This window comes from Microbulbifer flavimaris, assembly GCF_001641755.2.
Lineage (GTDB): Bacteria > Pseudomonadota > Gammaproteobacteria > Pseudomonadales > Cellvibrionaceae > Microbulbifer > Microbulbifer flavimaris.
Genome location: NZ_LRFG02000001.1, coordinates 922744 through 1038086 on the forward strand (window position 1 = coordinate 922744; position 115343 = coordinate 1038086).

Consider the following 115343-nt stretch of genomic DNA (forward strand, 5'->3'; position numbering starts at 1 on the left):
TCCGGATCCAGCAGGTGGTATTTTACCGCCAGCAGCGTCAATTCGACATCACTGTGAATCCCCAGCTTGTCAAAAATGCGGTAGCGATAGCTGTTTACTGTCTTGGGACTGACGGCCAGGGTATCGGCGATTTCCGCCACCTTGCTGCCGTTGACGATCAGCACAGCCGTCTGCAATTCTCGCTCGGAGAGATCATCAAAGGGGGAGGCATTTTCGGGTTTGCCCGAGACGTTGCGCATGGCCATCTTGGTGGCCATGGAACTGCTGATAAAGACTTCGCCACTCTGCACTGCGCGAATCGCCCGCACCATCTCCTCGAGATCCGCGCCCTTGGTGACATAACCGCGGGCCCCGGCCTGCAACAGTCGCCCGGGGAAAATATCGTCATCGAGCGCGCTGACAGCGATCACCTTGATCCCGGGCAAGCGGGCAAGGAGCTTTCTGGTCGCCTCCAGACCGCCCATGCCGGGCATCTTGACGTCCATCAGAATGACGTCGACTTCTTCCTGCCTGGCAAACGCGAGAGCCTCTTCACCGGATTTCGCCTCGCCCACAACATGGATATCGGTGACATCACCAAGCATGCGCGTGATTCCCATGCGCACCAAGTCGTGATCATCAACCACTAAGACTCTAATCAAAATAGCCCCAACTGCGGATCTTTATGCGACCGCGACGCGAGTCTCCCGGACCTCGTCGTCTTCTGAACTTCGCTGTTTTTGTTATTGCTCTGCGCCGGTCATGCCGCGCAAAGTTCCTTTTACAGAGCCCTTATGCAACATACCAGACAAAGCATTGAGCGCAAAGTGTGACGGCAGTCTAAAAAACAAACGCTCTTACCCAATTGAATGGATATAACGGAATGTAAGGCTAATTCGCGGATCGAGTAACCGGCGACTCTTGGCCACCTGGTGCTGCCAGTGATGCTGCACGGCGCCGGAGGTCAGCAGCAGTGAACCGCTGGGAAGGTCCAGTGCCTGGCGCCCTGCGCCGTGCCGCTCGCGGAAAGAGAGCCGGCGCGGCTGGCCCAGGCTGATGGTCGCGACCACCGGTGATGCCCCCAGCTCCCGCTCGTTATCCGCATGCCACCCCATACCATCAGCACCATTGCGATAGTGATTGGCGAGCAGCGAGTTAAAAGTGAAACCGGACTCTGCCAGCCGGTCACGGACCTCTGCCAGCTCCGGGGTCCACACCTGCGGGTGCTGCTCCAGGCCAGACCAGCGGTAGGTCACATCGGGGTCGCCGACAAAAGCGTGTCGACGGGGGATCGGGTACTCCCGGCCAAACAGTCTTACCTGCGGCTGATCCCAGTGCAGCGCGGCGAGGCAGTGGGCCATCAGCGCTTCGGCCTCTGTATCGGACAGCCAGTCGGTCACCAGTAACCCGCAACCCGGGGTCAGGGGCACCTGGACACTGCGGGGAAACCGTCGGGTCAACTGGCGGCTCAGGTCCAGAAAACGGCGCTCGTCCAATCTCTCCTCACTTGCCCCATGGTCTGGCTCCACACAATGGCGCTGGTGCCCTGCCGGGACCATCAGGCATTCAGGGGTAGTAGCGGGGCTCAGGCTCCAGCTGCACCCCAAACTTCGCGCGAATGTCATCGGCAATCTCGGTGGCCAGATGAGTGACCTCCGCACCCGTGCCCCGCCCCGGGTTCACCAGAACCAGTGCCTGCCGGTCGTGCACCCCGACATTGTCGATGCGGTGACCGCGCCACCCGGCCTGATCAATCAACCAGCCCGCAGCCAGCTTCCAGCGCTCGCCTGCCGGGTAGGCTACCAGCTCCGGATAGGACTGCTTGAGCGTCTGGTAGACACTCTCATCCACCAGCGGGTTCTTGAAAAAGCTCCCGGCATTGGGGATATCCTCCGGCGCCGGCAACTTGGAACGACGCACCGCGATGACCGCCTCGGCCACCCTGGCGGGCGTCAAGGCGCCAACGTCAATCTGGTGCTCCTGCAGATACTGCTGTAACGCCGGATAATCTGCGCGGGGCTGCCAGCTGGCCGGTAGCCGCATACGCACCCGGGTGATGATGTATTGATCACGGGCATCGCCCTTGAAGACGCTGTCCCGGTAGGCAAAGTGGCAATCCGCCTTGCTGAAATCGTGCAGCTCACCGGAGGCAATGTGAACCGCCGTGAGATCCTCAAACGTATCCCGCAGTTCCACTCCGTAGGCACCGATATTCTGGATTGGCGCGGCGCCGACGCGGCCCGGTATCAGGGCAAGATTCTCCAGCCCACCCAGTTTGCGCTCGACAGTGTGCATCACCAGTTGATGCCAGTTCTCGCCGGCCGCAGCACTGACCAGCGCCCCGCGGACCCCCTCCTCTACCGTGAGACCGCGGAGATCAATATGCAGCACCAGGCCCGGGTAGTCCCCGGTGAGTACAATGTTACTGCCTCCGCCTAACGGCAAAATCGGCAACCGCTGGCGGCGGGCAAATGCCAGTGCCTCCTGCAGTTCATCGATATTGCCAACCCGCGCATAATGCGCCGCGCGGGCACGAATGGCCATCGTATTGAATGGTTGCAGATCCACATTGCGCTGGATCATCAGGCCAGGAGCTCCCGCATACGCTCGAGATCGGCCTCTGTGTCCACGCCACCCGGAACTTCTTCAGCGGCATCAGACACGTGAATCTGCTCGTCGTGGTAGAGGAACCGCAGCTGTTCCAGCGATTCGAATCGTTCCAGCGGGGCCATTGGCCAGCCGACGAAGCGATTCAGCAAGGCAACGCGATAGGCGTAGATACCGATGTGCCGGCGGGCGCTGAGCCCTTCGGGTAATTCCCGCCGCTCGATGGCAAACGCATCGCGGGGCCAGGGAATGGGCGCGCGGGAAAAGTAGCGGGCAAGCCCACTCTCGGAGGCCACCACCTTGACGATATTGGGGTTGCGGAAATCCTCCAGGGATTCGATCGGCTCCGCCAGCGTCGCCACGCCCGCGACAGTATTGCGGGCAAGGTTACCGGCCACCTGGTCAATCACCGCAGCGGGGATCAACGGCTCATCGCCCTGCACATTGACGATGATGCGATCCTCGGGCAACCCGAGGTTGGCCGCAACCTCCTGCAACCGGTCGGTGCCGGAAGCGTGATCCGGTGAGGTCATGCAGACCTCACCACCAAAGGCCCGTACCGCTTCCGCTACCCGCATATCGTCGGTCGCCACCACCACGCGCTCCGCGCTGCTCTCGCCGGCCCGCTCGTACACATGCTGGATCATCGGCTTGCCGGCAATATCAGCCAGGGGCTTGCCCGGAAGACGGCTGGAGCCGAAACGGGCCGGAATTACGACATCAAAAGAAACGGTATCAGTCATGCTGGGAAAAATTCTGAATGTGCTGGTGAATCTTCTGGTAGAACAAGTCCGGCAGTCGCGCGCGCACTTCCAGCGCCCACCAATGGGTCTGCCAGAAGTCGCGGCATTTGACCGCGTCTTTCATGGTCATCATCACTGGTGTCACACCGTCGAACTGCAGCTCCTGCGCGGAGAACTCGTGGTGATCGCCAAAGGCCTGCTCCATGACCTCGTAACCCAGCTGCCGCAGCGTCTGAAAAAATCGCTGGGGGTTGCCGATCGCGGCAACGCCGTGGGCCGGTCCCGGCTCGGGACCGGATTCCAACTTCAGGGTGGAAGTCTGGTCGAGGTTGAACTGATGCCAACTGAACGGCTCGAGTTTCATGGTGAAATCCAGCCGCTCACCGCACTGCTGGCGCACGCGGGGAGCCGGCTCACCGTTACTGATGACGACATCGACATGGTCAAGGCGCGAAAGCGGCTCGCGCAGTGGGCCGCGGGGCAGTAATCGTCCGTTGCCAAAACCGCGCTGGCCGTCCACAACGCAGATTTCCATGCTGCGCCACAGGCCATAGTGTTGCAGGCCATCATCGGAGAGGATGACATCGCACTGGTGGTAATCGATCAGGGCCTGGGCCGCCTCGGCGCGGTTGGGCGCCACCATCACCGGCAACCCGGTTACCAGGCGCAGCATCAGCGGCTCGTCGCCTGACTCCAGGGGGTGAGATTGTTCGGTAACTTGGTAGGGGTAACTCTTTGCCCGGCCACCGTAACCCCGACTGACAATTCCCGGGTTCATGCCGCGCTCATGCAGCCAGCGGGCAAGCTCGGCAACCAGCGGCGTTTTACCGGCGCCGCCAGCGGTGATATTTCCCACCACAATGACCGGCACCGACAGCGGATCGGGTTCGTGTGACCTGGCCCAGCTCTTGCGGCCCTTGAGCGCCAGCCGGTAGAGCCCCTCCACGGGCGCCAGCAGCGGCAGACCGCTGGCTCCACGCCCCTCGGAGGGATACCAGCGCTTGTTGAACCATTCTTCCAGTGACATCCCTACCCCGCCGTCTGCTGCTGCAGCAATGTCGCGTAGCGACCGCCACTAGCCAGTAATGTTTGGTGGTTACCGCTCTCGATAATGCGGCCCTGCTCCATGACCAGGATGCGGTCCGCGCTCTCAATGGTACTGAGCCGGTGGGCGATCACAAAAGTGGTTCTGTTTTTCATCACCTCGGCGAGCGCCGCCTGGATATGCCGCTCGGACTCGTTATCCAGCGCGGATGTGGCCTCATCGAGGATCAGGATAGGGGCATCTTTCAGCAGCGCCCTGGCGATTGCAAGACGCTGGCGCTGACCGCCGGAAAGCATCTGCGCATTATCGCCGAGTACAGTATCCAGCCCGTTCGGCAATTCATCGACAAACTCAGCCGCATGTGCCAGCTCGACCGCCCGCTTGACCGCCTCGGGGCTCGCATCAGCCAGCTCGCCATAAGCGATGTTGCGGTAAACCGTATCGTTGAACAGCACAATACTCTGGGAAACCATGCTGATCTGCCGACGCACATCGGCCAGCGGCACCTCGGTAATATCCACGCCATCAATCAGTATTCGCCCCTGGGTCGGATCGTAAAAGCGCGCCAGCAAGCTGACCAGGGTGCTCTTCCCGGATCCGGAGGCACCTACAAGTGCCACCGTCTGTCCCGCTTCGACAGAAAAGTCGATATCACTCAACACTGGCGGCGAGGCGGGATCGTAGGTAAAACCCAGGTGCTCGAAGGTAACGGCACCGCGCACCGGCTCCGGCAGCGCGGCAGTGCCACCTGCCGGCTCCTTGGGCGCATCAAAGACCTCGAAAATACTTTCTGCAGCGGCGATGCCCCGCTGGATATCGGCGAAGACCTCGGAGAGACTGCGGACCGGCTTTGCCAGCGAGGCGGCGGCGCCAATATAGGCGGCGAAGACACCGGCGGTCATGGATTCGACCATGCCCGGCGCCAGGGCCAGCCAGACGATGGTTGCCGTGGACAGGCCCACGAGAATCTGGATCACCGAGACGCTGGTATTGTCCGCCACCACCAGCTTCATAAATTGCTGGCGGTTGTTGTCACTGGCTTCCGCGAAGCGCTTGTTCTCGTATTTCTGGCCACCGTACATGCGCACGACGTGGTAGCCATTGATCGCCTCCTGGGTCACATGGGTTACATCCCCCATGGTGTTCTGGATACGATGGCTGAGCTTGCGAAAGCGCTTGCCCACAGTGCGCACAATCAGCGCAATGATCGGCGCGAACAGGAAAAAGGTCAGCGTGAGCTTCCAGTTGACCAGCAGCAGGTAGGTGAGCAGCCCAAGGGTCGTAAACGACTCCCTGATCATGACTTTCACTGCCTTGGTGATGGAGTTGGTGACCTGCTCGACGTTGTAGGAGACCTTCGAGATCAGGTAGGCGCCGGTATAGCAATCGAAATAGGCGCTGGGAAGCTCACCGATCTTGATGAACAGCTGGGTGCGCAACTGGTGGATCACCGCGCGTGCCACATAGGCCAGGCCATAACTGCCAATAAAGTTGCCGCAGGCACGCAGAATAATGATGATCAGCATGGCCAGGGGAATCAGCCAGCGCGCCGTTTCCTGCGGCATGACACCGCCGGGGAAATACCCGGCGACGATCTTGGCCAGAAAGCCCCTGCTCTCCTGAATACCCGCTCCCACCGCATCGAGTAACAGCTCGGTAACCGCGATAAGGCTGACGCCCATGACAGAGAACAGCAGGAAGCCGAACACCGCCAGGGCAAAAATCGGCCAGTGCGGCAAGGCGTAGGAAAGCAGGCGGCGGTAGGTTTCCGCGCCGCGCTGGGGCTTGCGCGGCGGCGTTTTAACTCTGTCCATACAAACTCTTGGCCGGGCTCCCTGCGAACGACGTGCACTTACAGTGTAAGTGGCCGTGTCGCTCGACCGGGCCTACCGCGCAAATGCTACCGTCAAAGCGGTCACTGGCTACGCTACAGGCCCTCTCGCGAGGCGTTAGTTTTCTTCAGGCTGCCGCGTGGTGATACTGAGGTGGACAAACCCCAACTGGCCGGCGGCATCCATGGCGCGAACCACCGCCTGATGCTCTGCGGTGGCGTCAGCGGTAATAACAAGCGGGCGATTGTACTCGCCCGCGGAAACTTCTGACAGCGCCGATTTCAGGGTAGCCAGTTTTTTGTTGATCAGCGCGCGACCATCCACCGCGTAGGAGCCATCCGCGTTGATAAGCACCTCGACAGTGCGGGGCTGGGCCTCAGCCTGTGGACCCGACGCCTCCGGCAGATTGAGCTTCAGGTGACTTTCCTTGGTGAAAGTCGTAGAGACCATAAAAAAGATCAGCAGCAGGAACACCACATCGATCAGTGGCGTGAGATTAACCCCATCCTGCTCGCGCTTCTGGCGGCGAAACTGCATTGAATTTACCCCACTCAGGCCGCTTCGATGCGGCGGTCACTGTGCAGGGCATCCACCAGCTTCACCGCTTCCTGCTCCATGGTCACGACGATGTCGTCTACCTTGCGCTGGAAGTAGCGGTGCGCCATCAGCGCAGGAATAGCCACCGTCAGGCCGGCCGCGGTGGTGATCAGGGCCTGGCTGATGCCGCCGGCCAGTACACCCGCGTTACCGGTGCCTTGCAGCATGATGGCGGTAAATACCTGGATCATGCCGAGCACCGTGCCCAGCAGGCCAATCAGGGGAGCAACCGCAGCGATGGTGCCCAGGGCACCGAGGAAGCGCTCCAGCTCGTGGACGACCTGGCTGGCGGCCTCTTCGATGCTGTCCTTCATCACATCGCGGCCATGCCTGGAGTTGGACAGCCCCGCGGCAAAAATGCGGCCCAGGTGACTGGAATCGCGCAGGGACTTGAGTTTCTCGCCATTCATCTGGTTGTTTTTCAACCAACCCCAGACCTCGCCCAGCAGAGTCCGCGGAGCGATGCGACGGGAATTGAGTGTCCACAGACGCTCAATACAGATAGCGATAACCGCAACAGAACAGAGGAGAATGGGCAGCATCAGCCAGCCGCCGGATTTTATTATTTCGAGCACTTTATCAGACCCCAAAACTGCGAAAGGGAATAGCGGTCCAAGACTCTACCACAGGTGGTGCCGGCGGCTAAGTCCTTGTTTGGCCCACTCTTCTTCAGTGTGAAGCAGGCGACAAACTGAGACACAGAGAATTAGCCGCCTGCAGCCAAGACCTCGCAGAAGCACACATAAAAAAACCGCCGCCCGGTTTGGGCGGCGGTTTCATCTGCCGGGAACTGGCGGGACAAGCCCGACCAGCCAACTCCTTAGCGTCCGGGACGTTCCGGGCGCTCGGGCTTCTCGGGACGCTCAGGCTTTTCCGGGCGCTCGGGCTTGACCGGGCGCTCAGGACGATCCGGGCGATCCATCTTGGCGACACGATCCATTTTCTGCGCTTTTTCCGGGCGCTCACCCTTGGCCATTTTCTCAGCCTTGTCCGGGCGACCACCTTTGCCCATTTGCTCCGATTTATCCGGACGACCACCTTGGCTCATGCTATCGGTCTCAGTCGCCATCTCAGGGCGATTGGAGCGAATGCCGCTGATGACCTGACCCAGGTTGACACCCAGCTCCTGGGCAATCTGGCCCCAGCCCATGCCTTCCACCTGGCGCAGGTAGAGCACCTCGTTGACAGACTCTTCAGGAGTAATGCCGGTCTCATCCTCAAGGGCCTCAGCCGTGGAGGCCGCGGCCAGCTGCTCGGCGAGTGCCAGGGTAATGAACACGTTACCGTAGCCCATACCAGTGGACATTTCTTCGCCCTCGGCACCATCGGTCTCGGGGGCTTCGGTGTCCTGCGTGCCGCCATCTGCAACTGTGTCGCCATCGTCGGTGGAGGTTGCGCCGGTCTCAGTTTCATCAACCGGCTCAACATAGCTGATGCTACCGTCCCGCAGTCCCTCTACGGTCGACTCGGCATCCTCTCCCAGAAAATCTGCAAAGAAACCAGAGATCTTGCTTGAAGGCACATCGGAAACCGACTCTACCACTTCGGTATCTGTGTCTGTGTCGGTTTCAGTCTGTGCCCAGGCATTAATGCCACCGGCCAGCAGGCCAGCCATCACGGCAGACAGGACACGCGCTTTAAAGGGAATTCTCATCACGATTCTCCTGATTGTTTATTTATCAATTTCCTGGACGATAGCTGAGCTGGAAGCCGAAGCCCTGATCTGGGCTGCCATCTGCTAGCCCCATATAGGCGTAGGCCATCGCGCTCCACTGATTGTTGAGCTTATGGTTGAAATAACCGAACAGTTCGGTAGAAGGATCACTGGTATCGGTGGTTGCCTGCTGATAATCGAGAGACAGGCCAACGCTGTTGTTCTCAGTCAGGGTGTAGCCACTGCCAACTGAGGTGTACCAGACGTCCTTGATTTCGCTTTCCGGCAAATCACCCTTGAATTTCCGCGCGACGGTGGCAAAGGGTGTGAAGTTGCCTGCAACGGTGAAGACTTCAGCCTGCAGCGTGTAGTCCGCCTCACCAGTGCCCAGCCCCTTCTCTTCATCTGCGGTGGGGACCTTGTATTTTGCCGACAGGTCAAAGAACCAGCGCTCCGCCACCGGCTCCAGGCTATAAGTGCCGGTCAGCCAGAAATCGCCCAATCCAGATTCTGAGTAGATCTCGGTCTCTTCAGGCTGCGTCTGGCCGCCACCGGGACCAAACGGCCCTCCGCCGCCATTGCCTCGGCCAACCACGACGCCACCGTCACCACCGGGCACTACGCCACCGGGGCCCTCGATCTGGACGAACGGCATGGATGCCTTGAAAGTCCACTTGTCGGAGGGCGAATAACTGGCGGTAAACGGGGTGCTGACAATCTCGGTCTCATCGCTGTCACCGTAATCACCACTGCTGATATCGGTGCCCAGTGTGTACTTCCACTCGGATGCGAGCGCACCGGAGCTGGCGCAGAGTCCGGCCGCCACGATCGCGCTATAGAGTGCAGTTTTTCTCATATTTAGATATCCGGTACTTCTTATCTCATCGGGATTGCAGGGAACTTAGCACAGCGCCTGCAGGACGATGGGACACACATCGCATCTCCGAGTTCCGGCGACGTACCAATTCGCACATATTTTGACCGACCTCACAAAAGTACAGTGACTTCATGGCAAAGCCACGGGAGGCATCAAGAGGGCTAGTGCCGCACCCAGAAGGGCCCCTGCTCCCGGGCGGTCTGCACAACCGGTGTTGGCGAGGCGGATTGCCACAGGAAAGAGACCGCACCGCTCTCGGCAGTGGAGAAAATGCGTGTGCCGTGCCGTTGATAACGGGCGACGACTTCCGGATGAGGGTGACCGAAATGGTGACGGTAGCCGGCACTGAACACCACCGTCCCGGGCCGGCTCCAGCGCAGAAGCGCCTCAGAGGAGGAGCTGCGGGAACCGTGGTGCGGTGCCACCAGCAAGTCCACCGGTGCAAACTCTGGATAACGGCGGGCGAGCTGTCGCTCCACGGCGCTGGAGATATCCCCGACCAGCAGGATCCTGCGCTCACCCCATTCGATCAGGGCAACACAGCTGTGGTCATTCTCCTCTCCACTGAGATCCAAGCGGACGGGCCACAAGCCGCTGACATGCATGGCATCCAGGCGGTACGTCTGGCCCGCGACACAGCGCGATGAAGATGTCTCTGGAAATTGTTCGATCGCCCTCCGGACAAGCTGACCCGGCGCCACCAGTTTGCGCGCCGGCAGCAACTCCGCCAGACCTGCAAAGCCCCCGGCATGATCGCTGTCACCGTGGCTCAGCACCAGCAGGTCCACCACCCGCTCGCCCTCGCCCAGCAGGAATGGCGCTACTATCTGGCCTCCGGCACTCCACCCTCCGTCACGACCTGGGCCCGCGTCATAAACCAGGGTGCTGCCATTCGCCCGCAAAACCACGGCAAGCCCCTGCCCCACGTCGAGGACCGTAGCCTGCAAACCCTGATCCTTGGGTACTGTTGGCGCCCAGGACGGGAGCAGGCCGGCACCGATGACCGCCGGGACCACCCACCCGAGCGCCCTGCCGGGAGTCCCCGCCGGCAGCATCAACCACAGAATGCCGAGGCCAAACAGGGCCAGCAGCCAGCCGGTAGCCGGCAAGCCGGCATTGAGCCACGCAGCAGTGGCATCGACGGATCCCGTCAGTATCTCCATCAGCGCCCCCAACTGGGCATCGGCCAAGCCGAGCAGCCACTGCGCAGGCGCTGTGCCGACAAACAGGGTGCCGACCAGCAGCAACGGCATGATGGCGGCCGCCATCCAGGGGATCGCCAGCAGATTAAAGATGAATCCACCGACGCTGAATCCATGGAAAAAAGCAACCGACGGCAGCAACAGCACGAGTCCAATCAGCCACTGGCTGCGGACCAGATCGCGAACACGCTGCAGCCCGGCGGAAACGAGTCCCGGCAAGCGGACACCTGTAGTCTCAGCCCGCAGGCGATGGCGTCCGCGAAAGCCGACCAGCAGTGCAGCCACTGCGAGAAACGAGAGCCAGAAGCCGGGGCCATGGAATGCGAGAGGTTGCAGGGTGAGAACGATCGCCAGTGCCAGCCCCAACGCGAAGGCACTGTGGAACCTGCGGCGCCAGTACCAGGCCAGAAAGAACACCGACAGCATCACCAGCGCCCGCTGGGCCGAAAGCGGCGCACCCGCCAACAGCACATAGAGGCCCGCCGCCATTAGTGACAGTCCCGGCACCAGGCCGCGCGGGCTGCGACCACAACAGAGGCCAGCCAGGCGTGCCAACAGGGCGGCCAGCAAGGCCACACCCCCCGCTACCATCCCCACATGCAGGCCGGAAATGGCGATCAGATGGGCGGTGCCCGAGTCCCGCAGGCCCCGGCGATCATCGCGGGAGAGCGCGCTCCGGTCCCCCAGCACCAGGGCCAGAATGAGGTCGGTTCGCGGCAGCCCGGACGCCAGTATCCGGTTGCGAAACCATTGCCGGGCGGTAATCACGCCCGCACTGTGCCCGAGGATCCGCGGCTCAGCATCCCGGGGGCGGACATAACCGGTGGCGTAGACACCGCGCCGCAGCAACCAGCCCTCGTAGTCGAACCCGTGGGGGTTCACGCTGCCGCGGGGGCGCTTCAGGCGCACCGGCATTGACCAGAGCGTGCCGCCCTGAAGTTGATCGACGATCTCCGCGCCCGCTCGATACCAGGTGAGGTCGAGCCGCTTGCCGCGCAAATTCACTTGCGGTGCCGTCTCCAGCACCTCTGCACTGAAGCGGATGTCCTTCCCGGCAGCCTCTCCAAAGCGACTCTGCGACGGCCGCATCGTGGGTAGAGAGACCACTCTGAGCGGCAACACCATATCCGCACCGTGGGCTTCCTCCGGCAACCGGTTTTCCAGGGCCAGCGTGTTCTGCCAACTCGCCCAGCTCCCGCCGATAACACCCGCCAGGACCACTGGCAATGCCAATCTGCGCCAGGGTGAAACGGCTGTGAACAGCAGTGCAATCAGCCCCGCTGCGGCAACCACCCAGGGATGGGGAACTGCTGGCAGGCTGCCACAAACCAGGATGCCGGCGACATAAGCGGCAAGAGCGCCCAATCCAGGTCGGTAGCCCGCGACTATGCACCGCAGCCTTGCTGCTACTCGCCTCTCCCCCGCCTCTCTCATTGCTGCCATTGCTGCTTCCATGCGCAATCTCTCGTGGCTCGTCGCCTGTCCCCTTCAGGCAGATGCCGGTTGCCTCGCTCCCCGACTGCACCCGGCTGTTCGATGTCTTTTTGCCAGATTCGGTTTAAGGACGCAAAACAGTACCGATGTGCAGCTGCCAGGCACCAGACAGCGTGGAATCGCTCGGCATGTTCATTTTTTGCACTGGCGGGTCACAAAAACTTAAAAAAAATGTCTTCTTTAACCTTTTTGTCACATTCGATGCGCAGAATCCGCACCAACTCGAGGGATGGCAGACATTCGGACAACAAGCCGGCCCTCAACCACAACCATAAACTGTGCGAGACGACCATGAAAAAGACTGCTATTTCCCTGGCGATTGCCGCCGTGGTTCCGGCCCTGGCAACTGCGCAAGACGAATCCAAAGCCATGGAGCTCTACGGCAAGGCCAACGTGGCTTTCCAGTCCGCTGACGAAGGCGAAGGCGACATCACCGATATCAAGAGCAATGCTTCCCGCCTCGGCGTCAAGGGCGAGCTGCCGCTGGACAGCGGCATCAAGGCCATCTACAAGATGGAATACCAGGTAGATGTGGACGGTGACGCAGAAGAGACCTTCTCCCAGCGCAATATCTACGCTGGTCTGGAAGGCGGCTTCGGCCAGGTAATCGGTGGTAAGTTCGACACCCCGCTGAAGGTCGCCCAGAAGAAAGTTGACCTGTTCAACGACCTGGAAGGCGATATCAAGAGCCTGATCACCAAGAGTGATAACCGCGAATCCAACAACCTGCAATACACCACACCGTCCTTCGGCGGTTTCAAGGTATCCACTGCCTACATCAGCAACCGTGATGAAGTGATTGGCGTTGACGAGTTCGAGAACGAGATCACCCGTGACAACGGCACCTCCGTCTCCTTCGCCTACGACAACAACGGTGTTTACGTTGCCTACGCCTACGACATGGATGTAGAAGCCAACGGTTGGGACACTTCCCGCTTTGTAACCCAGTACAACATCGGCCCGGTTCAGGTCGGCGCCCTGTACGAAGAGCAGGAAAAAGAAGACGGCAGCACCCAGGACGGCTGGATGACTTCTGCGGCGTACAAGATCAACGCCTGGACCATGAAGGCCCAGTACGGCCAGTCCGACATCGTGCAGGAAGATGGCGAAACCTACAGCCTGGGCCTGGATTACAAACTGTCCAGCGCAGCCAAGGTCTTCGGTTTCTTCACCGACGAGACTGCCGCTGACGATTACGATCGCAGCTACTTCGGTATCGGTACCGAGCTGAAGTTCTGATACCAATCAGACTGACAGATCGACCTCTCAGAACCCCGGCCACAGTGCCGGGGTTGTTTATTTAAGCTCGAGCACACAATCCGCGACTCTTCGCGACGATCCCCTCCTGAAATTACCTGTCCCTCCTCCCCCTGCGGCCACTCATACAGCAACGTAATGGTCTGTAATCGAATAGCCGAATATTTTCTGACAAGATGAGCGGGCAGTAGGAAATGCAATCAAAGAATCAGGGAGATTCTCTATGCGAATCGCACTCGGACTGTTCGCAGTACTCTTCAGCGGCATCGCCACAGCCGCTCCTACCAGCCTCGTTAACGCCACGGTATATGACGGCACCGGTCAGTCCGTCATCAAGAACGGCGTGATCACTGTGGATCAAGGCAAAATCCGCTGTATTGGGCCTGACTGCAAGATCCCAGAAGATGCAGAAGTGATCGATATCGAGGGCAAGTACATCACCCCGGGCCTGGTCGATGCCCACGTGCACTATGCGGCGACCGGCTCTTTCAATACCCGCAGTCAGGATTCAGAACGGTACGACCTGGAACAGATACAGCGCGACCTGAAAGAAAATCACTGGCGCTGGGACCGGGCCTACCTGTGCTCGGGGGTGACCGCTGTGTTGGACCCCGGTAGCTTCTCATGGACACTGGACCTGCAGCAGCCGTCGGAAACCAGCACCGATCGGCCGCATTTTGTCGGTGCTGGCCCCCTGATTACCCATACCCGCTCAGAGGCCTCACGATTTGTACTGGAGCACCAGAAGGCGCTCGGCACGAGCGAGTTCCTGCCGATGGACTCAGACAAGGCCGCCCTGGCTGCGGTAGACAAGCTCGCAGCCATGGGAGCCAGGGCCGTAAAGATCTGGTTTATCAAGCCCGAGCCGGGCTATGTAGATACGCTTTACCAGCGTATGCAGCTGGTGGGCAAGCGCGTGGCTGAACATAACCTGCCCTTGCTGGTCCATGCGCAGTATCTCGAGGGCGCCAAGGCCGCTATCCGCGCCGGAGCCTCTGTGCTGGTCCACAGCGTCGGTCATGCCGACGTTGATGAGGAATTCCTGCAACTGGCCAGGGACAACGACGTGATTTACCAACCCACCATGGGGTGGGCCAGAGGTGGTGCCGCTGAGGGCCAGGCCCGGCTCTTTTTCGGCGAGCCGCCGGTATTCGACGATCCCAACAACTGCATTGACGATACTACCCGGCAACTGGTGCGGCAGGAGTTCGAGCAACTGCATCCCCTGGAAAAAGAAAAACATTCATTCAAGGACACCATCGGCTGGCTTATCCACATTGGGGAAGACCTGGAAGTACATGCTGACAACCTGAAAAAAGTGCATGAGTACGGAATCAAGGTAGCGACAGCAACCGACGCCGGTAACCCGCTGGTATTCCACGGCCCGTCAATCTATGCAGAGATGGAATCCATGGAAGCCGCCGGCATCCCGCCGGAAGATGTCATCGTCATGTCGACCCGCAACGGGGCCATCGCCATGGGTGAACTCGACCGGTTTGGCACCCTTGAGGCTGGCAAAAATGCAGACCTGGTCATTTTGAACGAGGATCCGGGTGAATCCACCAAAGCGTTCCGCAGCATTACCCATGTAATGCGTCTCGGCAAGCTGCACAATGTGTCAGAGCTGGCAGGTGCCAAAGAAGCCCCTGACGCGTGAGCGTGAATTCCTGATACTCAAATGACAAACCGGTCCATGAATTCATGGACCGGTGATTCCACCAAAAGCCTGGGGTCAGCAAACAGTGCATGAATCTCCTCGCACCGCTGGTGTGAGAAGCGCGAGGCCAGGCTTTTCCGGAATTTTTCCTCCAGCATTGGAATGCCCTCCTTTCTGCGACGGCAGTGCCCCACCGGGTATTCCACCGCTACCTGATCAGTAGCACTGCCATCCCGAAAGAATATCTGCACGGCGTTGGCAATCGAGCGTTTTTCCGGATCCAGATAATCAGCCGAATATTGGCGATCTTCGACGACCTCCATCCTCTCGCGCAACTGATCGATCTCGGGGTGCGCCGCGTGAAAGTTGTCCTCGTAGTGCTCAGCACGCAGGCTGCCAAAAATCAGCGGCACAGCAATCATATATTGCAGGCAATGGTCGCGGTCAGCCGGGTTCGCCAGCGGCCCCTCTTTGGAAATGATGCGGATGGCGGATTCATGCGTGGCAATCACGATCCGATCAATTTCCTCGAGACGGTCCCTGACCATTGGGTGCAGGATCACGGCCGCCTCGCAGGCGGTCTGGGCATGGAACTCTGCCGGGTAGGAGATTTTGAACAGGATATTTTCCATCACGTAGCTGCCATAAGGCTGGGGGAAGCTGAAGCTGCGTTCAGAGGCAGGTTTGATTCGCTGATCGCGATTCGTCTTGCTGAATGACACATCGTAGAAGCCCCACTCTTTCGCCGTCAGCACGCCCGGAATCCCCATCTCCCCTCGCATGGCGATATCAGCCAGCTGCACGCCTCTCGCAGACGCATCACCCGCGGCCCACGACTTGCGTGAGCCCGTGTTAGGGGCGTGACGATAGGTACGCAGAGGCTGCCCGTCGACCCAGGCATGTGACAGCGCGGAGAGCAGCTGCTCGCGGTTGGCGCCCAGCAACATCGCCGCCACGGCGGTGGATGCCACCTTCACCAGCACCACATGATCAAGCCCCACCCGGTTGAAGCTGTTTTCCAGCGCCAGTACGCCCTGGATTTCGTGCGCCTTGATCATGGCCTCCAGCACGACCCGCATGGGTAACCCGGCCTGCCCCCTGGCCAGGCGCCGCTGGGACAGATAATCGCTGACCGACAGAATCGCGCCCAGGTTGTCGGATGGGTGCCCCCACTCCGCTGCGAGCCAGGTATCGTTGTAGTCCAGCCAGCGCACCAGGCAGCCGATATCCCACGCCGCCTTGATCGGTTCCAGCCGCAAAGAAGTGCCCGGAATCCGGACACCGCAGGGCACGATCATGTCAGGTACCATCGGGGCCAGATGCTTGGTGCACTCGGGGAAACCCAGCGCCAGCATGGCGCAGCCGAGCGAGTCCATCAGGCAATAGCGGGCGGTGTCCCAGGCCTCCTCGGAATCGATCTGGTAATTGAGGGTGTAGTCGGCGATGTCCTGAATGACCTGGTCATAGTCTGGGCGGATATTGCCGTCGACCTCGCTGCTCATAGCTATCCCTGCCTGTCGCTTGAATAGGCGTCATTTCATTAAGGAGCGGAATGACGCGCTGGAATGAAGTGAGGATAGATAAAAAGGAAGCCGCAAGAGGGCACTGTCTGGGATTACCGCGTCTCGACTAACAGCTAATTGTAAGCGGCCGCACAGATGCTTCTGGCCACACTGTCCTCAAACCGACCAGAGACAAAGGCATTTCCATTTGGATGCTCTGGCAGCCCTGGCAGTAACTCAGACGCCCACGATACGGGCGCGGAATTTGCGGCCTTTCAGCTTACCGCTGGCGAGCTTATTCAGGGCCTTTTTGGCGACCACGCGCTCTACCGCCACGAAGGTGGAGAAGTCGAACACCTGAATCTTGCCGATCTGGGCGCCATCGATACCGCCCTCACCGGTCAGGGCGCCCACCACATCACCGGCGCGCACTTTCTGTTTCTTGCCACCGTCGATCTGCAGGGTCGACATCACCGGTCGGGAGGGCGCGAACCCCCTGGGCAGCTCCGGCACTTCCTGCAGGCTGATCTTCTGCTGCATCAGCTCTTCCAGCCGCTCCAGCTTGTAGATCTCTTTCTTGCTCACCAGTGACAGGGCCACGCCCTTCTGCCCTGCCCGACCGGTGCGGCCAACCCGGTGCACGTGGACCTCGGGATCGCGGGCGAGGTGGTAGTTCACCACCACCGGCAGCTCTTCAATATCCAGACCGCGCGCGGCAACATCGGTGGCAACCAGGATGGAGGCACTGCCATTGGCAAACAGCGCCAGGGTCCGGTCGCGATCTTTCTGTTCCATATCGCCATGGAGGGCGAGCGCGGCAAAGCCGGCGCGCTTCAGCGTTTGCGCCGCTTCGTCGGTTTCCCTCTTGGTGTTGCAGAACACCAGTGCAGAGGAAACATCGTAATTGGCCAGCAACTGGTACAGCGCTGCCGGGCGCGCCTCGTTGTTCTCCACCCGGTAGTAATTCTGCTCAATGGTGCTCTGGGTGTGCCCCGCAGCCACCTCCACCTTCACCGGATTGCGCAGCACCCGGTTTGCCAGCGCATCGATGGTGTTGGGGTAAGTGGCTGAAAAGAGCAGGGTCTGCCGTTGTTTTGGCAGCTCCGACAGAATCTGGTCCAGCACCGCCTGGAAGCCCATATCGAGCATGCGGTCTGCTTCGTCCAGCACCAGCGTTTCCACATTGCTGAGGTCGAGATTGCCCTTGCGCAGGTGGTCTTCAATACGGCCGGGCGTGCCCACCACGATATGAGCCCCGTGCTTGAGCGAGCCGATTTGCGGCCCGAACGGCATACCACCACACAGGGTAAGGATCTTGATATTGTGAATGGCCCGCGCCAGCTTGCGCAGCTCCCGCGCAACCTGATCCGCCAGCTCCCTTGTGGGGCACAGCACCAGTGCCTGCACCCGGAACTGCTCGACGCGCAGCTTGTGCAGCAGGCCGAGACCAAACGCCACGGTCTTGCCGGATCCGGTCTTGGCCTGGCCGATCACATCCCTGCCCTCCACTATCGCCGGCAGCGCAGCGGCCTGGATCTCCGTCAGGCGCTCATAGCCAAGGTCCTCCAGGTTCTTGAGGAGAGCCTGCTGCAGCGGCAGGGACTGGAAATCGCGGGGGTGGTCGGTATCAGGGGTCGTCAAAACAATGACTCGCGTGGGGAAATGGCCGCGTATTGTAGGTAAGCAGCGACCAATTTCCTATTGGAAACGCCTCGAAGCAAATCAGCGTGAAGGCAGGACGGCCGCCCGGGATGAGCCTTGAGTTCGACCGGCGGTCCAGACGACCGCTAAAGCTTTACCTCGATATCGGCAATCACCGCATTGGCGGTGTTACGTGCTGTCTCGATATCGTCGGCCCGCGCCAGGGCCACCCCTAACCGGCGCTTGCCGGCCACTTCCGGTTTGCCGAACAGGCGCAGCTGGGTATCGGGCCGGGAGAGTGCGGCAGCGAGGTTGCCGAACTGCATCTCCGTGGAATTGCCCTCCACCAGCAGCACCGACGAGGCCGAGGCGCGGTGGAGCTGGATATTGGGAATGGGCAAGCCGAGAATCGCGCGGGCGTGCAACGCAAACTCGGACAGGTCCTGCGAGATCAGGGTCACCAGACCGGTGTCGTGTGGCCGCGGTGAGACTTCACTGAAAATCACCTCATCACCTTTGACAAACAGCTCCACGCCAAACAGGCCGCGACCGCCGAGATTGTCGGTTACCGCTTTGGCAACCTCCTGCGCACGATTCAGCGCCGCTGCCGACATGGCCTGCGGCTGCCACGACTCCTGATAATCTCCATCCGCCTGGCGGTGACCAATGGGCGCACAGAAACTGGTGACAATATTGCCGCTGTCGTCATTGTGGCGGATGGTCAGTAGCGTGATCTCGTAATCGAAGTCGACAAAACCCTCGACGATCACCTTGCCTTTACCGGCACGACCGCCCTCCTGAGCATAGGCCCAGGCTTGCTCGACCTGTGAGGCATCGCGAACCAGACTCTGGCCCTTGCCCGACGAGCTCATGATCGGTTTGACCAGGCAGGGAATGCCGATCTCATCGATCGCGGCTTTGAATTCAGCCTCGCTGGCGGCAAAACGGTAGCTGGAGGTGGGCAACCCCAGGGTTTCCGCGGCAAGGCGACGGATGCCCTCCCGGTTCATGGTCAACTGGGTCGCCCTCGCGGTGGGGACTATGTTTACCCCCTCCTGTTCCAGCTCGGCCAGGGTATCGGTGGCGATGGCTTCGATTTCCGGCACCACCAGGTGGGGCTTTTCCTGTTCTATCACCCCGCGCAGGGCATCGCCATCGAGCATATTGATCACGTGGCTACGATCTGCCACCTGCATTGCCGGAGCGTTGGCATAGCGGTCTACCGCAATGACTTCACAGCCGAGACGCTGAAGCTCGATCACAACTTCCTTGCCCAACTCACCGGCACCACAGAGCAGCACGCGGGTGGCGGTAGAAGAAAACGGAGTGCCCTGGGTAGCCATAGAATTCCTGCCTTATTGTGAAAGTTGCGCGGGGTAGATGATCAACGGCCTATGATTCTTCCCAGGCCGGTGCCAGGCGCTCTGCCTGCTCTTCAAGTACGTCATCGATGACGTCCATCAGATCCCCGACGTCGACGCTGGTCGTGTCATGCTCGAAACGTCCGGTCAGGCGGCTGTCCGGTTGCAGGTCACCCGCTTCATAAAGCGCCCAGATTTCCTTGCCATAATCGGTGCTCAATAGTTCCGGGGCAAAGCGGCCGAAATAGGCGCGCATATTGTTGACATCGCGCTCCAGCATCATAGCGGCATTGTTGTTGCCGGCGGCATCCACCGCCTGGGGCAAATCGATGATGACCGGGCCGTCGGGGTCCAGCAGCACGTTGAACTCGGAAAGGTCGCCATGGACCAGTCCAGCACACAGCATCCGCACAACGTCGGCAATCACCTGGCCGTGGTAATCGCGGGCCTGCTCCGCGGTAAGCGTGACGTCATCCAGCCGCGGCGCGGCATAGCCCTCTTCGTTGGATACCAGTTCCATCAATAGCACCCCGTCGACGAAACCGAATGGCTGGGGGACGCGCACTCCGGCCGACGCCAGCCGATACAGGGCATCAACCTCGGCACTCAGCCAGGCCTGCTCCTGCTCTTTCTGGCCATAGCGGGTCTTCTTCAACATCGCCCGGGCGCGGCGGCTGTTGCGCATCTTGCGGCCTTCCTGGTACTGCACCGCCTGCTTGAAGCTGCGCTGACGGGCCTCCTTGAAGACCTTGGCGCAACGCAGCTCGTCGCCACAGCGCACCACATACACCTGTGCTTCCTTGCCACTCATCAACTGGACGATGACCTCGTCGATCATGCCGTCATCGACCAGCGGTTGTAATCTCTTGGGTACTTTCATGGTTCTGTTCTGATCTTGGCGGAGGCGGTCCGCCGGCCGGGCCGTGCTAATCCCTGACACCGCAACTGTCAGCCATGTTACTGGTGGGCCAGCGCATAGTCGATTGCCGCGCACACCGCAACTGCCTGAGCGGTATTGCATTGCTCCGGCGTCGCGCGGGGGCTGTCGGGGTAGACCTCGGTGGTGGTCTTGTATGGCGCATCGGTGACGCTGGCGCACAGGCCCAGCTGCTTGAGCGGGTACTGGATAACGCCACGTGCGACGGCCGGTGAGCCAATAAGATTGCCGTCGGCATCCGCCGGCGCGATATGGGTGACCTTCTCTACCGCCGCGATCACCGCCTGCTGAAATTCCGGTTGCGGGTTCTCGCTGTCGTCGACCAGATAGAAGCCATCGGGAATGCCGCCGGGCGTGAACGGTTTGCCGTCGCGGGCGGCCAGTGCGGGACGGAACTCGGTTTCGTCGGTATCGGTGGTTTCGTGCAGGTCAATATGCATCAGCGCGCGATCGCGGATCGGCGCCACCAGGCGCATCAGCGCGGCCGACTCCTGGGCGGGGCTGTTTTCATAGAACGAGCGGTTGGGGTCGATGGCGTTCGGGTTCCAGCGGTGGATACGCTCGTAGCCCCAGGGGCTGATGCAGGGCGCGACCAGGAGATTAACGCGGCCGGCGTACTCGGCGGCATGTTGATCGACGAATTTCAGCGCACCGTGTACGCCGCTGGTTTCATAGCCGTGGACCCCTCCTGTCACCAGCACCACCGGCAGATCGTCATTCCAGTCGCGGCTGCGGATCGCCAGCAGCGGAAAACTCTGGTCGCCGTATTCCAGGCGACCATACTCTTCCACGTCGAAGCGCGAGCGCAAATGCTCGATCTTGCTCACCACCTCAGATTCGTAGCTGCGCTGCCGGGTCTGTTGCGACAACCATTCGGCGCGTTCCGCGTCGCCCCAGGGCGTGCCGGGGGTACCGATTGGATAGAATGGATTGACCGAGCTCATATCGCGTGTTCTCCGGTGATGAACGAGAGGGGTATAGCGAGGTATTCTACACGCCGAACAGGCCCAGCTGGCCATCCACCAGGCTGTCAAAATCCAGGTCTATGAAGGGCAATATGGCATCGGCCACAGGCTTGAGCTGCTTGTCGATATAGTGCTGATAATCCATCGGTGACTGGCGGTAATCCACCGGCTCCGGGCCATTGAGGGTGATCACGTAACGGATCCAGCCCTTGTTCTGGTAGCGCGGTGGCAGCCCCTGCTGGCGGCGGTGTTCATCGGCCAGTCGCGCGGCGCGCACCTGGGGCGGGACGTTTTTGACGTATTGATCCAGCTTGCGCCTGAGCCGCTTGCGATACACCAGCTGCTCGTCCATCTCCCCTGCCCGGGTTTTGTCCACCGTCTCGCGGATATAGTCGGACGGATCTTCACCGTGAAACACCATGGCGTAGAGCTGGGTCTGGAACTGCTTGGCCAGGGCGGTCCAGTCGCTGCGCACCGTTTCCAGGCCCTTGAATACCAGCTTCTCCTCATCCCCGTTCACTACCAGGCCCGCATAGCGTTTCTTGGAGCCGGCCTCCGAGCCGCGAATGGTGGGCATCAAAAAGCGCTGGTAGTGGGTTTCGAATTCCAGCTCCAGTTCGCACTCCAACGCCAGCTCGTCTTTGAGCTTGTTCTGCCAGCGCGTGTTGATTTCGCTGGCCAGACTCTTGCCGATCGCGTCGGCCTCCTCCGGGCTGGGTTGGCCGCTCAGCCAGACAAAGGTGGAATCGGTATCGCCGTAGATGACCTGGTGACCAAGTTCCTCAATCCAGCTGGCGGTCTGCTGCATGATCTCGTGACCGCGCAGGGTGATGGAGCTGGCGAGGCGCGTGTCGTAAAAACGGCAGCCCCCACTTCCCAGTACCCCGTAGAAGGAATTCATGATGATCTTGATGGCCTGGGAGCGGGCGGCATCCCGCTCCTGCTTGGCGATGTCGCGCTGGGCCCAGAGATTGGTAATGATGTCCGGCAGGAAATGCTTGTCACGGGAAAAGCGCGCACCGCGAAAACCGGGGATGCTGTTGTCATCCGCCCGGCCGTCTTCCGATCCCTTTACCTCCTCTTCAGCCTTACCCTCGCCCGACTCCTCACTCGCTTCCTTACTTGCTCCTTCCGCCAACCCTTCAACCAACCCCATAGGATCGATCTTGAAGGTTCGGATAATGCTGGGATACAGGCTCTTGAAATCCAGCACCAGCACGTTGTCGTACAGGCCCGGCCGCGAGTCCATCACATAGCCGCCCGGGCTGGCCAGGCCGCCGTCGGCCGGCAGGTTGGGCGCCACATAGCGGCTGCGGTGTAGTCTGGGCAGGTAGAGGTTGGTAAAGGCCGCCACCGAGCCACCGCTGCGGTCCAGCTCCAGGCCCGTGAGCTGGGCCCGCAGGCGCAGGTAATCCAGCAGGCGGGTGTGCTGGAATATATCCCAGACCAGGCGGCAGTCTTCCAGGTTGTAGGCGGCCAGCTTGGGTTTGTTATGGCGAAAGTCGTGTTCAATCGCCGCCAGGCGGTTGTCGACGTCTTCGGTGTCCTTGCCCCTGCCCAGCAGGGTCCGGGACACAAACTCCAGACTGAAACTTTCGAAGTTGTAGGTGGCGCTCTTCAGCCCGTCGATGCCGTCCAGCACCACCCTGCCCGGCAACGTTACAAAGCCCTGGTTGCCTTCCCGACCATCCCGCCAGCGCGCCTCTGTACCACCGCGCCCCAGTTTCAGGCGCAGGCCATGGCGGCCGGCCCTTTTCAGCAGCAGCCGAAAATCAAAGTCCACCACCGTCCAGCCGATAATGATGTCCGGGTCCAGGGATTGGATCCTGGCCTCCAGGGCCTTGAGCAGCGCCCGCTCGTCATCCAACCACTGGATGGTGGTGTCAGCACTTTCAGGCTGGCCCACCATCAGCACCTCTTCCACGCCATGCCCGTAGAGACCGACGGAATACAGCTCACCCTGGCCGGAGCACTCCACGTCCAGGGAAACCACCTTGAAATCCGGCTGCACCTCGGCGCCCTTGAGGCGCACCTGCCGATATTCCGTATAGCCGTCTCTGGCCCGGGCCACGCCTTCAAAGTAGAGGCCACCCCGGGCAAAGCGCTCCATCAGGTAACGGTCGTGAAGACGGAAATCCGCTTCAAACACCTCGAGGCCACGAGTTTGCAACAGGGCCTGGGCCCGGCGGTGGGCGTCGATGGTGGGAAAATACAGCATGGCCGCTTCCTCGCGGCCAAAGGTATGAAAGCCCAGCTGCTGCCAATCGTGGGGCACGCCAGCCAGCGCCTCGGCCACCTGGGGGCGATCCGCCACCTTGACCATAAAAACCGGGCGCTCGCCTTCAATGACCAGCTTGACCGGGCCCTCGGGCGTGGCCAGCCAGTAGTGGATGCAGGTGCTGCCGCGCTGGTCAAAGCTGTGGCGGGTGAGGAGGAATCCTTGGGGCAAGAGACTGTTCTTGGTTGAGGCTTGGGTTGGAGATGAGCACCATTCTACTGGATAGATACACAGGCGTCAGCAATCACCAGAACTGGATGAGCAGGGTCTGGAAGACCACCCAAGAAAGGAGGTAGAGGGAAAAGCGCCCCACTCCAATCAACGCTATAACGTTGATCTACCCCCATTTTTAGACAGGCTCAATCGATCTTACGGCGTGCTTCATTGGACCGGCGGTTAAGCGGCTCACGCACCCGGCGTACCTGATCACGCTTATCCTTTTTCTTTTTGGACTTCTTTTCCTTTTTCTTTGGCTGCCTGTTCTTTAGCTGCTCGCGCTCTTGGCGCGGAGCCGGCTTCGCGGCGGTATTGCGCCGATCATTTGGCGCTTTACGCTGGCGCTGGGGCTGGCCTCGCTGGGTTTGTGGCTTGGGCCTGTCGCGTACCGTGCGGCGATCGTGCGCCGGACGCTCTGATACAGGAATAACTCGTGGGCCGCGACTGCCGGTGGGCGTGTCGGCGAGTTTAACTGTGCGCTCGTCCCGACGAGGGTTCCGGTGGTCATTACGGCGCTCATTGCGGCCATCCCCGCCCCGGTTATCCATCTGAGGCGCCCGCCGCTTTTGCTCGGCTATGCCCGCAAACCCATGATTACCGCCTAGGCCACGATCTTGGTCCTTGTCACGACGATCCCGAACCTTCTCACGACGATCCTGAATTATCTCGCGACGATCCCGGGCCTTCTCACGACGGTCCAGAACCATCTCGCGACGATCTCGGACCTTCTCACGTTGATCCTGGCCCCTCTCACGACGTTCCCAGCCCTTCTCGCGATGTTCCCGGCCCTTCCCACGACGATCATCTCGATGCGCGTTACCGTCATGCCAGTCCCGCCGGTTGTAACCGTCGTTATGTCCGTGCCGGCGCGGCGGTCTGTAGTCGTGTCCTCCGGCATAGCGATGGCCGTGACGGCGCAAGCGCGTATGCCAGCGATCATTGAAGTTTGCCGAGATATAGAAATTGGGGGCCGGATACCAACGACCACCCCAGTGACTGGCACTGATCCAGTGGTCCTGATACCAACGATAGTAACGCCCCTGTCGATAGAAAACGTCGCTGCGGTCGTAGAATACGTAAACGCCGAGCATATCGTCGTAGTAGCGATAGCCGGGATCGGTGATCACTGAATAGGAGTAAACCGGAGGAGCCTTCCGGACATAAGTGCTCCCGCCGACCACCGACGGGGCTGATGGATACGTGACGCAGCCACCGAGCGTCAATGTGATGGTGAGAACGGCGAGTAATCGGTATGGGACCTGGCGCATGGTGCGTTTTCCTTGGATTCACACCTGCTTTTTAACCCGGCGCAACTGAATCGACCCTGAATCTACTCGCAAAAGAACAGAAAACAACCAATAGCGAGAACTTAACTACTACAGCTAATGGGTGCCATGACGTTGATCTGACGCCATTTATTTGACCCCATTTATGTTGATTGGAGGGCGGGCACGATTACAGCTAACAGTCCATCGTAAGGACTGCGCTGCAATATGGCTTATCAAAAAACACATATGGAAAAATCCTTGGCCCCAGAATACAAAGGACGATGTCTATACTCGAGTCACAATTAAGCCCCCAACGTACCGCAAGCTACCGGAAGAGCCGCTCATGCCCATTTCACGCAATGTCCGATGCCCGCTTCTCATCCTGTGCTTTGTTTCCGGCCTCTTAGCGAATTCTCAGCTATACGCCGCAGATGACAACCCCAAACACTTCGACCCACTGGGCAAGCCGCCGTCAAAACACACCCTGAAGGTCATTGCCGAAGACAGCGCCAACCTGCCTTTCGACGACAAGCGCGACTTTGACGAAGCCAATAAAGGGTTTATCGCCAAGCCGGACACCTGGAAGGTAACTGGCGCGGAAGGCAACGTCGTATGGGATCTAGACCGTTACGACTTCTTACGCGGTGACAAGGATTTCCCGAGCATCCATCCATCACTGCAGCGGGTGTCCCGATTGAATATGAAGGTGGGTCTGTTCGAGGTCATTCCCGGTTTCTATCAGGTGCGCGGTTTTGACCTGGCCAATATTACCTTTGTGCGCGGCAAAACTGGCTGGATAGTATTGGACCCGTTAACGGCACCGGAGGTGGCGGCGGCCGCAAAGGCACTGGTGGATGCGGAGCTTGGGGAGCGTCCAATTGTGGCGGTGGTGTATTCCCACTCCCACGTTGACCACTGGGGCGGTGTGCGCGGTATCGTCGATGAGAAGGACGTGGAAGCGGGCAAGGTCAAGATCATTGCTCCACGTGACTTTATGGAACACGCGGTGTCAGAAAATGTATTCGCCGGCAACGCCATGAACCGCCGCGTACAGTACCAGTACGGCACCCAACTACCCGCCAGCCCCTATGGCCATGCGGGCCAGGGCTTGAATATGAACGTCGCCAATGGCGCGACCGGCCTGATCCAACCTACCACGATCATCGAAGACGACTTTGAAACGTTGACAGTGGACGGGGTGGAAATGGAGTTCATGAACACGCCGGGCGGCGAAGCGCCCTCACAGGCGCATATCTGGTTCCCCAAGGACAAAGTCTACTGGACCGGCGAAGACGTCACCGGTGTTTTCCACAATGTGTACACCCTGCGCGGCGCACTGGTGCGCGACCCGCATGTGTGGTCGCAGCATATCAACCGCGCACTCTATCGATACGGGCGCAATGCCGATGTGATGATCGCCTCTCACCACTGGCCACGCTGGGGCAATGAGCGCGTACAGGAAGTGCTGCGCGGCCAGCGCGACCTCTACGCCAACATGAACAACTACTCGCTGTTCCACGCCAACCAGGGCGTTACCATCAACCAGATTCACAATGTGTTCGAAACCCCCGAGGGTATTGCCAAGCAGTGGTACAACCGCGGCTATCACGGTTCACCGGAGCACAACAGTCGTGCAGTGATTAATCGCTACTTGGGTTACTGGGATGGTAACCCCGCCACATTGATTCCACTGTCGCCCGCAGACTCCGCTCCACTCTATGTGAAGATGATGGGCGGCTCCGACAAAATTCTGCGCGAGGGGCAAAAGCTGCACGATGCGGGCGACTACTTCCTTGCACAGGAAATTCTCGACAAACTGGTACAGGCAGAACCCGACAATCGCGATGCGCGACTGCTACTGGCCGATGTGTGGGAGCAGATTGGTTACCAGCAGGAAAACCCAGGCCTGCGCAACAGTTTTCTGCAAGGTGCTTATGAACTGCGTAACGGTTTACCCAAGAGTGCTCCCCCCAACACCAGCAGCCCAGACGTTATTCGCGCGATGACCACTGGGCAGTTCCTGGACTTTCTCGGCGTGCGTCTTGACCCCGGCAAGGTAGAAGATCTCGGCTTCCGCATGACCCTCATAACACCGGACAACGATGAAAAGTATGCGATTGAGTTATCCGACGGCACGCTAACCAATATCGAAGGTTTCGAAGTTGATGACCCAGACCTGACCTTGCGCATCAATCGCTCCGACCTCGAGCAAGTCATGATGGGCAAGAAGACGCTGAAAGCGGCAATTGAAGATGGCACAGCCAAGGCAGATGGCAATGTGCAAGTGCTGTATCAGCTCGGCCAGGCACTGGTCACATTCACCCCGAACTTCCCCATGATTCCCAGTGCGGAAAGCGTACCGAGCAGTGAGCAAAATCCCTACGAGGCAGTGATCGAATTACCACCGGAGTAGCTTTTGTACACTCAGCCAGATACGGCCACACCCAAATAGCGATGCGCTAACACCTAAAGTGGCTGTAGCAAATACTGAAATGCTCAGAGCTCGATGGTCAAAGAGAGTTGACCACAACAAGCGCCTCTGTAAATTAAATCGTCTGCAATGTCTTATAGGCACAAAAAAGCGAGCCTCAATTGAGGCTCGCTTTTTCGGTTCCCGAAGTCGGCTTAGACAGCTCTCACCGCTATTCGCGGCTATTACTGCCAAGAAGACTAAAAGGAATCACCAGGCACCCGTACCCATCCCTCCATCAGAACCCGCGCACTGCGGCTCATGATGGCCTTGGTAGCAGTCCACTGCCCGTTGGCAACTTCCGCTTCCGCACCAACCCGCAAGGTGCCGGACGGATGGCCGAAGGTAACAGCATTGCGCTCCCCTCCCCCGGCAGCCAGATTGACCAAGGTGCCGGGTATGGCAGCGGCAGTGCCGATCGCTACAGCGGCGGTGCCCATCATGGCGTGGTGCAGCTTGCCCATGGACAGGGCGCGCACCAGCAGATCGATATCGCCCGCTGCGACCTTCTTGCCACTGGAGGCCGCATAGCCCTTGGGTGCCGCGACGAACGCGACCTTGGGAGTATGCTGGCGGCTGGCCGCCTCTTCTACCTTTTCGATCAGCCCCATGGCCTTCGCTCCATATGCACGAATGGTCTCGAACATGGCCAGCGCCTTGTCGTCACCGTTGATGGCTTCCTGCAACTCGGTACCGGCGTAACCGATATCCGCCGCATTGACGAAAATGGTCGGAATGCCGGCGTTGATCATGGTGGCTTTCAGGGTGCCCCCCTCTACAACATCAGCGGGCACTTCCAGGTCGTCCACCAGGTTGCCGGTGGGGAACATGGCTCCTTCACCGTCCGCCGGGTCCATGAACTCGATCTGTACTTCGGCCGCCGGGAAGGTGACGCCGTCCAATTCAAAATCACCGGTCTCCTGCACTTCCCCATTGGTAATTGGCACGTGGGCGATGATGGTCTTCTTGATATTGGCCTGCCAGATACGCACGGTGCAGGTGCCGTTGTCCGGGATGCGGTCTGGATCGACAAAGCCACTGTTGATGGCGAAGGCACCCACGGCGGCGGTGAGGTTGCCGCAGTTGCCGGACCAGTCCACGAACGGCTTGTCGATGGAGACCTGGCCGAACAGGTAATCCACGTCGTGCTCCGGCTGCTCGCTCTTCGACAGGATGACGGTTTTGCTGGTGCTGGAGGTGGCTCCACCCATGCCGTCGGTCTGCTTGCCGTAGGGATCGGGGCTGCCGATGACGCGTAGCAGGAGGTTGTCGCGGGCTTCGCCGGGGACCTGGGCGGATTCCGGAAGGTCCTGCAGGCGGAAGAAGACGCCCTTGCTGGTGCCGCCGCGCATGTAGGTGGCGGGGATTTTGATTTGGGGGGCATGAGTCATGGGTTTTCTCACACTGTCGTCATCCCGGCGCAGGCCGGGATCCAGTGCCTCCTGGATGCCGGATCAAGTCAGGCATGACGAGGATTTGGCAGGATCCCGGACCTGGTCCGGGATGACGGGGTTTTCTGGATACCGGCCTGCGCCGGTATGACGAGTCTCTTATTTAGACCGCGCCCTCGGCTTCCAGGAAGTCGTTGGCGAAACGCTGCAGTACACCGCCGGCGCTGTAGATGGAGACTTCTTCCTGGGTATCCAGGCGGCATTTCACCGGGACTTCTACTGTTTCACCGTCTTTACGGTGGATCAGCAGGGTCAGGGTTGTGCCCGGGTTGTGCTCGCCGAGTACGTCGAAGGTCTCGGTACCGTCGATGCCCAGGGTCTCGCGGGTGGTGCCGGGCTGGAATTCCAGCGGCAGTACGCCCATGCCGATCAGGTTGGTGCGGTGAATGCGCTCGAAGCCTTCGGCCACAATCGCTTCCACACCGGCCAGGCGCACGCCTTTGGCGGCCCAGTCGCGGGAGGAGCCCTGGCCGTAGTCGGCGCCGGCGATAATGATCAGCGGCTGCTTGCGGTCCATGTAGGTTTCAATGGCTTCCCACATGCGGGTGACCTTGCCTTCCGGCTCGATACGCGCGAGAGAGCCCTGCTTCACTGCACCGTTTTCGTCGCGCACCATTTCGTTCAACAGTTTCGGATTGGCGAATGTGGCGCGCTGGGCGGTGAGGTGATCGCCGCGGTGGGTGGCGTAAGAGTTGAAGTCCTCTTCCGGCAGGCCCATTTTCGCCAGGTATTCACCAGCGGCACTGCTGGCCAGAATCGCGTTGGACGGCGACAGGTGGTCGGTGGTGATGTTGTCACCCAGCACCGCCAGCGGGCGCATGCCTTTGAGGCTGCGCTCGCCTGCGAGTGCGCCTTCCCAGTATGGCGGGCGGCGGATGTAGGTGCTCTGCGGGCGCCAGTGGTACAGCGGCTCGCCCTTCTCTTGTTCCGCCTTGCTCAGGTCAAACATCGGGATGTAGACCTCGCGGAACTGCTCGGGCTTGACGCTCTGCTTGACGATCGCGTCGATCTCTTCGTCGCTCGGCCAGATATCTTTCAGGGTCACCGGGTTGCCGTCCTTGTCGTGGCCCAGTACATCTTTTTCGATATCGAAGCGGATGGTACCGGCGATGGCGTAGGCGACGACCAAGGGCGGCGATGCCAGGAAGGCCTGCTTGGCGTACGGGTGGATGCGGCCGTCGAAGTTGCGGTTACCGGACAGCACGGCGGTGGCGTACAGGTCGCGGTCGATGACTTCTTTCTGGATTTTCGGGTCCAGCGCGCCGCTCATGCCGTTACAGGTGGTGCAGGCAAAGGCGACCACGTCGAAGCCCTGCTGCTGCAGTTCCGGCAACAGGTTGGCTTCTTCCAGGTACATTTTTACGGTTTTGGAGCCCGGTGCCAGGGAGGATTTCACCCAGGGCTTGCGGGTCAGGCCGAGCTTGTTGGCATTGCGCGCGATCAGGCCCGCGGCAATCATGTTGCGCGGGTTGCTGGTGTTGGTACAGCTGGTGATCGCGGCGATGATTACCGCACCATCCGGCATCTCCCCTTCTTTTTCTTCCCAAGCCTTCGCGATTCCTCGAGAGCCCAGTTCGGATACCGGCAGCAGTGCATGCGGGTTGGACGGACCGGCGAGGTTGCGGCCTACGGAGGAGAGGTCGAACTTGAGTACACGCTCGTACTCAGCGTCTTTCAAAGAATCAGCCCACAGGCCGGTTTCTTTCGCGAACTTCTCAACTAAAGCTACCTGCTCGTCGTCGCGGCCGGTGAGCCTCAGGTAGTCGATGGTCTGCTCGTCGATGGCGAACATGCCGGCGGTGGCGCCGTATTCCGGCGTCATGTTGGCGATAGTTGCGCGGTCGCCCAGGCTCAGGCTGGAGGCGCCCTCGCCGAAGAATTCCAGGTAGGCACCAACAACGCGCTCGCGGCGCAGGAATTCGGTCAGGGCCAGTACCATGTCGGTACCGGTGATGCCGGGCTGCAGTTTTCCGGTCAGCTCGACGCCGACGATGTCGGGCAGGCGCATGTAGGAGGCGCGGCCGAGCATGACGCTCTCGGCTTCCAGGCCGCCCACGCCTACGGAAATAACGCCGAGCGCATCCACCATCGGGGTGTGGCTGTCAGTACCCACACAGGTATCCGGGAAGGCGACACCGTCTTTCTTCTGCACTACCGGAGACATTTTCTCCAGGTTGATCTGGTGCATGATGCCGTTGCCCGGCGGGATGACGTCCACGTTTTCGAACGCGGTCTTGGTCCAGTTGATGAAGTGGAAGCGGTCTTCGTTGCGGCGCTCTTCCACTGCGCGGTTCTTTTCGAACGCGTCTTTTTCAAAACCGGGGTGTTCAACGGCCAGGGAGTGGTCGACGATCAGCTGGGTCGGTACTACCGGGTTTACTTTGGCGGGGTCACCGCCCTTTTCAGCGATAGCATCGCGCAGGCCGGCGAGATCCACCAGTGCGGTCTGGCCGAGAATATCGTGGCAGACAACGCGCGCGGGGAACCAGGGGAAGTCGAGGTCGCGCTTGCGACCGATGATCTGCTTCAGGGCATCGGTGAGCTGCTCGGGTTCGCAGCGGCGCACGAGATTTTCCGCCAGGATACGCGAGGTATACGGCAGTTTTTCATAAGCACCCGGCTTGATCTTTTCGACCGCCTCACGGGTGTCGAAAAAGTCGAGGTCTGTGCCGGGAAGTTTTTTGCGGTATTCGGTATTCATAACAATTAACGCGTTCAGCGACTTTCACAGCCGAAAAGAAAAATGAAGGAGGATGCCGAGCCCCCGATACGGATGGTCCTTTGTGGGACCTTCCACGGCCAGGGATGGCCGTGGAGAGCTTACAGGGACGTATCCACAGCGTGTCTCACAAAGGACCATCCGTATCGGGGGCGCCCAGAACCAGCTAAGCCGATGGAGCTTGGGGCGGGCCTGCTACCGGCGGCGGTTTACCAGACACGCCTTAAATACATCCTTGTAAGCTCTACGCGGCCATCCATGGCCGCGTAAGGTCTGGGAAACCGCCACCGGTACCAGACCCTTGGCATAACGCTCCGGGGGCCTTGCCAAAAGTTTGAAAGGCTCTATTAGCCTCGCTCGGCAATCGGCACAACCTTGCGCAGCTCCGGACCGACATACTCGGCGCTCGGGCGGATGATGCGGTTGTCGGCGCGCTGCTCAAATACGTGGGCGGCCCAGCCGGTCAGGCGGGACATGACGAAGATCGGCGTAAACAGCTTGGTGGGGATGCCCATGAAGTGGTACGCGGAAGCGTGGAAGAAGTCGGCGTTACAGAACAGCTTCTTCTCTCTCCACATGACCTCTTCGCAGCGCACGGAAACCGGGTACAGCACCTCGTCACCGACGTCTGCAGCCAGCTTCTCGGACCACTGCTTGATGATGGCGTTGCGCGGGTCGGACTCGGTGTAGACCGCGTGGCCGAAGCCCATGATCTTTTCCTTGCGCTCCAGCATACCCAGCAGCTCTTTTTCCGCTTCGTCAGCGGAAGAGAAACGCTCGATCAGCTCCATGGCTGCCTCGTTGGCGCCGCCGTGCAGAGGGCCGCGCAGGGAGCCAATGGCACCGGTGATGCAGCTGAACAGGTCAGACAGGGTGGAGGCACAAACACGGGCGGTGAAGGTAGAGGCGTTGAACTCGTGCTCGGCGTACAGGATCAGGGACACGTTCATGACCTGCTCGTGCAGGGCGTTCGGCTTCTCGCCGCGCAGCATGTGCAGGAAGTGCCCGCCGATGGAGTCGTCCTCGGTTTCGGTTTCGATGCGCACACCATCGTGGCTGAAGCGGTACCAGTAGCAGATGATGGACGGGAACGCGGCCAGCAGGCGATTGGCACGGTCCTGTTGCTGCTCGAAAGACTCCTCACCTTCCAGGTTGCCCAGCATGGAGCAGCCGGTGCGCATTACGTCCATCGGGTGGGCATCGGCAGGAATGCGCTCCAGCACTTCCTTCAGCGCCTTCGGCAGACCGCGCATGCCCTTCAGGACGCCCTTGTAGTCCGCCAGCTGGGCTTTGGTGGGCAGCTCGCCGTAAAAGATCAGGTAGGCCACTTCCTCAAACTCGCAGTGTTCTGCCAGATCTTTAACGTCGTAACCGCGGTAGGTCAGACCGGAGCCGGATTTACCTACGGTGGAAAGTGCGGTTTTACCGGCTACCTGGCCACGCAGGCCTGCTCCGCCAACTTTTTTCTCTGCCATCGTTCATTCCCCTATCAATGTGAGTTTTTTACTGCGTCATGCCGCCCTATGCCGGCATCCAGCTCAGCGTCTTTCGACAGCCTCGGACTGGATCCCGGCCTACGCCGGGATGACGGTGAGTACACATACCTTTTCACTTCGTCATGCCGGACTTGATCCGGCATCCAGTACTGAGTTTTTGATCACCTCTGTTCTGGATACCGGCCTGCGCCGGGATGACGGTGGATACCAATACGTTTTCACTTCGTCATGCCGGACTTGATCCGGTATCCAGTACTGAGGTTTTGGTTACCTCCGCTCTGGATCCCGGCCTACGCCGGGATGACGGTGAGTACAAATGCGTTTTCACTTCGTCATGCCGGACTTGATCCGGTATCCATTACTGAGGTTTTGGTTACCTCCGCTCTGGATCCCGGCCTACGCCGGGATGACGGTGAGTACACATACCTTTTCACTTCGTCATGCCGGACTTGATCCGGTATCCAGTACTGAGGTTTTGGTTACCTCCGCTCTGGATCCCGGCCTGCGCCGGGATGACGGTGGGTACAAATGCGTTTTCACTTCGTCATGCCGGACTTGATCCGGTATCCAGTACTGATTTTTGGTTACCTCCGCTCTGGATCCCGGCCTGCGCCGGGATGACGGTGGACTTTACAAATTACTTTTTAAACAGGGAGTCCAGCTTGTCTTCGAACTCGTGGTAGTTCAGGTAATCGTACAGTTCCGCTCGGGTCTGCATGGTGTCGACAACCGCCTGCTGGTCACCGTTTTCCAGGATGCTGGAGTACACATTCTCAGCGGCTTTGTTCATGGCGCGGAAGGCGGACAACGGGTACAGGACCATATCGGCACCGGACTCCGCCAGTTCGGCCTTGTTGTACAGCTTGGTTTTGCCGAACTCGGTGATGTTGGCCAGGATCGGCACGTTTAGCGCGTCCTTGAAGGCGCGGTAGTGTTCGAGCTCGGTCACTGCCTCGGCAAAGATGCCGTCGGCGCCCGCTTCGATACAGGCCTGTGCGCGCTCGATGGCGGCGTCCAGACCTTCCTGCGCGAAGGCGTCGGTACGGGCCATGATAAAGAAGTCGTCATCGGTGCGCGCATCCACGGCCGCCTTGATGCGGTCAACCATCTCCTCTTTGGAGACAATTTCCTTGTTCGGGCGGTGTCCGCAACGCTTCTGGGCAACCTGGTCCTCGATGTGTACCGCTGCCGCTCCGGCGCGGATCATCTCTTTGATGGTGCGGGCGATATTGAAGGCCCCGCCCCAGCCGGTGTCGATGTCCACAAGCAGCGGCAGCTCGCTGGCCGCAGTGATGCGACGCACGTCCTCAAGCACGTTGTCGAGGCTGGTCATGCCCAGATCCGGCAGGCCATAGGAGGCATTGGCAACGCCGCCGCCAGACAGGTAGATCGCCTTGTGACCAATCCGCTCTGCCATGATGGCGGTGTAGGCATTGATGGTGCCGACCACCTGCAGTGGCTGGTTTTCGGCTAGCGCCCGGCGGAAACGTGCGCCGGCGGAGAGTTTCTGACTCATGGTCTACCTCAGCTTTTTTTCAATGTTCTGACGCGAGGCGCGAATGTGCCTGCGCATGAGGATTTCAGCCAGCTCGCCGTCTCCGGCTTCGATGGCCTCAATGATGTGACTGTGTTCGTGAAAGGCCCGCTTGGCCCGTGGGCTGGCCATACCCAGCTGGTAGCGGTACATGCGCACCCGGTAATAGAGCCGGTTGCAGAGTGTATCGATCAGCAGGTCGTTACCGGACGCCTGCACGATGCGGAAGTGGAAGTCGAAATCCCCTTCCGGCTGAAAGTAGGCCCGCCCTGCCTGCAGTTCTTCCTGCTGTTCATGCCGGGCTAGCATCTGCCGCAGGGCAGCCAGATCCTCTTCGGTTCGCTCCAAGGCCGCCAGCCGGCAGGCCATGCCTTCCAGCGCCTCGCGGACATCATAGAGCTCCAGCAGGCCCCGCTCGGTGAGATCGACGACACGCGCCCCCACATTGACCCGCCGCTCCAGCAGACCGAGGGACTCCAGCCGCATCAGTGCTTCGCGCAGGCTGCCGCGGCTGGCATTGAAACGTCGTGCCAGCTCCGGCTCACTGATCTTGCTGCCAGCGGGAATTTGCCCTTCGACAATTTCACCCCGCAGGGTCAAAAACAGGCGCTCGGCCAGGCTCAGGCTGGCTTCGGCGATCTCGCTCTGTCCTTCCCTCAGGTCCATAGGGTGCTCTCTACATCAGGATTGTCGACAATCTACTGATGAAGAAGGGGTAATGCAAGGGCAGGCACCGGATTTACCCTCATACTTTAGCAGCATTGTTGACACATGAAGGCAAAACTCGACTTAACAAGGCACGGTAGTCTTAAAACGACGTAGCAGGCATAATAGCGCCCGCACGGGCGTCAGCCGTGCCCACCTGCTTTGAACACTCTATGCTTTTGATGGGTGACAGACCCGCACCGCGGCGCGGAAAAAGTCCCGCCCCGAGGCGGTTTCCAAAGTTTATGGCTGCCGGTATCCGGACTAATTGAGTTATGCCGAAGAGTATTATCAGGCGCTGGCTGCCAACTCCCGATCAGGTTCGCGCCAACAAGGGCCTGAGACTTTTCGGTAGCCTGCTCCACGATCCCAACCTCTTCCACCTAAACAGGCACTCTGTGTCTGCCGCTGTCGCCGTGGGTGTCTTTACCAGCTTCCTGCCCCTGCCGGGCCAGATGGTGATCGCGGCATTGCTGGCACTGTGGTTCCGCTGCAATCTGCCGCTGTCCATGATCCTGGTGTGGATCAGCAACCCGGTAACCATGCCGGCGATCTTTTATTCCACCTATAAGCTGGGCGCCTGGATACTCGGCACACCACCGCTGGACTTCAAGCTGGAGCTGTCGTGGGAGTGGCTGACCGGTGAGGTGGGGAAAATCTGGCTGCCGTTGTTCTTCGGCTCACTGCTGGCGGGGATCTTCTTTGCGGCGGCATCCTATTTCGCCATGCAGGGGCTCTGGCGCTGGCATGTGGTGAAGCGCTGGAAGATGCGAATCGCGCAGCGTCGCTCCGCGATCAGCTGACCTCACTAGTTACAGCGAGGCCACCAGCCGCACCTCGCGCCCGGGCGCGGCGTACTCGTGGTACCAGTCATCGAGAAATCTCTGGAGCTCTTCCGCACGCAGATCTGCGGGAAGCTTGAGGCCCAGTTCGGGGCGCGACCGCCCTTCCCCCTTGCGCAATGCCCGCCAGCCACTGGCCTCCCTGACCAGCAGCAGGGTAAAGCGCCCGTAGATATCAAACTCGAAACGCTCACCCATGCCCTGGCCTACTGCTCGTTGCGCAGCGCCGCTGCCGGCTGCACGCGGCTGGCCTGCAGGGCCGGATAGAGGGTGGCGACCAGGCTGAGCAGGAAACCGGCACCGACCACCAGCGCTACATCGCCCCACTGAAGCTGGGACGGCAGGTAATCGACCGGGTAAACGTCGGACTTCAGAAACTGGATGCCGAACAGGGACTCGAGTCCCGCCACCAGATCGGTAACGGTCAGCGCCCCCAGGACTCCCAGGATTCCGCCCACCACGGCGCCGACAAGCCCCACAAGGGCCCCCTGGCTGACAAACGTCAGCAGGATTTCCCGGGTGCTGGCGCCCATGGTGCGGAGAATGGCGATATCGCTGTGCTTGTCGATCACCACCATCACCAGGGTGGAGACCACGTTGAACGCGGCAATGGCGATAATCAACAGCACCAGTAGGCCGACCAGGTTCCGTGACATCTGAATGGCCTGGTACAGGTTGCCGTGGGTGCTGCTCCAGTCGTTGCCAAAGAAATTCTGCGCCGGCAATTCATTCACCAGATCCCGCAGCACAAAGTAGGATCCGAGCATATCGTGCAGCCGCAACTGCACACCGGCACCTGAGCCCCCGCCCGCCAGATACTGCGCCCGGGACCAGTCCACCAGTGCCAGGGAGTGATCCAGCGCAGTGCCGGAATGGAAAATGTCCACCACGCGAAAACCGGAGATTCGTGCCGCCCGGCGCGCGCCGTCTCCGCCATCACTGCTGGGCACAATCAGCGAGACGTATTCACCCGCGGTGACCTTCAGTTTTTCCGCGATGCCGCGCCCCAGAATGACCGTGGCCTCATCGGAAGATTGCAGCGCGGCGAGGCTCTCCGGTTCAAGGAAGCGGCCGATATTGGAGACATCGACAATGGTTTCCGGATTGATGCCCTGCACCAGCAGCGGCGTCACCTCGCGCCCCTTGCGGGCCAGGGCATTTACCTGCCAGACCTCTGCTGCGGCAACGACCTCGGGATGAGCGGTCAGCTGGTCCCGCAGGCCGGGCCAGTCGATATCGGCACTGGCGTTGTAGATGGTGGCGTGGGGCATGATGCCGAGAATGCGATCGCGCAGCTCCCGGTCGAAGCCATTCATGACCGACATCACCACGATCATGAGCGCCACACCCAGGATCAAACCCACCATGGAAAGGCCGGAAATAAAGGAGACGAGGCCGGCAGAGTCTTCACCTCGCCGCTGGGCACCGGCGTAGCGCAGGCCGATAAAGGCTGGTAGCGGCTTAAACATGGTTACCCTGATGCCAGTCGCTCTCCAGCCTGCCATCCACCAGGTGGAGACAACGGTCTAGTGAGGCCGCAAGGTCCGGGTCGTGGGTAACGATGACGAAGCTGATACCCAGCTCACGGTTCAGTTTGTCCATCAGCCTGTGGATCTCCCCGGCGGTGGCGCGATCGAGGTTACCGGTGGGTTCATCCATCAGCACACACTCGGGACGGGTGACCAGTGCTCGGGCAATGGCGACCCGCTGACGCTCACCACCGGAGAGCTGGGCCGGTTTGTGGGTAAGGCGCTCACCGAGGCCGACTGCGCGCAGCATTTCGGCGGCCTCCTCCCTGGCCTCGCGCACCGAATGCTTGCCAATCAATAACGGCATGGCGACATTTTCCAGTGCGGAAAACTCACCGAGCAGGTGGTGAAACTGGTAAACAAAACCGAGGCTCCGGTTGCGCAGCCAGCCCCGTTCATTGGCATTGAGGCTGGCGAGGTTCTTGCCGGATACCCAGACCTCACCAGATGATGGTGTATCCAATCCGCCGAGCAGGTTGAGGAGTGTCGACTTGCCGGAACCGGAGGCGCCGACAATGGCCAGTCGCTCCCCTTTTGCCACCTCCAGCTCGACCCCCCGCAATACGTGCAGGTCCTTGCCACCCTGTCGGTAGTCTTTTCGCAGCGCGCGACAGGCCAGCACGACTTCGCGCCGGGTCTTCTCCTGGCCCGCGGCTTCGGCGGTTTGCAATTCCACTTGGCTGTTCATCTATTGTTTGACTTCCGGGCTATTCGTTGCATTTTCGCGCGACTTATTCGTAGCGCAGTGCTTCGGCGGGCTGGATTTGTGACGCTCTCCACGCCGGGAAAAGTGTCGCCAGCAGGCTCATCAGAATGGCCGCCGTCAGAACCGTCACAGCATCTGCCGTGCGAAATTCCGACGGTAGGAAACTGACGAAGAAAACCCGCGGATCGAAAATTTTCGCCCCCAGCAGGTTTTCCACCCAGGTGACCATGTCCGTCAGATTGAACGCGATCAGTGTGCCCAGCACTGCGCCGGCAACGGCGCCGATAATGCCGATGGCACTGCCCTGGACCACAAAAACCGACATGATCTGTCGGGAGGTCAGGCCCAAGGTGCGGAGCACCGCGATATCCGAACGCTTGTCTGCCACCATGAGCACCAGCGCGGAAACAATATTGAAAGCAGCCACGGCGACGATAATCATCAGCATCAAGGTGACAACGGTCTTCTCCATTTTAACCGCCTGGAACAGGCTGCCTTGGGACTGACTCCAGTCCTCGCCGGAAAATTCTTCTCCCAGATCTGCGGCATAAGCCGGCACCCGGCCCAGCGCATTGTTCATGTCATCAAACCGCAGCTGCAAGCCCTGCACCTTTCCGGGCATGCGCAGCAGGCGCGCTGCATCTTCAATATTGACGAGCGCGACTCCCTGATCCACCTGGGCGCCGACGGAAAAGATACCGGCTACGGTAAAGCGTTTGGTTCGGGGGAAGATGCCCGCCGGGGTCACAACCACTTCGGGCAGGGTCAGGACAACACTGTCACCGACGATGGCGTTGAGTTGCCGGGCGAGGATCCGGCCGAGGACGATGTTGTAGCTGCGCGGCTGCAGGTTGTCGAGAGAACCGCTGACCATATGCTCACCGACGGTGGACACGTCACGAAGAGCCGATGGATCCACCCCCTGGAATTCCACCCCGTGACTGGTGCCACCCGCGCCCAGCAGCGCAAACCCGTTTACGAATGGGCTCGCTGCTTCAACGTGGGGCTTCTGTTGCAGGGACTCGGCAATTCCCTGCCAATCTTCCAGCCCCCCCTGCCGCTCAACAAAGCCGTGAGGCACCACACTGAGAATTCGGGTTTTCAGCTCGCGATCGAATCCGTTCATCACTGAGGTGACCACGATCAGCGCCATCACACCCAGGGCCATTCCCAGCAAGGAGAAGCCGTTGATAAAGGAAATGAACTGCTGGCGACGGCGTGCCGCCACATACCGCAGCCCAATATAGAGGGGGACAGGTTTTAACATAGAGGCGATTTAAGCGGAAAAACGCCAATAAATCCAAGCATTTGGGCACATTCCTGTGGGGCGACAGAGATTGGGCCGCAAAACTCAGCGGGGGTTCCGTTCAAGGAGTTTCTGCCGTACCCGCTCCAGTGCTGCCTCGTTCCAACCCTGCGGCTCTGTCAGCGCCAGCCAGGCATCGAGGTAATCCGCCGGTGCGTAGCTGTGGCCAAAGCCGTCCGGTGCAATACCCGCATGCATATCCGCTGCGAGCTGCAGCATGGTGACAACCGGGTACCACTGCAGATCCGGGGAGACATCGGGGCCGCGGGGCTTTTCCATCCACGCGGGCGCGCGGAGCGCAGCCTCCGGTTCAAAAAAGACAATAGGGTCACTGGCGTGCTGGAGATAGGCGATACGGAAGTTGCCCCATGGCACCCTGCCCTCCTCATAACCCCCATCCTGGTTGCCGAAGCGAATCACGGCGCCACCGCGAAACTCCGGCAACCAGGCCGGTGAACCCGGATCCCGGTCCTTTGTGACTGCCCGCCAGGTGTCGCTGCGAAATGGCGGGCCGGTCCACAGCGCGCCATGAAAAGGATCATCGATGATGTCGTAGAGGTCGAAGGAGCGATCCGAGTTGAGGGCGCCGAGGCTCAAGCCAAACAGGTAAAGCCGGGGACGGGAATCCGCCGGCAGCTGGCGCCAGTAACCGTAAATCTCCTGGAAGAGCGCCTTTGCCGTCTCCACGCCGTACGCTCCCTCGGTCATCAGCGCGATGGGGCTGGGCAGGTAAGAATACTGGGCCGCCACACTGGCAATATCGCCGCGGTGCAGGAATTCCACCGAGTTGATGCCGCCCGGGTCTACCCAGCCGGTCCCCGTCGGCGTAATCAATATCAGCACCGAGCGCTCGAAGCCGCCGACTCTTTTCAGCTCCTCGAGGGCCAGCCTGGCGCGCTCTTCCGGAGTTTCAGCGGCATTGAGACCCACATAGACACGAATTGGCTCCTGCGCCTCCCCCGCGACCTCACCAATATCAGCCGCGGTGGGGCCGAGCGCCAGGTAGCGCCGCCCCTGGTGCCCCATATCCTGCCACCGCACCAGCGATCCGGGACCGCCGGCCTTGTCGGGCTCTTTGGGCGCGGGCAGGTCTGGCTCGAGCCGGGCATCCAGCTTCTTGTAGACACTATCCGTCGCGTGCAGCCCAGAGGAAAGCAGCACATCATCAGTGACGGCCCAGAACAGGACAACCGCCGCCAGCAGCCCGAGGAAGATGGAGATGCGCTGGGGGACTCGCCCTGCAAGCTTGCGGGAAAACAAACGGAAAGTACGCAGGAACAGCCGGGAGAGCCCGAGCACCACCAGAAAGACCAGGGCACCGAGGAATGTGATGGTCAGTGGCCGCACCCCGCTGACCGGCTCCATTCCCATCAGGGCCCGAACAGAGTTCTGCCAGCCTGTGGCCTGCCAGAGAAAGCCCAGCACCAGTAGCGCACAGAAGGCTACCGCCAGCCAGTGCAGCAACCGGCGAGTCCTGCCTGCGGGGCTGGGTAACTCAAGGGCACTCCAGAACCAGGAAAAGAAAACACCGACGCCATAGCCCGCAGCGAAGGAAAACCCTGAAATGGCCCCCTGGACCATATCGGTGCGGGGAATCAGCGATGGGGTCAGGGAAAACGCAAAAAAACTCGCCCCGAAGAGCAAGCCCAGTGTGGATAGAGAGAGTCCGCTTCGCATCCCTGCCGCCCTGGTCCGTATTCACCTGCCTTGAGTATAGAGACCCTCGGCTACAAGCCCGCCCGCAGCCGTTACGCTCTTCAGGAAAAACGTGATACATTCCAGACCTTCAGGCGCCACATCTGCTTTAATGGCGGCCGCTTTGAGAAAAAAGAAATCCCGGAGAGGAACCCATGCTGAAGTCCACCTTTCATCTGCTGGCCCCCGCTGCCCTCGCCGCCCTGCTGGCCGGCGCCAGTGCCGTTTCCGCAGAGGAAGTTGAAATCCCCGTGGGCGCCCAGGGCAAAGAAACGTATGTCGAGGATATGCGCGGTCTCAAAAAAGATGAGGTAAACGCCCGCCTGGGAGAACCGCTCGGCATCCAGGGCCCGGTGGGAGACCCGGCCATTACCCGCTGGGAATACCAGGACTTTTACGTGTATTTCGAGTGGGACACGGTGCTTCACACCGTTCGCAAGCCCCAGGGCTGATCGTCGCAAAGACTCAGCCCGATCCGCACCGCCTGCCCTCAGGCGGTGCAAAGGCAGCCGAAACTGGTTAACAACGTTGCTCGAACTCGTCTCAGTGCCCTGCTGACCCTGCCAGCAACCGTGGGCCCTCCCGTCAGTGCCCGCCGCAGATCTCACGAAAACCCGCCGCCATAAACGGAATCATCCGGTCGTAAGCGGATTTGAAATCGTGTGACTGGCAGGCGTTCTCGGACAGGATGTCGATGCGACCGGTATCGGCGAAGGTCAGGGAGAGCGCACCGGAGAGGTTGTGGTAGCACCAGAAGATATCCCTCGCCGGCGCCTCGGGGAAACAGCGCTGCATGGCAGCGGTAAATTCCCGCACCAGCTTGTCGAAGTGCTTGCCGATCATTTTCTTGCCCCAGACCGGGGAATTATTCACGTAGGCAATCAGTGCGCAGTAGTTGCGCCAGCCTCGATCCTCACTCTCCTGCGCAATCTCCAGTGGCCTCAGGAATGCCTCGATCACTCTCTCGATCGACGGGGGATTCGGAGCCGATTCAGCCTCCGCGCTGCGCAATGCATCCAGGCGTGCACGGTTGAGGATCTCGCCGCGCCTTTTCAGTACCGCGTCGAAGAGCTGCAACTTGGGGCCGAAGTAATAACTGGTGAGTGCCACGTCGACGCCCGCCAGCTTGGCGATTTGCCGCAGTGTGACACCGTCAAAGCCGGATGTGGCGAACAGCTCTTCGGCCGCATCGAGAATCCTCTCGCGCCGCTCCTGGCTTTTCGGTGAAGCCTCCCCGGCTTTCCCTTGTGTGGTTTCAGCGTCTTTGCGCGAACTGAAATCCTCTGCGACTTCCGCCATCGATATGCCCACTGATAAAACAGTCCCCAAGAATACTTCAGCCCTTGACACTTCAACAAGCGTTGAATCTAATCATCGGAACGCCCCCGCAATAGCGGACTAGCAATCAACCATAACGATAAATGGGGTGTGCGATGAGTGCCGAGATTTTCAAGTATCTGTGTCTTGCCGGCTACGGTCTGGCGACACTGTGGCTGTCCTGGATCGGAATGCGCAAAACCCGGAACATCCGCGGCTTCGCCATCGGTAACCGGGATATGAACCCCTACCTGATCGGTATCACCACGGCGGCATCGGTGGCCTCGACAGCCACTTTCGTAATCAATCCTGGTTTTGTGTACGTGCACGGGCTGTCCGCCTTTATCCATTACGCGGTGGCCGGTGGCGGGGGCATCATTACCGCCCTGCTGGTATTGACCCGGCGCTTCCGCGCCCTGGGCGAAGAAGGCGGGGCCATCACCGTACCGGACTGGATCTACCGCCGCTATCAAAGCCGACCGCTCGCCCTCTTCTTCGCGCTGATCAACCTGATGTCACTGGCATTTGTGGTCCTGATCCTGGTTGGCTGTAGCCTGCTGCTGGCACAGCTGTTCCCCATTGACCAGCAAACAGCACTGGTACTGATCGCCGTCTTTGTCTTCAGCTACGTACTGATGGGGGGAACCTACGCCCACGCCTACACCAACACGCTGCAGGGCATGATGATGCTGGGCATTTCCCTGCTTATCTTCATCAGTGGCTGGCATTATTTTGATGGGGCACCTCTCCAGGCGCTCAACGCTGTGGACCAGAATTTCGCCGCCTGGGCCAACCCGGACAGCGACCTCTACTTCAGTTTCTTCTCGGTGTTCGCCAGCGGCTTCATCATCACCTTTGCCCTGATGCTGCAGCCACATATCCTCACCAAGATGCTGTACCTGAAGGGCGATGGCGATGTGGGCCGGTTCGTCGGTACCACGGCGGTGGCCATCGTCTGCTTCATGCTGATGCTGTTTGTGGGCTTTTACGCGCGCCTGAGCGGCCTCGAAGTGCCACAACAGGACGCCGTGGTGGCGAACTACATTGCGGCCGAGTTCGGCTCCAGTGAAGCCGGTCGCTACCTGCTGGCGTTTATCGGTATCACCCTGCTTGCGGCGGGCATGTCGACCCTCGACGGTATCCTTGTTGCCCTGTCCGCCATGGTGGTGCGGGATATCTACCAGCCGCTGTCCGGCGATCGCCCATTTCAGGAGGGACGCGGGCTGCTATTGTCCCGCATTGTACTGGTGGTTATTGGGGTCGTTGCTGTGTGGATGGCATACGACCCGCCGCCCCTGGTAGGCCTCTTCGCCCAGAAAGGCGTCTACGGTCTGGGGGCAGCCTCGCTGGTGCCGGTGCTGTTCGGCATTTTGTGGAAAGATGCCGCGCCGGCCTGGCAAGTGGGCAGTGCCGCGATCATCGCGCTGGCCGCCCATCTCCTGTTCACCTTCGCCGCGGGGGTCTCGAACCCCTCCATTTCCGCCGCTTACGGCATTCTCATTTCAGTGGGCTACTTCCTGGCCATCCAGCTCTGGCGACGTCTGGCGCGGGGTTCCAGACCTGAGCCGCTCGGAAATGGCGGGCAAACAAACACAAATTTCAACACCTGATGAAATAATACCTTGACAATTCAACAGTTGATGAGTTTTCCTTGATGTGGATTCAACAACTGTTGAGTTTCAGCGGCGGCAAGCCGTACTCACCGCCCTGATCGATAACGATAAAAATGCGATGAATGAGGGATCACCCGTGAGCCAAAAAAAATATCATTTACTACAACCCCTGGCTGCCGCAGTGGGCATCAGCTTCACCCTTGGTGCTATCGCCCAGGAGTCTGAGAATACCGGCGCCCTGGAAGAGGTGGTTGTTACCGCACGCAAACAGGCAGAAAACCTGCAGAAAGTGCCGGTAGCGGTCACCGCGCTGAGCGAGTCACAAATGCAGGAGCTGGGCATTACCCGCCTGGATCAGGTGGCGAAGCAGACTCCGAACGTCACGCTGGAAGCCAGCCGTGCAACAAACTCAACCCTCACCGCTTACATACGTGGTGTTGGCCAGCAGGACCCGCTGTGGGGCTTCGAGCCGGGCGTTGGTGTCTATATCGACGATATCTACTTCGCGCGCCCGCAAGCCGCACTGCTGGATGTTTACGACGTTGCTCGTATCGAGGTGCTGCGCGGTCCCCAGGGCACCCTGTACGGCAAAAACACCATTGGCGGTGCCATCAAGTACGTCACCAAGAGCGTTCGTGACAGCTCCCCGCTCTCGGTGAAAGCAACCGTCGGTAGCTACAACCAACGCGACCTCAAAGTATCGTCCTCTGCAGAAGTCGTTGAGGACAGGCTCTGGATCGGCGGTGCCGTTGCCAGCCTGAATCGTGATGGCTTCGGCGAGTACGTTGGCCCGATCAATGAAGGCGAGGAAAACTACAACAAGGATTCCCTCGCCTATCGCCTGTCCGCCGAGGCACAGCTGAGCGACAATTTCAGTGCACGTCTCGACCTCGACAAGACCAATGACGACTCCAACAACCGCGGTGGCCATCGCCTGACCGATGAATTCGTGACCGGTGCCGCCCCCCTGGATAATGTGTTCGATACCCGTTCCGCAATCGACCCGACCCAGGAAGTGGTGAACGAGGGTGCGTCACTGACCATGAGCTGGGACCTGTCCGACTCAATGGTGCTGAAGTCGATTACCGCCCAGCGTGAGGGCAGCACATTTACCAGCATTGATTTCGACAACCAGCAGCTGGGTCTCGTCGAAGCGCCGGCAACTCGCTATACCGACGAGCAGTTCAGCCAGGAGCTGCAGCTGACCTACAGCGGCGATCGTTTCAATGGTGTAGCCGGTATTTACTACTTCGACGGTGATGCCACCGGGGCGTTTGATCTCGAGGTCTTCAAGGGTCTCTTTGCCGACGCGGCGGGTAACCCGCTGATTGGCACCCGTACTATCGGTGCTGTTAACACCAAGAGCACCGCCCTGTATGCCCAGGGCACCTACGCCATCAACGATGACTGGTCCGCGACTGTTGGCGGTCGTTACACAAAGGATGAGAAGTCTACCGAGTCTTTCTTCTCGTCCTACAACGCGACAGCAGGAATTGGTGACTTCAACAACCAGATTGTCGCCTCCGACTTTACCCGCAGCCCGGAGTGGAGTGAGTTCTCCCCGCGCGTCGGCCTCGAGTACGATGTGAATGAAGACGTGATGGTCTTCGCCTCTTTTGCCGAGGGTTTCAAGAGCGGTGGGGTTGACCCACGGGCGAACCTGCTGGGTAACCCGAACTCCGGCGATCCCTTCGATCCGGAAACCGTGGGCACCATGGAGCTCGGCATGAAAAGCCAGCTGCTGGATGGACGTATGCGCCTGAACGTGACCCTGTTTAACAACGATTACGATGATCAGCAGGTCACCACCAGCATCCTGATCGATAGCGACGGGGACGGTAATGCCGAGAGCTTTGCGGGACAGGTGGTCAATGCCGGTAAGGCCAGTGCTCGGGGTCTCGAAATCGAGTCCATCGCGGCGCTGACTGACAACCTGCGCGTGAATTTCACCTACGGGTACATCGATGCCGAGATCGAGGAATTCATTACCGTGGATCCTGGCACTCTGCAGCCGGTTAATATCGCCGACCAGCGTGTGGTGTCCAACACCCCGGAGAACACCGTCAACCTGGGTATTTCCTACGATATGGAAATGTTTGGTGGCCAACTGATGTTGAACAGCAACGCCTCCTATCGCAGCGAGATCTTCCTGTTCGAGACAGAATCCCCAATTGACCAGGAAGGCTATACCGTGGTCGATGCCAACGCCGTCTGGCTCAGTCCCAGCGAACAGTGGACCTTTGGCCTGCATGGCAAAAACCTGGCTGACGAGGAATACCGGGTTGCCGGCTATAACTTCCCAACCCTCGCCAACAGTGTGATCGGCTACTACGGCGATCCCAGAATGATCATGGCATCTCTCTCCTACCAGTTCTGATCATTCACCCGCTTGCGCGGGGGTAAAACCCCGCGCGTTTTTCGAGGTATCCGTTACGTGAATAACTATCGCGACATTCGTTTTTCGAGTGAGGATGGGCTGACCCTCTACGCCCGTGATTATGTCCGCCCGGCCACCGAGAAGGCCCCCGTGATCCTTTGCCTGCACGGTCTCACGCGCAACTCGGCCGACTTTGAGCACCTCGCCCTTCGCCTGGCTGAACAGTACCGCGTGGTAGTACCTGACCAGCGCGGGCGCGGCCTGTCTGACTGGGACAAGAACGCCGATCACTACCAGCTGCCGAGTTACGTTGCAGACACCTTCGCCCTACTGGCGCATCTGGCTATAAAAGAAGTTTCCATTGTCGGCACCTCCATGGGAGGGCTGATGGCACTGCTGATGAACAGCAGCAAGCCGGAGGTCATCACTGCGGTGGTGCTGAACGATGTCGGCCCTGAAATTGATCCCGCCGGTCTGGCACGGATCCGTGGCTATGTGGGCAAGACGAAACCTGTCGAGACCTGGAGCGACGCCCGTGCGACAGTAGAAGTCCTGAACCGTATTGCCTTCCCGAACTATACCGATAAGGACTGGATGGACATGGCGCACCGCCTCTACCGGGAGGACGCAAGTGGCAAGCCTGTCCTGGCCTACGACCCTGCCCTCGCCGCCCCCGTGGAATCTGACGTCAGCGCTGCCGTGCCGCCGGACCTGTGGCCGCTGTTTGAAGGTCTTGCCGGCACACCGGTGCTGGCCCTGCGCGGGGCGAGCTCGGATATCCTATCCGCCGATTGCTTTGCCGCCATGCAAGAGAGACTGCCGGGCCTGCAGGCAGTGACGATTCCCGGTCGCGGCCATGCGCCCGACTTGAGCGAACCGGAAGCCGTACAGGCCATCGAGCAATTCCTGGATGCCTACGCGGGGAAAGACTGATGCAGCCTGATACCGTACTCATTTCCGGCGGTGGCCACACCCGCTTCGGCAACCACAGCCGGAGAGACAAGCAGACCGGTGAGCGGAAAGACACTTACCCAGTAGAGCAAATGCTCGGGGACGTGATTGGTGAGGCACTGACAGAGGCTGCTGTCGAAGCCGATGCAATCGATGCTGTCTATGTGGGCAGCTGCTCGCCCGGTGCGTTTACCAATCAGGAGCTGCTGGGGCCCCTCGCCCTGCAGCGATATCCGGCGCTGCGCTTCAAGCCCGTGCACCAATCCACCGCTGCCTGTGCCTCCTCGTCCATGGCCCTGCATGCCGCCGCCGATGCGCTCCAGTCCGGACGCATCAACGCTGCCCTGGTAGTGGGAATCGAAAAGATGACCCTGCGCAACACGCCACAGGTCACTGAAATTCTGGGGCGTTGCTCCTACTGGCCGGAGGAGTCCGCCAGTGGAGTGACCTTTCCCGGACTCTTCGCCCGTATCGGCGAGGCTTATCGACAACATCACGGTATCGGGCCGGACCGTTACCGGGAGATGCTCGCCACCGTGGCCGCCAGTAATTATTCCCGCGGCATCCACAACCCCCTGGCCCAGTTCGGGCCCGGCAGCCTGCCCGAATCTGCGGGGCTGACTTCTGCACAGTCGATCCTCGACCTGCCCGAGGAGAAAAACCCTGTGATTGCCGCACCCCTGCACTTACACGACTGCTCCCCGATCAGCGATGGCGCGGTGGCCCTGGTACTGGTGCGTGCCGACAGTGGACTGAAACACGACAGAGCCGCAGCGATTGCCGGGCGGGCAGTTTCAACCGACTACCTTCCTCTCTCCAGCCGCCCTGCCCTGTACAAGCTGGAAGGTGCCCGCGATGCGGCCACCAGGGCTTATCGGGAGGCGGGTATCTCTGTGAGCGAACTGGATCTGGTAGAAGTCCACGATTGCTTTACCAGCAACCAACTGCTCTGCCTCGAGGCCCTGGGCCTCAGTGACGAGGGCTGTGCAGGCGAGGACTACCTCTCTGGGCTGTACGGTGACGATGCACGCTGCCGGGTCAACCTATCCGGCGGACTCAAATCCAAGGGACACCCGGTGGGAGCTACCGGTGCCTCCATGCATTACTTTGCCTATCGCCAACTGACAGGAAAGGCCGTGGGTATGGCCCACGCTGACGAACCGGAATTTGCCGCGGTGCTGAATATCGGCGGAAGCGGTGTCGTCAACTGCACCACCATTCTTCAGGCTGTGTGAATAAAAAGTAGGTATAAAAATGACGGTCGACTTATCGAAAGAAATCCAGCACTGGACCACTCCGCAAGTACTGGCTCACTGGGCCGCGACAACCCCGGACAAGACCGCAGTTCAGTTTATTGATGGCCCTGGCTTTACCTACCGCGATATTCACCAGTGCTCGCGGCAGGTCGCCGCCGGGCTCCGTGCCGCTGGCATCGGGGCCGGCGCCAGGATCGCCACCCTGCTGCCCAATGCAGCGGAGTTCTGTGAGCTCTGGTGGGGCTGCCATCAGGCCGATGCGGTACTGGTTGGCCTGAACACCGAGCTGCTCGGCAGCTTTCTCAGCCACGCGCTGAACCTCAGTGAAAGCAGCGTGCTGGTATGCAGCCCCGACCAGGTATCCAAACTGTCATCGATCATCGGTGATCTGCAGTCATTGACTCGGGTTTTCGTCACCGGGGATTACCCTGAGGAACTGGAGAGCACCCTGGGTATTCCGGTCGCGAGCTTTGACACCCTGCGCGGGGACGCCGCACAGGCACCCGATTCGGCAAGCAGCTTTCAGGACCTGGCCTGCCTGATGTTCACCTCGGGCACCACCGGCCCCTCCAAGGCGGTGATGATGCCCCACGCACACTGCTACCTGTACGGCCAGGGAACCATCGACAACCTGGATTTCCACCAAGACGACACCTACTACGTCAATATGCCGCTGTTTCACTGCAACGGCCTGTTTATGCAGCTATACGCCTGCCTGATAAACGGTGCGACCGCGGTAATTCGCTCCCGCTTCAGTGCGTCACGCTGGCTGGAGGATATCCGCACATACAGTATCACCCATACCAACCTGCTGGGTGTCATGACCGAGTTCGTGGACCAGCAGCCGGTGTCCGGTGATGAGAGGGATCATTGCCTGAGAGTCATCGCCGCCGCTCCCGCCGCGCCGACATTCATCGAACGCTTTGAACGTCGCTTCGGTATCCGGATGGTAGAGATTTACGGCATGTCCGAGGTCAATATTCCCCTCTTTACTCCACTGGATGCACCCCGTCCCGGCAGCTGCGGCAAGCCCTATGGCAAATATTTTGAAGTGCGTATCGCCGATGCAGCCACTGACCTGGCCGTGCCGCATGGCGAAGTTGGAGAAATTCAGGTACGCCCCAGAATCTCAGCGGGCTTTATGAGCGGTTATTACCGGATGCCGGAGAAAACCATAGAGGCGTGGAAAAACCTCTGGTTCCATACCGGTGATGCAGGGCGAATGGATGCCGATGGTTACTTTTACTTTGTAGACCGTCTGAAAGATTGTATCCGTCGCCGCGGCGAGAACATTTCCTCTTTCGAGGTGGAGACCGCGCTACTGGATTACCCGGGAATTCGCGAATGTGCGGTGATTGCCGTCCCGGCAGATGTTGAGGGTGGCGAGGATGAAGTCATGGCTATCATCGTCTCCGATCAAGATCCGGATCCCTCAGCGATCATTGAGCACTGCCGCAAGAGCATCCCCCGGTACGCGATCCCCCGTTACCTGCGCTTCGCCAACGCTGACGAGATACCGCGCACCTCAACCAACAAGATTCGCAAAGTAGAGCTGCGCAAACAGGGAGTTACCGAAACTACCTGGGATAGCGAAAATCAACACAAACACCAGAAACTATCACCCGCATAGCGTGCAATGCCGACGATATGGCAGTTGTGGTTTTAATCGGAGGGCTGTAGTAGCGCGCCTGTGCAGTGTGTAGGCAGGCGTTATGTAAGAAGTTCAAAGTTGTATACATAACAATAATCACCCCTCAGAGGGAGAACAAGCGATGAACTTGAAACAATGGCTCGTGGCGACGCTCAGCGCGTCCGCCCTGTTTATTCTCAGCGTGCAGGCTTCTGCCGGCTCCTGGTCCACTGAACAGGTTGTCGGTGGCAAGTTACGGACCTTCGTATACACACCCACCACCGACCCGGCCCTGAACGGGAAACGCGCCCTGATGGTCAGCCTGCACGGTTGCGTGCAGAAAAATGATGACATCAAGAATGATGGCAACTGGGAGGCGGCTGCCGACCAGTACGGCATGGTGGTCGCCGTACCGCAGGCTTCCGGTGAAGGCACTTATGGCTATTCCGGATGCTGGAATTTCCATACAGGCAACAACGCCAATCGCAACTCCAGTGATCAGAAGTACCTGATCGACCTGGTGAATGCGTTGATTGCGGATAGCAGCCTGAATATCGATCCAGCCCAGGTGTACCTGACAGGCCTCTCCTCCGGAGCCGGAATCACCAACCAGATGTGGTGCCTCGCCTCGGATGTCTTTGCCGGAGTCGGAGTCAACGCAGGCCCCGCACCTGGCTCCAACGGCAATAGTCTAGATCTCAACAACCCGTCCATTTCCGTCAGCCAGGGCGAAAACAATTGTGAGAATTACGCCACCCAGGTGCCAGATGGACTGGGCACCGACTATCTGAAAACCCAGCTCTGGAATACTGTCCACGGCACCACCGACGGCTCGGTAGCACCGGCGCATGCGCACCGCAATGCGGATATTGCCGTAGCGGTTTACGATGACTACGACACCATCAGCCAGTGTGATTCCGGTGTTATTCCCGGCGCTGCCGGCGATTCAGACCTGACTGTCTGGTGTGACAGCACTGGCCCCCGAGTGTCCAAGATTATGGTCAACGGTATGGGCCACGCCTGGCCGTCCGGAGGGAATGACGGTTACTACATCGATGGCGATTACATCGACTATCCGGCATGGATCACGCAATGGTTCTTCGCCAACAATCGCCGGGTTGGTGGAGGTAACCCACCGCCACCTCCTGCCGGAGAAAACAGCCTGGTACTGGAGCTGCCGACTGAGATCACGCTTTACGAGTGCGATCCCTACGTGGAACCGGGATATACCGCCACCGATGCCGTTAACGGCGATATCACCGACCAGGTGATTGTCAGCGGTGCCGATTTCGATAGCTGCGTCGCGGGCAACTACAGTATCGACTACTCGGTAACCTTCTCCGACGCGACCACTGACTCGAAGACGCGCACCGTCACCGTCGAGGCGGCGCCGCCCGCCGGTAGTTGCACCGAGTATTACGATGACAACTACAGCCACTCCGTCAAGGGTCGAGCTTACGTGCTCTTCGGGATAACCTATGCCAAAGGCTCCGGCGATTATCTGGGTCTGTGGAACATTTATACCTATAACACCCTGGCAGAAACGTCCCCGGGATACTTTGAAAAGGGCAGCTGCCCATAAGTTCTAGATCGGTTCAGGCACCCGGTGGCCAAGGGACCGCTGCGTGCCTGAATACCGACGACGGTCAGACCAAGGGTGGAGTGCCACAGGGGCGCCGCCTCTGGTAGATTTACCCCAACCTTGTCATCTCCTCCGGTCAATCTGCCGTCAAGAGTAAAAATAATGACCAAGTTCTATACAAAAGTTATTACCCCACTCATCGCCTTGTTCGCCCTGGCATCGTCCGACGCCCTTGCCGGCTCATGGACTGAGGAGCGCGAGTATGCGGGGGAACTCGATACTTTTCTCTATGTCCCCACCACCGCCCCGCGCATCGGATCTGGCAGGGCGCTGATGATCAGCCTGCACGGCTGCGTGCAGCGCAATGACACCATTCGCGAATCCGGCAATTGGGAAGCCGTGGCTGATGAATACGGCATGGTGGTAGCGGCACCACAGGCCTCCGGCGAGGGCTCCTTCGGTTTTCTCGGCTGCTGGAACTTCCATGATGGTCCCCGGGCCACCCGTGCGGAGAGCGACCAGGCGTACCTGATCGCCCTGGTGGAAGAGCTTCTCGCTGACGAATCCCTGAATATCGACCCGGCGCAGGTTTACCTTACCGGTCTCTCCTCCGGGGGCGGCATTGCCAATCAGCTGTGGTGCATGGCTCCAGAAATCTTTGCCGGCGTGGGCGTGAGCGCTGCTCCCACACCGGGATCTAAGGGCGACAAAGCAGACCTGGGCTCCCCCTCTGTCACTGTCGAGCAGGGCAAACAGCACTGCCTGAACTATGCAGGCCAGCTTGAAGGGGAGGCGTTGTCAGGGCTACTCAGCACACAGCTGTGGAACGCGGTACATGGCTCGGAAGATGGTATCGTCGTTCCCGCCCACACCGAGCGCAGCGCCAAGATCGCACGCGCCGTTTACGGGGACTTTGCCGAGATTGATGAGTGCAACGGCCGGCCTCCGGCAAACCCCGAAAAAGCGAAAGTGGCGCAATGGTGTGACGCCAAGGGCCCGCGCATTTCAACCATGCAGGTGCAGGGCATGGGGCATGCCTGGCCGGCGGGTGACGGAGTCGAGGGTTTCTTCGTAGATGGGGAGCACGTGAACTACCCGGCGTGGATCACCGAGTGGTTTTTCGCCAACAACCGCCGCGTCCAGCGGGAAAGCGCCACTTCAACTCAGTAGAGGTAAGTGGCGGTTCCTGTCGCGATCATTTCATCGGAATCGTTGACCAGCTCCATCCTCGCCACCACCAGCTTGTTGCCGGTGCGCAGGATGGAGCCATGGCACAGGAAGTGCTCCCCCCTGCCCGGCTTCAGATAGTCCACCCGCATATCCACCGTGCCGAGCTTTGACAGCCGATCGGCTTTTTCCCTCCAGTGGATGTCACCAAGGCGTTGGTAGGCGGCAACCATCGCGGTCAGCCCACCGACGGTATCCAGCGCGGTAGCGATGACTCCGCCGTGGAGGATGTTCTTCCAGATGTTGCCAATCAACTCCGGGCGCAGCTCGAAGGAAGCCGAAATCTTGAGCTGCTCAAGATCCAGCTCCCGCATCTCGAGGCCGATCTGGCGGTTGAACGGGATCTGTTCAAAGAACCCCCGCACCAGCTCGCGAAACTCTGACGGCGAAGGTTCCGTCACAGGCGCATTACCCGGTTGAGTCCATCCAGCGCTGCGCTGCGATAGGCCTCGGCCATGGTCGGATAGTTGAAAGTGGTGTTGACGAAAAAGTCGATCACATTATTGGGTGCCGGCTGCTTCATGATCGCCTGGCCAATGTGCACGATCTCCGCCGCCTCGGCGCCGAAACAGTGGATACCCAGGATCTCGTGGGTCTCGATATGGAACAGGATCTTCAGCATTCCCACCCGTTCACCGGAAATCTGCGCACGTGCGGTGTGCTTGAACAGGGCGCGCCCCACTTCATAAGGCACTTTGGCCGCCGTCAGCTCGGACTCGGTCTGGCCCACTGACGAGATTTCCGGCAGGGTGTAAATCCCGGTCGGTGCATCCTCAATCACCCTGTGGCCGCGACCGGCGATGGCGGCGGCTACCGCCCTGCCCTGGTCATAGGAGGCACTGGCCAGACTCGGCCAGCCGATCACATCCCCCACCGCATAGATGCTGTCCACCCCGGTGCAATAGTGCTCGTCGACGGTCAGCTGGCCGCGATGGTTGGCTTCCAGGCCTACATTGTCCAGGCCCAGGGAGCCCGTATTACCGGAGCGGCCGTTACACCACAGCAGTGAATCCGCGTGGATACGCTTTCCGGACTGCATCTCCATGATTACGCCATTTTCCGTGGGCACCACTTTGGCGTATTCCTCCTGGTGGCGGACAGTCACGCCCATATCACGCAGGTGGTAAGAGAGCGCGTCGGAGATCTCATCGTCGAGGAACTCCAGCAGGCTGCCACGGGTATTGATCAGGTCGACCTTGATACCCAGTGCGGCAAACATGGAGGCGTATTCGCAACCGATCACACCGGCGCCGTAGATCATCATGGAGTGCGGGGTGTGCTGCATTTCCAGGATGGTGTCGCTGTCGTAGACCCGGGGATGATCAAAGTCGACATCACCGGGGCGGTAGGGCCGGGAACCGGTGGCCACGACAAACTTCTCCGCCGTGATCACTTCCACCGCGCCGTCCTGAAGCTGCACTTCTACGGTATTGGCATCGCGGAAACGGGCTTCGCCGATAATCAGCTCGACACGATTGCGCGCGTAGAAACTGGTATGCATCTCCACCTGGTAATTGATGACCTTATGCACCGACTTCATTACCTGCGGGAAGGACAACCGGCACGGCTCACCCAGGGCCCGGAATACCGGCTGGGTGTTATAGCGCATCAGCTGCTTGACCGAGTGACGCAGGGCCTTGGACGGGATGGTGCCCTTGTGGGTGCAGTTACCACCCACCGCCGGACGCTTCTCGATCACCGCCGCACGCATGCCCTTCTTGGCGGCGCTCATGGCCGCCGCTTCGCCGGCGGGGCCGGATCCGATCACTACGAGGTCAAATTTCTGTTCTGCCATCTACCAGCTCTGATAATTCTCAATTTTTGTCGTTAGGTCACTTACTGACGCTTGGTAGCGTCGTAGGCGAGATCGGGAGCCTCGGCGAGGCGCTCCTGGCGTTCCTGCTCCTTGCGGCACTCATCATCGTCACCACCACAGATTTCACAGTTTTCCTTCAGCCCGAGGGTATTGAGGCCACCACAGGAACCCTTGAGGGGCTTGTTCTGAAAGATGGCTCCAACTGCCATACCGGCGATGACCAGCGCTACGGCAACAAATGCAAAGATATAAACTGTCACTTTTCTGACCTCTCAAGATACGGTTGGAAGGCACTGCTGGCCAACGGCTCAAAGCCCTTGTCCGATTTAACCAGCATATAAACAGCGAGCCCCTCCCGCTCCGCCAATTGTAACCCGGCCTCGGCGCCCATCACATTGATGGCCGTGGCAAGCCCGTCCGCTTCCGCACAGCTGTCGGCAATGACGGTCACCGATGCCAGACGATGCTGCAGTGGGCGTCCATCACGCGGGTCTATGCTGTGGGCGTAGCGAACACCGTCGCGCTCGTAGTAATTGCGATAGTCACCACTGGTGGCCATGGCGCGACCACTGATTTCAACCGGTACCTGAACCACACTTCCCGCTAACACCGGCTTTTCAATGCCGATGCGCCAGTTGTGGCCCTTGGGGTTGCGGCCGAGTGTCCGCAGCTCACCACCGATTTCAACCAGATAATTTTCCACTCCCCGGCGTTCCAATACCTCGGCAACGCGGTCTACACCGTGCCCCTTGGCAATTGCGGAGAGGTCCAGCTCGACTGCCCGTTTGCGTGTCAGTCGGTCCGGGTTGCGCTCGAGGTGCAATGCATCCGAGCCCAGCAGTGCCAGCAACGCCGCAATCTCTTCATCGCTGGGGGCAGTCTCCGGCTCGGGCTGCGGCCCAAACCCCCACAGGTTAACCAGTGGGCCCACGGTGATATCAAAGGCCCCGGCACTGCGCTGGTTGATATCCAGGGACAACGCCACGATATCCGCGAGATGGCGGCTGATCGCCACCCCCTCACCCACGGGACCGCGGTTGAAGCGCATCAGCTCGGAGTTGGGGATGTACGTGGACATCTCGTTGTTCACGGCAACGAGCTCCCCGTCGATCACTTGCTGGAGCTCTTCTCTGTCAATCGAAGCGGGCGGATTGACTACGGTGATGTTGTAGCGCGTCCCCATGGTGGGTCCGCTCAGCTGCCACACCTCGTCACGGGGCGCGCATCCGACCGCGAAAAACAGTACCCCGAAAAGCAAAAACAGGGCCCTGAAGACGGGCCCTGTTTTTGTTGTTGTCGGCACTCGTTGGAATTCGAGCAGGCTAATCACTGCAATCAGCCACCGAAGTCATCAAGCATGATGTTTTCATCCTCGACACCCAGGTCCTTCAGCATGTTGATCACGGCTGCGTTCATCATGGGCGGTCCGCACATGTAGTACTCGCAGTCCTCCGGGGCCGGATGGTCCTTGAGGTAATTCTCGTACACCACGTTGTGAATGAAGCCGGTATAACCGGTCCAGTTGTCTTCCGGTTGCGGGTCAGACAGGGCAACGTGCCACTGGAAGTTGTCGAACTCTTCCTGCAGACCGTTGTAGTCGTCCTCGTAGAACATCTCCCGCAGAGAACGCGCGCCGTACCAGAAGCTGATCTTGCGACTGGAGTGCAGGCGCTTGAGCTGGTCGAAGATGTGCGAGCGCATCGGCGCCATACCGGCACCACCGCCGATAAAGACCATTTCGTTATCGGTATCCTTGGCGAAGAACTCACCGAAGGGACCGTATACACGGATGGTGTCACCGGGCTTCAGGTTGAACACGTAGGAAGACATCTGACCGGGCGGCACACCTTCGGTGCGCGGCGGCGGAGTGGCGATACGGATGTTGAACTTCACAACACCTTTCTCTTCCGGGTAGTTGGCCATGGAGTAGGCACGCACCACCGGCTCGTCCACCTTGGACTCCAGGTTGAAGAAGCCGAAATGCTCCCAGTCACCGCGGTACTCTTCTTCGATGTCAAAATCGGAGAATTTCACATGGTGGGGCGGTGCCTCCAGCTGAACGTAACCACCTGCGCGGAAGTCGACGTTTTCGCCCTCCGGCAGCTTCAGGGTCAGTTCCTTAATGAAAGTGGCCACGTTCGGGTTGGATTCCACAGTGCACTCCCACTGCTTCACACCGAACACCTCTTCGGGCACTTCGATTTCCATATCCTGCTTAACAGCCACCTGGCAGGAAAGGCGCTTGCCCTCTTTCGCCTCACGCGGGGTAAAGTGAGCCGCCTCGGTCGGCAGCATATCGCCACCACCGGCAATCACTTTACAGGTGCACTGGGCGCAGCTGCCGCCGCCACCACAGGCGGATGCCAGGAACAGGTTGTTGGCCGCCAGGGTCTGCAGCAGCTTGCCGCCGGCGGGTACGGTGAGAGTCTTCTCACCGTTAACCAGGATATTGACGTTACCGGTGTTCACCAGGCGGGAGCGGGCAACGAGAATAACCGCCACCAGCGCCAGAACGATGATGGTGAACATCGCAACGCCGAGAATAATTTCCAAATTCATGCTATTGCGCTCCTCCGCTTAGATATCGATACCGCCGAAGGACATGAAGCCGAGCGACATCAGACCTACGGTGATAAAGGTGATACCCAGGCCTTTCAGGCCGTCCGGCACATCACTGTACTTGAGTTTTTCGCGGATACCGGCCAGGGCGGCAATGGCCAGGGCCCAGCCAACGCCGGCACCGAAACCATAAGCCACACTCTCACCGAAGTTATATTCCCGCTCCACCATGAACAGGGACGCACCCAGGATGGCGCAGTTCACGGTAATCAGCGGCAGGAACACACCCAGCGCGTTGTAGAGCGCCGGTACATATTTATCCAGGAACATTTCCAGGATCTGTACCAGTGCGGCGATTACACCAATGTAAGACAGCAGGCCGAGGAAGCTCAGGTCTACATCCGGATAACCCGCCCACGCCAGCGCACCGTCCTTCAGCAGGTAGGTGTAGATCAGGTTGTTAACCGGCACGGTGAGGGTCAGTACGAAGATAACTGCCACACCCAGACCAATTGCAGCATCCACCTTCTTGGAAACCGCCAGGAAGGTACACATGCCGAGGAAGAAGGCCAGCGCCATGTTCTCGACGAACACTGCGCGGATAATCAGAGAAATATAATGTTCCACGACTTAGGCCTCCTGCGCTTTGGTGTTGTGCGCAATCTTGAACTCGTCCTCTTCCACCTGGGCAGGCTTCCAGGCACGGATCGCCCAGATAAACAGGCCGATCAGGAAGAAGGCGCTCGGCGGCAGCAGCAGCATGCCGTTGGGCTCGTACCAGCCACCGTTGTTAACGGTCTTGAGAATCTCAACACCGAACAGCTTGCCAGCACCGAACAGCTCGCGGATAAACGCCAGGCCAATCAGGATCACGCTGTAGCCGAGACCGTTACCGAGACCGTCGAAGAAGCTGGGCACAGGGCCGTTCTTCATGGCAAAGGCTTCCGCACGGCCCATCACGATACAGTTGGTGATGATCAGGCCGACGAATACTGACAGCTGCTTGGAGATGTCATAGGCCAGGGCCTTGATCACCTGGTCCACCAGGATTACCAGCGAGGCGATCACGGTCATCTGCACGATGATCCGGATGCTGTTGGGAATCTGGGTACGGATCAGTGAGACCAGCACGTTGGAGCAGCAGACCACGACGGTCAGTGCCACACACATTACCAATGTCACCTGCAGGGAGCTGGTTACCGCCAGTGCGGAACAGATACCGAGAATCTGCAACGCAATGGGGTTGTTGTTAAAAATCGGTTCCAGCAGAGTATCTTTAACTTTCATGCTTACGCCTCCCCTGCTTTAAGGTTTTTCAGGAAGGGGCCGAAGCCCTCGCTGCCGAGCCAGAACTCCACCAGGTTGTCGACACCCTTGCTGGTCAGCGTCGCACCGGACAGGCCATCCACCTGGTACTTAGCTTTCGGGCTATTGGAGTCCACGCTGCCCTTGATCACGCTGATCGCGACATCACCTTCTTCGTCGTAGGCCTCTTTACCAACCCACTGCGCTTTCCAGTTGGGGTTGTCGACCTCACCACCGAGTCCGGGCGTTTCCTTGTGCTCGTAGAAGCCAAGGCCGGCAATGGTCTCCAGATCTTCCTGCAGGGCGAGGAAGCCATACAGCTGGCCCCAGAGGCCATAACCACGCACGGGTAGGATGATCTTCTCCAGCTGGCCATCACGCTCGACCATATAGACCTCCTTCACGTTCTCGCGACGGATGATCTTGGCGATGTCCTGTTCCGGAGTCAGCTTTTCACTGGCGGAAGGGATCTTGGCCGCTGCGCGACCGGTACCGCCTGCCGGCGCCTCATCGGTGAAGGTGCCGGTGCTCAGGTCAACGTACCGGACGGAAACGTTTTCGAACGCCTCTTCCACCGCACGGCGGCCGGTGTTGTCAGGGTCCAGCAGACCGCCGGCCATGAGCACATTGCGCTTCATGTCCAGCTCGGCGTTGGATTCCTGCATCGGCTTCAGGAGTACCGCAGCCGTGGAGACGAATACGGAACACACGATACACAGTACCAGTGCAACCAGCAGTGTTCCTTTGACGGAATCTTTATTAGCCACGTGCCACCCTCCGTTTGATATGAGACTGCACCACAAAGTGGTCGAGCAGCGGTGCGAACAGGTTGGCGAACAGGATCGCCAGCATGATGCCTTCCGGGAAGGCCGGGTTCACGACGCGGATCAAGACGGTCATCACACCAATCAAGATGCCGTAGTACCAGCGGCTGGCCTGGGTCATGGCGCCGGAGACCGGCTCGGTGGTCATATAGATCAGACCGAAAGCAAAGCCGCCAACAACCAGGTGCCAGTACCAGGGCACACCGAACATCGGGTTGGTGTCAGAACCAACGAAGTTGAACAGGGTCGCTGTGGCCATCATGCCCAGCAGCGTGCCGGCAACGATGCGCCAGTTGGCGATCTTCATGAACATCAGGATGGCACCGGCGATCAGGATCACCAGGGTGGAAGGCTCACCGATGGACCCGTGCATGTTGCCCAGGAAGGCATCGAGCCAGGTCAGCTGGCCGGAGGCCGCATTGACCATACCGTTCTGCACACCTTCGCTCGCCAGGGCGGACAACGCGGTAGCGCCGGAGTAGCCGTCGACAGCAGTCCATACGGAGTCACCGGACATGTACGCCGGATAGGCGAAATACAGGAAGGCGCGACCACTCAGAGCCGGGTTCAGGAAGTTCTTGCCGGTACCACCGAACACTTCCTTACCGATCACCACACCGAAGCTGATGCCGATCGCTACCAGCCACAGGGGCAGGTCCGGCGGACAGCTCAGGGCGAACAGGATCGAGGTCACGAAGAAGCCCTCGTTCACCTCGTGTCCGCGGATGGCAGCAAACATGACTTCCCAGATACCGCCCACAATAAAGGTGACGATATAGATCGGCAGGAAGTACATGGCACCGTAGACGAAGTTGTCCCACAGGCTGGCCGGGTTGTAGCTGGTCAGCGCGCCAATGATGGCGTGACGCCAGCCGTCAAACTCGGTGGTGCCCATATCGGCAATGATCTGGTTGGACTGGAAACCGATGTTCCACATACCGTAGAACGCCGCCAGCATGGCGCAGGCCCAGACCGTGATCATGATGCGCTTCAGGTCGATGCCGTCACGCACATGTGCCGTGGTCTTGGTGCGATCAGCGGGCTGGAACAGGCCGGTATCGATCGCCTCGTAGAGCGCGTAAAACTTCTCGTACTTGCCACCCTTGTGAAAGTGCGGCTCGATGGAATCTAGATATTTGCGCAGCATCCTTAACCCTCCTTCTCAATACGGGTCAGGTTGTCCCGCAAAATGGGGCCGTACTCGTACTTGCCGGGGCACACAAAAGTGCACAGCGCCAGATCTTCTTCATCCAGCTCCATCGCACCCAGTTGCTGGGCAGTGGCGGTATCCCCAACAATCAGGGAACGCAGCAGCTGTGTCGGCAGAATATCCAGCGGCATTACCTGCTCGTAGGTACCGACCGGAACCATGGCGCGCTCGGAGCCATTGGTGCTGGTGGTGAAAGCGAACTTCTTACCCTTGAACAGGCGTGACAGGTAAATCGGGAAGATGGAGAAACGCTTGTTACCGGCACGCAGGTAGTGCAGCAACGGACGCTCACGGCCCTCTTCCAGTACTGAGATCTGGTTGTGGTAGCGGCCCAGGAAGGCCAGCGGGCCCTCGGCGGTACGGCCACCGAAAACGGAACCGGAGATCACGCGGTTGTCGTCACCCTGGACTTCGCCATCCAGGAGAGTGTTCAGGTCGGCACCGAGGCGGGTGCGCAGGAGGCGGGGCTTGTTGACCCGGGGGCCAGCTACCGCAACTACGCGATCCGTGAACAGGCGGCCGGTGGTGAACAGCTTGCCCACCGCGATCACGTCCTGGTAACCAACAGTCCAGACCGTACGACCCGGCTTCACCGGACGCAGGTAGTGGATGTGGGTACCGGACAGGCCCGCCGGGTGCGGACCGGCGAACGTCTCATGCTTGATACCGGAAGCGCTGGGCACCGGGATATCGGCGTCGGGCGCGCTGCAAACGAAGGTGGTATCAGCCAGGCGGGACAACACCAGAACACCCTGTTCGAAGGCCTCACGCTGCTCCGCAATGATGATGGCGGGATCAGCGGCCAGCGGATTGGTATCCATGGCATTGATAAAGATGGCCTCTGGCTCTGCATCCAGCGCCGGCACCTTGCTGTACGGGCGGGTGCGCAGCGCAGTCCACAGACCGGACTGGATCAGGTTCTCGCGAACCTGCTCACCGGTCAGGCCGGCCAACTGGTCAGCACCGTAGGAGGCGAACTCTTCAGCCTCATCGCCATCGATCTCGATGACCACGGACTGGAGGGCGCGGCGCGCACCGCGATTGATAGCCGCGACACGACCGGCGGCGGGCGCAGTGTAGCGCACGCCTTCAGTCTTCTTATCGGTGAACAGCAGCTGTCCGAGTTTGACGCGATCCCCTTCAGCCACCGCCATAGTCGGCTTCATCCCGTGATAATCGGGGCCGAGCACAGCGACGGTCTTGAGTGCAGGACCATCCTGGATGACCTGCTCGGGCGCGCCGGATATGGGTAAATCCAATCCCCGACGGATCTTTCTCATACGCCTATGCCTAAGTTTCTAGTTTGAAAAGCTGCGAGCGGGCCCATCACCCACCGCCCAGGAGGAGATTCCTGTCCGGCTTGGATCGGGCACGCCCGGGAAATCCTGTCACGCGAGGTCTTAAACCGCTGGGCCCGGAATCGGGCAGAAGGAGCATCACTTCTTTGGCGCACGGTGGCCCCACAAAATCGCGCGCATTATAAAGATGCACCCCCCGCATTACCAGAGCGAGAGCGACCGAAATGACCGATTGAGGAGATTTTTTCGCTGGAAAAACAGGAAGTTGGGAGGGCGACGGAACGCCGGGAGGAGGCCCCGGGCCCGACCAGGGGACGGCCGGGACCGGGCAGTCGGCGACCTGCATGATCGCCGACCCGGGAGTTCCCACAGGGGGGAGATCAGTCCTTTTTCGGGAACAGCGCGTAATTGACGCCGGCCATGTCCTCGAGACAGCGAACCACCTGGCAGCTGTAACCGAACTCGTTGTCGTACCAGCAGTAGAGGACCGCATTGTCACCCTCAACGATGGTGGCAATAGAGTCGTACACACAGGCGCGACGGGAGCCTACGAAGTCACTGGACACCACTTCCGGGGAGTTGGTGTAGTCGATCTGCTGGCGCAGCGGCGAATGCAGGGCCACTTCGCGCATGTACTCGTTGACCTCTTCCTTGGTGGTTTCCTTGCCCAGGCGCAGGTTCAGGATCGCCATGGAGACATTCGGGGTCGGGACCCGGATCGCGTTTCCGGTCAGCTTGCCCTTCAGCTCCGGCAGCGCCTTGGATACCGCCTTGGCCGCACCGGTCTCGGTCAACACCATGTTCAGCGCTGCGGCGCGACCGCGACGCTCACCCTTGTGGTAGTTGTCGATCAGGTTCTGGTCGTTGGTGTAGGCGTGCACGGTCTCAACATGGCCGTGCTCGACACCAAAGCCGTCCATCATCGCCTTCAGCACCGGCACAATGGCATTGGTGGTACAGGAGGCGGCGGACAGGATCTTGTCCTCCGGCTTGATCTCGCCATTATTGATGCCGTAAACGATATTCTTGATATCGCCTTTGCCCGGGGCGGTCAGGATCACCTTTGAAGCGCCCTTGCTTTCAAGGTGCTGGCTGAGGCCTGCCTCATCGCGCCACACACCGGTGCTGTCCACGATGATGGCGTCATTGATGCCGTGTTCGGTGTAATCAACTTCCTGGGGGGAGTTGGCGTAGATGACCTTGATCTCATTGCCATTGCAGATCAGGGTGTTGGTCTCCTCATCCACCCGGATGGTGCCGTTGAAGGCGCCGTGCACAGAGTCGCGACGCAACAGGGATGCGCGCTTGACCAGGTCATTGTCCGCCTTGCCCTTGCGCAGCACGATGGCGCGCAGGCGCAACACGTCGCCACTGCCGGCTTTCTCGACCAGCAGGCGGGCGATCAGGCGGCCGATACGGCCGAAGCCGTAGATCACAACATCGCGGGCCTTGGGGATCGGCTTGCCGGCACCCTCCGCATCGGCCAGCTCGGCCTGGACGAATTCGTCGACGGACAGTCCGCGATCGTCGCGCATGTACTTGTTGGTCAGGGTGCCCAGGTCGATATGTACGGGGCCCAGATCCAGTTTGCTGATGGCTTCCAGCACCGGGAAGCTCTCAAATTCGGAGAGTTCGTTTTCCTCCACCTGCCGCACGAAGCGGTGCGCCTTCATGATGCTCAGTACGGAACGGTTCACCAGGTTGCGGCCGTACATGTAAATACCGACGTTGCGCTCGCGATTGAGCTTGCCGATCATCGGAATCATGGCTTCAGCCAGCGCTTCGCGCTCTTTCCAGTCCTTGAAAAAATCCGCGGGCTTGGGTCGCTTCTGAGTCACTATCAGACACCTCTGCAATATGATGGATAGGCAGGAAAAACGCGGCATTCCGGGCGTCCCGGGCCACGTGGCTGCGCATTATCAGTATTCCCCCCAGACCGCGCAACCGAGCAAAAAACCACCTAAAAATTGTAGTTAAACTACCAATTTGTTCTGCCTTATCAGGATGATGCGCGCCAGACCCGCTCCCCACAAAATCCGCCTTCTCACACCGGTGGACTACAGGCAGGACTGCGCCCACGCCTGTTCACCGGTACAATAGCGCACCCTCAGCCCTCCCCCGAGGAAAAGCGCGGATTTACAAGGCAAAGATGACCCGACTGAACCCCCTCTCCCCACCGGAGTTTCGCTCCGCTACAGATCGCCAATACTGGGGCCAGCTGCACGGATCGGCAGCGGCACTGGCCATCCTCAGCGCCGCCCAGCGCAGGGATGCACCTGTACTGCTGGTAACCCGGGACAGCCAGGAAGCGCACCGTTTGGAGGTGCAGCTGAAATTTTTTAACAAAAAATGGCGAGATGGGGACTCCACCGACGGCGGCGATGAAGAGCTGGAGATCATCCACTTCCCGGATTGGGAAATCCTGCCTTACGACACGTTCTCACCGCACCAGGACATCATTTCGGACCGCCTGGCGACCCTCTATCGCCTGCCGCGGATGCGCAGGGGGGTCGTGATCGCCCCGGTCAGCACCCTGATGCACCGGCTGGCACCGCAGCAATACATCTCCGGCAATGCCCTGCTGCTGCAGGAGGGCCAGACGTTCGACCTGGCCGCCCAGCGACGCGCCCTGGAGCAGGCCGGTTACCACTGCGTCGATACTGTGTACGAGCACGGCGAATTCGCCGTGCGCGGCTCCCTGATGGACCTGTTCCCCATGGGCAGCGCCCTGCCCTACCGGATCGACCTGTTTGACGACGAGATCGAGTCACTGCGGACGTTTGACCCGGAAACACAGCGTACCGTGGAAAGGGTCGATACCGTGCAGCTTTTGCCGGCCCGCGAGTTCCCGATGCACAAAGCGGCACTGTCTGCCTTTCTTGCCCACTGGCATGAGGCCTTCGAATGCGACCCGGGCAATGTACCCATTTACCAGGATATCAGTGCCGGGATTGCCCCCGCCGGTATCGAGTACTACCTGCCACTGTTTTTCGGCGGCGACTGCGCCAGCCTGTTTGACTACCTGCCGGAAGGCAGCGCGGCCTTCCTTCAGGGCGACATCCAGAAACCGATTGAGAACTTCTGGCGCGAGGTCAACAACCGCTACGAGAGCCGGCGGGGGGACCTGACCCGCCCCATCCTCGAGCCGGCCCAGATTCTGCTGCGGCAGGAGGAATTCAACAGCGCGCTGAAGGCCATGCCGCGGGCCATTTTTTCCGACAGTGTCCTGGATGAGGCCGCGGGAAATCACAATTTCGACGCCCTGCCCCCGCCCAACCTGCCGGTGGACGGCAAGTCTGAGCAGCCACTGGCGGCGCTGGAGGCGTATTTGATGGAGCACTCCGGCCGCGTGCTGTTCTGCGCTGAATCCGGGGGGCGACGGGAAGCCCTGCTCGAGCTGCTCAAGGGCATACGCCTGGACCCGACGCCATGCGGCTCCTGGAAGGAATTCCTCGACGGTGATATCTCCCACGGCATTGCCGTTGCCCCCATCGACCAGGGCCTGGCCCTCGAATCCCCGGATATCAGCGTTATTGCCGAGCCGCAGCTGTTCGGTGAACGGGTGCTGCAGCAGCGCCGGCGCAAGAAAGCCAAAGACGACGCCGAGAACGTGGTCAAGAACCTGGCCGAGCTCAGTATCGGCTCACCGGTCGTCCACATCGATCACGGTGTCGGCCGCTATCGGGGCCTGCAGAGCCTGGATATCGATGGCCAGCCGGCAGAGTTCCTGACCCTCGAGTATGACGATGAGGCGAAACTGTATGTGCCGGTGGCGAGCCTTCACCTGATCAGCCGCTATTCCGGCGCCGACGAGGCGCTGGCCCCACTGCACAAGCTGGGCAGCGAACAGTGGCAGAAAGCCAAGCGCAAGGCCGCCGAGAAGGTCCGCGACGCGGCCGCGGAGCTACTGGATATCTATGCGCGACGCGAAGCCCGTGTCGGGCACGCCTTCGACAATCCGGGGCTGTCTTACCGGGAATTTGCCGCCGGCTTCCCGTTCGAGGAAACCCCGGACCAGCAACAGGCCATTGAGGCGGTGGTCGCGGACATGCTGTCGGACAAACCCATGGACCGCCTCGTGTGCGGGGATGTGGGCTTCGGCAAAACCGAAGTGGCCATGCGGGCGGCTTTCGTCGCTGCGCACGCGGGCAAGCAGGTGGCCATGCTCGTGCCCACGACACTGCTGGCGCAGCAGCATTTCCAGTCCTTCCAGGACCGCTTTGCCGACTGGCCGGTGAATGTCGAGGTCATCTCGCGCTTCCGCTCCGGCAAGGAAGTGGAGAGCGTCAAAGAACGCGTGGCAGCGGGTAAAGTCGACATCCTCGTCGGCACCCACAAGCTGCTGCAGAGCGACCTGGACTTCAAGAACCTGGGCCTGCTCATCATCGATGAAGAGCACCGCTTTGGGGTGCGCCAGAAGGAGCGCCTCAAGAGCCTGCGCGCCGAGGTGGACATCCTGACCATGACGGCCACGCCGATTCCGCGCACCCTGAACATGGCCATGTCCGGCATCCGCGACCTCTCAGTGATCGCCACACCGCCTGCCCGGCGCCTGTCAGTGAAGACTTTTGTCCGCCAGCGGGATGAAGCCCTGATCAAGGAGGCGATCCTGCGGGAGATCCTGCGCGGCGGCCAGGTCTATTTCCTCCATAACGAGGTCAAAAGCATCGAGCGGATCGCCCGGGAGCTCGAAGCCCTGGTACCGGAAGCCCGCATCGGCATCGGCCACGGCCAGATGCGCGAGCGGGAGCTCGAGCAGGTGATGAGCGACTTCTATCACAAGCGCTTCAACGTGCTGATCTGCACCACCATCATCGAGACCGGCATCGACGTGCCGAACGCCAACACCATCCTGATCGAGCGCGCGGACAAGTTCGGGCTCGCCCAGCTGCACCAGCTGCGCGGCCGGGTGGGTCGATCCCACCACCAGGCCTACGCCTACCTGCTGACCCCCGGCAAGCGCTCCATGACCAGCGATGCGGTCAAGCGCCTGGAGGCCATCAGCGAGGCCCAGGACCTGGGTGCCGGCTTTACCCTGGCCACCCACGACCTGGAGATCCGGGGCGCCGGTGAGCTGCTGGGAGAGGACCAGAGCGGCCAGATCCAGAGTGTGGGCTTTAACCTGTATATGGAAATGCTCGATCGCGCCGTGAAGGCGATCCGCGAGGGCAAGACGCCAAATATCGACGAACCGCTGGAATCCCCCGCCGTGGACGTCAACCTGAGGGTGCCAGCGCTCATCCCCGAGGACTACCTGCCGGATGTTCACGGCCGCCTGATCATGTACAAGCGCATTGCCAATGCCGCTGACCGCAATGAGTTGCGGGAGCTACAGGTGGAGATGATCGACCGCTTCGGCCTGCTGCCCGAGCCGGTCAAACACCTGTTCCGCACCACCGAGATCAAGCTGCAGGCCAACGCCATGGGCATCCGCAAACTGGAGGCTTCCGCGGCCCGCGGACGGGTCGAGTTCTCGGAGAACACCAGCGTGGACCCGCTGACGCTGGTCAAGATGGTGCAGAATCAGCCTGGCATGTACCAGCTAGCCGGCGCCAACCAGCTGACATTCAGCCTGGATGAATCCGGGCCCGAGGAGCGGCTGGCACAGGTGTCGGGAGTGTTGGAGCAGCTGGCGCAATGATAGACTGCCCCCTTGCACCGGCCCGCGAGGCCGGCGTCGACAAAAACAGCATCACTGCGGTATCACCATGAGAAGATTTCTGCACCTGTTCGCGGGCCTCGCCCTCGCCACCGCTTCCGGCATCGCTGCGGCGAAAAATTATGCCGGCACCACGTTTGAGATCGAACTGATCGTCTTCAGTCGCGACAGCGGCATGGCCCAGAGTGGCGAGAACTGGCCGGCGTCGCCGCGCCTGGAATACCCCCGGCAGTGGGTCGACTTCAACACCATGAATGGTGACAGCCCGGTATTGCAGCCGGTCGCCACGCGCCTCGACAACAAAGTCGCAGCGCTCCGCCGGGGCCGGGGACAACAGGTCCTTTTCCATAAGGCCTGGCAACAGGTGCTGCAGAACAAGCGCAACGCACCGGCCATCCTGATGACCGGAGGCAGCCGCGCCGGTGACCACCACCAGCTGGAGGGGTCTGTCACCATCAGTGTGGCCCGCTACCTGCACCTGAGCACCAATCTGTGGCTCAGCGAGTTTGGCCCGGCTGCCGCTCCCGTCGCCGACAATGGCATCGCCCTGCCCCGCCGTCCCGTGGCCGAGCCCGCGCAATTCGACGAGCAGATCGATCTCATGGGCCAGGCCGACCAGCCCCTTTCCGTGGCCGCAATGCGGTCCGAGCCGGCGGCGCCCCTGACCGTTCCGCGTGTCGCACTGCTGCAGCAGGAGCGACGCATGAAAAGTGGCGAACTGCACTACCTCGATCACCCCAGCTTCGGTGTCCTGATCGAAGTGCGCACCGTGGAGCAACCCACGGAAGCCGAGGCGGACCTGACCACCCCCTGATAACAGGCATGAGAGCCACGTAACCATACGGGGCTCCGCAATCCCCTGGTGCCCTGCTTTCAGGGCACGGAATAATAAAAACAATGGAAGTGCGACCATTCTATGATCACCAATGACGCCATTATTCTCGGCATGCTTGCCGCTATCCTGGGCTTTGTGTTTTACACCGCCGGTAGCGAACACCGCTTCTGGAAACGGTTTTACCGGTTTGTCCCGGCACTGCTGCTCTGTTACTTCCTGCCTTCACTGCTGACCACATTCGGTATCATCGATGCAGAGCAGTCCAACCTCTACTACGTAGCCTCCCGCTATCTGCTGCCCGCAAGCCTGGTGCTGCTGACCTTGAGTATTGATCTCAAGGCCATCGCGAACCTGGGCCCCAAGGCGCTGGTGATGTTTCTCACCGGCACGCTCGGTATTGTGATCGGCGGTCCGATCGCCCTGCTGATCATGGCAACCATCGACCCGGGCATTCTCGGCGTCACTGGGCCGGAAGCTGTATGGCGCGGGATGACCACAGTAGCAGGCAGCTGGATTGGTGGCGGCGCCAACCAGACCGCGATGAAGGAAATCTTCAGCGTGGGGGACCAGGTATTCTCTGCCATGGTGGCGGTGGATGTGATCGTCGCCAATATCTGGATGGCTGTGCTGCTGGTCATGGCCGGTAATGCCAAGCAGCTGGACGCACGCCGCGGGGCAGACACCAGCGCCATTACCACGCTGCGGGAAAAGGTAGAGACGCTGCAGAAAAAGCATTCCCGCATTCCGTCTCTCCCCGACATGATGCTGATTGCGGCCGTCGGCTTCGGCGTTACCGCGATCGCCCACGCCTTCGCGGATCAACTGGCGCCGTGGTTCCAGGCCAACGCGCCACACCTGGCTCGGTTCAGCTTCACCAGCCAGTTTTTCTGGCTGATTATCATCGCCACCACCCTGGGGGTGGCGATGGCATTCTCCCCTGCTTCAAAGCTGGAGGGTGCCGGCGCCTCCAAAATCGGTTCGGTTTTCATCTACTTCCTGGTCGCCACAATCGGCACCAAGATGGACATCACCGCACTGCGGGACAGCCCGGAACTGTTTGTGCTGGGCGCCATCTGGATGAGCATTCACGCCGGTCTGATGCTGCTGGTTGCCAAACTGATCAAGGCCCCCACTTTCTTCATGGCCGTGGGCAGCCAGGCCAATGTGGGTGGCGCGGCCTCCGCGCCGGTGGTGGCTGCAGCCTTCCACCCCTCACTGGCACCGGTAGGTGTTCTTCTGGCGGTGTTCGGTTACGCACTGGGAACCTATGCAGCCTGGTTCTGTGGCCAGCTGCTGCGGGTGGTGGGCGGCTCCTGAGGGAGTCGCTTGCGACGGGCAATTATTGCGGACATGAAAAAGGCGGGCCAATGGCCCGCCCGGGTGTACCAGTGCTCCTGAGGCGTACAGAACAGTCCTGAATGGGACTGAGTAAGCAGCGCCTGGCCGGAGTGGCAATTACAAAGAATTTTTTATCGGGGACTCATTCGCAGGGAACGACATCTTCCGCCAACAATCCCTTGTCACCTTTCTGCATTTCAAATTCAACGGCTTGCCCTTCATTCAGGGTTTTATATCCTTCGCCGCGAATACTGCGATAGTGAACAAAAATATCCTCGGTACCTTCTCCACAGGTGATAAATCCGTAACCCCGGGCATTGTTAAACCACTTTACGGTACCTGTAACGCGATCACTCATTGAGCCAACCTCATTATTGTTATTGCGCTGAGCTCTCTACCCCTGCGTTACCTCTCGGGTGGAGAGCGACAAACGCCACCCCAATATCGGCAGCCTTGCGACTGCTCTCTTGCACTGTCCACCTAGTCATTCAGGTGTACCACAATGATTCTTAGATAAATTGGCGCCAGTGTCTAGGTTTCTATGTGAAATAAATACTACATTGCGCGTATTTCGCGCAATTTTTCATCAGCGCCGCTGGTCAGAAGTTGTAGAGCTGTTAAAGCTGTCACATAACACCCAGACATTCTTTCCTGTATTCCCTGCCTGGACGTTCATGACGGCTCCGGAACCGCCCTTTCCTGCTGGGCTATCTCGGCGATATGGACCGTGGATGTCGGGAAGGCACAGGAGGCTCCGTGAGACTCGACGATCTCCAACACCTTCAACAAAACGTCCTGTTTTATCTCATGGTACCGCACCCACTCGGTGGTCTTTGTGAAGGTGTAAATGAAGAAATCCAGCGAAGATGGCGCAAAGCTGTTGAAGTTTACGATCAGGGTCTGGTTGGTATCGATCTCCGGATGGCTCTGTAACATGGCCTTCACATCCGTCACGATCGCAGCCATGTGGGGAGCGTCCGCATAGCGGATGCCCACCGTTTCAAAGATCCTGCGGTTCTGCATCCGGGAGGGATTCTCTACCGAAATCTGGGTGAACACGCTATTGGGGATATAAAGGGGGCGTTTGTCGAAAGTGCGGATACGGGTCAGGCGCCAGCCGATGTCCTCTACCGTTCCCTCAATTTCCTGATCCGGAGAGCGAACCCAGTCCCCCACCGCAAAAGGCCGGTCCAGATACACCATCAACCCGCCGAAGAAATTGGCCAGTAGATCCTTGGCAGCGAAGCCGACCGCCAGGCCGCCGATGCCGCCGAAAGCCAGGATCCCGCTGATGCTGTACTGGAAGTACTGCATGATCACCATGGCAGCGGTGATCAGTATGGACGCGCGTACGAGCTTGCCCATCGCTCGCACCGTCGTGGCGTCCATGGGCTTGGCGATATAGCGCGGGTCGCGCAGGTTTCGCTCGACATTGTGGGAGAAGCGCCAGGCGAACCAGGTGACCGCCAGGATGACGCCGACATCCCGGATTGGCTTCGCCAGATCAAATATCTCGGCACCGGTCGCGCTCCCCGCGCGCCCCGCGGCCACGGTCAGGCCAACCAGCCAGATCAGCACGGGGCCGGGAGGCGTCAAAGCCCCTACCAGCGCATCATCCCAGGGATTGACCGTCTTCGCCGCGCGCTCTTCCAGCTTGAGCACAAAGCGCTTCAAAAACCACGCGGCGAGTGCAGTGGCGAGAATGATCGAAAAAATAACCACAATCCAGAATCGATTGGCGCCGATCCAGGGGACGATCAACTCCTTAAAAGCTTCCACTGATTACTGCTCCAAGAACGTCGTTGTTATCAGAAATTACGAGATTACGGGGCTGCGAAGGATATCCCAAGACTGGGACTGCGGCCCAATGCTGGGGATTTGTTCAGACAGGCATGCAGCCTTCAGTCACTGGCGAGCAGGGCGTTGAGCCACTCCCTGGTGCGCTGCCAGCGCTCACTCTGCTGCAATGCCTCCCACGAATCAATGTCTGGCCTGCCTCGCATCCGTGCCAGCCTTCGGCTGGATTCCGGGTCGGGTTTATAGGCCTCCAGGCTTTCGAGCACCTCCAGTGCCCCCGCCCGATTGTTGCAGACGATGCCCATATCACAGCCCGCAGAGAGCGCGGCCTGGATACGCGCCCCATAGCCACCGGCCGCCCCCGCGCCCTCCATAGAAAGGTCATCACTGAATATGACGCCGTCGAAGCCAAGCTGCCCCCGCAGTACTTGCTGCAGCCAGAAGGGTGAGAAGCCGACCGGCTGCCCGTCCACCTCCACGAAACGGATATGGGCCGGCATGACCGCATCCAGCTCACGGTGGCGAATACAGTCGATAAACGGCAGCGCATCGCTCGCCATTACCGCCTTGAGGCCTCGCTCGTCCTCCGGCAGTTCTTCGTGGCTGTCCTCCAGTACGTGGCCGTGGCCGGGAAAATGCTTCCCGGTCGTCGCCATGCCCGCCTCATGCATGCCAGCCATAAAGGGCCGCACCTTGTCGGCGACCGCCGAGGGGTCCGCAGCAAAACTGCGGTCACCCACGATACGGCAGTGGGCATCGTCGGCATCCAGGACCGGCGCAAAGCTGAAGTCGATACCCACACTGAGCAGCTCGGCGGCAAGCAACCAGCCGACATCCCGCAACTGCTGCTCATCGGCGGCACGGGCGAGCTTCTGCATCGACGGCAAACGGGTAAAGCCCTGCTCCCGGAAGCGCTGCACCCGGCCACCTTCCTGATCGACCGCCAGGAGAATCCCCGGGCGCACGGAGCGAATATCTGCTGCCAGCGCCTCCAGTTGTGACCGGTCGCGAAAGTTGCGGGTGAAAAAAATCAGCCCTCCCACCATGGGGTGGCGCAGCAGATGACGATCTTCTTCTGTAAGCTCTGTGCCGTCGATATCGATCATTACCGGACCGAGGCCGGCGCCGTTGGACTGCTCTTCCATTTTGCCTCTCATGCTCCCGCCCATCCGGGCTATCTAATCACTGGCAGGCAGCGGGCTCAACGTTCCAGTCAGTCGCCCGCGTGCAACATTGCCGCTGCCGCTGGCACCAGTCGCTCCAGAGTCTCCTGCAAGCTACTCTCGGCACCAAAATCTTCCTTGAGGATAGCCTCGATGGCGTCGAAGCTCGACAAGGTGAAAATAGTGGCCCCAAGCATAAAGTAAAGACGCCAGTAAAACGTGACCGGATCCAGCCCGGGAAGCGCCTTTGACAGCAGACCGGCGAAGCGCCGGTAACTATCACCGTAACGGGAGACGATAAACCGCCGCAGGTGACCCTGGTACTGGGTATAGGCGAGTCCCAGCAGGCGCATGAACCTCTGCGGATCCCGACCTTCCCGTTCGAGACTGGCCATGGCCACCCGGTAGAGGCTATCCAGCAGCACTTCGGCATTCAGGGGCTCATCCGTGGCCTCGCGACGGTCCAGCTCTCCGACCAGGCTCTGGGTAAAGGGCGTGAGAAACCGCTCAAAAACCGCCTGGATCAATTCTTTCTTGGAGCCGAAGTGGTAGTTTACTGCCGCGAGATTGACGCCTGCAGTGCTTGTGATGGTGCGCAGGGAGGTCTCCGTGAACCCCCGCTCGGCAAACAGCACTTCCGCGGCGTCCAGTATCCGGCTGACGGTGTCAGTCTGGGTCATACGAATTCAAACCACCAATTAAAACAGTTGTTTGGCAACTTGCGCAGATTAGCACATCCATCCGGAGCTGGCGTAGCTACTGACTTCATGAGGCACACATTAGATTGTGAGAAACACAACAGGGGCAGGAAGTCATGTCACAAATGTCACCAGATATCGGCAGTTGGTTCGAGGACCTGGAGAGCGGAGAGGTTTTTGAGGTCGTCGCCATTGATGAGCTGCATCAGACGGTCGAAGTTCAGTACCTGGACGGTACCGTTGGGGAAATGGAGCGGGAATACTGGATCAGCCGCTCGCTGGCGACTGCCGCCGCGCCAGAGGATGCACACGCGGCCTACGGCCTCACTGCCCGGGAACAGTCTCCCGATTCCGCCGAACCCGGTCCAGAATTACTCAGCACGCTGGATAATCTCGAGGGCGAGAGTTTTGCCGGGACCGATGAAAACCCCTTCTGAGAGCAACGTCCAGGCGCCCGCTCTCAAGGATATTTTTGGGCCGCTTCGCTGAGCCCGGGCCCGGCTTTACAACGTACCGCCAGCGTTACTGCCTCATTCCTTCGAACGGATGAAGTCGACAATCACTTCAGCGGCCTCATCGACAGTGTCCACCACACGGAACAGATCCAGGTCAGTTTCATCAATGCATCCGCGCTCGAGCACCGTTTCTACCAGCCAATTCTTGAGCCCTCCCCAGAAGCGCTCGCCGACCAGGATAATGGGAAACCTCTGCACTTTGCGGGTCTGCACCAGCGTCAACGCCTCGAAGAGTTCATCAAGGGTGCCGTAGCCGCCGGGCAAACCAACAAAGCCAACCGCATGTTTTACAAACATGAACTTGCGCACGAAAAAGTAGCGAAAGTTGAGACTGATATCCTGGTACGGGTTGGGCGCCTGCTCAAAAGGCAGCTGAATATTCAGGCCAATGGATGTACCGGGCTGGGGATGCGCACCGCGATTGCAGGCTTCCATCAGGCCCGGGCCGCCACCAGTGATCACGGAGATCCCCTCCCCCGCCAGCAACTCCCCTAAACGAACCGCCTGTTGGTATTCCGGGGAATCCTCGGCAAACCTGGCACTACCGAATACCGTGACAGCCCCTGAGAGTGCGATCAGGCGTTCAATACCATCCACCAGTTCAGACTGGATCCGTAGCACTCGCCAGGCTTCTGGCATTTTTGCATCTAGCATGATCGTCTTCCCTCTGCTGCTGCAGTCGGTCACTCCGGCTCGAGATGAACATGTTTTGCCAGAGCATTCCCGTAACTGCGCTTGTTATTCTTCCTGAATTCACTTTAGCAGCATTTCACGACATGACCGGCAAGTTTGCGCAGCGAGGCATTCTGTATATAATCACAGCAACTGTATATAAATACAGACAACAATCAGGCAGGTGACAACCATGACCAACCTCACTGCGCGTCAGGCTCAGGTACTCGAACTGATCAAGTCCTATCTGGACGACACCGGCTACCCACCCACCCGTGCGGAGATCGCACAGGAGCTGGGCTTTCGCTCACCCAACGCTGCAGAAGAACACCTGAAGGCTCTGGCCCGCAAGGGAGCCATCGAAATGGTAGCGGGCGCATCCCGGGGTATCCGGATTCCCGACTATCAACCGGGCCTGCCCATCGTCGGTCGTGTAGCCGCGGGCAATCCGATCCTCGCCGAAGAAAACATTGAGGATTACTGTGAGCTGCCGTCGGATTTTTTCCACCCGCCTGCGGACTACCTGCTGCGAGTGCACGGAATGAGCATGAGGGATGCCGGCATTCTTGACGGCGATCTGCTCGCGGTACAACGCACCGACCAGGTCCGCAATGGACAGATCGTCGTTGCGCGCATCGAGGACGAGGTAACGGTCAAGCGTTTCCGACGCCGGGGCAACCAGGCCCTGGTGCAGTTACTGCCAGAAAATGACGAGTTCGAGGTGATCCAGGTGGATATGCGGGACAAGCACTTCGCTATCGAAGGCCTCGCGGTCGGGGTGATTCGCCAGACTCCTTGAATCCCCCCTGCCGGGTTTCCCGCTGGGCTGACGCCGGCCTGGCGGGAAGCACCTTTTACCTCCCTCACCCAAGCCAGCAACCAGCCAGCGATCTGGCTGGCAACCAAGCTCTGCGCTCAGCAGCCGGCAGCTCAGGAAAGGCCCTGCTGCAATGGTGCAAATTGAATCTGCTGGAAAAACCGGAAGGGGAGCGGGAAAGCCGCGCTTTGCAGGATTGCGCTCGCGGGCGCGAGCTGAAGTTACGGCGAGAGTTACGGCGAGGAATCGCCGCCCGGGTAAGTCAGTGAATGGTGTGGTTGAGCGGTTCGAGCTCTTCTTCGAACACTTCCGGCTCCAATTCGCCGATATTTTGTACAGCCTCGATTCCCGCTTCCAGCATGGCCTTGGCGATGGCGATCTTGTGTTCCTTCAGGAACTGGGTGCTCTCCTCGGAAAAGTGGATTCGCACCAGGGCATCATCGCGTTCACCGGCACGGCGCAGGGCAACATCGCCGTTCGCCAGCTCAATGATTTCGAAAGTCTCTGAGGACATGCGCTTCTCCGTTCACATCTATTTTGCGCAGTGTAACACACCCCCCTGCACGGGATCATTGGGCTGCGGGGATGCTGCCCCTGAGACTTTGCGCTGTTGGCGCCCTCACCACTCGGCGCTGTGGGCGCGCTGGCGATGAATAAGCTCCGTCAGCGCCGATTGCCATTGCTCAAGCTGCTCCGCTGACAGGGCCTCGACTGAGCGTCGCCCGACGTCCCTCGCCGGAATCAGTGCCGGGCTGGCCGCATTCTTTGACTGGCCCCCGCGATCTGCCGAGAACTGCCACAGGCTTTGCCAGGCAGCCTCCAGAGAGGACAGCCAGCTGCCCGGCTCTTCCAGCAGCGCCTGCAACTCCGTCGCTTCGCCGCAGCCCTTGTTCTGGGACAGTGCCATTTGCGCAAGCGCCCCGGGGGAACCCGGCTCGCCGCCAAGCTGCAACTGGAACGCCAGCTCGGCAAGAAAGGCCTGATAGGCTCGCCAGAGCTCCAGCAAGCGAGCCTCCATAAGAGCCTGCGCTTGCAGATTGCCTTCCGGAGGGAGGTCGGCAAGCAAGCTTGCCTTGCGCAGTGCCGCGGCAACCGAACCGGTATAGGGGTTGCTCATTCCTTTTTGCTCGGCGCTTTCTTGGGCGCCTTTTTAGCGGCTTTCTTTGGCGCCTTCTTGGCGGCTTTCTTGGCCGCAGGCTTCCGCTTGGCCGCTGACTTGGCTTTGGTGGCAGCCTCTACCTGCCACTTGCCGTCGCGATAGAAAGCCCGCCAGCCAGTGGCCTTGCCATCCTCCTCGGACTGGACATACTGCTCCTGGGTCTTGCGACTGAATCGCACCACCGTATCCCTGCCCTCGTCATCTTCAGTAGGGGCAGAGAACAGGAAGCTGTACTTCGGATCAATCTCGTCCTTGTGGGGCAATAGTTCCTTCACCAGGGGCGCCCTGGTCTCCCGGTTCTTGGGGAACTGGCTCGCTGCCAGGAACAGGCCCGACGCACCGTCACGCAGAATGTAGTGGTCCTCCACTTTCTGGCAGGGCAACTCGGGCATCGGAACCGGATCCATTTTCGGCGGTGCCGGCTGGCCGTTCTTCAGCAGCTTGCGGGTGTTTTTGCACTCCTCGTTGGTGCAGCCAAAATACTTGCCAAAGCGGCCTGACTTCAGCTGCATATCGCTGCCGCACTTGTCACATTCAATAACCGGCCCGTCGTAGCCCTTGATCTTGAATGTGCCCTTCTCCACCTCATAACCCGGGCAATCAGGATTGTTGCCACAGATATGCAGTTTTCGCTGCTCATCCACCAGGTAGCTGTCCATGGCAGTGCCGCACTTCGCACAACGCCGCTTGTCCCGCAGCTGACGGGTTTCGGCATCCTCATCCTTGTCGGCATCAACTGCTTCTTCACCGGATACCAGGTTCATGGTGTTGGTGCAGCGCTCCTTGGGAGGCAGCCCATAGCCAGAGCAGCCCAGGAAGACTCCGGTGGAACCGGTACGGATCTGCATGTGACGCCCGCACTTGCTGCATTCAATGTCGGTATCGGTGGGCGTATTGCGGCGCATCCCGTCCTCGGCGGACTGGGCCTTTTCCAGTCGCTTGGAAAAGTCGCCATAGAACTCGTTCAGCAGGTCTTTCCAGCCTCTATCTCCCTCGGCGACCGCGTCCAGAGATTCCTCCAGGTTTGCGGTAAATCCGTAGTCCATCAGGTTCTTGAAACTTTCGCTGAGCCGATCAGTGACAATATCGCCCATCTTCTCTGCATAGAATCGACGGTTTTCAAGACGGACGTAGCCACGATCCTGAATCGTGGAAATAATCGAAGCGTAAGTAGAAGGTCGACCGATGCCACGCTTTTCCAGCTCTTTCACCAGTGCCGCTTCACTAAAACGCGCCGGCGGCTTGGTGAAATGCTGTTTCGGGTCGAGCTTCTGCAGAGCCAGTTTGTCGCCGACCTTGACGTCGGGCAGCACCCGGTCTTCGTCTTTCTTGCTCACCTGTGGCGCGACCTTCAGGAAGCCATCGAAGCGGATGACGCGACCGCGAGCGCGCAGCTCGAAGTCACCAGCCGTCACCACCACCGAGGTGGAAGTGAATTCCGCGGGCGTCATCTGACAGGCTACGAACTGCTGCCAGATCAGATTGTAGAGCCTTTCCGCATCCCGCTCGACGCCACTCAACATGTTGGGTTGCATGCGCACATCTGACGGGCGAATGGCCTCGTGCGCCTCCTGTGCACCCTCTTTACTGCTGTAACTGTTGGGCGTTTCCGGCAGATACTTCTTACCAAACTTCTCTACGATGAAGTCGCGGGCAGAGTCCACCGCCTCTTTACTCAGATTGGTGGAGTCCGTCCGCATATAGGTAATGTGGCCGGCTTCGTACAGGCGCTGGGCCAGCATCATGGTCTTCTTGACACTGAACCCCAGTCGATTGCTGGCCGCCTGTTGCAGGGTGGAGGTAATAAACGGTGCGGTGGGCTTAGAGCTGGTGGGCTTGTCATCCCGCTGCGTCACAGTGAAATCGCTGGCCTGCAAAGCCTTGGTGGCGGCGCTGGCCTGTTCTTCGTTGGTCGGGCGGAAAGCCTCTCCAGCCTGGCGCTTTACCTCGAGATGCAGCGGTTCGGCCTTCTGCGTCGCCGTATCCGCCGAGATGGTCCAGTATTCCTCAGGAATAAAGGCGCGGATTTCCCGCTCGCGCTCAACCACCAGCCGCACTGCCACCGATTGCACCCGACCTGCGGACAGACCGCGGGCAACCTTCTCCCACAGTAGCGGCGAGACCATGTAGCCCACGATGCGATCGAGGAAGCGGCGCGCCTGCTGCGCATTTACACGGTTGATATCCAGCCGGCCCGGATCCTTGAACGCCTCCTGGATCGCCGATTTGGTGATCTCGTTAAACACCACGCGGCGATAGCGATTGTCATCACCGCCAATCGCCTCACGTAAATGCCAGGCGATCGCCTCCCCTTCGCGGTCCAAGTCCGTTGCCAGATAAATCTGGTCGGCATTCTCGGCCAGCTTGCGCAATTCACTGACCACTTTTTCCTTGCCGGGAAGAATTTCGTAATGGGCTGACCAGTCGTGATCCGGGTCAATCCCCATGCGCTTGATTAACTGCTCGCGGCTTTTCTTGCGCTTGTACTTCTCCTTCTCCTCCGGGGAAAGCTTGCGGGTCTCCGCTGCCCGACGGGCCCGCTCCTTGGGATCGACGGGCTTTTTATTGCCACCGGCAGTGGGCAGATCGCGAATATGGCCCACGCTGGACTTCACCACGAAGTCCTTGCCGAGGTACTTATTGATCGTTTTCGCTTTGGCCGGTGATTCGACAATGACCAGTGATTTACCCATAAGCCCTTGAATTCTGTATAGATTTTTACTGCCTGCAGCCCTCGATCGACGACGACTGTGAGCGCTGCGATGCGCGAATATATAAGCTTCGCCCCCGGTGGGGTCAAGCGGGACGGGCAAAATTCCCCGCACCGATGGATGGTTTTGCCGGGATTTCGATCATCACCCGGGACCCCTGACCGGACCGCAGGTAAGCCCTGGAAGCTATCCCGTATCACCCTGAATTACTATGATTCAGGCCCTTTTCCCTGCTCGGTGTCACGGGCATCTTCACGTCCGGCGGGCTGCCTGATGGCTTCCTCGATTTCCGGGCGCATTTGCTTGAGAGCCTGCTCCACGGTCTCGAATCCTTTATCCCCACTGCGCTCCTGCCACTGGATGCCGAGACCGCCCCGGGTGCTGTGAATGGCGCAGGCATCCTCAGGAAGCCGCTTGAGCAGCTCGCGGATCAGCTGCCAGGATGCCTCGGGGGCGGCTTTTCCGGCCCAGTCCCAGCGATCAGAGAAATGGAGGTCATGGGACATGCGCTGGAGCTCAAGGTTCCAGCCGACGTCCAGTCTGCGCGGATCTTCCCAGCGGTTGTAATAGACTGCCGCAGTACCCTCACCCAGTGCCGTGGGCAGGGGTTTCATCTTCACCGTCATGCCCGCTCGAATCGCCCGCTGGCGCAGCCCGGCAAGCTTGCGATCGCGGTCGCTGGGTTTCATCCACATCACCGGCCCCACAACCAGCGCGACCGCGAACAGGATAATAAGAAGTGGGAGCCAACCTGACATAAACGGATCCGTGTTTAGCGAGCTGTGTGACGAATTAAGCGCCCATTGTGCGTTGCGGTGCGCCGGTCCTGTCAATCGTTTTTTTTTACAGTAGACTCTCTGTGAGGTTTCGAGCCACTGTCAACGCGATAATAGAAAAGGAGAAGCGTGCTCATGGCGGATTACAAGCGTATTCTGGTTGCCCTGGACCTGTCGGATGATTCCACCCAGGTGCTTGATAAGGCAGGGGAAATGGCGCGGGCATTTGGTGCTGAGCTTTGCCTGACGCACGTTATCGAACCGCTCACGTTTGCCTATGGTGGCGACATCCCGATGGACCTGTCGGAAGTGCAGGAACAGCTTCAAAACCAGGCCAAAGAGCAGCTTCGCAAAGCCGGGGAAAAGCTAGGGGTTGCTGAGGATCGGCAACGGGTTGTGCTGGGACAACCGGCAACGGAAATTCATCGACTCGCCGATGAGCTGGGTTCCGATCTGATCATCATCGGCAGTCACGGCAGGCACGGCCTCGCTCTGCTGCTCGGATCCACCGCCAACGGGGTCCTGCACGGTGCCGGTTGCGATGTGCTGGCTGTGCGCGTGCACTCCGAATAACACACCCAGAATGAACCAACATTAAACTGGGCGCGGCGGCAGTACCGCGCTTCTGGTCGCCCGGTGGAGCCGGGCAGCAATGTTCAGGAATCGCTGTCCAGCTCTGCCCAGCGCTCAAACGCCGCCTCAAGCTCCGCCTGGCGGTCAGCCAGCAGTTTGAGGCGCTCCTCGATCTTTGCCGGCTCCTGCTGGTAAAAGCCCGGGTCGCTCACTTCGGCTTCCAGTGTATTGATTTCTTCCTCCAGGGATTCGATCACCCCGGGCAAGCTGTCGAGCTCCCGCTGTAACTTGTAACTGAGCTTTTTCTTTTTGGCGGGTTTTTCCTCTGCCGCTCCCGCCTTTGCAGAAGTGTCACCTGCAGCCTCCGCAGCTTTTGCCTCCGCATCTTTGGCCCCCGCGCTTTTGGCCTGCCCGCTCTCCTCCAGGGCAGCGGTATCTTCGCTGGCAAAATGCCCACCCTGGCGCAAAAAGTCTGCGTAGCCGCCGACATACTCCCGCACCACACCATTGCCCTCAAAGGCCAGGCAGGAATCCACCACGTTGTCGAGAAAGGCCCGGTCGTGACTGACCAGCAGCACCGTACCGGAGAACTCCAGCAACAGCTGCTCCAGCAGCTCCAGGGTCTCTACGTCGAGGTCGTTGGTGGGCTCATCGAGAACCAGGATGTTGGCGGGCTGGCTGAACAGCTTCGCCAGCAATGCGCGGTTCCTCTCGCCACCACTCAGGGCCCCCACCGGGGTGCGGGCTTTGATTCCGCTGAAGAGAAAGTCGGAGAGATAGGACATGATGTGACGGCTGCGGCCGCCGACGGTGACGCTATCCCTGCCCTCAGCGATGTTGTCCACCACGGTCAGCTCCGGGTCCAGCTGATCCCGCCGCTGATCAAAGTAAGCGATCTGCTGCTTGGTGCCGAGTCGAATCGACCCGGACTGGGGCTTAAGCTCGCCGAGCAAGAGGCGGATCAGGGTGCTTTTGCCGACCCCGTTGGGACCGATCAGGCCCACCTTGTCGCCCCGCATCAGGGTATAGGACAGGTCACGAATCAGGTATCTAGCCTCTTCGCCATTGCCGTCCTGGGGATAGGCAAAAGATACGTTTTTGAGCTCTGCGACCAGCTTCCCGGAGAGCTCGCCGGAATCCAGTGCCATCCGCGCAGTGCCCTGCCGACTGCGCCGGGCTTCACGCTGGCGACGCAGGGACTGCAGTGCACGCACTCGCCCCTCGTTCCTTGTCCGCCGAGCCTTGATGCCCTGGCGGATCCAGGCCTCCTCCTGTGCCAGCTTCTTATCAAAGAGCGCCTCGTGGCGGGCCTCTTCCTCCAGGAGCTTCTCTTTCTCCTGCTGATACCGGTCAAAGCCGCAGTTGAAAACGCGCAGATGGCCGCGATCCAGATCCCAGACCGAGGTCGCCAGGCGCTGGGCCAGTGCCCGATCGTGGGTCACAAAAAGCAGCGCACCATTGAAGCCGGCGAGAAAGTTTTCCAGCCATTCGACGGCGGTGATATCCAGGTGGTTGGTGGGCTCATCCAGAATCAGCAGGTCCGGTTCGGTAACCAGTGCGCGGGCAAGTGCTGCGCGCCGCTGCCAGCCGCCGGAGAGATCCGCTACGGACGCTGACTCATCCAGCCCGAGGCGATCGATGATACTGTCGATGCGCGGCAACAGATCCCAACCGTGGGCCGCCTCGATCAGCTCCTGCAGGTGCTCATCGGGCGCGTCGCGGTAGGCGGACAGATGACGACCGATATCTCCGAGACCCGACGCCACGTATTCGTAGACCGTGTCCCGGCAGTCTGAGGGAAGTTCCTGTTCGAGGGTGGCAAGGCGGAAACCGACAGCCCGGATCACCTCGCCCTCATCGGCGTCAATCTCCCCCGCAATCAGGCGCAAGAGGCTCGATTTTCCCTCACCATTGCGCCCGACAAGGCAGATACGATCGCCCTTTTCGACTTTGGCAGAGACACCCTCTGCCAGTACCTGGGTGCCGTATCGGAGACCGACGTTGTCTAACTGGAGCATAAAACACAACTACAATTAAGGTTGCCTGGAGCTTGCGAACCGGCACCGCCAATAAACGGCTGAGAACGCGCTCCAGGTCACGCGTAAAGACGGAAATTTTACGTAGTTTTCCTCGCGCTGTATTGATAAATTTACTCTCGCGAACTTTCAATCGGGTGATTCAAATGTCGATTGACGCAAAGGGATTCGCGCTGCTGTTATCCCTGGTCCTGTCTTCAACCCTGCCTGCCGCAGCCACTTCCGCCGAGAGGCCCGATGCCGAGTATGCGGTGGCCCAACGAGAGAAGCTGCAGAGCGCCCGCATGGCTATCGCCCAGGGTGACCGGGCAAGCCTCGCCAGAATCAGGGGAGAACTGGCTGGCTATCCACTCCTGCCCTATCTGGATTACTGGGAGCTCAGCAAGAAACTATCGCGACTGCCCTACGGAGAGATCGACAGCTTTCTGGAGCAGTACCGGGACACGGCCATCGGTGACTGGATGCGGGTCAAGGTCCTGAGAGAGCTGGGCAGCCGCCAGCGGTTCCGCGCCTATCTCAAATACTATGATGCCGGCACGATCCGGCGCACCTCCCTGCGCTGCTATTACGCTGACGCCCTCGCCCGTCACGGCGACAAAACGGAAGCCTACCGGCTGGTCGAGGACCTGTGGCTGGTGGGCCACTCTCAGGCTGAGGAGTGCGACCCGTTATTCGCCCGCTGGATCCGGGACGGCGGCCTGACCGATGAACTGGCATGGCGGCGACATATGCTCGCCCTCGAGGCCGGCAACCTGGACCTGGCGGACTATATTGCCGGCAAGATGAGCGGCGAGCAGGCGAGCCTTGCAGCGCTGGCGCGCTCTGTGCACCGCGACCCCGGGCAACTCCTCAATCACCAGCGCTTTTTACGCAGCTCACCGCACTACCGGAAGATTGTACTCCATGGACTTGGCCGCCTTGCTCGACGCAGTGCCGAGGACGCCCTGACAGCATGGCGCCACTACGATGCCGGCTACCTGTTCGAGGAAAACGAGCGAGAGGCGCTACTGCGGGAAATCGCCCTGCAATTCGCCCGCCAGGATAACCTCGACGGGCTCCGCGTCCTTGTCCAGCAGAGCGAGAACTTCTCCGACGAGCGCACTATCGAATGGCTCGCGCGCCAGGCTCTGCGCGAGCTGGACTGGGCGCAGGTGGAGTTCTGGATCAATCGGCTGCCAGAGTCGGCGCGCAATCACGAGCGGTGGCTCTACTGGCGTGCACGCGTGCTTGAGGAGCAATATGGCGACGCCCGCCAGCAGGAGGCCGCCTACCTGTACCGGCGCGCAGCCCAGGAGCGCAGCTACTATGGCTTCCTGGCCGCGGACACGCTCGGACAAAACTACAGTTTTGTCGACCGCCCCGCGCCAATCAATGCCAAGGCGGTTGAGGAGATGTCTGCGCGCCCGGCCATGCAGAGAGCACGGGAGCTACAAGCGATCGGCGAGCTGTACCACGCCCGCAGGGAATGGAATTACGCCACCCGCGGCATGGATCATCAGCAGCTCCTGACTGCGGGCAAAGTCGCCAGTTCTTGGGGCTGGTACCACAAGTCGATCCGCTCAGTGCTGGCGGCAGATTACCTGGATGACCTGGAATTGCGTTTTCCGCTGGCATTCGCCGACATTGTCACCGATGCCAGCCGGCGCATGGGGCAGCAGACTGCACTGGACCCCTACCTGATCTATGCGGTGGCACGCCAGGAAAGCCACTTCAGTCACGATGCCAAATCCGGCGCCGGTGCCCTCGGCCTGATGCAACTGCTGCCCTCGACTGCCCGGGCCACTGCCCGGCGCGCCGGAGTCCAGCTTCGCAGAAACTGGGATCTTCTAAGCCCCAGTACCAATATTGCGCTCGGCAGTTTTTACCTGAGCACGCTGCTCAACCGCTTTGATAACAACCGGATCCTCGCCGCAGCGGCCTACAACGCCGGGCCGACGCGGGTTGCCCAATGGCTGAAGGAGACGCGCCAGCAGCTACCCTACGACGTGTGGATTGAAACCATCCCCTACCACGAGACACGCAAGTACGTGCAGAATGTGCTGGCCTACAGCGTAATTTATGCCTATCGGAGCGGCACCAACCTGCCACTGTTGCGGGAAAATGAGGCGACCACACGCCTCTAGCCGGCAGCCAGGCAGCAAGTCAGAAGTCAGAGAGCAACGGAAAGGATTGAAGTAAAGCGGCGGCGCTGAATCGGCAGCGCCACCCCTACAACCGGGCGGAGAGCCAGTCGGCCAGTTGCGCCTGATCGAACGGCCAGACACAGACATCGGTCGGGTCCCCGAGACCGACGACAGGTATCGAGGTCGCGAAGCGGGCCATCAACCCCTCGTCCTCGGCAATATCCACTTGCTTCAGCCGCAGCCCGAAGACCTCGAGCACCGGCCAGATCTCAGGCTTGGCCTTTTCGCACAGCGTGCAGCCCAGGGTCGTATAAAGGATCAGTTGCCGAGCCATCGACTCACAGGATTCCCTGCCAGCGGGCCCAGAAGTATCCGGTGACCACGGCCGCCACCGCGAGAATGCCGACCCACAGCCAGACACCCTGCCCGCCATCCACCGCTTCCGCATCGGAAATCATGCGCTGTCTTTCACGGGTCGTATCTCCGGCAGCCGGTGCCCGCGCTGCCGCCGCAGCAGATCGGTCGCTGACCTTTGCTTCCACCTGTGCGCCGGACCGGACGACGTCCTGGGGAATGCTCACCGCGGGGCGAACCGTTGTCTTGTCCAGGTCATCGGCAGGTCCCACCACGCTGAAACTCAGGGTATCGAAGCGCAGCTCATCACCGCGTCGCACCCGCGTCTCGACCACGCGCTTGTTATTGAGGTAAGTGCCATTGGCCGAGCCCAGGTCGGTCACAAACAGCAGCCCATCGCGCACCTCCAACCGCGCGTGGCGACGGGAAAGATGGGAAAGGGAAAAGGTAATATCACACTCGTCAGAACGCCCCACCACCGTCGTCTCCCGCACCGGGAAGACCCTGCCGGCGATTGCCGGATGGTTCGCCCGTAGCGCCCAGGCCACCGATGCAGCGGAGGAGGCCGCTTTCAGGCGCGTCACCTTGGGATCGACGACCCCGAGGGTCCGACTTCCTACCGTTAGCTTGTCATCGAGCTTTACCGGGCAACTGCGGTCTACCGGCTGACCATTCACCGCAAGCACACCGTTACCGGCCAGGTTTTTTAAAATCAGTGCATCGCCCTCGACGAGGATTTCCGCCTGCAACTTAGCCACTGATTCATCGGCAATGGTGAAGTCGCAATTGCTGGCGCGCCCGATCGTCACCCTGGGCGCCACCAGCCACACACTTTGGCTGACATCCTTGAGATCACAAAGTTTGAGCATGGATATGATGTCCTTGATCGGGCCGCCTCACCATGGGACCCTCAGTAGTGCACTAACAGACACACCCTGAGCAGCAGGGCTGTTGCCAAGCAGACAAGGCGCTCGGAACCGACATCGGCAGAGCGCGGTATTGTTCTTTCGAGCCAGTTTATCACGTGAATTTTGGTTAGCGTGTGATTCGGTTAGCAGCTTACAATGTCCGTTGACGCTAGTATGCATAAGTCAGTGGATTCGCGGGCAGCTGCCGAAAGCCAGTAGCTGTGGCGCTCTCTGGCCATGGAAGGACTTCCGGCGCATGGCTTCGGCCGGCCGCTGCAGGCGGCACTAGCAGCAGTGCGAACCGGATAAATCAGAATAAACAGGTAGTTGCACGCCAGTGAGTGAAGCCAACGTACGCGAAAGGTCGCGGCACAGCGGGACAATCCAGCGCGCCACCCCGCCCTCCCGAAGCGCGGGCGCCACCCATCCCGGCTACAAACGCGAACAGAACGAGGACGCTCTCTGGTCTGATGAAGAGCGTGGTATCTGGGTCGTCGCCGACGGTCTCGGCGGCCATCAGGCCGGAGAGATTGCCAGCATGACGGTGATCGAGGAGGTGCAGCGCTCCGCGGCCACCGACCGGCACTACGAGCGCGCCCTGCAGCGGGCCCATGCCCTCCTCCTCGGGGACGAGCAGAACACCGCCAACATGGGCTCCACCGCCGTAATCCTGGCTGAGGACGGCGCTTATTTTCACCTGTATTGGGTTGGTGACAGCCGCGCCTACGTCTTTACCCCCGATGATGGCGGCGGGGGGCAATTAAAGCAGCTCACCATCGACCACTCCTACGTACAGATGCTGGTGGACTCCGGCGCCATCAATCCCCAGGAAGCCGCCAACCACCCCAACCGCCATGTCATCACCCGCTGTATCGGCGGCAGCACCAACCCACAACTTGAAATCGACCGTGTCTCCGCCCTCTGGGAACCCGGCCAGCGGCTGCTGCTGTGCAGCGACGGTCTCAGCGCGGAGGTTCCCGCAGAGGAGATCTGTCGCATCCTGGCCGAAAATCCCGACAACCGGCGCGCAGTGGACCTGCTGATCGCTGCCGCTCTCGATGCCGGAGGCAAGGACAACATCACGGTGCAGGTGGTAGAAGCACCGGATCAGCCCGCGGACAGCAGAGACTGGCCCTTCGGCAGCTCCCGGAAATCTGAGGGTTCACGCTCAAGCCTGCTGCCCGGTGGGACAATGACCCTCGCACTCACGGCAGTAATTTTATTGGTCGTTATCGCCTCGCTCACCGCGTGGCTGCTCGACTCATTCTGATCCAGGGGACGAATTCGATGGAAGTCGTCAGCTCCGGCACTACATCCCTGGAAATCCCGGGCTATCGCATCCTCAAGAAGATCAACCAGGGTGGGATGTCCACGGTATACCTCGCAACCCAGCGCAGCGTTGGCCGCCAGGTGGCCCTGAAGGTCATGTCCCCGGTGCTCAACGCCGACCCTGTTTTCAGCGAACGCTTTCAGCGCGAAGCCAATATCGTCGGCCAGCTGTCCCACCCCAACATCGTTGCCATCCACGATATCGGCCGCTACCGCAGCCTCAATTACATCGCGATGGACTATATGCCCGGGGGCTCGCTGTCAGACAAGCTGGCCAGGGGCATCATGGATCCCATAGAGGCCCTCAATATTGCCCGCCAGATCGCCCTGGCACTGGATCACGCCCACGGCAAGGGCTATGTCCACCGGGACCTGAAGCCCGAGAACATACTGTTCCGTGAGGATGGCTCTGCCGTCCTGACAGATTTTGGCGTTGCCCGTGCCATCGCCCGCACCACGCGGATGACAAATACAGGCATGGTGGTGGGAACGCCCCATTACATGAGCCCTGAACAGGCCCGCGGTGCCGCCATCGATGGCCGCGCCGACCTCTACAGCCTGGGAGTGGTGTTCTATGAAATGGTCACCAGCACTGTTCCCTTCCAGGCTGACGAGGCGGTAGCGATCGCCATCAAGCACCTGACTGACCCCATTCCCAGGCTTCCGGCGCGGCACTCCCTGTACCAGGGCCTGGTCGAGCAGATGCTGGCCAAGGATCCAGCGGATCGGTTCCAGCGTGGCCTGGAGGTGGTGGATGCAATCGACCATCTCCTCGCCGCGCTCGCGGGCAAGCCCGCCTCCCAGAACACCCAACTGAATATTCCCTCGGTGGGCCCCTCCAGCCTGATGCGCGCCCTGGTGATGACGCTCGGGGGTACACTGGCCGACAAATTTGCCGCGGCCTGGGCGCGGCTGCGGGACAAACCCCTGGACCAGCGCCACCCGCGAGCGGAGCAAGACACGATCATGCGGATCCAACAAGTGATCCAGCAGGCTCCGCAGCGCAAGCGCCGTCAGTGGCTCGCGGGGACGGTCGCCCTGGCCAGCCTGGTGGTTGGCGCCCTCTCCTATGCCGTACTGGGCCCTTACCTGCCCTGGAAGCCCCAGCAAGGCGCGGAACAGCCCCTGCCGGTGGCGGCGGCGCCAGTGGCGGATTCCCGCCAGGACACCTCAAGCACCCCGACCCTCCCCACCGCGCCGGTGTCTTCGCTGCTGCCAGCCCCGGCTCAATCAGGTCCGGAGGAGACTGAAGCGGAGTCCGCGATCGTTCGCCCGCCCCTGGCATTACCACGCCCTGATGCGGCGACAGTGGACACACAGGTAGAGGAGAGCCCGGAGCCCGCGGTACCGGACGACGAAGCTGCAGTGGCAGCGCAAGAAACCCCGGCGGCAGAGGCGGAACCAGTAGCAGCGGCCACCAGCAAAGTCGAGGAGGCCCCCAAGGCTGACAGCACGCCTGAACTGCCGCGCCTGAGGATCAACCCGCAACCAAGCGATGCGCGCGTGCGGATCATGAACATCGCGCCCCGCTATCGCTATGGTATGGCACTGTCCCCCGGCCCGTACGATGTGGAAGTCAGCAAACCCGGCTATCTCACAGAGCGGCGCTGGATCACGCTCACCGAAGATGACCTGACCTTGCAGGTAACGCTGGATAAGGGCTTCCCCGCGGGCACAACCCTGCGCAGCCCCCTGGCTGGCGGGGGCAATGGTCCTGAAATGGTGGTAATCGCAGCGGGCAACTTCCGCATGGGCAGTAACCAAAACCGGGGCACCAGTCCGGCGCAGAAGATTGTGATTGCAGAAGCTTTCGCGATCTCCAGCCACGAAATCACCTTCGATGAATATGAGCGTTTCGCCGCGGCGACTGGCGCCGCACTGCCCGGTGACAGCGGCTGGGGGCGCGGTGATCGCCCGGTCATCAATGTCGCCTGGGATGACGCACGCGCATACGCGCGCTGGCTCTCACGGCAAACCGGCAAACGCTACCGCCTTCCCAGCGAGGCAGAGTGGGAGTACGCCGCCCGCGGTGGTGTTGCCGAGCCGTTCTGGTGGGGCGAAGGGAGCGCAGCAGGCAAAGCGAATTGCCGCCGCGGCTGTGACAGTGAGTTTGTGGGCATTTTCAGAACCAAAAGTGCTCCGGTTGGGCACTATCCGGCGAATGGTTTCGGCCTGCACGATACCGCCGGTAATGTGGCGGAGTGGGTGCAGGACTGCTACTTAGGGAACCACAGCCGCGCCCGTCGCGATGGTGGACCTGTAGTGATCGACAACTGCAATCTGCGGGTTGTCAAAGGCGGCTCCATGCGGGAGCCTCTCAGCAATGTAAGCGCCGAATACCGAAAGGGGCTCGACCAGAAAACCCTCTCCACCGAAGTGGGCTTCCGCGTGGTGATGGAGCTCGACTGACGACAGCCCGGCATAAATGTGCACTTCAGGGGCGGACTGCAACAAAACCAGGATTTCCCATGGAAACAAGGGCCCCTGTCTTCACAGCAATCGCCCTGGCGGCGCTGGGCGGCTGTGAGGGTCTTCGATTCAATAGCAATTTGGGCCCCTACTCAGAAGTGCGCATCAAAGCCGCCGCCGTGCGGGAATACACACCAGTGCAGATCGCGCGCTACGACGCCATCACCCTGGGCTTCGTCGAGGCTGCCCAGTGCCAGAGAAGACCGGACGAACCCAAACCCAATCGCCGCATGCTCGTAAGAGAGCTCAAACAGCGCACCCACAACCTCGGGGGCAACGGTGTCGTCGTTGAGGCCTGCGGTACGGCCACCGGTGGTTTTGAGGGATGCCAGCGCTATCTGGAATGCCGCGGTGTCGCCTACGCCGTGCCCGGGCGGCAATCCAGGCCCTGACGGGACATACGCGATTTAGCCATTTCAGCTCCTGGCTTCAATGCGCCAAACGTTGTGAATTTTCGGGTTGCGCTGGAAATCCCGGTCCAATAGCTCGGCAGACAGGTTCTGCACCGAGTACTCCTCCAGAACCTCACCGTCCATTTTGAAGCTGCGCAGGTTGTTGGAGAAAACCAGGATGCCGCCCGGGGCCAGCAACGCCATACACTGGCGAATCAGGTCAGCGTGGTCCCGCTGGACATCCAGCACACCGCGCATTTTCGCTGAATTCGAGAAGCTCGGCGGGTCCAGAAAAATCAGGTCATAATGCCCGCGGCGATTTTGTTGCGCCGACGCCAGCCACTGCAGGCAATCCGCCTCAACCAATTGATGCCGGTAGGGGTCGAGCTGGTTGCGGCGGAAATTGCGCGCTGCCCAGGCCTGATACGTTTTGGACATATCAACACTGGTGCTCTGCGAAGCGCCACCCAGCGCCGCCTGCACCGTGGCAGTGCCCGTGTAGCAGAACAGATTGAGAAATTTCTTTCCATCTGCCAGCCTGCGGACATACTGCCGCACCGGACGGTGATCCAGGAAAATACCGCTATCCAGGTAGGTCCAGAGGTCGACCTCCAGTTCCGCACCGTATTCGTTAACCCAGAAGCTGCGCTCGCCCTGTGCTCCGCCCTGTTTCTGGTACTGGCTCGGCTTACTGCCGCCACCTTTGTGGCTCAGCCTGCGACGCTCCTTGATGCTGATATTTCCCTGCGGGATTTCCAGCACTTCCCGCACTGCGCGGACCAGGTCCCGCAGCCTGCCCCGGGCCTTATCTTCCTCGATCTTCGCGGGCGGACGGTACTCCTGCAGGTGCGCATACACAGCACCTTCCAACGAACGGTAAATATCCACAGCCGCCGCATATTCCGGCAGGTCGGCATCGTAAAGGCGGTAACAGTCAATGCCGTTTTTTCGGGCCCATTTTCCGGTCGTGCGCATGTTCTTGCGCAGGCGGTTTGCCACCATCTGCGCTTCCTCCGAGAGGGGCCGAGATTCCTTCGCGCTCGCTTCTCCAACCTGCTCACGTACCTGGAACAGCAATAGCTGGCTCGGGATGCTGCCGTTATACAGCTGGTATTGCTTGTGTGAACGCAGGCCGGTGGAAAAACCGAGCTCCGGATTGCCGGTAAAGATGCCTACCAGCCAGCCCGGAAACTCCTGTTTCAGCTGACGACCCAGCTCCGCATAGGTGTCCCGCAGCGCTTCCTGTTCACCCAGGCGCTCACCGTACGGGGGATTGGTCAGCACCAGGCCGGTTTTGACCGGGCGATGGCTGGGGATCTTGAAGGCGGCCACCGGACGGCAACTCACCCGCACCTGCCGCTCCAGGCCGGCACGACTGATATTGGCTTCGGCGGCAAACAGGACTTTGGCATCGGCATCATAGCCGCGGATTTCCGGAAGCTCGCGCTCCAGGCCGGCAGCGCGACGAGCCAGCGCCTCTTCCCGCAATCCGAGCCAGATATCGCTCTGGTGATTCAGCCAACGCTCGAAACCGAAACTTTCCCGCAGCAGGCCCGGCGCGCAATCCGCGGCCATCATTGCCCCCTCAATCAGTATCGTGCCCGAGCCGCACATGGGATCCAGCAGCGCCCCGCCCCGGGCAGCGATCTCCGGCCAGCCACAACGCAGCAACAGGGCCGCGGCCAAGTTCTCCTTGAGCGGAGCGGCACCAATATGCGTGCGGTAGCCACGCCGGTGCAGACTCTCACCGCTGAGGTCAATGGAAATGTCGAGATGATCGCGGTGAAGGCGCAGAACCACGGCGAGATCAGGATTGTCCCGCTCAACCAGCGGTCGACTGCCGGACTGCTGGCGCAGCCTGTCCACGATGGCGTCTTTGGCCTTCTGCGCACCAAACTGGCTATTGCGGATTTCCCGGTTGGTGCCGGAAAACTGCACCCACAGCTTGCCATTGGGGTTGATATGGGCCTCCCAAGGCTGGGCCGCCACGGCCCGATAGAGATCCTCCGCATCCGCGATCTTCTCCCGGGACAACTGCAGCAGGATGCGATTGGCCAAGCGACTCCACAGGCATGCCCTGTAGGCCACTTCCAGGGTGCCGCTGAAGTGGATCGCGGCAGGCTGCTCGCGGGTGACCGAAGCGCCGAGCTCGTTCAGCTCCTTTGCCAGCAGTGACTCAAGCCCCTTCGGGCAGGTGGCGGTAAAGTCCAGATGTTGGGTTTCGGTCATATCGCAAATTCTCAAGACAGATTCGATGCCCGCGGCATTCGATTCCAGGCCGGTGCAGCCGGCCTATACACTTTGTTTCTATTAAATGACAGTTTCAGACCAAACTGGTCGTTCACACCGGCCACTGGGTTTGCTCTACTGAAACGGTCGGTCGCTACAAGAGAGCGGCAGAGCGCTGCCATCAGAAGCAGCCGGCACAGATTTTCCGATCGCCAGCGACCCACCATAAGCTTATGAGTAAGGGCAACGATTCTGGCGACAAAACCCTTCACTATGCTGAGAGAAGATACCCAATAATATTCCCGGCGGAAGAAGCGTCGCCCTCTTCCGCTCTGACAACCAGAAAAGCCGGCCCGGCTTTAGCGAGGTGCCAATTCGATGAAACGCCAAAAACGTAACCAGTTGGAGAGAGCCTTTTGCAAAGGTTATCAGGCAGCGTCCGAAAACAAACCTCAGGACATTTGTCCTTACATTAACGGGCCGCTCCATCAAGAGTGGGTCAATGGCTGGCGCGAAGGGCGTGAAGATTACTGGAACGGGTTTGGAGCGTCTGCAAAGGCGCAAAAACTGGAAACCTATCGCAATTTTTCCGCTGAGAACCACCACCCGGACGGCTGGCGAACCGCCTAGCCGCAGGAGCCTGTGACACCGCTCAGTGGAAAGTGCCCGGCCAGTCCGCCGGGCACATCTCGTCTTACCGACGTCTTACCCAAGCTGCCTGCTGGCTAACAGCAAAGGCATGCCAGCGCTCTCTCGGGGGCCAGAGGCATGAGCTGCACAGCCTTTAAGTACGGCTTACTTCGGGTGTCAACGTAAACTCTCAGGCCTGCGTCGTTTCGCGACGGGCCAGCGCAATGGCGTCCGCGGCCTCTCTCACCAGTTCCGGTCCCCGGTAAATCAGGCCGGTATAGATCTGCACGGCGGTCGCGCCCGCACGCACCTTCTCCGCCGCGCTTTCCCCGTCCATGATGCCCCCGACACCGATGATCGGCAGCGCCCCGTTGAGCTCTTTGGCCAACTGGCGGATTACACGGGTGGACTTTTCCCGCAGCGGCTTGCCACTCAGGCCGCCCTGCTCATTCCCGTGGGGCAGCTTCTCCACCGGGGATTTGTCGATGGTGGTGTTGGTCGCAATCACGCCATCAATCTCGTAACTGCGCAGCGCCTCGGCGATCTGGGCAATGGCATCGTCATCCATATCCGGCGCAATCTTGACCGCCAGCGGTACGTAGCGATCATTCGTCGCGGCCAGCTGCTGCTGCTTTTCCTTGAGCGTGCCCAACAATCGGTTGAGGCTGTCGCCGAACTGCAGATCCCGCAGTCCCTTGGTATTGGGCGAGGAGACATTGGCGGTGATGTAATCCGCGTAGGGATAAACCTTCTCCATGCACAGGCAATAATCGTCGGCCGCCCGCTCTGCAGGGGTATCGAAATTCTTGCCCACATTGATCCCCAGCACACCGCCGTAGCGGCGCCGGCGCACCCGGCTCACAAGGTAGTCCACACCCTCGTTGTTGAAGCCCATCCGGTTGATGATGGCCTCGGCCTCTTCGAGACGAAATACCCGCGGCTGCGGATTACCGGGTTGCGGTCGCGGTGTCACGGTACCCACCTCGACAAAACCAAACCCCATAGCCCCCAGGCCGTTGAATGCCTGGGCGTTCTTGTCCAGCCCCGCGGCCAAACCCACCGGGTTCGGCAGCGTGAGCCCCATCAGTTCCACCGGATCATCCGCGACGGGCCTTGTGAACAGGGACAAAAGGCCGAGTCTTTCCGCAGCGCCAATGCCGTCGATGGTCAGGTGGTGCGCCCGCTCCGGATCGAGCGCAAACAGGGCTTTTCGCAGGGTCGAATACATGGTGGTCCTTTGTCTTCACTCGCACAGGCTCCCTGCCCTGAGGCCGGGATTGCCGTCAGGCCTCCGCCAGCGACTCCAGGTCGGCAGTGGCGTTGGCCAGGTACATCAGCTCCCGCAGCGCCACGGTGAACATGGCGAAATCACTGGTGGGCGAAGCCTTGAGCTCGGTGAGGATGCCTTTCCAGCGCTGCAGAGCGGGCGCCATGATAACGCTCCAGCGCTCCATTGCGCCATCTGCATCCAGTTCTGAGCCGGAAGAGAGGCGCAACATGTTCACTGCGAGGCTGGCCAGCTGGCTGTCCAGGTCATCCATGCTGGTCTCCCGCGCCTGCGCCTGCCAGAAGCTCTCCACCGGCAGGTCGATGATCTGGAAGCCGAACCAGGACAGATCCAGCAGATCCGCCAGACCAAAGTAGACCCGGGCCACCTCTTCTACCGGTCGCTCACTGGCACGGGCAGACTCAGAAATCCCCAGCGCGGAGAACAGGTAGGTTGGCGACGCCGCCAGCAGTGCCATTTCATCGGGCACATTAGCTTCCAGCAAGCGGCGATAGCGACGCTCCCACTCCCGGTGTGGTTCGCCGCTGAGCACATCCGGCAGCGCCCTGATCACCCGCTGCACCGACTCCCCGAACTGCTCCTGCTCCCGCGCCGGGTCCAGCCCCAGACGGCGGTTGCGGATAAACCAGCGGGTGGCGCGACGGACACGCCCGACCATGCTGTTGAGCAGTTCGATCTGCAGCTCAGCGGGTACCTTGTAATCCAGTGCCGCCACCTGGTCCTGGAATTCCGGCATCTGGTACACCTCGCGGGCACTGATATAGGCCGCCGCGACGGTGTTGATGTCAGCGCCGGTGGCACCGCTGATGCGGTTATAGAAAGTGATACCCATGCTGTTGACCATCTCGTTGGCCACCTGGGTCGCCACGATCTGGCGCCGCAGCGGATGGTCGTAGACCAGCTCCTGGTAGCGCGCCACCAGTTCCTGCGGGAATGCTGATTCCACTGCCTCCTGAACCCGGGGGTTCTCGGTAATTTCCGCGTTCAGCAGCTCCTCTTTCAGCTTCACCTTCACATAGGAGATCAGCACCGAGAGCTCCGGCCGGGTCAGGTACTGCCCGCGGTTCTGGCGCTCGGTGATCTGCTCGTTGTCCGGAATAAATTCCAGCGAGCGGCGCAGGCGACCTTCCGCCTCCAGCGTGTTGATGGTGCGGCGGTACTCATCAATGCGCTCGGCAACCTGATGCTCGGCCACACTCAGGGCCTGGGTCTGGTTGTAGTTATTGTCGAGCACCAGCTCGGCGACGGAATCGGTCATCTCCTCGAGCAACTGGTTGCGCTGCTTTTCGGTCAGATCACCGTTGGCAACCACCTTGTCGAGCAGAATCTTGATGTTCACCTCGTGGTCCGAGCAGTCCACGCCACCGGCGTTATCGATAAAGTCGGTATTACAGTGACCACCGTGCAGGGCGAATTCGATCCGCCCTCGCTGGGTCATGCCGAGGTTGCCGCCCTCACCGAAGACCTTGGCCCGCAGCTCCGCGCCGTTGACCCGCAGATGGTCATTGGACTTGTCCCCCACCTCCGCGTGGGACTCGCTGCTGGCCTTCACGTAGGTACCGATGCCGCCATTCCAGATCAGGTCCACCGGTGCCCGCAACATGGCGCTGATCAGCTCATTGGGATTCAGCTGATCCGCCTCGATGCCGAAGGCGGCTTTCATTTCCGGCGTGATGCGGATCGATTTGGCCCGGCGCTCGAAAATACCGCCGCCTTTGGAGATCAGCTCCTGGTTATAGTCGGTCCAGCTGGAGCGCGGCAGCTCGAACAGGCGCTTGCGCTCATTGAAGCTCGCCGCCGCATCCGGACTGGGATCGACAAAGATGTGCAGGTGGTTGAAGGCCCCCTTCAGGCAGATATGCTCCGACAACAGCATGCCATTGCCGAATACGTCGCCGCCCATGTCGCCGATACCGACAACCGAGAACTCTTCCTCCTGCACATTGACGCCCATTTCCCGGAAGTGCCGCTGCACCGAAACCCAGGCGCCCCGGGCCGTAATGCCCATTTTCTTGTGGTCGTAGCCCTGACTGCCGCCAGAAGCAAAGGCGTCACCGAGCCAGAAGTCGTATTCGGCAGCAATGCCGTTGGCGATGTCGGAAAAGGCCGCGGTGCCCTTATCCGCCGCCACCACCAGGTAGGGATCATCCTCATCCCGGCGCACCACCAGCTCGGGCGGGATCACCTCGCCCTCCTTCAGGTTGTCGGTAATGTCCAGCAGGCCGCGGATAAAGGTGCGGTAGCAGGCGATGCCCGCTTCCAGCATGGCGTCGCGGCTGCCGTCTGTCGGCGGCTTACGCACCACGAAGCCACCCTTGGCGCCGCTGGGTACGATCACCGCGTTCTTTACATTCTGCGCCTTGACCAGGCCCAGCACTTCCGTGCGGAAGTCCTCTAGGCGATCGGACCAGCGCAGACCACCGCGCGCCACCTTGCCACCGCGCAGATGCACGCCCTCGACCCGGGGTGAATAAACAAAAATCTCAAACTCCGGCCGCGGCTCGGGAATATTGGGAATATCCCGCGGGCTGAATTTGATGGAGATGTAGTCCTTGGGCTCGCCCGCAGCGTCCACCTGGAAGAAGTTGGTGCGCAGGGTGCCCAGGATCAGGTCCAGGTAACGGCGAATCACCTGGTCTTCGTTCAGGTTATCGACGCCGTCGAGGCCATCATGGATCTTCTTGATCAGGCGCTCGATCCGGGTCTGGTCCTGCTTGCTGCTGGTATTGATCCGCGGATCGAACATGGCCCGGAACAACGCCACCAGGTTGCGGGTGATTTCCACGTGGTTGGCCAGCGTCGCTGCGATATAGGGCTGGCTGGCACTGAACTTGGTCTGCTTCTGGTAACGGGCATAGGCTCGCAGCATGGAGACCTCGCGCCAGTTCAGGCGCGCCGCCAGTACCAGGCGATTGAAGGCATCGCTCTCTGCGACACCGTTCCAGATGGCGGCAAAGGCATCCTGGAACATACCGCGGGAGGCCTGGGCATCCACACGGGTCGGCAGGCCAAACTCCAGGTGGAACTCGTGCATCCACACGTCCGTGGAGCCCTTGGGGCGAATGGTATATGGGAACTCACCAATCACACGCAGGCCCAGGTGCTCCAGCACCGGGATGACATCGGAAAGCGTCAGGCCACGGCCCCAGTTGAACACCTTAAAGCGCAGGCTGCCCGGCTCGGCTCCCACTGGCTGATAAAAACTCATCGCCACACGGTTTTCAGGTGACAGCTCCTGTACGGCATTGACATCCTGCACGGCAATCCGCGGCTCGAAGTCCTCACGGTAACCGGCCGGGAAGGCTTGCCCGAAGATATCAAAGAGGCGGGTGCCCTCTTCTTCCCCATGACTTTCGATCAGGGATTTTTGGAATACATCTTCCCAGGAGCGGGTAATATCCACGATTTGCGCCTCCAGCCGCGCGACATCGATATCCAAGGGCTCGCTGGGGTCAACGCGGAACACGAAGTGAACTCGGGCGAGGATGGACTCGGAAAAATAAGTGGTGAAATCGGATTCCCTGGCGTTGATTGCCCTGGCAATGTGCGCACAGATCGCTTCGCGCACGCTACTGTTAAACTGCTCGCGAGGTACGTACACCGTTGCAGTGACAAACTTGCCGAACGGATCGCGACGGATAAACAGGCGGATGTGGGCCCGCTCGTTCATGCTGAGCACGCCCATCACCGTATGAAACAGTTCCTGGGTGCTGCTCTGGAACAGTTCGTCCCGGGGGAAGGTATCGAGAATGCGGCGCAACGCCTTGCCGTCGTGGCTGTGCGGCGACAGACCACTGGACTCGATCACCGACGCCATTTTACGGCGAATGATGGGAATCTTGGCCGGGCTTTCGGTATACACCGGTGAGGTATAGAGCCCCATAAACGCCGACTCACCGATGACCTCGCCCCGGGAGTCGTAACGCTTGATGGTGACATAGTCGGAATAAGCCGCCCGGTGCACGCGGGACTTGACCGAGGACTTGGCGAAAGTGAGGTAATTGGGCCCTTGGTAAAAGCGCTGTTTACCCTCATTAAAAGCGCCCTCGGGGGTCGGCTCCGCCGGCTCCTCCAGTTTCTTGAAAATGCCCAGGCGGCGCTCCTCCACCTCGCGCAGTACACGCTTGCTACCCTCCTCCGCGAACTCGTATTCCCGGTAGCCGAGGAAGGTGAAATTGCCGTCGCGCATCCACTGCATGAAGGCACAGGCCTCCTGCAGGTTGGCGTCCTCCGCATCGATACCGGCGTGCAGCTGGTCTTCCATGCCGCTGCAGGTATCCAGCATTGGCACGTAATCGTCGACCACCAGCTCCACATCCCCAAGCACGTCGCGCAGTGCCGCCCCAAGGTTGACCGCGTTGTCTTCTGACGTATCCCGGTTGATCTCGACATAAATCAGCGCCTCGGTGCTGGCGCCCGGCTGGGCCTCCTCACCGGAGTGCAACCGGGGCAGCAGATCCTTCAGCCGGCCTTTCTTGTCCCGGCGCAACTGCATGACCGTGCTTTTGATCGAGTGAATCACCGTATCGCGCTGGTTGATTTCGATGCGCACCGAGTCCACCAGGAATGGCATGTCCCGCTGCAGTACCGCTACCACGGTATGGGAACACTCCCAGCCGTCGTCCTCGAGGCGCGGATTCAGCACCCGTACCTTCGGGCGCCCGCCGGGGCGCTGCTGGATAAAGTCCCACCAGGTGTAAATGCAGCCGTACACATCGACAAGACGGCGGCCCACCATGTCTTCCAGCGGATACTGGTGCAGGAACTGCGCCGCAAATGCCTCTACTGGCCCGGCCTCGTCACCGAGCCGCTTGCGGATCAGTGCGCTGACCTGCTCGATCAATTCTTCCCGGCTGTCGGTAATAACCGTCGCCATACTCACGGAGAACCTCCCAAGTTCCAAATGTCGCGCCCGGATACGCCGGCCGCGCCTGTTTCTCAGCCGCCCGCGGTTCACCCGCCGGCTTTAAATTCACTCCGCCGCAACCCTCTTGGAAGACGGGAACCAAGGGCTGGTTCCACGGTCAAGAGGTCGGCGGTTGTTGTCTAAAAGACAAGTGCCGCTAAAATCAACACACCCACCCCGATTGGCGGCGACTATATATAAAAGATGATAGATACCCAGCCGGGCGGGCAGAGGCAGGATCACTCTCAACAGAAGCGAGATTATGGAAGCACATCAGAATGTCAGGGACCGCATCACTTCCCTGGGGGATTGGCTCGGGCAACAGATCATCGGCCAGGAGACCCTGGTTAACCGTATATTGATTGCCCTGCTGGCGGACGGCCACCTGCTGGTGGAAGGCGCGCCGGGGCTCGCGAAAACCAAGGCCATCAAGACCCTTGGCGATGCTATTGAAGGTGATTTCCATCGCGTCCAATTTACGCCAGACCTGTTGCCGGCAGACATAACCGGAACCGACATCTACCGGCCGGAAACCGGAGAGTTCCATTTTCAGCCCGGGCCGGTGTTCCACAACCTGGTGCTGGCCGACGAGATCAACCGGGCTCCCGCCAAGGTACAGTCGGCCCTGCTGGAGGCCATGGCGGAAAGACAGATCAGTGTCGGCAGAAAAACCTATCCGTTGCCAGAGCTTTTTCTGGTGATGGCAACGCAAAACCCCATTGAACAGGAAGGGACTTATCCGCTGCCAGAGGCCCAATTAGATAGGTTCCTCATGCAGGTGAATCTTGCCTACCCCGACGCCAGCGCGGAAGCAAAAATTCTGCGCCTGGCCAGATCCGAGGCAAGTCTTGGCGAAAATCGCCCTTCCGATACCGTGAGCCGCGAGGAGATTTTCCAGGCCCGCGGTCAGGTGCTCGCACTGCAAATGGTAGAAGCGGTAGAGACCTATATTGTCCAACTTGTCATTGCTACCCGCGAGCCGGCGAAGTATGACAGTGAGCTGGCATCGTGGCTAGATTTTGGTGCCAGCCCGCGGGCCACCATCGCCCTTGATCGCTGCGCCCGCGCGCACGCCTGGCTGTCGGGCCGGGATTTTGTGACCCCGGACGACGTGATGGAAGTGGCTCCGGATGTACTGCGGCACCGACTGCTGCTGAGTTTCGAGGCGGAAGCGGCGGGCGTGAACGCCGACCAGGTCATTGAGCGGCTGCTGCAGCAAGTACCTTCGATCTGATGCCCAGGACCCTCTGCCCGAAACGAATCAGGATGTTGAATACTGCGGCGGGAACCCCCACAGGTAAGCACTATGGCTGAACTTACCAATCAGGGAGAGCTGGAACTCCGTGGCGCCTACCCGACGGTGGAGCCGCTGGTGCGCTTGCGCCATGTAGCGCGGCAGATGCAGCTTTTTCGCCCCCGGCTGGTGAAGAGCGACCAGGCCGGCGGCCTGCTTACCCGCTATCGCGGCCGCGGCATGAACTTCGAGGAAGTCCGCGACTACCAGCCCGGCGACGACGTACGCTCCATTGACTGGCGCGTGACTGCCCGCACCGGTTCCACCCACACCAAGTTGTACCAGGAGGAACGCGAGCGGCCGGTGGTCATCCTCCTGGACCTGCGCTCCCCCATGTTTTTTGGCAGCCGCCGCGCATTCAAGTCGGTCGCCGCCTGCGGTATTGCCGCGGCACTGGGCTGGGCCGGCCTGCAGCACAGCGATCGAATAGGCGCCCTGCTCTTTTCCGACCACGACCTCGAAACCGTGCGCCCACGCCGCAGCCACCACTCTGTGCTGGCGATGATTCACGGCATGGTGGCGCTCGCCGAAACACTGGATAACCCGGTGCCGATGGAAGGCAGCCAACCGCTGAAGCAGCTTCTTGATGAGGCACGCCGGGTGGCCCGGCCGGGCAGTGCGCTGTTCCTGATCAGCGATTGCCACGACCTGGATGAAGACTGCGCCCAACCCCTGGCACTTCTGACCCGACACGCGGACCTGCAGGTACTCCGGGTGAGCGATCCACTGGAGCAAAACCTGCCGGAACAATCGCTGACCATTTCCGATGGTCGCCAGCGCACCTTCCTGAACGCCACCAACCGCGCCCTGCGTACTCAGTTTGCTCAACTTCAGACCGAGGCCCGCACCGAGGTTGAGCGGCTCTGCCGCCGGCTCCGCATTCCTTTGATGGACTTCGACAATACTCAACCGCTGGCTCCCGCATTGCTGTCTGTTTACGGAAGCCGCCAGCAAAGGATGAGCATGCCCGTTGCGCGTCCAAGCAGAGGTGTGAGCGCGTGAGAACAGCTTTGATGCAGCAACAGCCTCCACAGGTGTCTCCGGTTGAGCAGGCACTGCTGGACGAGCTGCGCGATATCCACCCGCCAGAGGCCATCAGTTGGTGGCCCCCGGCCCCGGGCTGGTGGCTGCTGGCCGCATTGTTGATCGCCGCCCTCTATTTCCTTTTCCGCTGGCTGCGCCAACGCAAGCAACGCTGGAGTCGCAACCGCTACCGCAAGGAGGCAGAGCGCCTGCTGCGCGAAATCGATATTCGTGAACCGAATGCTGCCCAGGAGATTAACGAGATTCTCAAGCGAGTGGCGGTAACCACCTTTGGCCGTCCAAACTGCGGTAATTTGACTGGCCGGGAATGGCTGGATTTTTTACGCAGCACCGCGGATGTCGACTGCCCTACCCAAGCCGAAACGGTTCTGCTCGAACAGATCTACCGGACGGATCGCTGGGATGAGCAGGGAAACAGCGCGCTACGTGACTTCGGCATTCAGTGGAGCCGCAAACATCGACGCGATCGCTGGCCGCCTCCTGCCCCAGAGATGGAAGGGGAAGTCGACGGGGAGGCAAGCCGTGTTTGAGTTCGCCTGGCCCTGGGTTTTTGCCCTATTGCCTTTGCCATTGCTGGCCCGCCTCTTCCTGCCGCGCACCAAGCCGCTGTCCAGCGCCCTGAAGGTGCCCTTTTACGGAAGCCTCGCCCAGCGCGGTGGCGGCGCTCCACACAACCCGTTCAATCTCTTTCTGCTGAGCATTCTCTGGCTGCTGTTATTGACCGCGGCCGCCCGCCCGCAGTGGTATGGCGAACCCATCACCCAGACCAGTAGCGCCCGGGACCTGCTGCTGGCCGTAGACATTTCCGGCAGCATGGAAACGCCGGACATGCTGCTGAATGGCCGGCCGGCCATGCGTATCGATGCAGTCAAAAATGTAGTGGGCGATTTTGTCGAGAGGCGCGAGGGAGACCGATTGGGGCTGGTGCTTTTTGGCACCCGCGCCTATCTGCAGGCGCCACTGACATATGACCGGGAAACTGTCGGCACACTGCTGCGTGAAGCGCAGATCGGCTTCGCCGGTCAGGGAACCGCGATTGGCGATGCCATCGGCCTGTCGGTCAAGCGCCTGATGGAGCGCCCGGCGGAGCAACGGGTCCTGATCCTGCTTACCGATGGCGCCAACACCGCAGGGGAAGTTGCCCCACTCAAGGCGGCTGAACTCGCCCAGCAGGCAGGCGTAACCGTCTACACCGTGGGTATCGGCGCAGAGGAAATGGTGCAACCCGGCCTGCTGGGCAGCCGCTTCGGCGCGCGCCGCATCAACCCCTCCCGGGATCTCGACAGTGACACACTGCAGGCCATCGCCGACAAAACCGACGGCCGATTTTTCCGTGCCCACAATCCTGAAGAACTCGCCCAGATCTATGAGGAGCTGGACCGGCTCGAACCGGTGGAGCAGGAAGCGGCCAGCTATCGTCCGCTGAAGTCGCTGTATGTCTGGCCCCTGGCTGCCGCCCTGATATTTGCGCTGCTGTGGGCTACGATTCCCCTGCTGCTGAACCTGCGCCTTGGGAGGTCCGGCAATGGCGTGCCCGAACCGGGCCCAAGTGGAGCACGGGAGGGCAACGCGTGAACGAGCTTGCCCAATTTCATTTCCTGCGCCCCCACCTTTTGTGGCTGTTGATACCAGCGGCACTGCTCTGCTTTGCTCTCGCCCGCACGGTCATCAATAGCAGCCAGCTGCAGAAGGTGATTGACCCCGACCTGCTTCCACATCTGCTGTTACGTGGCGGGGAAAAACGGCCGTGGCTGTTCAGCCTCATCTTCGCCTTGCTGGCCCTGATGATCATCGCGCTGGCGGGCCCCACCTGGCGCAAGCTGCCCACACCGGTCTTCAGCAGCCAGGATGCCCTCGTGGTTATGCTGGACCTGTCCCCCTCGATGATGGCCACAGATCTGACTCCCGACCGGCTGACCCGGGCGCGGCTCAAGATCCTTGATATCCTGCGCCAGCGCGAAGACGGTCTTACCGCGCTGGTGGCCTATGGCGGGGAGGCGCATGTGGTCACTCCCCTGACCGAAGATACCGCAACGATCGCCAACCTGGTCCCAGCCCTGTCCCCTAAAATCATGCCGGTGCCCGGCAGCAATATAGAAATGGCGGTGGAAACCGGTTTGCGACTGCTTGAAGACGGGGCCAATGGCCGCGGTCGCTTGCTGGTGGTGACGGACGGTATTGCCGACGAAGCCATTCCGACCGTGGCAGGCATGGTCGCCGGTGAAGCCGTAAAACTGTCGGTGCTGGCCGTCGGCAGCGGTGAAGGCAGCCCCATCCCCCGCGGCGACGGTGGCGGCTTTGTCACGGACAGTAATGGCGCCATCGTGATTGCCGGATTCGATCCCAATCAGCTGCAGAAGCTGGCGAGGGGCAGCGGAGGAAACTTCGCCCAGATCTCGGTGGACGACCGGGATATCACCAAACTACTCCCCGAGAAGGAGACGCCAGATCAGGCCCGCCTGACCGAGCGGGAATTCGACCAGTGGCGAGAGGAAGGGCCATGGCTTCTCCTCCTGTTGCTCCCCTTGGCCGCCCTGCTGTTCCGCCGCGGCGCCCTGGCCTGTGCCCTGCCTCTCTCATTTGCATTGGCACTGCCGAAACCAGCCCATGCTGTTGAGCTTCAGGATCTCTGGTTACGGGAAGACCAACAGGCAAAGCGGCTGCTGGAACAGGGCAAGGCGGACCAGGCCGCGGAAAAGTTCCGGGACCCGCAATGGAAGGGCACCGCCCAGTACCGCGCCGGCAACTTCCCCGCCGCACAGAAGGAATTCGCACAGGGGGAAAGCGCAGACAGCCTGTACAATCTGGGCAACGCACTCACCCGGCAGGGCCGCTACGATGAAGCCATCGAAGCCTTTGACGCCGCGCTGGACAAGCGGCCGCAATTGACCGATGCCCAGCACAACCGGGAAATCGCCAAGCAGCTGCGGGACCTGCAGAAACAACAACAGCAGCAATCTCAGCAGGGCCAGGGGCAAGACCAGCAGCAACAGCAGGAGCAGCAAGGCCAACAGGATCAACAGCAGTCCCAGAACGGCCAGCAGCAACAGCAAAGCCAGTCTGGACAACAAGACCAGCAGAACCAGGGCTCCCAGCAGAACCAGCAGGGACAACCGGAAGGCTCCGGGGACGAGCAGGCGCAATCCGGCGAGCAGCAACAGGACGAAGCCGAGGATGGCAAACAGTCCGGCAGCCCCGAGGACGGCGAGGAGCAGGAGCAAAACGGCGAGCAAAAGGCCGGCGCGCGGGAGAGCGAGCTGGACCCGGAAACCCAGCAGGCCCTGGACCAATGGCTGCGGCAGATTCCTGACGACCCCGCCGGATTGATGCGGGAAAAATTCAAGTACGAGAGCCTGCAGCGCCGCCGTGCCTATCGAACTGGCGAGTGGGAGCCGCCGGAGAATGGAGCCACCCAGCGATGGTAGTGACTGAGACGCTAATGAACCGAAAACTCGCGCACTTATTTTCTGGCCATTTCACCTGCGCGCCGGCCCTGCTGTTCTGCTTGCTGATTCTGCTACTTCCGGCAGTGACACAGGCATCTGACCTGCTCAGCGCCACCGTCGATCGCAATGAGATCGGTATCGACGAAACCCTCAACCTGCGCCTGCGCTATTCCGGCACTGAAAGCGGTGGTCAGCCGGACTTCGAACTGCTGGAACAGGACTTCGACATCCTCTCGCGCCAGCAGTCTAACCAATATCGGGTCATCAATGGTCGCGCCGAGAGCTTCGTCGAGTGGATGCTGGTGCTGGCACCCAAGCGGGAGGGCAGGCTGTTTATTCCCTCCCTTCACTACCACGGTGAAGTCTCCGACGCGATTCCCATTGCCGTCGCCGAGGCCGGCAGCCGGCCGGATACAGCGAACCGCCAGGCATTTCTTGAAGTGGATTTAGACAAGGAAGAGCTGTTCGTACAGGAACAGCTTCTGGTCAAAGTACGCCTGTATACCACCATCGGCCTGCACGACATTGCTACTGAGGCACTGCAGGTGCCCGGTGCCCATGTGGAAAAAGTGGACGAGCAGCGCTACGAGCGCCGTATCAACGGCGTCGGCCACGCGGTGTACGAACTCACCTATGCCATCTTCCCGGAGAGCTCCGGCCAGCTGACCATTCCGGCCCTGAACTACGTCGCCGTCGCCGGCCGCCGCGACCCCTTCTCCCTGTTCAACCGTAACACCCAGCGCCTGCGCCTGCGCTCCGAACCGCAAACCATCGAGGTTAAACCCAAGCCCGACACCTACAGCGGCACCCACTGGCTCCCCGCCGCCAGCCTCGGCATCGTGCAGAGCTGGAGCCAGGACCCAGACACCTTCACCGTCGGTGAACCGATAACCCGCATCCTGACGCTGCGCGCCGAAGGCCTCCGCGCCGCCCAGCTCCCTCCCCTGCCCCAGCTGAGCGTGGACGGACTCAAGACCTACCCGGACCAACCCCAGCAAGACGATCAGGTCAGTGCCAATGGCATCACCGGAAGCCGTATCGAGACGACTGCAATAGTCGCGACGAAACCGGGTGACTATCAGCTGCCGCCGATTACCATTACCTGGTGGGATACGAAAACGGGACGGCAGCGGGCGACGCAGCTGCCAGCTTTCCGGTTTACCGTCACGGGGAGTGCGGCCGCCACCAACACGGCGCCGCCCGGGAGTGCCGCTGACCTCTTGCCACAATCTCGGACAGAAATGCCTGAAAGCAACTTCTGGCGAAATCTGGCGATTGCCGCGGTGGCTTCACACCTTTTGTGGATTTTCTACTTCTGGTGGATCCGGTCGCACGTGGCAAGCTCTGAGGCCGGAAAACGCAAGAAACCTGCCCCCGATGCCCGGTATCAGGCTAAAAGCTTGCTACAAGCAGCCGAGAGTGGTGATGCCGGACGGCTACATCAAGCACTACAGCAATGGCTAAAGGCACGCTGGCCCGACGTTGCAGGCAAGACTCTTGATGAAACCAGAATCGAACTTGGTCTGGAAGAACTCGACAAGCTACACCTTTTACTCAATGCCGCGCTTTACGCACAACCACCACGCCCGCTGAACCCACAGCAGGTAAAAATACTAGCGTCCCGGTTAATCAAGTGTGAGCGCTCAGCACCAGTACCAGACAGTGGGACACCACTTCCTCAACTATTTGGGTAACGGGCCTCAGGCCAACTGACAGCACTCGTCGTTGTCAGCCAGCAAAGCGGGCGTCTACCCGCTTTCTTAGCAAGCATCAACTGGGTAAAATCACTCAACGCTGCCAAGCGATGAATGATCAGCGAAGGTATACTGAAAACGTATGCCGTCTGCAGCTGCCGGGCAATGGGCCCTGCCTGTGACTCGCCGGTCTCAACAAAATATCGCCACGCCCTCGCCTGTCGAGCGACGCCAACCATAAGTAGATTTGATACGCCTGATGCCCGCTACACCCGATTATGATGACTTCCAGCGCCGGATCTATGTTTCCGTTGTGTCCCATGGCCACGAAAAGCATATTATCGAGACATTGCAACCAGGTTCATGGATAGCAGAGACCTCAAACGTTATACCGCTGGTGCTCTCAAACCTGCCCAGCCTGCAATTACGCCAGTACTGCCAGGAGTCTGGCATTTTCTATCTCGAGAACAGCGAGCCTTTGGGCTTCGGAGCAAATAACAACAAAGCTTTCCGACATCTCGAGTCGAAGTTCGGCATGAGCGATCAAGACTTTTTCTTTACCATCAACCCGGATATTCGCACTAGTGGCCGTGATATAGAGGCGATGGCCAGAAAGATGGAGCAGGAAGGGCTTCAGATTGCCGCTCCCAATCTGGTTAGCCATGACAATGTCCCTGAAGACAATATCCGGAGCTACCCCAGCCTTGTTGACTGTATTCTGAGGTTCGCGCTTAAAAGTGAAAGATCCTGCGCAAGAAAAGCAGAAATACAAAGCACCCAAAAAGTTGACTGGGCTGCCGGCGCTTTCCTCGGTTTCTCTATCAACGCCTACAGAGCAGTCGACGGCTTTGATGAGAGATACTTCATGTACTATGAAGACGCAGATATATGCCGAAGAGCCAGCCAACAGGGCATCGGCACATACTACCTGCCATCCATCTGCGCCACCCACCTTGCCGCCCGGGATAGCCGAAAATTGTTCTCAAGACAGCTCGTCTGGCACATCACAAGCGCACTCCGCTTTACGCTCGCACGATCATCGGGTTGACTACAAGATGACCGAGCTGATTTTACATATTGGAAGGCACAAAACCGGGACAACTGCAATTCAACGCTTCTTGGCAGCCAATCGCGACTGGCTGGCCCAATACGGATATACGTACCCCAAAACAGGTGTTCGTGGATACGGACATCACCATATCGCTGAATCCATGCCCAAACGCAAATTCGGCATAATGAATGCTCGAGAAGCGCGTGATCTCACATCAAGGTTGCTGGAAGAAATCGGGGCAAGTTCCGGACTTAAACCGATACTATCTTCCGAAGCCTTCCAGCAATGCCCACCGTGGATTGTCAGGCACTACCTCCGCCCAAAAAAATGCAAGGTTATTGTCTACTTACGCAATCACCTTTCGTACTTGCCTTCGGCTTACACGCAGAAGGTCCACGCGACGGGTTACTCCGGCACACTTCAGGACTTTTATGAGGAACTCTACAAGCGGACTGACTACCTGAAGTTCGTCAAGCGGTGGGAAAGAGCATTCCCCGGGCGGGTCAACCTCAGGATCTACGACAAACCCCTGCTGTTCCGTGAAAACATTGTGCTGGACTTCATAAGGCACGCACTGGACATCCAAGAGGAAAAGGTATCACCCGATCAGCTGCCCCCAGGCGACGCGAACCCCTCCCTGAATGAAAAGGTTGTCCAATTTAAAAGGCATATCAATGAGACTGGGGAGGTTGCCCGCTATTCAGGCAAGGGCCTTTATCGGGCACTGCCAAAGCTCAATCAGCTCTTTCCCGCGCCCAAATTAACGGCTACACCAGAACTGGCGAGCAGCTTAATCAAACATAACGCCAGACGTGACCGCATAGTGGCCAGGACATACTTCGGCAAAGAAGCTCTTTTCGACTATGAGAGCGAACCGACAAATGAGCAACGCGAGATCAGCGCAAATGAGATTGCCGCAATGAGAAAGAGATTAGACGAGATTCTTTCCGGGAATTGAAGGCTCTCACCCCTCGAAAAGTATGCGAGCATCGGACCCCATCGGGCCAAACATCAAGAACGGGACAGCTGACAAATAAGACTTCAAATTAAGGTTGGTTGACTAGGAGCGGGCGCCCCCGCACAGCCAACTAAGGACAAACTACCAAGAGCGCAAGGAGGATCCCCCAGAACTGGTCATGGACACTAGTCGACTTGAAACCCGCGCCAAAAACTAGTCAAGCAGGTGTGCTGGAAATGCCCCTTTACCGATGGTGGACGCAGTCTACGTATTGAAGAAAAGGATTGATTGTTATTTGAAATGCACAACCTCCGGGACCTCTTGCCCCCCACACCTCAGCATCAAGCCAAGTCAATAGGGACAATACGCGCTACTTATTCCAGGCAACGTCACGATAAATTGAGTTCTCTTTCTGAAACTTAGACCAGTGCTGACTGGTGCCCCGGGTGTTTGGCAAGCCAAGATGCATCCCCTTCCGCCTGAAAAAAGCCCGCTTTGTAAATACAGACACCTGCGAACCAAATTCTTTCTTTATTTTGTATGCACCCTCATCCCCGGAAAGGGAATCACATAGCAATGAACGCCATACGCCGGGTCCAGTTACCTTAAAGACATTATTGGGCCTGTCTGGATCGGTCAGATTGGCGTATATCCTGTCAACAAGTTTACCAAGAACAGGATGACCTTTTGGAGCATAGAAAACCCCATTGACGATATGGCCATCATGCCATTCGCAGATATGAAATCTTTCCGGTTCATCCTTGATAAACGGGGGAACCCCCTTCAAGCCAAATTTGGAATCGACATAGCAGCCTCCCAGGGAATACACGGCAAGCACACGAAAAATATCAGACTTCATGGCCCAGGGAATGCAATTGTCATATACGCGGGACCAGGCATCTCCATATTCATGCTTGATGAACCTGGCAGCCATTTTTGCATCAAAGCCCAGGAAGTTTAAATCATCCTTCTCCTCATAAAACTCTTCATATGAATCGATCTTCCGCTTGAAGAAGCCGACTATACGACGCAAATCATGCTGAAAAACTATTACATTCATCACTAACAACCGTGAGTATGGCCGCTTCACAGGGGCCTATTCCACAGAATTCCACTCGAACCTGTGGCATTCCTGTACAAAAATTAGAGATCCGCGACTGGGCAAGCCAGAGAACCGGGTTTAGCTCAGGTCTTTACCCTGCAATCCAGAAACCGAAGAGCTCCCCTTGAAACCTAACGCCAGCTGGCAGCCTACATCTACACCCCATCATGCCTCGAGGATTGTGACCGAATTATGAAGTGAAAGAGCCACCATATAGTGGCACTGACCAGAGTAAAGAGTTTAACGCTATCCTCGCCCAACCTTCCCGTCAGGTTTTCAGCAACTTTGTAACCGACTGGCTGTTCAAGTCGAGAAACTCACCGATCTGGGTCACATCCTGCGTTGCATTTGTAACAGGCTTGCGCTCAAAAAGGGCAGCGACGCTTGCAGGGTCCCAGCCAAGGTAATAATTAAGTTGGCGTTGTAACTGAAAACGCCTGAACCATCCCGATACCAAACCCGCGAAGACCTGGAACTGAGGGGACTCAGTGAAAACCACTCCCTGCCCACCGAGCACGCCTGCATCGGCGACAAATTGTCTGAGTGTACCGAGTTTCTCTCTGTCGACCCGCATACCCTCTTTATTCGTCCACCTGGAGATCTCCGCCAACACAGCACCACCGCCAGGATTCGAAGCTTTCTTCACGGCGGGAATTTTATCGCGCGGAACGTCAATCAGGGAGAGGAGGTCCTGAACAACATCCAGCCTGCGAAAGTAGTGGCGTATACAGAGCTTACCTTCAAATATCGAAGCCAACTGTGAACAGATCTTCAAGTAACTCAGGGCACCGCCGCGCCAGACTGGGTAGAAATCATCGAATTTCAATTGATTTCCCCTTCTCAGACAGAACTCACGGTAATAGGAGCGAGTGTACTCATAATAGTTGCGAAGATAGAGGACACCGTAGACCTCGACACCCGCCCCCCTGAGCATTTCACAAAGGGATAGCAACCCCTGATGCTCACTTGGGCGTGACCACGCCTCGCAAGATAAGATTGATACTCGCGCCGGACTGGCCAGAACCTCACGAACCAGGCTTGCATGGTACTTATCCAGGTTACGCTTCTTGCCATCTCCGTAAACCAGATGAGCATGGCGTATGCCCACATTCGGTTCAGAGTGATAAAGCCCCGCACCAGGGTATAAGACGCCCTCTTCCAGTAATTCTGAAGAGCGCTGGTAGAGAAAGTTTTGGATACTGGAGGTCCCAGTCTTGAAAGTCCCTACATGAATAAAGACTTTTCTTGGCTGCCCCTCGATCATCTACTACAACCTTTGAGCGAGTGTTAATAAATGATCACAGACGTTCAGCAACTCCTGCTTTTTTTCCTGCCTGACCGAAGAAACCAGCTCCTTGATCTCTGTGGTGGATATATCCTGGGTTCTGGGCAGATAGATCACCTCAGCAATATCTGCCAGGTCATCAAACTTACCCGCCCAATCATCCCCCATTGCGAATATAGCAGCTTGCTCCCTGAGGATATCCTCGCGCTTTTGCTCCCAGTTCGATTCCGGGAATACGCTATCCACATAACGGCAAGCTTCCAGCATTTCCTTACGCTGGGCATAGCTCATGATGGTGCGCTTACCCTTTAGCTCATTAAACTGGTCAGTGGAGCAGCCAACTACCAGGCGATCGCCGAGGTTGGCCAGCCGCTTCAGCAGCCGCACATGCCCAACGTGGAACAGGTCAAAAGTCCCATAAGTTATAACAGTTCTATTCATAACAATACCCTCCGGATCGCCCTGACTCACTGCTTACCGTGCTCATTAGCGCGAAAGTGCTTGTCGGGCGTGCGCCATGTCGCGCCATACCGAGCTTCCAGGAACCCCTCAATTTTTGCCGGAACAGAATAAGGGCGGCCGAAGAAAGACCTCTCCTCCACCGGAAGCAAAATCGACGCAGGTACACTTGAGTAATTGACATTGCGCATCGGCAGGAAAATCTCACTTTCCTCGCTATAGGCCAGGAAAATATCAAGATGCACCTTATGTATCCTGGAGAAGACCTGGACGAAAGGAAGGTGCTCCCTGCGATTATTGAAGTTAACCTGAGCCCGGAACCCTGCGGAACCCAGCACCTTGGCGATCTCACGGGCTACTTTCTCAAGGTCACCACGACCCTGACCGGTGATACACAGAAGATCAATATCATCATCATGGGCGATAAAGTCATTATCGCGATGAAAGCCCAAAAGAGTGCCGTAGCACAACACTATTGGCCATTTGGAATCAACCAGGGCTTCTGCTACCTCATCAATAGTATCAAGCAGTGTTTCGCGTGGATAACTGGAAAGCGGCCGGGCAAATGTATGCGCTGCGGCAATCAAGGGGTGACCCAGCGTTCGCTCGCCAATGATCCTGGCATCGGCCTCAATGGCCTCCAGGTCCTCCCGGGAAAGGGAGCGACTGGCAATCGAGTAGATCTTGAATGCATCCCTACGGTAGCCGTGGCACAGCAACATCCCTACCAGAAAGCGAGACGTGCAGAACCCTATTTCTGAATCATAGAAGCAGAAGACATTGGCGAGGAGATACGCGATCTCCGAACCGAGAAATTCCACTGAATTCGGACAATCCGATGGAAACTTAAACTCGGAAAAGAAAGAGTTCAGTATCGAGCGCAACTGTCTTGGGCGGGGAGCGCCAGTGCGCAGTCCAGAAACTAGTTTGCTGACGCCCGATGTAGAGTCCCCAGACTCTCCTATACGGCCAACAACTGCCTCCACCCATGCAAGGCGCGAATCCAAGTCTGATCCATCATAATAGCAACGCCAGCCGGCCTCACATTTGGCCGAGATCCGTAAGCTTCTTGCTCTTTCCCATAAACCATCTTTCCTATTTACCACTCTCAAGGCTTGAAGATTGATGGCGGAAGGGAAGCAAATAACCAGGTAAGGTTCCTCCTCCATACGGGTCGAGAAGAAGGCGCTTGAGCCGTCGGCAACGGAGACGATATCGAAAGCCTTATCACCCCGGACTACAGAGCTCTGATCAAAAGACAGGTTGTCATAATCCTGCAACGATAGCCACTTATCATCCACTTTAAACAGGATATTCGCCAAGTGCAGGTGATTGACGTCCGACAGATCTATCTTAAGTTCAGTAACTCGATCACCAATGGGCACTTCGAATGGCATCGCCTCAATACCCAAGATCGGGGGCCCAATATAGGCTTCACCCCATGGGTATCCATGGCCGCCGTGACCTTTGCCCAGCGCTGAACGAACTAAATCAATAATCATAACTATTCCTGGCACCCTGCCCGGGAGCCATGTACAACATCAGTACCCTGCCCAGCCAGAAAGCAGCTTGCCGCAACCAGAGTGCAAAGCAGCTGTTAGCAGCTCTCCAGAAACAGCAGCCACATCAATCAGACTGACGGCTGACTGGATAACTCAGGGAGCTCTCTTCACTTAACTAAGCCCTTTTCTTATCTCCACCCAGAGCTTCACATCTGGAGCGATAATCGGCCAACAGAGCATCAAAATTATCTGCCTTGGCTACCTTTTTCTCCAGGGACTCTTTCGCCATCCGGTACAGGGCAAGATCAAAGCTATTATTTTCAACCAGCAGGTCAAAAACTTCCCCCAGCTCATTGGCGATATAGTTAATGTTGCGCTGCTCACTTTTTACTGCACGCCCTGTATTCTGGCGCAAATAACTCAGGTCAATATTCGGGAAGTGCTTGCCCAGCTCCTGCTCGATCACCGTCATTGAGCGATCGAAATCCTCCACCAGCCCAACCAGGGAGCCGTCCTCGAATCGTTTTGCTGCACTGGACAGATGGTTGAGATTGACATTTCTTGCATTAGGGATCTTCTTGCCAGAAGCGAGGTACGCAACCTGGTAATCACGAATCGTACGCCCCACCTCAGGCTCCATCCGCCACTGGACGTAATCCTTGAAGCTGTATTTCTTGGCCGCTTTGGCACCGGGTGTTTCGGACCTCTGCTTCCGCTCAAAGCTGTACACCGAAAGCACGCGTAGCAGGGGATGCCGCAGGAAGAACACCGGGAGCGACTTGATACCTTCCAGGCTCGATGTGTCACACATGTGGTGTGAGGATAGCGCCTGAATACCAGGGTTCTCTTCAAGAAATTCCTGGAGGTATTCCACCCCCCTGCGCCTCATGGGCATATCGTCGCGATGGTCACAGAATGCATCACCGAAATAGCGCCGCAAGGCCCAGTCAAAGGTTGTCCCCGCATTCTTGAAAATATGCCCATGGGTGATCACTAAACGCATAAAACCACAATCCGTTAAATTATCAGCTGCCTGCTATCAAACAGGCCTTTGTATAACTCGGAGTCAACCGCCGGGCTCCCACTTAGGATACCCAGCGAACCCGGCTTTGAAATTCTTCATGGGTCAGGCGGTCACCGCCATGCCCTGCCCCTCGCCCATCTGGAACTCGTGCATCTCAATGATACGCCCCACTACTTTGAGGCCCTCGCGCAATCGCCCACTCCTGCAATGCCGCTCCAACTCCGCGAATAGTGTGCACAAACGAATGTGTGACACCACGGCCTCTATGTCCAGGCCTTCCGTGACCGCCCCGCTTGAAAGAAGGTGCTCGGCTATCTCCTCAGGTGAGTCGGACGGCCACAAGGAAAAGCCCACCGGCTCAAGCTTCCAGTCGCCCAGCCCCAGCAGGAATACCGCCTCACCATCCCTAACAGCCAGCTGCTTCAGGACAGGATCCGGGGGGAGTAGCTTAAGTGGCAAGGCTCTCACAGCCTCGGAAATCGCGGGAAGCGCCTCAATGAACGTATCAAGAAGCTCCCTTTCGTCGCTATTGGCCATGAGATCAAGACGTGACAACAGCGACTGGTTCAAGCGGTCC

At 59.7% G+C, this 115343-nt stretch carries 91 protein-coding genes and 2 pseudogenes (2 of these 93 only partly in view); 31 read left to right on the forward strand and 62 right to left on the reverse strand.

Features of this window, described 5'->3' with window-relative positions:
- The 11 genes from AWR36_RS04110 to AWR36_RS04160 all read right to left on the reverse strand — a co-directional run.
- On the reverse strand, positions 1-641 hold the 5' portion of the coding sequence (locus AWR36_RS04110) for a response regulator (RefSeq protein WP_067081352.1). 13 nt of this gene lie to the left of the window's left edge; only the first 641 of its 654 coding nucleotides appear in the window; its start codon is at positions 639-641; its stop codon lies off the left edge, out of view.
- A gap of 195 nt (positions 642-836) precedes the next feature.
- Positions 837-1475 (reverse strand): alpha-ketoglutarate-dependent dioxygenase AlkB family protein, encoded by a 639-nt coding sequence (locus AWR36_RS04115; protein ID WP_197409219.1) that lies wholly within the window; start codon positions 1473-1475, stop codon positions 837-839.
- A gap of 70 nt (positions 1476-1545) precedes the next feature.
- On the reverse strand, positions 1546-2562 hold the full coding sequence (gene murB / locus AWR36_RS04120; protein ID WP_067081353.1) for a UDP-N-acetylmuramate dehydrogenase: 1017 nt from the start codon (positions 2560-2562) through the stop codon (positions 1546-1548).
- The gene (gene kdsB, locus AWR36_RS04125; RefSeq protein ID WP_067081354.1) at positions 2562-3329 is read right to left on the reverse strand and encodes a 3-deoxy-manno-octulosonate cytidylyltransferase; all 768 of its coding nucleotides are present in this window, start codon (positions 3327-3329) and stop codon (positions 2562-2564) included. Before kdsB ends, murB begins: the two co-directional genes overlap by 1 nt.
- Positions 3322-4356: a tetraacyldisaccharide 4'-kinase gene (lpxK, locus tag AWR36_RS04130; RefSeq protein WP_067081356.1), complete on the reverse strand. Its 1035-nt coding sequence runs from the start codon at positions 4354-4356 to the stop codon at positions 3322-3324. Before lpxK ends, kdsB begins: the two co-directional genes overlap by 8 nt.
- Before the next feature lie 2 nt (positions 4357-4358).
- Positions 4359-6188 carry a lipid A export permease/ATP-binding protein MsbA gene (msbA, locus tag AWR36_RS04135; protein WP_067081357.1) on the reverse strand — a complete coding sequence of 610 codons (1830 nt, stop codon included), beginning with the start codon at positions 6186-6188 and terminating at the stop codon, positions 4359-4361.
- Between the two features lie 135 nt (positions 6189-6323).
- On the reverse strand, positions 6324-6743 hold the full coding sequence (locus AWR36_RS04140; RefSeq protein ID WP_067081360.1) for an ExbD/TolR family protein: 420 nt from the start codon (positions 6741-6743) through the stop codon (positions 6324-6326).
- 14 nt (positions 6744-6757) lie between these two features.
- The gene (locus AWR36_RS04145) at positions 6758-7378 is read right to left on the reverse strand and encodes a MotA/TolQ/ExbB proton channel family protein (protein ID WP_067081361.1); all 621 of its coding nucleotides are present in this window, start codon (positions 7376-7378) and stop codon (positions 6758-6760) included.
- A 245-nt stretch (positions 7379-7623) separates the two neighbouring features.
- On the reverse strand, positions 7624-8457 hold the full coding sequence (locus tag AWR36_RS16045; protein WP_067081362.1) for a hypothetical protein: 834 nt from the start codon (positions 8455-8457) through the stop codon (positions 7624-7626).
- Between the two features lie 25 nt (positions 8458-8482).
- Complete coding sequence (locus AWR36_RS04155) at positions 8483-9313, reverse strand: hypothetical protein (protein ID WP_067081364.1); 831 nt, start codon at positions 9311-9313, stop codon at positions 8483-8485.
- Between the two features lie 182 nt (positions 9314-9495).
- The gene (locus tag AWR36_RS04160; RefSeq protein ID WP_176491091.1) at positions 9496-11979 is read right to left on the reverse strand and encodes a DNA internalization-related competence protein ComEC/Rec2; all 2484 of its coding nucleotides are present in this window, start codon (positions 11977-11979) and stop codon (positions 9496-9498) included.
- A 342-nt stretch (positions 11980-12321) separates the two neighbouring features.
- On the opposite strand from AWR36_RS04160, the gene AWR36_RS04165 reads away from it, so the two are divergent.
- Both AWR36_RS04165 and AWR36_RS04170 read left to right on the forward strand, forming a co-directional pair.
- On the forward strand, positions 12322-13269 hold the full coding sequence (locus tag AWR36_RS04165) for a porin (protein WP_067081368.1): 948 nt from the start codon (positions 12322-12324) through the stop codon (positions 13267-13269).
- 241 nt (positions 13270-13510) lie between these two features.
- Positions 13511-14944, forward strand: coding sequence for an amidohydrolase family protein (locus AWR36_RS04170; protein WP_067081370.1), 1434 nt, complete (start codon positions 13511-13513; stop codon positions 14942-14944).
- 17 nt (positions 14945-14961) lie between these two features.
- On the opposite strand, the gene AWR36_RS04175 is transcribed toward AWR36_RS04170, so the two are convergent.
- The 7 genes from AWR36_RS04175 to AWR36_RS16050 all read right to left on the reverse strand — a co-directional run bounded on the left by AWR36_RS04175 (position 14962) and on the right by AWR36_RS16050 (position 25112).
- Entirely contained in the window at positions 14962-16446 is a 1485-nt protein-coding gene (locus tag AWR36_RS04175; protein ID WP_067081372.1) for a bifunctional 2-methylcitrate dehydratase/aconitate hydratase, read from the reverse strand.
- A gap of 237 nt (positions 16447-16683) precedes the next feature.
- Positions 16684-18087: an ATP-dependent RNA helicase DbpA gene (dbpA, locus tag AWR36_RS04180; protein WP_067081374.1), complete on the reverse strand. Its 1404-nt coding sequence runs from the start codon at positions 18085-18087 to the stop codon at positions 16684-16686.
- A gap of 146 nt (positions 18088-18233) precedes the next feature.
- Complete coding sequence (gene purT / locus AWR36_RS04185) at positions 18234-19430, reverse strand: formate-dependent phosphoribosylglycinamide formyltransferase (protein WP_067081376.1); 1197 nt, start codon at positions 19428-19430, stop codon at positions 18234-18236.
- A gap of 49 nt (positions 19431-19479) precedes the next feature.
- Entirely contained in the window at positions 19480-20328 is an 849-nt protein-coding gene (locus AWR36_RS04190) for a PA4780 family RIO1-like protein kinase (protein ID WP_067081378.1), read from the reverse strand.
- A 77-nt stretch (positions 20329-20405) separates the two neighbouring features.
- Positions 20406-21329, reverse strand: coding sequence for a M14 family metallopeptidase (locus AWR36_RS04195; protein WP_067081380.1), 924 nt, complete (start codon positions 21327-21329; stop codon positions 20406-20408).
- Positions 21330-21375: 46 nt separating this feature from the next.
- A complete protein-coding gene (locus tag AWR36_RS04200) occupies positions 21376-23799 on the reverse strand; it encodes a DNA polymerase II (RefSeq protein ID WP_067081382.1) in 2424 nt (807 codons plus the stop codon).
- Positions 23800-23987: 188 nt separating this feature from the next.
- Positions 23988-25112 carry a hypothetical protein gene (locus tag AWR36_RS16050; protein ID WP_141398464.1) on the reverse strand — a complete coding sequence of 375 codons (1125 nt, stop codon included), beginning with the start codon at positions 25110-25112 and terminating at the stop codon, positions 23988-23990.
- A 343-nt stretch (positions 25113-25455) separates the two neighbouring features.
- Between AWR36_RS16050 and AWR36_RS04215 the strand changes: the two genes are divergently transcribed.
- Positions 25456-27525: an alkyl/aryl-sulfatase gene (locus tag AWR36_RS04215; protein ID WP_067081389.1), complete on the forward strand. Its 2070-nt coding sequence runs from the start codon at positions 25456-25458 to the stop codon at positions 27523-27525.
- Between the two features lie 257 nt (positions 27526-27782).
- Here AWR36_RS04215 and prpF read toward each other — a convergent pair whose 3' ends face one another.
- The 6 genes and pseudogenes from prpF to AWR36_RS16485 form a co-directional block, all read right to left on the reverse strand.
- Positions 27783-28973 carry a 2-methylaconitate cis-trans isomerase PrpF gene (gene prpF / locus AWR36_RS04220; protein ID WP_067081391.1) on the reverse strand — a complete coding sequence of 397 codons (1191 nt, stop codon included), beginning with the start codon at positions 28971-28973 and terminating at the stop codon, positions 27783-27785.
- Positions 28974-29136: 163 nt separating this feature from the next.
- Positions 29137-31734 carry a Fe/S-dependent 2-methylisocitrate dehydratase AcnD gene (acnD, locus tag AWR36_RS04225; protein WP_067081393.1) on the reverse strand — a complete coding sequence of 866 codons (2598 nt, stop codon included), beginning with the start codon at positions 31732-31734 and terminating at the stop codon, positions 29137-29139.
- 365 nt (positions 31735-32099) lie between these two features.
- Complete coding sequence (gene prpC / locus AWR36_RS04230) at positions 32100-33227, reverse strand: bifunctional 2-methylcitrate synthase/citrate synthase (RefSeq protein ID WP_067081395.1); 1128 nt, start codon at positions 33225-33227, stop codon at positions 32100-32102.
- 658 nt (positions 33228-33885) lie between these two features.
- A complete protein-coding gene (gene prpB / locus AWR36_RS04235) occupies positions 33886-34764 on the reverse strand; it encodes a methylisocitrate lyase (protein WP_067081398.1) in 879 nt (292 codons plus the stop codon).
- 42 nt (positions 34765-34806) lie between these two features.
- Positions 34807-35226 (reverse strand): annotated as a pseudogene (locus AWR36_RS16480) (GntR family transcriptional regulator); the annotation flags it as partial.
- Positions 35224-35448: pseudogene (locus AWR36_RS16485) on the reverse strand (GntR family transcriptional regulator); the annotation flags it as partial. The pseudogenes AWR36_RS16485 and AWR36_RS16480, both read right to left, overlap by 3 nt.
- Positions 35449-35762: 314 nt before the next feature.
- Here AWR36_RS16485 and AWR36_RS04245 point away from each other — a divergent pair.
- On the forward strand, positions 35763-36290 hold the full coding sequence (locus AWR36_RS04245; protein ID WP_067081402.1) for a DUF2062 domain-containing protein: 528 nt from the start codon (positions 35763-35765) through the stop codon (positions 36288-36290).
- A 9-nt stretch (positions 36291-36299) separates the two neighbouring features.
- On the opposite strand, the gene AWR36_RS04250 is transcribed toward AWR36_RS04245, so the two are convergent.
- The 5 genes from AWR36_RS04250 to AWR36_RS04270 all read right to left on the reverse strand — a co-directional run bounded on the left by AWR36_RS04250 (position 36300) and on the right by AWR36_RS04270 (position 41547).
- Entirely contained in the window at positions 36300-36527 is a 228-nt protein-coding gene (locus AWR36_RS04250) for a DUF7661 family protein (protein WP_067081404.1), read from the reverse strand.
- 8 nt (positions 36528-36535) lie between these two features.
- Positions 36536-37798 carry a lipoprotein-releasing ABC transporter permease subunit gene (locus tag AWR36_RS04255; RefSeq protein WP_067081406.1) on the reverse strand — a complete coding sequence of 421 codons (1263 nt, stop codon included), beginning with the start codon at positions 37796-37798 and terminating at the stop codon, positions 36536-36538.
- On the reverse strand, positions 37791-38546 hold the full coding sequence (gene lolD, locus AWR36_RS04260; protein WP_067081409.1) for a lipoprotein-releasing ABC transporter ATP-binding protein LolD: 756 nt from the start codon (positions 38544-38546) through the stop codon (positions 37791-37793). The genes AWR36_RS04255 and lolD overlap by 8 nt, the downstream gene beginning before the upstream one ends.
- A gap of 43 nt (positions 38547-38589) precedes the next feature.
- Entirely contained in the window at positions 38590-39831 is a 1242-nt protein-coding gene (locus tag AWR36_RS04265; protein WP_067081411.1) for a lipoprotein-releasing ABC transporter permease subunit, read from the reverse strand.
- Between the two features lie 84 nt (positions 39832-39915).
- Complete coding sequence (locus tag AWR36_RS04270) at positions 39916-41547, reverse strand: alpha/beta hydrolase (RefSeq protein ID WP_067081413.1); 1632 nt, start codon at positions 41545-41547, stop codon at positions 39916-39918.
- A 173-nt stretch (positions 41548-41720) separates the two neighbouring features.
- Here AWR36_RS04270 and AWR36_RS04275 point away from each other — a divergent pair, with 173 nt between their 5' ends.
- A complete protein-coding gene (locus tag AWR36_RS04275; RefSeq protein ID WP_067081415.1) occupies positions 41721-42017 on the forward strand; it encodes a hypothetical protein in 297 nt (98 codons plus the stop codon).
- 133 nt (positions 42018-42150) lie between these two features.
- Here AWR36_RS04275 and AWR36_RS04280 read toward each other — a convergent pair whose 3' ends face one another.
- The gene (locus AWR36_RS04280) at positions 42151-42864 is read right to left on the reverse strand and encodes a TetR family transcriptional regulator (RefSeq protein ID WP_082679373.1); all 714 of its coding nucleotides are present in this window, start codon (positions 42862-42864) and stop codon (positions 42151-42153) included.
- Between the two features lie 134 nt (positions 42865-42998).
- Between AWR36_RS04280 and AWR36_RS04285 the strand changes: the two genes are divergently transcribed.
- The 7 genes from AWR36_RS04285 to AWR36_RS04315 all read left to right on the forward strand — a co-directional run bounded on the left by AWR36_RS04285 (position 42999) and on the right by AWR36_RS04315 (position 53461).
- Entirely contained in the window at positions 42999-44492 is a 1494-nt protein-coding gene (locus AWR36_RS04285; protein ID WP_067081417.1) for a sodium:solute symporter family protein, read from the forward strand.
- A 139-nt stretch (positions 44493-44631) separates the two neighbouring features.
- Positions 44632-46872, forward strand: coding sequence for a TonB-dependent receptor (locus AWR36_RS04290; protein ID WP_231745239.1), 2241 nt, complete (start codon positions 44632-44634; stop codon positions 46870-46872).
- Between the two features lie 57 nt (positions 46873-46929).
- Positions 46930-47805: an alpha/beta fold hydrolase gene (locus AWR36_RS04295; protein ID WP_067104465.1), complete on the forward strand. Its 876-nt coding sequence runs from the start codon at positions 46930-46932 to the stop codon at positions 47803-47805.
- Complete coding sequence (locus tag AWR36_RS04300; protein WP_067081424.1) at positions 47805-49058, forward strand: thiolase C-terminal domain-containing protein; 1254 nt, start codon at positions 47805-47807, stop codon at positions 49056-49058. Before AWR36_RS04295 ends, AWR36_RS04300 begins: the two co-directional genes overlap by 1 nt.
- 19 nt (positions 49059-49077) lie before the next feature.
- A complete protein-coding gene (locus tag AWR36_RS04305) occupies positions 49078-50709 on the forward strand; it encodes an AMP-binding protein (protein WP_067081427.1) in 1632 nt (543 codons plus the stop codon).
- Positions 50710-50851: 142 nt separating this feature from the next.
- A complete protein-coding gene (locus tag AWR36_RS04310; protein ID WP_067081430.1) occupies positions 50852-52291 on the forward strand; it encodes an extracellular catalytic domain type 1 short-chain-length polyhydroxyalkanoate depolymerase in 1440 nt (479 codons plus the stop codon).
- Positions 52292-52453: 162 nt separating this feature from the next.
- Positions 52454-53461, forward strand: a complete 1008-nt coding sequence (locus AWR36_RS04315; RefSeq protein ID WP_067081433.1) for an extracellular catalytic domain type 1 short-chain-length polyhydroxyalkanoate depolymerase — start codon at positions 52454-52456, stop codon at positions 53459-53461.
- On the opposite strand, the gene AWR36_RS04320 is transcribed toward AWR36_RS04315, so the two are convergent.
- The 11 genes from AWR36_RS04320 to AWR36_RS04370 form a co-directional block, all read right to left on the reverse strand.
- The gene (locus AWR36_RS04320; protein ID WP_067081436.1) at positions 53455-53919 is read right to left on the reverse strand and encodes a thioesterase family protein; all 465 of its coding nucleotides are present in this window, start codon (positions 53917-53919) and stop codon (positions 53455-53457) included. The genes AWR36_RS04315 and AWR36_RS04320 overlap by 7 nt on opposite strands.
- Entirely contained in the window at positions 53916-55313 is a 1398-nt protein-coding gene (gene sthA, locus AWR36_RS04325) for a Si-specific NAD(P)(+) transhydrogenase (protein ID WP_067081438.1), read from the reverse strand. Before sthA ends, AWR36_RS04320 begins: the two co-directional genes overlap by 4 nt.
- 41 nt (positions 55314-55354) lie before the next feature.
- A complete protein-coding gene (nqrM, locus tag AWR36_RS04330; protein ID WP_067081440.1) occupies positions 55355-55594 on the reverse strand; it encodes a (Na+)-NQR maturation NqrM in 240 nt (79 codons plus the stop codon).
- Positions 55591-56517, reverse strand: coding sequence for an FAD:protein FMN transferase (locus AWR36_RS04335; RefSeq protein ID WP_231745240.1), 927 nt, complete (start codon positions 56515-56517; stop codon positions 55591-55593). The genes nqrM and AWR36_RS04335 overlap by 4 nt, the downstream gene beginning before the upstream one ends.
- Positions 56518-56669: 152 nt before the next feature.
- Positions 56670-57893, reverse strand: coding sequence for an NADH:ubiquinone reductase (Na(+)-transporting) subunit F (gene nqrF / locus AWR36_RS04340; protein ID WP_067081442.1), 1224 nt, complete (start codon positions 57891-57893; stop codon positions 56670-56672).
- Positions 57894-57911: 18 nt separating this feature from the next.
- Positions 57912-58520: an NADH:ubiquinone reductase (Na(+)-transporting) subunit E gene (nqrE, locus tag AWR36_RS04345; protein WP_067081443.1), complete on the reverse strand. Its 609-nt coding sequence runs from the start codon at positions 58518-58520 to the stop codon at positions 57912-57914.
- A 3-nt stretch (positions 58521-58523) separates the two neighbouring features.
- Complete coding sequence (locus AWR36_RS04350) at positions 58524-59180, reverse strand: NADH:ubiquinone reductase (Na(+)-transporting) subunit D (RefSeq protein ID WP_067081444.1); 657 nt, start codon at positions 59178-59180, stop codon at positions 58524-58526.
- Between the two features lie 2 nt (positions 59181-59182).
- Positions 59183-59965, reverse strand: a complete 783-nt coding sequence (locus AWR36_RS04355; protein ID WP_067081447.1) for a Na(+)-translocating NADH-quinone reductase subunit C — start codon at positions 59963-59965, stop codon at positions 59183-59185.
- Positions 59958-61169, reverse strand: coding sequence for an NADH:ubiquinone reductase (Na(+)-transporting) subunit B (locus AWR36_RS04360; protein WP_067081449.1), 1212 nt, complete (start codon positions 61167-61169; stop codon positions 59958-59960). Before AWR36_RS04360 ends, AWR36_RS04355 begins: the two co-directional genes overlap by 8 nt.
- A gap of 2 nt (positions 61170-61171) precedes the next feature.
- Complete coding sequence (locus AWR36_RS04365) at positions 61172-62512, reverse strand: Na(+)-translocating NADH-quinone reductase subunit A (protein WP_067081452.1); 1341 nt, start codon at positions 62510-62512, stop codon at positions 61172-61174.
- Positions 62513-62910: 398 nt separating this feature from the next.
- Entirely contained in the window at positions 62911-64371 is a 1461-nt protein-coding gene (locus tag AWR36_RS04370; RefSeq protein WP_369814730.1) for a glyceraldehyde-3-phosphate dehydrogenase, read from the reverse strand.
- Between the two features lie 308 nt (positions 64372-64679).
- On the opposite strand from AWR36_RS04370, the gene mfd reads away from it, so the two are divergent.
- The 3 genes from mfd (at position 64680) to AWR36_RS04385 (ending at position 70341) form a co-directional block, all read left to right on the forward strand.
- Positions 64680-68171 carry a transcription-repair coupling factor gene (mfd, locus tag AWR36_RS04375; protein WP_082679374.1) on the forward strand — a complete coding sequence of 1164 codons (3492 nt, stop codon included), beginning with the start codon at positions 64680-64682 and terminating at the stop codon, positions 68169-68171.
- Between the two features lie 67 nt (positions 68172-68238).
- A complete protein-coding gene (locus AWR36_RS04380; RefSeq protein ID WP_067081464.1) occupies positions 68239-69003 on the forward strand; it encodes a CsiV family protein in 765 nt (254 codons plus the stop codon).
- 102 nt (positions 69004-69105) lie between these two features.
- Complete coding sequence (locus AWR36_RS04385; protein ID WP_067081467.1) at positions 69106-70341, forward strand: DUF819 family protein; 1236 nt, start codon at positions 69106-69108, stop codon at positions 70339-70341.
- Between the two features lie 163 nt (positions 70342-70504).
- Here the strand turns inward: AWR36_RS04385 and AWR36_RS04390 are convergent, their stop codons facing one another.
- The 4 genes from AWR36_RS04390 to AWR36_RS04405 all read right to left on the reverse strand — a co-directional run bounded on the left by AWR36_RS04390 (position 70505) and on the right by AWR36_RS04405 (position 74002).
- Positions 70505-70720 (reverse strand): cold-shock protein, encoded by a 216-nt coding sequence (locus AWR36_RS04390; RefSeq protein ID WP_067081471.1) that lies wholly within the window; start codon positions 70718-70720, stop codon positions 70505-70507.
- Positions 70721-71034: 314 nt separating this feature from the next.
- Positions 71035-72141, reverse strand: a complete 1107-nt coding sequence (locus AWR36_RS04395) for a mechanosensitive ion channel family protein (protein WP_067081473.1) — start codon at positions 72139-72141, stop codon at positions 71035-71037.
- 122 nt (positions 72142-72263) lie between these two features.
- On the reverse strand, positions 72264-73304 hold the full coding sequence (gene nagZ / locus AWR36_RS04400; protein ID WP_067081475.1) for a beta-N-acetylhexosaminidase: 1041 nt from the start codon (positions 73302-73304) through the stop codon (positions 72264-72266).
- A 68-nt stretch (positions 73305-73372) separates the two neighbouring features.
- On the reverse strand, positions 73373-74002 hold the full coding sequence (locus AWR36_RS04405) for a TetR/AcrR family transcriptional regulator (RefSeq protein ID WP_067081478.1): 630 nt from the start codon (positions 74000-74002) through the stop codon (positions 73373-73375).
- Between the two features lie 143 nt (positions 74003-74145).
- On the opposite strand from AWR36_RS04405, the gene AWR36_RS04410 reads away from it, so the two are divergent.
- Positions 74146-74457, forward strand: a complete 312-nt coding sequence (locus tag AWR36_RS04410; protein WP_067081480.1) for a DUF6763 family protein — start codon at positions 74146-74148, stop codon at positions 74455-74457.
- A gap of 93 nt (positions 74458-74550) precedes the next feature.
- Here AWR36_RS04410 and AWR36_RS04415 read toward each other — a convergent pair whose 3' ends face one another.
- The gene (locus tag AWR36_RS04415) at positions 74551-75189 is read right to left on the reverse strand and encodes an LOG family protein (RefSeq protein ID WP_067081482.1); all 639 of its coding nucleotides are present in this window, start codon (positions 75187-75189) and stop codon (positions 74551-74553) included.
- Positions 75190-75400: 211 nt separating this feature from the next.
- Here AWR36_RS04415 and lexA point away from each other — a divergent pair, with 211 nt between their 5' ends.
- Positions 75401-76006, forward strand: a complete 606-nt coding sequence (gene lexA / locus AWR36_RS04420; protein ID WP_067081484.1) for a transcriptional repressor LexA — start codon at positions 75401-75403, stop codon at positions 76004-76006.
- A gap of 280 nt (positions 76007-76286) precedes the next feature.
- Here lexA and AWR36_RS04425 read toward each other — a convergent pair whose 3' ends face one another.
- The 4 genes from AWR36_RS04425 to AWR36_RS04440 form a co-directional block, all read right to left on the reverse strand.
- Complete coding sequence (locus AWR36_RS04425) at positions 76287-76538, reverse strand: hypothetical protein (protein ID WP_067081487.1); 252 nt, start codon at positions 76536-76538, stop codon at positions 76287-76289.
- 105 nt (positions 76539-76643) lie between these two features.
- The gene (locus AWR36_RS04430; RefSeq protein WP_067081489.1) at positions 76644-77141 is read right to left on the reverse strand and encodes a DUF6586 family protein; all 498 of its coding nucleotides are present in this window, start codon (positions 77139-77141) and stop codon (positions 76644-76646) included.
- Entirely contained in the window at positions 77138-79876 is a 2739-nt protein-coding gene (topA, locus tag AWR36_RS04435; RefSeq protein ID WP_067081491.1) for a type I DNA topoisomerase, read from the reverse strand. The genes AWR36_RS04430 and topA overlap by 4 nt, the downstream gene beginning before the upstream one ends.
- A 227-nt stretch (positions 79877-80103) precedes the next feature.
- The gene (locus AWR36_RS04440) at positions 80104-80652 is read right to left on the reverse strand and encodes a hypothetical protein (RefSeq protein ID WP_067081493.1); all 549 of its coding nucleotides are present in this window, start codon (positions 80650-80652) and stop codon (positions 80104-80106) included.
- A 153-nt stretch (positions 80653-80805) separates the two neighbouring features.
- Here AWR36_RS04440 and AWR36_RS04445 point away from each other — a divergent pair, with 153 nt between their 5' ends.
- Complete coding sequence (locus tag AWR36_RS04445) at positions 80806-81243, forward strand: universal stress protein (protein WP_067081496.1); 438 nt, start codon at positions 80806-80808, stop codon at positions 81241-81243.
- Between the two features lie 83 nt (positions 81244-81326).
- Here AWR36_RS04445 and AWR36_RS04450 read toward each other — a convergent pair whose 3' ends face one another.
- On the reverse strand, positions 81327-83261 hold the full coding sequence (locus AWR36_RS04450) for an ATP-binding cassette domain-containing protein (protein WP_067081498.1): 1935 nt from the start codon (positions 83259-83261) through the stop codon (positions 81327-81329).
- 164 nt (positions 83262-83425) lie between these two features.
- On the opposite strand from AWR36_RS04450, the gene AWR36_RS04455 reads away from it, so the two are divergent.
- On the forward strand, positions 83426-85402 hold the full coding sequence (locus tag AWR36_RS04455) for a transglycosylase SLT domain-containing protein (protein ID WP_067081501.1): 1977 nt from the start codon (positions 83426-83428) through the stop codon (positions 85400-85402).
- A gap of 85 nt (positions 85403-85487) precedes the next feature.
- On the opposite strand, the gene AWR36_RS04460 is transcribed toward AWR36_RS04455, so the two are convergent.
- Both AWR36_RS04460 and AWR36_RS04465 read right to left on the reverse strand, forming a co-directional pair.
- Positions 85488-85736 (reverse strand): glutaredoxin family protein, encoded by a 249-nt coding sequence (locus AWR36_RS04460; RefSeq protein ID WP_067081503.1) that lies wholly within the window; start codon positions 85734-85736, stop codon positions 85488-85490.
- 4 nt (positions 85737-85740) lie between these two features.
- Positions 85741-86625 carry an FHA domain-containing protein gene (locus AWR36_RS04465; RefSeq protein ID WP_067081505.1) on the reverse strand — a complete coding sequence of 295 codons (885 nt, stop codon included), beginning with the start codon at positions 86623-86625 and terminating at the stop codon, positions 85741-85743.
- A gap of 376 nt (positions 86626-87001) precedes the next feature.
- Between AWR36_RS04465 and AWR36_RS04470 the strand changes: the two genes are divergently transcribed.
- The 3 genes from AWR36_RS04470 to AWR36_RS04480 are packed head-to-tail and all read left to right on the forward strand — an operon-like array spanning position 87002 to position 90854.
- Complete coding sequence (locus AWR36_RS04470; RefSeq protein WP_082679376.1) at positions 87002-87934, forward strand: PP2C family protein-serine/threonine phosphatase; 933 nt, start codon at positions 87002-87004, stop codon at positions 87932-87934.
- 17 nt (positions 87935-87951) lie between these two features.
- Positions 87952-90402, forward strand: coding sequence for a bifunctional serine/threonine-protein kinase/formylglycine-generating enzyme family protein (locus AWR36_RS04475; protein ID WP_067081507.1), 2451 nt, complete (start codon positions 87952-87954; stop codon positions 90400-90402).
- 59 nt (positions 90403-90461) lie between these two features.
- On the forward strand, positions 90462-90854 hold the full coding sequence (locus AWR36_RS04480; protein ID WP_067081509.1) for a hypothetical protein: 393 nt from the start codon (positions 90462-90464) through the stop codon (positions 90852-90854).
- Between the two features lie 24 nt (positions 90855-90878).
- Here AWR36_RS04480 and rlmKL read toward each other — a convergent pair whose 3' ends face one another.
- Positions 90879-93083, reverse strand: a complete 2205-nt coding sequence (gene rlmKL, locus AWR36_RS04485; protein ID WP_067081512.1) for a bifunctional 23S rRNA (guanine(2069)-N(7))-methyltransferase RlmK/23S rRNA (guanine(2445)-N(2))-methyltransferase RlmL — start codon at positions 93081-93083, stop codon at positions 90879-90881.
- 378 nt (positions 93084-93461) lie between these two features.
- Between rlmKL and rmf the strand changes: the two genes are divergently transcribed.
- A complete protein-coding gene (rmf, locus tag AWR36_RS04490) occupies positions 93462-93713 on the forward strand; it encodes a ribosome modulation factor (RefSeq protein ID WP_082679377.1) in 252 nt (83 codons plus the stop codon).
- 190 nt (positions 93714-93903) lie between these two features.
- On the opposite strand, the gene AWR36_RS04495 is transcribed toward rmf, so the two are convergent.
- Positions 93904-94941 carry a quinone-dependent dihydroorotate dehydrogenase gene (locus AWR36_RS04495; RefSeq protein ID WP_067081514.1) on the reverse strand — a complete coding sequence of 346 codons (1038 nt, stop codon included), beginning with the start codon at positions 94939-94941 and terminating at the stop codon, positions 93904-93906.
- A 55-nt stretch (positions 94942-94996) separates the two neighbouring features.
- Positions 94997-99883: an NAD-glutamate dehydrogenase gene (locus tag AWR36_RS04500; RefSeq protein ID WP_369814727.1), complete on the reverse strand. Its 4887-nt coding sequence runs from the start codon at positions 99881-99883 to the stop codon at positions 94997-94999.
- A gap of 286 nt (positions 99884-100169) precedes the next feature.
- Here AWR36_RS04500 and AWR36_RS04505 point away from each other — a divergent pair, with 286 nt between their 5' ends.
- The 8 genes from AWR36_RS04505 to AWR36_RS04540 all read left to right on the forward strand — a co-directional run bounded on the left by AWR36_RS04505 (position 100170) and on the right by AWR36_RS04540 (position 109394).
- Positions 100170-101141, forward strand: a complete 972-nt coding sequence (locus AWR36_RS04505; protein WP_067081520.1) for an AAA family ATPase — start codon at positions 100170-100172, stop codon at positions 101139-101141.
- A gap of 72 nt (positions 101142-101213) precedes the next feature.
- A complete protein-coding gene (locus tag AWR36_RS04510) occupies positions 101214-102203 on the forward strand; it encodes a DUF58 domain-containing protein (protein ID WP_067081523.1) in 990 nt (329 codons plus the stop codon).
- A complete protein-coding gene (locus AWR36_RS04515; protein ID WP_141398465.1) occupies positions 102200-102775 on the forward strand; it encodes a DUF4381 domain-containing protein in 576 nt (191 codons plus the stop codon). Before AWR36_RS04510 ends, AWR36_RS04515 begins: the two co-directional genes overlap by 4 nt.
- Positions 102768-103820 (forward strand): vWA domain-containing protein, encoded by a 1053-nt coding sequence (locus tag AWR36_RS04520; protein WP_067081529.1) that lies wholly within the window; start codon positions 102768-102770, stop codon positions 103818-103820. Before AWR36_RS04515 ends, AWR36_RS04520 begins: the two co-directional genes overlap by 8 nt.
- Positions 103817-105670, forward strand: a complete 1854-nt coding sequence (locus tag AWR36_RS04525) for a VWA domain-containing protein (RefSeq protein WP_067081532.1) — start codon at positions 103817-103819, stop codon at positions 105668-105670. The genes AWR36_RS04520 and AWR36_RS04525 overlap by 4 nt, the downstream gene beginning before the upstream one ends.
- A gap of 14 nt (positions 105671-105684) precedes the next feature.
- Entirely contained in the window at positions 105685-107385 is a 1701-nt protein-coding gene (locus AWR36_RS04530; protein WP_067081537.1) for a BatD family protein, read from the forward strand.
- A gap of 259 nt (positions 107386-107644) precedes the next feature.
- Entirely contained in the window at positions 107645-108433 is a 789-nt protein-coding gene (locus AWR36_RS04535; RefSeq protein WP_141398466.1) for a glycosyltransferase, read from the forward strand.
- A gap of 7 nt (positions 108434-108440) precedes the next feature.
- The gene (locus AWR36_RS04540; protein WP_141398467.1) at positions 108441-109394 is read left to right on the forward strand and encodes a hypothetical protein; all 954 of its coding nucleotides are present in this window, start codon (positions 108441-108443) and stop codon (positions 109392-109394) included.
- Between the two features lie 370 nt (positions 109395-109764).
- Here the strand turns inward: AWR36_RS04540 and AWR36_RS04545 are convergent, their stop codons facing one another.
- The 6 genes from AWR36_RS04545 to AWR36_RS04570 all read right to left on the reverse strand — a co-directional run.
- Positions 109765-110454 (reverse strand): glycosyltransferase family 32 protein, encoded by a 690-nt coding sequence (locus AWR36_RS04545; protein ID WP_067081545.1) that lies wholly within the window; start codon positions 110452-110454, stop codon positions 109765-109767.
- Positions 110455-110764: 310 nt separating this feature from the next.
- Positions 110765-111760 carry a hypothetical protein gene (locus tag AWR36_RS04550; protein ID WP_067081548.1) on the reverse strand — a complete coding sequence of 332 codons (996 nt, stop codon included), beginning with the start codon at positions 111758-111760 and terminating at the stop codon, positions 110765-110767.
- Positions 111761-111763: 3 nt separating this feature from the next.
- Positions 111764-112222, reverse strand: a complete 459-nt coding sequence (locus tag AWR36_RS04555) for an adenylyltransferase/cytidyltransferase family protein (protein ID WP_067081931.1) — start codon at positions 112220-112222, stop codon at positions 111764-111766.
- A gap of 26 nt (positions 112223-112248) precedes the next feature.
- Positions 112249-113742: a LicD family protein gene (locus tag AWR36_RS04560; RefSeq protein WP_067081550.1), complete on the reverse strand. Its 1494-nt coding sequence runs from the start codon at positions 113740-113742 to the stop codon at positions 112249-112251.
- A gap of 175 nt (positions 113743-113917) precedes the next feature.
- Complete coding sequence (locus AWR36_RS04565) at positions 113918-114745, reverse strand: sulfotransferase family 2 domain-containing protein (protein WP_067081553.1); 828 nt, start codon at positions 114743-114745, stop codon at positions 113918-113920.
- Between the two features lie 123 nt (positions 114746-114868).
- On the reverse strand, positions 114869-115343 hold the final stretch of the coding sequence (locus tag AWR36_RS04570; RefSeq protein ID WP_067081556.1) for a hypothetical protein. The gene runs 1277 nt beyond the window's last position; only the last 475 of its 1752 coding nucleotides appear in the window; its start codon lies off the right edge, out of view; its stop codon occupies positions 114869-114871.

Coding starts and splice junctions, on each gene's coding strand:
- AWR36_RS04465 (WP_067081505.1), bottom strand. CDS start 86,625: ATGCTCAAACTTTGTGATCTCAAGGATGTCAGCCAAAGTGTGTGGCTG.
- AWR36_RS16050 (WP_141398464.1), bottom strand. CDS start 25,112: ATGCGCCAGGTCCCATACCGATTACTCGCCGTTCTCACCATCACATTG.
- AWR36_RS04165 (WP_067081368.1), top strand. CDS start 12,322: ATGAAAAAGACTGCTATTTCCCTGGCGATTGCCGCCGTGGTTCCGGCC.
- nagZ (WP_067081475.1), bottom strand. CDS start 73,304: ATGGAAGAGCAGTCCAACGGCGCCGGCCTCGGTCCGGTAATGATCGAT.
- rmf (WP_082679377.1), top strand. CDS start 93,462: ATGAAACGCCAAAAACGTAACCAGTTGGAGAGAGCCTTTTGCAAAGGT.
- AWR36_RS04160 (WP_176491091.1), bottom strand. CDS start 11,979: ATGGCAGCAATGAGAGAGGCGGGGGAGAGGCGAGTAGCAGCAAGGCTG.
- AWR36_RS04250 (WP_067081404.1), bottom strand. CDS start 36,527: ATGGGTGAGCGTTTCGAGTTTGATATCTACGGGCGCTTTACCCTGCTG.
- AWR36_RS04480 (WP_067081509.1), top strand. CDS start 90,462: ATGGAAACAAGGGCCCCTGTCTTCACAGCAATCGCCCTGGCGGCGCTG.
- AWR36_RS04550 (WP_067081548.1), bottom strand. CDS start 111,760: ATGATCGAGGGGCAGCCAAGAAAAGTCTTTATTCATGTAGGGACTTTC.
- AWR36_RS04310 (WP_067081430.1), top strand. CDS start 50,852: ATGAACTTGAAACAATGGCTCGTGGCGACGCTCAGCGCGTCCGCCCTG.
- AWR36_RS04305 (WP_067081427.1), top strand. CDS start 49,078: ATGACGGTCGACTTATCGAAAGAAATCCAGCACTGGACCACTCCGCAA.
- AWR36_RS04425 (WP_067081487.1), bottom strand. CDS start 76,538: ATGTCCTCAGAGACTTTCGAAATCATTGAGCTGGCGAACGGCGATGTT.
- AWR36_RS04275 (WP_067081415.1), top strand. CDS start 41,721: ATGCTGAAGTCCACCTTTCATCTGCTGGCCCCCGCTGCCCTCGCCGCC.
- lolD (WP_067081409.1), bottom strand. CDS start 38,546: ATGAACAGCCAAGTGGAATTGCAAACCGCCGAAGCCGCGGGCCAGGAG.
- nqrF (WP_067081442.1), bottom strand. CDS start 57,893: ATGAATTTGGAAATTATTCTCGGCGTTGCGATGTTCACCATCATCGTT.
- AWR36_RS16045 (WP_067081362.1), bottom strand. CDS start 8,457: ATGAGAATTCCCTTTAAAGCGCGTGTCCTGTCTGCCGTGATGGCTGGC.
- AWR36_RS04215 (WP_067081389.1), top strand. CDS start 25,456: ATGCCCATTTCACGCAATGTCCGATGCCCGCTTCTCATCCTGTGCTTT.
- AWR36_RS04530 (WP_067081537.1), top strand. CDS start 105,685: ATGAACCGAAAACTCGCGCACTTATTTTCTGGCCATTTCACCTGCGCG.
- AWR36_RS04445 (WP_067081496.1), top strand. CDS start 80,806: ATGGCGGATTACAAGCGTATTCTGGTTGCCCTGGACCTGTCGGATGAT.
- AWR36_RS04365 (WP_067081452.1), bottom strand. CDS start 62,512: ATGAGAAAGATCCGTCGGGGATTGGATTTACCCATATCCGGCGCGCCC.
- topA (WP_067081491.1), bottom strand. CDS start 79,876: ATGGGTAAATCACTGGTCATTGTCGAATCACCGGCCAAAGCGAAAACG.
- sthA (WP_067081438.1), bottom strand. CDS start 55,313: ATGGCAGAACAGAAATTTGACCTCGTAGTGATCGGATCCGGCCCCGCC.
- murB (WP_067081353.1), bottom strand. CDS start 2,562: ATGATCCAGCGCAATGTGGATCTGCAACCATTCAATACGATGGCCATT.
- AWR36_RS04475 (WP_067081507.1), top strand. CDS start 87,952: ATGGAAGTCGTCAGCTCCGGCACTACATCCCTGGAAATCCCGGGCTAT.
- AWR36_RS04190 (WP_067081378.1), bottom strand. CDS start 20,328: ATGAAAGTACCCAAGAGATTACAACCGCTGGTCGATGACGGCATGATC.
- AWR36_RS04505 (WP_067081520.1), top strand. CDS start 100,170: ATGGAAGCACATCAGAATGTCAGGGACCGCATCACTTCCCTGGGGGAT.
- AWR36_RS04280 (WP_082679373.1), bottom strand. CDS start 42,864: ATGGCGGAAGTCGCAGAGGATTTCAGTTCGCGCAAAGACGCTGAAACC.
- AWR36_RS04315 (WP_067081433.1), top strand. CDS start 52,454: ATGACCAAGTTCTATACAAAAGTTATTACCCCACTCATCGCCTTGTTC.
- AWR36_RS04270 (WP_067081413.1), bottom strand. CDS start 41,547: ATGCGAAGCGGACTCTCTCTATCCACACTGGGCTTGCTCTTCGGGGCG.
- prpF (WP_067081391.1), bottom strand. CDS start 28,973: ATGACTCATGCCCCCCAAATCAAAATCCCCGCCACCTACATGCGCGGC.
- AWR36_RS04300 (WP_067081424.1), top strand. CDS start 47,805: ATGCAGCCTGATACCGTACTCATTTCCGGCGGTGGCCACACCCGCTTC.
- AWR36_RS04410 (WP_067081480.1), top strand. CDS start 74,146: ATGTCACCAGATATCGGCAGTTGGTTCGAGGACCTGGAGAGCGGAGAG.
- AWR36_RS04265 (WP_067081411.1), bottom strand. CDS start 39,831: ATGTTAAAACCTGTCCCCCTCTATATTGGGCTGCGGTATGTGGCGGCA.
- AWR36_RS04510 (WP_067081523.1), top strand. CDS start 101,214: ATGGCTGAACTTACCAATCAGGGAGAGCTGGAACTCCGTGGCGCCTAC.
- AWR36_RS04455 (WP_067081501.1), top strand. CDS start 83,426: ATGTCGATTGACGCAAAGGGATTCGCGCTGCTGTTATCCCTGGTCCTG.
- AWR36_RS04255 (WP_067081406.1), bottom strand. CDS start 37,798: ATGTTTAAGCCGCTACCAGCCTTTATCGGCCTGCGCTACGCCGGTGCC.
- AWR36_RS04405 (WP_067081478.1), bottom strand. CDS start 74,002: ATGACCCAGACTGACACCGTCAGCCGGATACTGGACGCCGCGGAAGTG.
- AWR36_RS04380 (WP_067081464.1), top strand. CDS start 68,239: ATGAGAAGATTTCTGCACCTGTTCGCGGGCCTCGCCCTCGCCACCGCT.
- AWR36_RS04175 (WP_067081372.1), bottom strand. CDS start 16,446: ATGAGCAGCGAGGTCGACGGCAATATCCGCCCAGACTATGACCAGGTC.
- kdsB (WP_067081354.1), bottom strand. CDS start 3,329: ATGACTGATACCGTTTCTTTTGATGTCGTAATTCCGGCCCGTTTCGGC.
- AWR36_RS04140 (WP_067081360.1), bottom strand. CDS start 6,743: ATGCAGTTTCGCCGCCAGAAGCGCGAGCAGGATGGGGTTAATCTCACG.
- AWR36_RS04170 (WP_067081370.1), top strand. CDS start 13,511: ATGCGAATCGCACTCGGACTGTTCGCAGTACTCTTCAGCGGCATCGCC.
- AWR36_RS04360 (WP_067081449.1), bottom strand. CDS start 61,169: ATGCTGCGCAAATATCTAGATTCCATCGAGCCGCACTTTCACAAGGGT.
- lexA (WP_067081484.1), top strand. CDS start 75,401: ATGACCAACCTCACTGCGCGTCAGGCTCAGGTACTCGAACTGATCAAG.
- AWR36_RS04335 (WP_231745240.1), bottom strand. CDS start 56,517: ATGGGGACGCGCTACAACATCACCGTAGTCAATCCGCCCGCTTCGATT.
- mfd (WP_082679374.1), top strand. CDS start 64,680: ATGACCCGACTGAACCCCCTCTCCCCACCGGAGTTTCGCTCCGCTACA.
- AWR36_RS04555 (WP_067081931.1), bottom strand. CDS start 112,222: ATGAATAGAACTGTTATAACTTATGGGACTTTTGACCTGTTCCACGTT.
- AWR36_RS04450 (WP_067081498.1), bottom strand. CDS start 83,261: ATGCTCCAGTTAGACAACGTCGGTCTCCGATACGGCACCCAGGTACTG.
- rlmKL (WP_067081512.1), bottom strand. CDS start 93,083: ATGACCGAAACCCAACATCTGGACTTTACCGCCACCTGCCCGAAGGGG.
- AWR36_RS04460 (WP_067081503.1), bottom strand. CDS start 85,736: ATGGCTCGGCAACTGATCCTTTATACGACCCTGGGCTGCACGCTGTGC.
- msbA (WP_067081357.1), bottom strand. CDS start 6,188: ATGGACAGAGTTAAAACGCCGCCGCGCAAGCCCCAGCGCGGCGCGGAA.
- AWR36_RS04565 (WP_067081553.1), bottom strand. CDS start 114,745: ATGCGTTTAGTGATCACCCATGGGCATATTTTCAAGAATGCGGGGACA.
- AWR36_RS04560 (WP_067081550.1), bottom strand. CDS start 113,742: ATGATTATTGATTTAGTTCGTTCAGCGCTGGGCAAAGGTCACGGCGGC.
- acnD (WP_067081393.1), bottom strand. CDS start 31,734: ATGAATACCGAATACCGCAAAAAACTTCCCGGCACAGACCTCGACTTT.
- lpxK (WP_067081356.1), bottom strand. CDS start 4,356: ATGTCACTGGAAGAATGGTTCAACAAGCGCTGGTATCCCTCCGAGGGG.
- AWR36_RS04545 (WP_067081545.1), bottom strand. CDS start 110,454: ATGAATGTAATAGTTTTTCAGCATGATTTGCGTCGTATAGTCGGCTTC.
- prpB (WP_067081398.1), bottom strand. CDS start 34,764: ATGAGTCAGAAACTCTCCGCCGGCGCACGTTTCCGCCGGGCGCTAGCC.
- AWR36_RS04285 (WP_067081417.1), top strand. CDS start 42,999: ATGAGTGCCGAGATTTTCAAGTATCTGTGTCTTGCCGGCTACGGTCTG.
- AWR36_RS04535 (WP_141398466.1), top strand. CDS start 107,645: ATGCCCGCTACACCCGATTATGATGACTTCCAGCGCCGGATCTATGTT.
- purT (WP_067081376.1), bottom strand. CDS start 19,430: ATGGCTACCCAGGGCACTCCGTTTTCTTCTACCGCCACCCGCGTGCTG.
- AWR36_RS04440 (WP_067081493.1), bottom strand. CDS start 80,652: ATGTCAGGTTGGCTCCCACTTCTTATTATCCTGTTCGCGGTCGCGCTG.
- prpC (WP_067081395.1), bottom strand. CDS start 33,227: ATGGCAGAGAAAAAAGTTGGCGGAGCAGGCCTGCGTGGCCAGGTAGCC.
- AWR36_RS04350 (WP_067081444.1), bottom strand. CDS start 59,180: ATGAAAGTTAAAGATACTCTGCTGGAACCGATTTTTAACAACAACCCC.
- AWR36_RS04430 (WP_067081489.1), bottom strand. CDS start 77,141: ATGAGCAACCCCTATACCGGTTCGGTTGCCGCGGCACTGCGCAAGGCA.
- AWR36_RS04245 (WP_067081402.1), top strand. CDS start 35,763: ATGCCGAAGAGTATTATCAGGCGCTGGCTGCCAACTCCCGATCAGGTT.
- AWR36_RS04390 (WP_067081471.1), bottom strand. CDS start 70,720: ATGAGTGATCGCGTTACAGGTACCGTAAAGTGGTTTAACAATGCCCGG.
- AWR36_RS04195 (WP_067081380.1), bottom strand. CDS start 21,329: ATGAGCTCGGTCAATCCATTCTATCCAATCGGTACCCCCGGCACGCCC.
- AWR36_RS04415 (WP_067081482.1), bottom strand. CDS start 75,189: ATGCTAGATGCAAAAATGCCAGAAGCCTGGCGAGTGCTACGGATCCAG.
- AWR36_RS04155 (WP_067081364.1), bottom strand. CDS start 9,313: ATGAGAAAAACTGCACTCTATAGCGCGATCGTGGCGGCCGGACTCTGC.
- AWR36_RS04385 (WP_067081467.1), top strand. CDS start 69,106: ATGATCACCAATGACGCCATTATTCTCGGCATGCTTGCCGCTATCCTG.
- AWR36_RS04495 (WP_067081514.1), bottom strand. CDS start 94,941: ATGTATTCGACCCTGCGAAAAGCCCTGTTTGCGCTCGATCCGGAGCGG.
- AWR36_RS04540 (WP_141398467.1), top strand. CDS start 108,441: ATGACCGAGCTGATTTTACATATTGGAAGGCACAAAACCGGGACAACT.